At 67.9% G+C, this 111,917-nt stretch carries 104 protein-coding genes and 1 pseudogene (2 of these 105 cut by a window edge); 52 read left to right on the top strand and 53 right to left on the bottom strand.

Annotated features, from left to right (window positions below; genetic code table 11):
* On the top strand, positions 1–197 hold the final stretch of the coding sequence (locus tag DAT35_RS13130) for a TIGR02269 family lipoprotein (protein ID WP_233261452.1). The gene continues 541 nt to the left of window position 1, outside the view; 197 of the gene's 738 nt are visible here — the last part of the coding sequence; the start codon falls outside the window, past its left edge; the stop codon is at positions 195–197.
* Between the two features lie 19 nt (positions 198–216).
* Positions 217–927: a double-CXXCG motif protein gene (locus DAT35_RS13135; RefSeq protein WP_108067340.1), complete on the top strand. Its 711-nt coding sequence runs from the start codon at positions 217–219 to the stop codon at positions 925–927.
* On the opposite strand, the gene DAT35_RS13140 is transcribed toward DAT35_RS13135, so the two are convergent.
* Genes DAT35_RS13140 through DAT35_RS13150 form a run of 3 tightly spaced genes read right to left on the bottom strand, consistent with a single transcriptional unit; the run spans position 917 to position 2,848 of the window.
* Positions 917–1,756 carry a 2-oxo acid dehydrogenase subunit E2 gene (locus DAT35_RS13140; RefSeq protein ID WP_233261453.1) on the bottom strand — a complete coding sequence of 280 codons (840 nt, stop codon included), beginning with the start codon at positions 1,754–1,756 and terminating at the stop codon, positions 917–919. The two genes, DAT35_RS13135 and DAT35_RS13140, sit on opposite strands and share 11 nt — an antisense overlap.
* Before the next feature lie 15 nt (positions 1,757–1,771).
* Positions 1,772–2,359: a hypothetical protein gene (locus tag DAT35_RS13145; RefSeq protein ID WP_108067341.1), complete on the bottom strand. Its 588-nt coding sequence runs from the start codon at positions 2,357–2,359 to the stop codon at positions 1,772–1,774.
* 30 nt (positions 2,360–2,389) lie between these two features.
* The gene (locus DAT35_RS13150) at positions 2,390–2,848 is read right to left on the bottom strand and encodes a hypothetical protein (RefSeq protein WP_108067342.1); all 459 of its coding nucleotides are present in this window, start codon (positions 2,846–2,848) and stop codon (positions 2,390–2,392) included.
* Between the two features lie 154 nt (positions 2,849–3,002).
* Here DAT35_RS13150 and DAT35_RS13155 point away from each other — a divergent pair, with 154 nt between their 5' ends.
* The 3 genes from DAT35_RS13155 (at position 3,003) to DAT35_RS13165 (ending at position 7,090) form a co-directional block, all read left to right on the top strand.
* Positions 3,003–4,163 carry a sorbosone dehydrogenase family protein gene (locus tag DAT35_RS13155; RefSeq protein WP_108067343.1) on the top strand — a complete coding sequence of 387 codons (1,161 nt, stop codon included), beginning with the start codon at positions 3,003–3,005 and terminating at the stop codon, positions 4,161–4,163.
* Between the two features lie 204 nt (positions 4,164–4,367).
* Positions 4,368–5,960: a sodium:proton antiporter gene (locus DAT35_RS13160; protein ID WP_108067344.1), complete on the top strand. Its 1,593-nt coding sequence runs from the start codon at positions 4,368–4,370 to the stop codon at positions 5,958–5,960.
* Positions 5,957–7,090 carry an NAD-binding protein gene (locus DAT35_RS13165; RefSeq protein WP_108067345.1) on the top strand — a complete coding sequence of 378 codons (1,134 nt, stop codon included), beginning with the start codon at positions 5,957–5,959 and terminating at the stop codon, positions 7,088–7,090. The genes DAT35_RS13160 and DAT35_RS13165 overlap by 4 nt, the downstream gene beginning before the upstream one ends.
* A 44-nt stretch (positions 7,091–7,134) precedes the next feature.
* Here the strand turns inward: DAT35_RS13165 and DAT35_RS13170 are convergent, their stop codons facing one another.
* Positions 7,135–8,214 carry a methyltransferase gene (locus DAT35_RS13170; RefSeq protein ID WP_108067346.1) on the bottom strand — a complete coding sequence of 360 codons (1,080 nt, stop codon included), beginning with the start codon at positions 8,212–8,214 and terminating at the stop codon, positions 7,135–7,137.
* A 147-nt stretch (positions 8,215–8,361) separates the two neighbouring features.
* Here DAT35_RS13170 and DAT35_RS13175 point away from each other — a divergent pair, with 147 nt between their 5' ends.
* The gene (locus DAT35_RS13175; protein WP_108067347.1) at positions 8,362–8,997 is read left to right on the top strand and encodes a DUF4142 domain-containing protein; all 636 of its coding nucleotides are present in this window, start codon (positions 8,362–8,364) and stop codon (positions 8,995–8,997) included.
* A gap of 26 nt (positions 8,998–9,023) precedes the next feature.
* Here the strand turns inward: DAT35_RS13175 and DAT35_RS13180 are convergent, their stop codons facing one another.
* From DAT35_RS13180 to DAT35_RS13230, 11 genes are all read right to left on the bottom strand, one after another.
* Positions 9,024–11,114: a cation:proton antiporter gene (locus DAT35_RS13180; RefSeq protein ID WP_108067348.1), complete on the bottom strand. Its 2,091-nt coding sequence runs from the start codon at positions 11,112–11,114 to the stop codon at positions 9,024–9,026.
* Positions 11,115–11,160: 46 nt separating this feature from the next.
* Complete coding sequence (locus DAT35_RS13185; RefSeq protein WP_108067349.1) at positions 11,161–12,093, bottom strand: ion channel; 933 nt, start codon at positions 12,091–12,093, stop codon at positions 11,161–11,163.
* Positions 12,094–12,102: 9 nt separating this feature from the next.
* Positions 12,103–13,434 (bottom strand): hypothetical protein, encoded by a 1,332-nt coding sequence (locus DAT35_RS13190; RefSeq protein WP_108067350.1) that lies wholly within the window; start codon positions 13,432–13,434, stop codon positions 12,103–12,105.
* A 233-nt stretch (positions 13,435–13,667) separates the two neighbouring features.
* A complete protein-coding gene (locus DAT35_RS13195; protein ID WP_108067351.1) occupies positions 13,668–13,904 on the bottom strand; it encodes a chaperonin in 237 nt (78 codons plus the stop codon).
* 477 nt (positions 13,905–14,381) lie between these two features.
* Positions 14,382–14,837, bottom strand: a complete 456-nt coding sequence (locus DAT35_RS13200) for a hypothetical protein (RefSeq protein WP_108067352.1) — start codon at positions 14,835–14,837, stop codon at positions 14,382–14,384.
* A gap of 2 nt (positions 14,838–14,839) precedes the next feature.
* Complete coding sequence (locus DAT35_RS13205) at positions 14,840–15,487, bottom strand: anti-sigma factor (protein ID WP_108067353.1); 648 nt, start codon at positions 15,485–15,487, stop codon at positions 14,840–14,842.
* Between the two features lie 70 nt (positions 15,488–15,557).
* Positions 15,558–16,175, bottom strand: coding sequence for an RNA polymerase sigma factor (locus DAT35_RS13210; RefSeq protein ID WP_108067354.1), 618 nt, complete (start codon positions 16,173–16,175; stop codon positions 15,558–15,560).
* A gap of 179 nt (positions 16,176–16,354) precedes the next feature.
* Entirely contained in the window at positions 16,355–17,254 is a 900-nt protein-coding gene (locus tag DAT35_RS13215) for a hypothetical protein (RefSeq protein ID WP_108067355.1), read from the bottom strand.
* Positions 17,255–17,345: 91 nt separating this feature from the next.
* Positions 17,346–17,849: a hypothetical protein gene (locus tag DAT35_RS13220; protein WP_233261454.1), complete on the bottom strand. Its 504-nt coding sequence runs from the start codon at positions 17,847–17,849 to the stop codon at positions 17,346–17,348.
* Between the two features lie 18 nt (positions 17,850–17,867).
* Positions 17,868–18,770, bottom strand: coding sequence for an oxygen-dependent coproporphyrinogen oxidase (gene hemF / locus DAT35_RS13225; RefSeq protein ID WP_108067356.1), 903 nt, complete (start codon positions 18,768–18,770; stop codon positions 17,868–17,870).
* Positions 18,767–19,525: a hypothetical protein gene (locus DAT35_RS13230; RefSeq protein WP_108067357.1), complete on the bottom strand. Its 759-nt coding sequence runs from the start codon at positions 19,523–19,525 to the stop codon at positions 18,767–18,769. The genes hemF and DAT35_RS13230 overlap by 4 nt, the downstream gene beginning before the upstream one ends.
* A gap of 218 nt (positions 19,526–19,743) precedes the next feature.
* Between DAT35_RS13230 and DAT35_RS13235 the strand changes: the two genes are divergently transcribed.
* The gene (locus DAT35_RS13235; protein ID WP_108067358.1) at positions 19,744–20,700 is read left to right on the top strand and encodes an endonuclease/exonuclease/phosphatase family protein; all 957 of its coding nucleotides are present in this window, start codon (positions 19,744–19,746) and stop codon (positions 20,698–20,700) included.
* A 54-nt stretch (positions 20,701–20,754) separates the two neighbouring features.
* On the opposite strand, the gene DAT35_RS13240 is transcribed toward DAT35_RS13235, so the two are convergent.
* Positions 20,755–21,045 carry a DUF3467 domain-containing protein gene (locus tag DAT35_RS13240; protein WP_108067359.1) on the bottom strand — a complete coding sequence of 97 codons (291 nt, stop codon included), beginning with the start codon at positions 21,043–21,045 and terminating at the stop codon, positions 20,755–20,757.
* A gap of 63 nt (positions 21,046–21,108) precedes the next feature.
* On the opposite strand from DAT35_RS13240, the gene DAT35_RS13245 reads away from it, so the two are divergent.
* A complete protein-coding gene (locus DAT35_RS13245; RefSeq protein WP_108067360.1) occupies positions 21,109–21,927 on the top strand; it encodes a carboxylesterase in 819 nt (272 codons plus the stop codon).
* Here the strand turns inward: DAT35_RS13245 and gcvA are convergent.
* Positions 21,857–22,798, bottom strand: coding sequence for a transcriptional regulator GcvA (gene gcvA / locus DAT35_RS13250; protein WP_108067361.1), 942 nt, complete (start codon positions 22,796–22,798; stop codon positions 21,857–21,859). The two genes, DAT35_RS13245 and gcvA, sit on opposite strands and share 71 nt — an antisense overlap.
* A 122-nt stretch (positions 22,799–22,920) precedes the next feature.
* On the opposite strand from gcvA, the gene DAT35_RS13255 reads away from it, so the two are divergent.
* The gene (locus DAT35_RS13255; protein WP_108067362.1) at positions 22,921–23,526 is read left to right on the top strand and encodes a LysE family translocator; all 606 of its coding nucleotides are present in this window, start codon (positions 22,921–22,923) and stop codon (positions 23,524–23,526) included.
* Positions 23,527–23,630: 104 nt separating this feature from the next.
* On the opposite strand, the gene DAT35_RS59880 is transcribed toward DAT35_RS13255, so the two are convergent.
* Entirely contained in the window at positions 23,631–23,798 is a 168-nt protein-coding gene (locus DAT35_RS59880) for a hypothetical protein (protein WP_199242879.1), read from the bottom strand.
* Between the two features lie 669 nt (positions 23,799–24,467).
* Here DAT35_RS59880 and DAT35_RS13265 point away from each other — a divergent pair.
* The 7 genes from DAT35_RS13265 to DAT35_RS13295 all read left to right on the top strand — a co-directional run bounded on the left by DAT35_RS13265 (position 24,468) and on the right by DAT35_RS13295 (position 31,167).
* Positions 24,468–25,196 carry a trypsin-like serine protease gene (locus tag DAT35_RS13265; protein WP_233261499.1) on the top strand — a complete coding sequence of 243 codons (729 nt, stop codon included), beginning with the start codon at positions 24,468–24,470 and terminating at the stop codon, positions 25,194–25,196.
* A gap of 150 nt (positions 25,197–25,346) precedes the next feature.
* Complete coding sequence (locus DAT35_RS13270) at positions 25,347–26,045, top strand: ABC transporter ATP-binding protein (protein ID WP_108067365.1); 699 nt, start codon at positions 25,347–25,349, stop codon at positions 26,043–26,045.
* Positions 26,042–28,594 carry an ABC transporter permease gene (locus DAT35_RS13275; RefSeq protein ID WP_108067366.1) on the top strand — a complete coding sequence of 851 codons (2,553 nt, stop codon included), beginning with the start codon at positions 26,042–26,044 and terminating at the stop codon, positions 28,592–28,594. Before DAT35_RS13270 ends, DAT35_RS13275 begins: the two co-directional genes overlap by 4 nt.
* Positions 28,595–28,598: 4 nt before the next feature.
* Positions 28,599–29,780: a lipocalin-like domain-containing protein gene (locus tag DAT35_RS13280; RefSeq protein WP_108067367.1), complete on the top strand. Its 1,182-nt coding sequence runs from the start codon at positions 28,599–28,601 to the stop codon at positions 29,778–29,780.
* Positions 29,781–29,821: 41 nt separating this feature from the next.
* Complete coding sequence (locus tag DAT35_RS13285; RefSeq protein ID WP_146209690.1) at positions 29,822–30,235, top strand: hypothetical protein; 414 nt, start codon at positions 29,822–29,824, stop codon at positions 30,233–30,235.
* A gap of 71 nt (positions 30,236–30,306) precedes the next feature.
* Entirely contained in the window at positions 30,307–30,723 is a 417-nt protein-coding gene (locus tag DAT35_RS13290) for a hypothetical protein (protein ID WP_108067369.1), read from the top strand.
* A gap of 27 nt (positions 30,724–30,750) precedes the next feature.
* On the top strand, positions 30,751–31,167 hold the full coding sequence (locus tag DAT35_RS13295; protein ID WP_108067370.1) for a hypothetical protein: 417 nt from the start codon (positions 30,751–30,753) through the stop codon (positions 31,165–31,167).
* A 4-nt stretch (positions 31,168–31,171) separates the two neighbouring features.
* Here DAT35_RS13295 and DAT35_RS13300 read toward each other — a convergent pair whose 3' ends face one another.
* On the bottom strand, positions 31,172–31,879 hold the full coding sequence (locus DAT35_RS13300) for an MBL fold metallo-hydrolase (RefSeq protein ID WP_158501684.1): 708 nt from the start codon (positions 31,877–31,879) through the stop codon (positions 31,172–31,174).
* Positions 31,880–32,161: 282 nt separating this feature from the next.
* Here DAT35_RS13300 and DAT35_RS58110 point away from each other — a divergent pair, with 282 nt between their 5' ends.
* The 6 genes from DAT35_RS58110 (at position 32,162) to DAT35_RS13325 (ending at position 45,487) form a co-directional block, all read left to right on the top strand.
* Complete coding sequence (locus tag DAT35_RS58110; protein WP_146209691.1) at positions 32,162–32,377, top strand: hypothetical protein; 216 nt, start codon at positions 32,162–32,164, stop codon at positions 32,375–32,377.
* A 208-nt stretch (positions 32,378–32,585) separates the two neighbouring features.
* A complete protein-coding gene (locus tag DAT35_RS13305; RefSeq protein ID WP_108067372.1) occupies positions 32,586–33,938 on the top strand; it encodes a cytochrome P450 in 1,353 nt (450 codons plus the stop codon).
* Positions 33,939–34,102: 164 nt separating this feature from the next.
* Positions 34,103–39,385 (top strand): ATP-binding sensor histidine kinase, encoded by a 5,283-nt coding sequence (locus DAT35_RS13310; RefSeq protein WP_108067866.1) that lies wholly within the window; start codon positions 34,103–34,105, stop codon positions 39,383–39,385.
* 151 nt (positions 39,386–39,536) lie between these two features.
* Entirely contained in the window at positions 39,537–42,932 is a 3,396-nt protein-coding gene (locus DAT35_RS13315; protein WP_158501685.1) for an FG-GAP-like repeat-containing protein, read from the top strand.
* A gap of 270 nt (positions 42,933–43,202) precedes the next feature.
* Positions 43,203–44,447, top strand: a complete 1,245-nt coding sequence (locus tag DAT35_RS13320; protein WP_108067374.1) for a cytochrome P450 — start codon at positions 43,203–43,205, stop codon at positions 44,445–44,447.
* Positions 44,448–44,497: 50 nt separating this feature from the next.
* Positions 44,498–45,487 (top strand): RNA ligase family protein, encoded by a 990-nt coding sequence (locus DAT35_RS13325; RefSeq protein WP_108067867.1) that lies wholly within the window; start codon positions 44,498–44,500, stop codon positions 45,485–45,487.
* 1 nt (position 45,488) lies between these two features.
* Here DAT35_RS13325 and DAT35_RS13330 read toward each other — a convergent pair whose 3' ends face one another.
* On the bottom strand, positions 45,489–46,421 hold the full coding sequence (locus DAT35_RS13330) for a LysR family transcriptional regulator (protein ID WP_146209692.1): 933 nt from the start codon (positions 46,419–46,421) through the stop codon (positions 45,489–45,491).
* A gap of 96 nt (positions 46,422–46,517) precedes the next feature.
* Between DAT35_RS13330 and DAT35_RS13335 the strand changes: the two genes are divergently transcribed.
* Positions 46,518–47,426: an MBL fold metallo-hydrolase gene (locus tag DAT35_RS13335; RefSeq protein ID WP_108067376.1), complete on the top strand. Its 909-nt coding sequence runs from the start codon at positions 46,518–46,520 to the stop codon at positions 47,424–47,426.
* A gap of 60 nt (positions 47,427–47,486) precedes the next feature.
* Here the strand turns inward: DAT35_RS13335 and DAT35_RS13340 are convergent.
* Positions 47,487–48,692: pseudogene (locus DAT35_RS13340) on the bottom strand (ABC transporter substrate-binding protein).
* Positions 48,693–48,926: 234 nt separating this feature from the next.
* Here DAT35_RS13340 and DAT35_RS13345 point away from each other — a divergent pair.
* From DAT35_RS13345 to DAT35_RS13365, 5 genes are all read left to right on the top strand, one after another.
* Positions 48,927–49,310: a hypothetical protein gene (locus tag DAT35_RS13345; protein ID WP_108067378.1), complete on the top strand. Its 384-nt coding sequence runs from the start codon at positions 48,927–48,929 to the stop codon at positions 49,308–49,310.
* A gap of 8 nt (positions 49,311–49,318) precedes the next feature.
* Complete coding sequence (locus DAT35_RS13350) at positions 49,319–49,825, top strand: hypothetical protein (protein ID WP_108067379.1); 507 nt, start codon at positions 49,319–49,321, stop codon at positions 49,823–49,825.
* Positions 49,826–50,080: 255 nt separating this feature from the next.
* Positions 50,081–50,521 (top strand): hypothetical protein, encoded by a 441-nt coding sequence (locus DAT35_RS13355; protein WP_108067380.1) that lies wholly within the window; start codon positions 50,081–50,083, stop codon positions 50,519–50,521.
* A gap of 216 nt (positions 50,522–50,737) precedes the next feature.
* Positions 50,738–50,989, top strand: coding sequence for a hypothetical protein (locus DAT35_RS13360; protein ID WP_158501686.1), 252 nt, complete (start codon positions 50,738–50,740; stop codon positions 50,987–50,989).
* The gene (locus tag DAT35_RS13365; protein WP_108067382.1) at positions 50,977–51,594 is read left to right on the top strand and encodes a hypothetical protein; all 618 of its coding nucleotides are present in this window, start codon (positions 50,977–50,979) and stop codon (positions 51,592–51,594) included. Before DAT35_RS13360 ends, DAT35_RS13365 begins: the two co-directional genes overlap by 13 nt.
* A gap of 80 nt (positions 51,595–51,674) precedes the next feature.
* On the opposite strand, the gene DAT35_RS13370 is transcribed toward DAT35_RS13365, so the two are convergent.
* Together DAT35_RS13370 and DAT35_RS13375 are read right to left on the bottom strand one after the other, a co-directional pair.
* A complete protein-coding gene (locus tag DAT35_RS13370; RefSeq protein WP_233261455.1) occupies positions 51,675–54,485 on the bottom strand; it encodes a YncE family protein in 2,811 nt (936 codons plus the stop codon).
* 219 nt (positions 54,486–54,704) lie between these two features.
* A complete protein-coding gene (locus tag DAT35_RS13375; RefSeq protein ID WP_146209694.1) occupies positions 54,705–54,974 on the bottom strand; it encodes a hypothetical protein in 270 nt (89 codons plus the stop codon).
* A 56-nt stretch (positions 54,975–55,030) separates the two neighbouring features.
* Between DAT35_RS13375 and DAT35_RS58115 the strand changes: the two genes are divergently transcribed.
* Complete coding sequence (locus DAT35_RS58115) at positions 55,031–55,384, top strand: hypothetical protein (protein ID WP_146209695.1); 354 nt, start codon at positions 55,031–55,033, stop codon at positions 55,382–55,384.
* A gap of 300 nt (positions 55,385–55,684) precedes the next feature.
* Here DAT35_RS58115 and DAT35_RS62350 read toward each other — a convergent pair whose 3' ends face one another.
* Complete coding sequence (locus DAT35_RS62350) at positions 55,685–57,022, bottom strand: pentapeptide repeat-containing protein (protein ID WP_108067385.1); 1,338 nt, start codon at positions 57,020–57,022, stop codon at positions 55,685–55,687.
* 214 nt (positions 57,023–57,236) lie between these two features.
* On the opposite strand from DAT35_RS62350, the gene DAT35_RS13390 reads away from it, so the two are divergent.
* The 3 genes from DAT35_RS13390 (at position 57,237) to DAT35_RS13395 (ending at position 61,543) form a co-directional block, all read left to right on the top strand.
* Positions 57,237–58,481, top strand: a complete 1,245-nt coding sequence (locus DAT35_RS13390; protein WP_146209697.1) for a hypothetical protein — start codon at positions 57,237–57,239, stop codon at positions 58,479–58,481.
* Positions 58,482–59,531: 1,050 nt separating this feature from the next.
* Positions 59,532–60,974 (top strand): hypothetical protein, encoded by a 1,443-nt coding sequence (locus tag DAT35_RS58120; protein ID WP_146209698.1) that lies wholly within the window; start codon positions 59,532–59,534, stop codon positions 60,972–60,974.
* A 113-nt stretch (positions 60,975–61,087) separates the two neighbouring features.
* The gene (locus DAT35_RS13395; protein ID WP_146209699.1) at positions 61,088–61,543 is read left to right on the top strand and encodes a hypothetical protein; all 456 of its coding nucleotides are present in this window, start codon (positions 61,088–61,090) and stop codon (positions 61,541–61,543) included.
* Between the two features lie 11 nt (positions 61,544–61,554).
* Here DAT35_RS13395 and DAT35_RS13400 read toward each other — a convergent pair whose 3' ends face one another.
* Entirely contained in the window at positions 61,555–62,088 is a 534-nt protein-coding gene (locus DAT35_RS13400; protein WP_108067389.1) for an FHA domain-containing protein, read from the bottom strand.
* A 99-nt stretch (positions 62,089–62,187) separates the two neighbouring features.
* On the opposite strand from DAT35_RS13400, the gene glpK reads away from it, so the two are divergent.
* Genes glpK through DAT35_RS13415 form a run of 3 tightly spaced genes read left to right on the top strand, consistent with a single transcriptional unit; the run spans position 62,188 to position 65,259 of the window.
* A complete protein-coding gene (glpK, locus tag DAT35_RS13405) occupies positions 62,188–63,672 on the top strand; it encodes a glycerol kinase GlpK (protein WP_108067390.1) in 1,485 nt (494 codons plus the stop codon).
* 37 nt (positions 63,673–63,709) lie between these two features.
* Complete coding sequence (locus DAT35_RS13410) at positions 63,710–64,021, top strand: 4a-hydroxytetrahydrobiopterin dehydratase (protein WP_108067391.1); 312 nt, start codon at positions 63,710–63,712, stop codon at positions 64,019–64,021.
* Positions 64,021–65,259, top strand: a complete 1,239-nt coding sequence (locus tag DAT35_RS13415) for a hypothetical protein (RefSeq protein ID WP_108067392.1) — start codon at positions 64,021–64,023, stop codon at positions 65,257–65,259. The genes DAT35_RS13410 and DAT35_RS13415 overlap by 1 nt, the downstream gene beginning before the upstream one ends.
* Here the strand turns inward: DAT35_RS13415 and DAT35_RS13420 are convergent.
* A complete protein-coding gene (locus DAT35_RS13420; protein ID WP_108067393.1) occupies positions 65,256–65,534 on the bottom strand; it encodes a hypothetical protein in 279 nt (92 codons plus the stop codon). The two genes, DAT35_RS13415 and DAT35_RS13420, sit on opposite strands and share 4 nt — an antisense overlap.
* Positions 65,535–65,668: 134 nt before the next feature.
* On the opposite strand from DAT35_RS13420, the gene DAT35_RS13425 reads away from it, so the two are divergent.
* Complete coding sequence (locus tag DAT35_RS13425) at positions 65,669–66,178, top strand: SRPBCC family protein (RefSeq protein WP_158501688.1); 510 nt, start codon at positions 65,669–65,671, stop codon at positions 66,176–66,178.
* Between the two features lie 77 nt (positions 66,179–66,255).
* The gene (locus DAT35_RS13430; RefSeq protein WP_108067395.1) at positions 66,256–67,752 is read left to right on the top strand and encodes a DUF4157 domain-containing protein; all 1,497 of its coding nucleotides are present in this window, start codon (positions 66,256–66,258) and stop codon (positions 67,750–67,752) included.
* A 13-nt stretch (positions 67,753–67,765) separates the two neighbouring features.
* Here DAT35_RS13430 and dapE read toward each other — a convergent pair whose 3' ends face one another.
* The 7 genes from dapE to DAT35_RS13465 form a co-directional block, all read right to left on the bottom strand.
* Positions 67,766–68,842, bottom strand: coding sequence for a succinyl-diaminopimelate desuccinylase (dapE, locus tag DAT35_RS13435; protein WP_108067396.1), 1,077 nt, complete (start codon positions 68,840–68,842; stop codon positions 67,766–67,768).
* A 5-nt stretch (positions 68,843–68,847) separates the two neighbouring features.
* On the bottom strand, positions 68,848–69,990 hold the full coding sequence (gene pheA / locus DAT35_RS13440) for a prephenate dehydratase (protein WP_108067397.1): 1,143 nt from the start codon (positions 69,988–69,990) through the stop codon (positions 68,848–68,850).
* Between the two features lie 6 nt (positions 69,991–69,996).
* Positions 69,997–70,866 carry a prephenate dehydratase gene (pheA, locus tag DAT35_RS13445; RefSeq protein WP_108067398.1) on the bottom strand — a complete coding sequence of 290 codons (870 nt, stop codon included), beginning with the start codon at positions 70,864–70,866 and terminating at the stop codon, positions 69,997–69,999.
* Between the two features lie 19 nt (positions 70,867–70,885).
* Complete coding sequence (locus DAT35_RS13450) at positions 70,886–71,710, bottom strand: 2,3,4,5-tetrahydropyridine-2,6-dicarboxylate N-succinyltransferase (protein ID WP_108067399.1); 825 nt, start codon at positions 71,708–71,710, stop codon at positions 70,886–70,888.
* A 42-nt stretch (positions 71,711–71,752) separates the two neighbouring features.
* Complete coding sequence (locus tag DAT35_RS13455; RefSeq protein WP_233261458.1) at positions 71,753–72,085, bottom strand: PRC-barrel domain containing protein; 333 nt, start codon at positions 72,083–72,085, stop codon at positions 71,753–71,755.
* A gap of 95 nt (positions 72,086–72,180) precedes the next feature.
* Complete coding sequence (locus DAT35_RS13460; protein WP_233261459.1) at positions 72,181–72,363, bottom strand: Rdx family protein; 183 nt, start codon at positions 72,361–72,363, stop codon at positions 72,181–72,183.
* A gap of 277 nt (positions 72,364–72,640) precedes the next feature.
* Positions 72,641–73,972 (bottom strand): hypothetical protein, encoded by a 1,332-nt coding sequence (locus DAT35_RS13465; RefSeq protein ID WP_146209700.1) that lies wholly within the window; start codon positions 73,970–73,972, stop codon positions 72,641–72,643.
* A gap of 192 nt (positions 73,973–74,164) precedes the next feature.
* On the opposite strand from DAT35_RS13465, the gene DAT35_RS60670 reads away from it, so the two are divergent.
* From DAT35_RS60670 to DAT35_RS13475, 3 genes are all read left to right on the top strand, one after another.
* Positions 74,165–74,326, top strand: a complete 162-nt coding sequence (locus DAT35_RS60670; RefSeq protein ID WP_158501689.1) for a hypothetical protein — start codon at positions 74,165–74,167, stop codon at positions 74,324–74,326.
* Positions 74,327–74,354: 28 nt separating this feature from the next.
* On the top strand, positions 74,355–74,531 hold the full coding sequence (locus DAT35_RS60675) for a hypothetical protein (protein WP_233261460.1): 177 nt from the start codon (positions 74,355–74,357) through the stop codon (positions 74,529–74,531).
* A 63-nt stretch (positions 74,532–74,594) separates the two neighbouring features.
* Positions 74,595–75,426 (top strand): IS5 family transposase gene (locus DAT35_RS13475; RefSeq protein WP_108067401.1). Its coding sequence is split into 2 segments (ribosomal slippage): positions 74,595–74,957 and positions 74,959–75,426, totalling 831 coding nucleotides; the frame shifts between segments, so codons are not numbered across the junction.
* Between the two features lie 4 nt (positions 75,427–75,430).
* Here the strand turns inward: DAT35_RS13475 and DAT35_RS13480 are convergent.
* The 3 genes from DAT35_RS13480 to DAT35_RS58940 all read right to left on the bottom strand — a co-directional run bounded on the left by DAT35_RS13480 (position 75,431) and on the right by DAT35_RS58940 (position 80,886).
* A complete protein-coding gene (locus tag DAT35_RS13480) occupies positions 75,431–79,420 on the bottom strand; it encodes a glycoside hydrolase family 19 protein (protein WP_158501690.1) in 3,990 nt (1,329 codons plus the stop codon).
* A 116-nt stretch (positions 79,421–79,536) separates the two neighbouring features.
* The gene (locus DAT35_RS13485) at positions 79,537–80,601 is read right to left on the bottom strand and encodes a leucine-rich repeat domain-containing protein (RefSeq protein WP_146209701.1); all 1,065 of its coding nucleotides are present in this window, start codon (positions 80,599–80,601) and stop codon (positions 79,537–79,539) included.
* A 129-nt stretch (positions 80,602–80,730) separates the two neighbouring features.
* Entirely contained in the window at positions 80,731–80,886 is a 156-nt protein-coding gene (locus tag DAT35_RS58940) for a hypothetical protein (protein ID WP_158501691.1), read from the bottom strand.
* A gap of 125 nt (positions 80,887–81,011) precedes the next feature.
* Here DAT35_RS58940 and DAT35_RS13490 point away from each other — a divergent pair, with 125 nt between their 5' ends.
* Complete coding sequence (locus DAT35_RS13490; protein WP_108067404.1) at positions 81,012–82,448, top strand: aminotransferase class V-fold PLP-dependent enzyme; 1,437 nt, start codon at positions 81,012–81,014, stop codon at positions 82,446–82,448.
* A 2-nt stretch (positions 82,449–82,450) separates the two neighbouring features.
* On the opposite strand, the gene DAT35_RS13495 is transcribed toward DAT35_RS13490, so the two are convergent.
* Both DAT35_RS13495 and DAT35_RS13500 read right to left on the bottom strand, forming a co-directional pair.
* Positions 82,451–83,314: a hypothetical protein gene (locus DAT35_RS13495; RefSeq protein ID WP_108067405.1), complete on the bottom strand. Its 864-nt coding sequence runs from the start codon at positions 83,312–83,314 to the stop codon at positions 82,451–82,453.
* Positions 83,311–84,414, bottom strand: a complete 1,104-nt coding sequence (locus DAT35_RS13500; protein ID WP_108067406.1) for an AAA family ATPase — start codon at positions 84,412–84,414, stop codon at positions 83,311–83,313. Before DAT35_RS13500 ends, DAT35_RS13495 begins: the two co-directional genes overlap by 4 nt.
* A gap of 152 nt (positions 84,415–84,566) precedes the next feature.
* On the opposite strand from DAT35_RS13500, the gene DAT35_RS13505 reads away from it, so the two are divergent.
* The 3 genes from DAT35_RS13505 (at position 84,567) to DAT35_RS13515 (ending at position 87,243) form a co-directional block, all read left to right on the top strand.
* Positions 84,567–85,286, top strand: a complete 720-nt coding sequence (locus DAT35_RS13505) for a glycosyltransferase family 2 protein (RefSeq protein ID WP_108067407.1) — start codon at positions 84,567–84,569, stop codon at positions 85,284–85,286.
* A gap of 181 nt (positions 85,287–85,467) precedes the next feature.
* Positions 85,468–85,968 (top strand): putative ABC transporter permease, encoded by a 501-nt coding sequence (locus DAT35_RS13510; protein WP_233261461.1) that lies wholly within the window; start codon positions 85,468–85,470, stop codon positions 85,966–85,968.
* A 240-nt stretch (positions 85,969–86,208) separates the two neighbouring features.
* Positions 86,209–87,243: a rod shape-determining protein gene (locus DAT35_RS13515; RefSeq protein ID WP_043412497.1), complete on the top strand. Its 1,035-nt coding sequence runs from the start codon at positions 86,209–86,211 to the stop codon at positions 87,241–87,243.
* Here DAT35_RS13515 and DAT35_RS13520 read toward each other — a convergent pair.
* From DAT35_RS13520 to DAT35_RS13535, 4 genes are read right to left on the bottom strand one after another with little or no spacing between them, the layout of a single operon-like run.
* Positions 87,240–88,397, bottom strand: coding sequence for an ABC transporter permease (locus tag DAT35_RS13520; RefSeq protein WP_108067408.1), 1,158 nt, complete (start codon positions 88,395–88,397; stop codon positions 87,240–87,242). The genes DAT35_RS13515 and DAT35_RS13520 overlap by 4 nt on opposite strands.
* A gap of 3 nt (positions 88,398–88,400) precedes the next feature.
* Positions 88,401–89,561, bottom strand: coding sequence for an FtsX-like permease family protein (locus DAT35_RS13525; protein ID WP_108067409.1), 1,161 nt, complete (start codon positions 89,559–89,561; stop codon positions 88,401–88,403).
* Positions 89,558–90,253 (bottom strand): ABC transporter ATP-binding protein, encoded by a 696-nt coding sequence (locus tag DAT35_RS13530; protein ID WP_108067410.1) that lies wholly within the window; start codon positions 90,251–90,253, stop codon positions 89,558–89,560. The genes DAT35_RS13525 and DAT35_RS13530 overlap by 4 nt, the downstream gene beginning before the upstream one ends.
* The gene (locus DAT35_RS13535; RefSeq protein WP_108067411.1) at positions 90,250–91,479 is read right to left on the bottom strand and encodes an efflux RND transporter periplasmic adaptor subunit; all 1,230 of its coding nucleotides are present in this window, start codon (positions 91,477–91,479) and stop codon (positions 90,250–90,252) included. The genes DAT35_RS13530 and DAT35_RS13535 overlap by 4 nt, the downstream gene beginning before the upstream one ends.
* Positions 91,480–91,714: 235 nt before the next feature.
* Here DAT35_RS13535 and DAT35_RS13540 point away from each other — a divergent pair, with 235 nt between their 5' ends.
* Positions 91,715–91,933 (top strand): DUF2171 domain-containing protein, encoded by a 219-nt coding sequence (locus tag DAT35_RS13540; RefSeq protein WP_108067870.1) that lies wholly within the window; start codon positions 91,715–91,717, stop codon positions 91,931–91,933.
* A 21-nt stretch (positions 91,934–91,954) separates the two neighbouring features.
* Here DAT35_RS13540 and DAT35_RS13545 read toward each other — a convergent pair whose 3' ends face one another.
* The 3 genes from DAT35_RS13545 to DAT35_RS13555 are packed head-to-tail and all read right to left on the bottom strand — an operon-like array spanning position 91,955 to position 95,749.
* Positions 91,955–93,319 carry a DUF2156 domain-containing protein gene (locus DAT35_RS13545; RefSeq protein ID WP_108067412.1) on the bottom strand — a complete coding sequence of 455 codons (1,365 nt, stop codon included), beginning with the start codon at positions 93,317–93,319 and terminating at the stop codon, positions 91,955–91,957.
* Positions 93,316–95,208: a chloride channel protein gene (locus DAT35_RS13550; protein WP_108067413.1), complete on the bottom strand. Its 1,893-nt coding sequence runs from the start codon at positions 95,206–95,208 to the stop codon at positions 93,316–93,318. The genes DAT35_RS13545 and DAT35_RS13550 overlap by 4 nt, the downstream gene beginning before the upstream one ends.
* Positions 95,195–95,749, bottom strand: a complete 555-nt coding sequence (locus tag DAT35_RS13555) for a MarR family winged helix-turn-helix transcriptional regulator (RefSeq protein WP_233261462.1) — start codon at positions 95,747–95,749, stop codon at positions 95,195–95,197. Before DAT35_RS13555 ends, DAT35_RS13550 begins: the two co-directional genes overlap by 14 nt.
* A 175-nt stretch (positions 95,750–95,924) precedes the next feature.
* On the opposite strand from DAT35_RS13555, the gene DAT35_RS13560 reads away from it, so the two are divergent.
* From DAT35_RS13560 to DAT35_RS13570, 3 genes are all read left to right on the top strand, one after another.
* Positions 95,925–96,620: a hypothetical protein gene (locus DAT35_RS13560; RefSeq protein ID WP_108067415.1), complete on the top strand. Its 696-nt coding sequence runs from the start codon at positions 95,925–95,927 to the stop codon at positions 96,618–96,620.
* Entirely contained in the window at positions 96,617–97,198 is a 582-nt protein-coding gene (locus DAT35_RS13565) for a hypothetical protein (protein WP_108067416.1), read from the top strand. The genes DAT35_RS13560 and DAT35_RS13565 overlap by 4 nt, the downstream gene beginning before the upstream one ends.
* 152 nt (positions 97,199–97,350) lie before the next feature.
* Complete coding sequence (locus DAT35_RS13570) at positions 97,351–98,142, top strand: hypothetical protein (protein ID WP_108067417.1); 792 nt, start codon at positions 97,351–97,353, stop codon at positions 98,140–98,142.
* On the opposite strand, the gene DAT35_RS13575 is transcribed toward DAT35_RS13570, so the two are convergent.
* The gene (locus tag DAT35_RS13575) at positions 98,117–98,809 is read right to left on the bottom strand and encodes a hypothetical protein (RefSeq protein ID WP_108067418.1); all 693 of its coding nucleotides are present in this window, start codon (positions 98,807–98,809) and stop codon (positions 98,117–98,119) included. The genes DAT35_RS13570 and DAT35_RS13575 overlap by 26 nt on opposite strands.
* Before the next feature lie 166 nt (positions 98,810–98,975).
* Between DAT35_RS13575 and DAT35_RS13580 the strand changes: the two genes are divergently transcribed.
* Both DAT35_RS13580 and DAT35_RS13585 read left to right on the top strand, forming a co-directional pair.
* Complete coding sequence (locus DAT35_RS13580; RefSeq protein ID WP_108067419.1) at positions 98,976–99,170, top strand: hypothetical protein; 195 nt, start codon at positions 98,976–98,978, stop codon at positions 99,168–99,170.
* A gap of 77 nt (positions 99,171–99,247) precedes the next feature.
* Positions 99,248–100,384, top strand: coding sequence for an MvdC/MvdD family ATP grasp protein (locus DAT35_RS13585; protein ID WP_108067420.1), 1,137 nt, complete (start codon positions 99,248–99,250; stop codon positions 100,382–100,384).
* Positions 100,385–100,434: 50 nt separating this feature from the next.
* Here DAT35_RS13585 and DAT35_RS13590 read toward each other — a convergent pair whose 3' ends face one another.
* The 4 genes from DAT35_RS13590 to DAT35_RS13605 form a co-directional block, all read right to left on the bottom strand.
* The gene (locus tag DAT35_RS13590) at positions 100,435–101,007 is read right to left on the bottom strand and encodes a HutD family protein (RefSeq protein ID WP_108067421.1); all 573 of its coding nucleotides are present in this window, start codon (positions 101,005–101,007) and stop codon (positions 100,435–100,437) included.
* Positions 101,008–101,029: 22 nt separating this feature from the next.
* Entirely contained in the window at positions 101,030–101,488 is a 459-nt protein-coding gene (locus DAT35_RS13595; protein ID WP_108067422.1) for a hypothetical protein, read from the bottom strand.
* Between the two features lie 167 nt (positions 101,489–101,655).
* A complete protein-coding gene (locus tag DAT35_RS13600) occupies positions 101,656–102,945 on the bottom strand; it encodes an MFS transporter (protein ID WP_108067423.1) in 1,290 nt (429 codons plus the stop codon).
* An 81-nt stretch (positions 102,946–103,026) separates the two neighbouring features.
* Entirely contained in the window at positions 103,027–105,030 is a 2,004-nt protein-coding gene (locus tag DAT35_RS13605) for a hypothetical protein (RefSeq protein ID WP_108067424.1), read from the bottom strand.
* A 250-nt stretch (positions 105,031–105,280) separates the two neighbouring features.
* On the opposite strand from DAT35_RS13605, the gene DAT35_RS13610 reads away from it, so the two are divergent.
* Together DAT35_RS13610 and DAT35_RS13615 are read left to right on the top strand one after the other, a co-directional pair.
* Positions 105,281–107,836, top strand: a complete 2,556-nt coding sequence (locus tag DAT35_RS13610; RefSeq protein WP_108067425.1) for a M1 family metallopeptidase — start codon at positions 105,281–105,283, stop codon at positions 107,834–107,836.
* Positions 107,837–107,995: 159 nt separating this feature from the next.
* Positions 107,996–108,280: a hypothetical protein gene (locus tag DAT35_RS13615; RefSeq protein ID WP_108067426.1), complete on the top strand. Its 285-nt coding sequence runs from the start codon at positions 107,996–107,998 to the stop codon at positions 108,278–108,280.
* A gap of 85 nt (positions 108,281–108,365) precedes the next feature.
* Here the strand turns inward: DAT35_RS13615 and DAT35_RS13620 are convergent, their stop codons facing one another.
* The 3 genes from DAT35_RS13620 to DAT35_RS13630 all read right to left on the bottom strand — a co-directional run.
* Positions 108,366–109,349, bottom strand: coding sequence for a delta-60 repeat domain-containing protein (locus DAT35_RS13620; protein WP_199242881.1), 984 nt, complete (start codon positions 109,347–109,349; stop codon positions 108,366–108,368).
* 479 nt (positions 109,350–109,828) lie between these two features.
* Positions 109,829–110,923, bottom strand: coding sequence for a zinc ribbon domain-containing protein (locus tag DAT35_RS13625; protein WP_108067428.1), 1,095 nt, complete (start codon positions 110,921–110,923; stop codon positions 109,829–109,831).
* Positions 110,924–111,035: 112 nt separating this feature from the next.
* Positions 111,036–111,917: the 3' portion of a serine/threonine-protein kinase gene (locus tag DAT35_RS13630; protein ID WP_108067429.1), read on the bottom strand. 750 nt of this gene lie beyond the right edge of the window; the window shows 882 of its 1,632 coding nt (coding positions 751–1,632); its start codon lies off the right edge, out of view — the gene reads right to left on this strand; its stop codon occupies positions 111,036–111,038.

Raw genomic sequence — 111,917 nt, forward strand, 5'->3', positions numbered from 1 at the left:
CCATCCGCCTGCCCAGGAGTTTCCACCAATGGTTGCACAGTGGAGGGCCCCGAGGCGGGCAATGGAACGAAGCGTGGCGGCAGTTCGCGAGAGAAAAGGGCAAGGACGTCACACCGGAGGACATCTGGCGGTTCGCGGGCGAGCTCATGATGCGGTTCGGTGTGAACGGCCCACTCGTCCCCTACTATTGTGATTGAGAAGAGGGTAAGCACACGCATGCAGTACTTCGCCATCGATGAAGACAAGTCCGCTGGCTACACAGGCTTCATCAACGCCGCGCACAAATGGGGGCTTCCAGGAGTCCGCAACTGCCCTGCCTGCAAGACCACCTGGAGTTCCATACTCGCGTATCCCTCCGTGGATCTGACCCCGGTGGCCGCCCTGGCCGACTTCGAGAAGGCCCGGGCCGAGCCCATTGAGGAGTATGAGCGGTTGCGCGAGCTGGTACGTCCCCTGCTGCCTCCCGGTGCGCTGTTGGAACCCGGAACGACCTTTGGCCCCGCGGTCGGTACTGCCCAGGGCAGCTTCGGGTCGTTCACCATGAGCTGCCTCGGGGCGTTGAGGGTACGGCGCGAGGCTCTGGAGAAGCTCCAGGCCGAGGGACTCCGAGGACTCAAGGGCTGCCGCATGCAGGTGCGCTTCCGCCAGCGCAACTCGCCCGACCTGCTCGAGCTGGAACTCCTCCCCGTGGGCCGTCTGCACCCCGACTGCCTGCCACCAAACTCCCCTCCGCCCTGCCCTCGCTGTAGTCGGCCTCAAGTCCACAAGCCCAAGAAACTCCTGCTGGACGCCCGCACGTTTCCCGCCGACCTGGATCTGTTCCGGTTGGCGGACTACTCCATTGAGATCTGCACCGAGCGCTTCGCCGACGCCTACCGGCGCCTGGGACTGGATGGCCTTGTCTTCAAGCCCGTGCCTATCGCGTAGGTATGGGTGGCCCCCAGGCGGACTCGGGGTCCTGCAGCGCGGCGCCGATGTGATGCAGGACGCGTGAGACGAGCTCGTGGTCCAGCAGACGGGCGTCGAAGGTGCAAGAGAGGGTCATCAGCTTGCCGGGAACGAGCGAGTCCCCCTCGAGCACGGGAGCGTCACGCACGGCGCCGGGAGCGAGGTAGAGGGCGACGCGGGTGTAGGGCACCATGGCCAGCCAGGCCCGCTCGAGCCCGAGTGAGCCCACGTTGGACACGGCGATGGAGCCGAAGGGATCTCTCGGCATGCCCACCCACGCGAGGTCCACGTTGAGGGTGTACCAGACGAAGGAGAGCAGCCGGAGGATGGCATTCATGAAGATGCCGGGGACGAGCGAGGAGCGCCGCTTGCCCCGCTCGATGACGGTGTCACGGCGGTGGCGGACCTGCTGGACACGCGCCTCCATCGCGGCGGCGAAGCCCTGGAGCGAGAGCACATCCGCATCGGGAACGGTGGCGGTGGTGAGGTCCACCCGGCCGAGGGGCTCGGGTTGGACGACGAGGACGCAGACGCTCACCCGTTTGCGGAGCCAGGGACGGTTCCACCGCAGGATGGCATTGGCCTCGGGGTAGCGGCGCACCGCATCGGCGGCGGCCTTGGCCACCAGGTGGGTCACCGTGAGGCGCTGGCCCGAGCCGGCGCGGATGGCCTCCACGTACGCGAGCGCGCGCTCCATGCGCACCTCGATGGCGGCATAGGCGCTCGGGTCCCTGGGAGACACGTAGGCGCCGAGGGCGAGCCGCCGCAGGAGGGACCTCGAAAGCGTGGGATGGGGAGAGAAACTCACAGGTTCGCGAGCCCTCTACCACCGGTCGTCGGTGAAGAGGCAGTCGATCAACTTCGCGTCGCCGAGGCTTGTGTTGCGAACCTGGATGTCGGGCACGGGCGTGAAGAGCGTCTCGTTGGGCAGGCGATGGACGTTGAGCACGTCCCTCACGATGGCCTCGACCTTGTCCGCATAGGGCTTCGTCTCAGGGATGTCCTCGTAGAAGCGCGTCGAGGGCGAGGCCGTCTTTCCAGCGTATTGCTGAAACGAACTGTAGAGGACGTAGACGGGCGCGAGGATGCTCACCAGGACGACCACTGCACGCGCTTCCTCGACCCCCCCAGGGAGTTTCCGAGCCTCCGGCAGGTACACCCGGACGCGCCAGCAGTTGTCGTCTGAGAAGAGCGCGGTCCAGTCCTCCACCTTGCACTCCGGTAGCGCCTCGCGCAACCGGGCGAGCAGCATCTTCCACCGCATCGGGTTCTTCAGCGCGTGCTCACGAAGCGCCAACATGCGCTGGTACTGCTCTGAGTCATCATAGCCCTCTTCGCCACCGTACAGATTGATGGGGTAGTAGCGGTGGACCAACTCGATGAGCCGCGAGGCGGAGAAGTCCTCAGTCATGGCACTCGATCCAAGACAAGGGTGAAGAGCTCAAGGGGCGTTCCCTTTCATGTCGATGAATCTACGGACTCGCGCTCCTGGAATGGAGCTCTCCAATATCTTCCGCATCTCCTCATAAAACCTCAGACACATTGCCGCCGACACGAGCCCTTGTGGAAGCACTCGCTCGACCGCGGCGTCTGCCGCTTTCGCGGCCTCCTGCTGAGCGAACTCGTCAGTAACGGGGCCGAAGCGGTTGACCTCCGGCACCTCGACCTGGACCTGGCAGGGAACCATCCGCAGTCCCTCGTCCGACTTGCGGACCAGGTTGATGATGACCCGCGCGGCCTTCCACCCACCGGGCTCCAGCGCATCGGGTGGCACGTAGGGCTCGAACATGAACTGCAACGGTGAGATGCCACCCCCACCGCCGTCTCCGCCGACGAACGATACGCACGCCGTCGTGAAGAACAGGACGACAAGGCCGAGCAGCAAGGCGGAACGCAGCATCACCACCTCCCGGAGCACAGTTCAGGAAGACGCTACTCGGAGCCCGTGCGACCCGGTTGTCACAAGCCAGTCCCCGCCATCCGCCACGTCCACCTCCTGACGTGCCCTCCACTGCTCGGTGGCGCACACTCCCACCGCCCGTCATAGATGCGGCATGCGCACCAGCCTCGTGCTCTCCACCCTGCTGCTGTTCCTCGCCGCCTGCTCCGGCTGCCGCAAGAGCCAGGCGAAGCAGTTGACCGCCCCCGACTGCATCCTCGTCGAGGATGACTTCGGCCCCAACGGCACCGTGCCCATCACCGTCGACGTCGTCGCCGAGGGACTCGAGGTGCCCTGGGGCATCGCCTGGCTCCCGGGAGGCGATGCGCTCGTCACCGAGCGCCCCGGCCGCATCCGCCTGCTGCACAACGGCACGCTCCAGCCCGCTCCCGTCGCCACCGTGAACATCGCCGACAGCAGCGAGGGCGGTCTGCTCGGCATCGCCGCCCATCCCGACTTCGCCACCAACCGCCAGTTCTACGTCTACGTCACCAACGACGAGCAGGGCTCGGCGCGCAACCACGTGGAGCGCTGGACCCTCTCCGCGGACCACGCCACCGCAACCTTCGACCGCGTCATCTTCGGCGGCATCCCCGCGGCCGTGTACCACGATGGTGGGCGCATCCGCTTCGGACCGGACGGCATGCTCTATGTCGGCACGGGTGACGCCCGCGAGCCGAGCAACTCGCAGAACGTAGACACCCCCTCCGGCAAGCTGCTGCGCCTCACCCCCGAGGGCGAGGTCCCCTCGGACAATCCCTTCCCGGGCAAGCCCGTCTTCCTGCTCGGCATCCGCAACACCCAGGGGTTCGACTGGAAGGACCGCGATACGCTCTACGTCACCGACCACGGGCCCAGCGGCGAGACGTTCCGCCGCGGCCATGACGAGGTCAACGTGGTGCGCAAGGGAGAGAACCTCGGCTGGCCCACCATCTACAGCTGCGAGTCCTCCGAGGGACTCATCACCCCATCCCTCACCTGGGACGACGCGGCGCCCCCGGGCGGTGCCGCCATCTACACTGGGACCGCCATCCCCGAGTGGAAGGGCTCGCTGCTCATTGGCACGCTCGGCTCGAAGCACCTGCACCGCGTGGTCTTCTCCCAGGAGAATCCCCGGCAGGTCGCCCAGCATGAGGTGTACCTGCGCAACGAGTGGGGCCGCCTGCGCGAAACCATCATGGGCCCGGACGGCCACCTCTACGTCACCACCAGCAACTGCGATGGCCGCGGGGACTGCCAGAAGCGCAAGGACGTCATCCTGCGCATCCGCCGCTGAACCCGGACAGGAGCGACCAGGCTCACCGCGTCGACATGCAGCAAGCGACAGGATGAGCCGTTTCATGGCCCCCAAACCGGAGGCTCCACTCCATCCTGCCCGCCGCTCCGCTCCCAGGGCACCCGAGCCGGGGCTCGCCGCCCCCGTCCCTCCACGCAATCAACTCGTGCGGAGACCGCGCGCATCTGCGAGTCTTGGGCCCGCGTGCACCTCGAGATGCCCCTCATCATCGGCCTGATGGTGGCCGCCAGCTCGCTCGCCATCGCCGCCAAGCGCGTTCGTATCCCTTACAACGTCGCGCTGGTGGTCGGTGGCCTGCTCATCTCCGTGGGAGGCATCCTCCCGGGTGTCCCTCCACTCAACCCGGAGGTCGTCTTCCTCGTCTGCCTGCCGCTGCTCCTCTTCGAGGGCGGCATCACCGCGGACGTGGCCAATGTGCGCGCCAACCTCCTGCCCATCGCCATGCTGGCCACCCTGGGCATGGTGCTGGCCATTGCTGCCACCGGCACGGCGCTCCACTTCGCCCTGGCGCTCGCCTGGGGGCCTGCCCTGCTGCTCGGGGCCATGCTCGCCGTCACCGACACCGTCTCCATCCTCTACGCCTTCCGCCGCGCGCCCGTGCCCCGGCGCCTCTCCGGCATCATGCAGGGCGAGAGCCTCTTCAACGACGGCACCGCGCTCGTGGCCTACGCGGCCATCGCCAGCGTGGTGGTGGGCGGCGAGGCCTCGCCGTCCCTGCCGCTGATCGGCGCCAAGGTGCTGGGGGCCACCGTGGGTGGACTGGCCATCGGCCTCGCCCTGGGACTGGTGGCCGGCTTCATCATCCGCCACACCGAGGATCCGCTCGCGGAAATCATGGTGACCACGGCGCTGGCCTTCGCCGCCTTCGTCATTGGCGAGCAGCTCCACCTGTCGGGCGCCATCGCGGCGGTGACGGCCGGCCTGAGCACGGGCATCAACCTGCGGCGCCACGTGGCCCCGCAGAGCCAGGTGGCCATCCACACCTTCTGGGAGTACGCCACCTTCGGGGTGAACACCTTCCTCTTCCTGTCGGTGGGGCTCACCACCCGGCCGGAGACGCTGGTGCGCTACATGCCCCAGACGGTGCTCGCGGTGGCCTGCGTCTTCGCCGGGCGCGCGGTGGCCATCTACCTCCCCTTCCTCGTGCTGCGCCTGACGCGCCCCTCCGAGGCCGTCCCCCTGCGCTGGCAGCACGTCTTCATCCTCGGCAACATCAAGGGCGCGCTCTCCATCGGCCTGGCGCTCGGCCTGCCGGAGGCCACGCCCTCGCGCGAGCTGCTGGTGGCCATCGCCTTCGGCGTCACCTTCCTGTCCCTGGTGGTCCAGGGGTTGATGCTCTCGGGCATCCTCAAGCGGCTCGGCCTCTTCCGGGAGGATCCGGTGGCCTACGCGGTGGCCGAGCAGCAGGCGCGCCTCATCGCCAACCGTGCCGCGCGCCAGGAGCTGGAGACGCTGCACGACCAGGGGCTCATCCCCCGCGCGGCCTACGAGCACCTGCGCAGCGACTACCAGGTGGGCATCGCCAGCGCCGAGCGCGAGCTGCGCCGGCTCAGCGAGCAGCACCTGGCGCAGGGGGCGAAGATCGTCCTGGCCACGCGCCGCCGCCTCATCGACGCGGAGCGCACGGCGCTGTTGTCGGCCCGGCGCGCGGGGCTCATTCCGGAGGCCACCGCCGAGGCACAGCTCTCGAAGCTGGACGAGCGCACACTCGAGCTGGAGCACGTGCTGTCGGACGCCCATGACGACGCGGCGGGCGACGGGAGGAAGGCGTCATGAAGATTCTCATCGCGGGCGGTGGACGGGTGGGCGGCACGCTGGCGGCGCGGCTGGTGGCGGAGCACCACCATGTGACGGTGGTGGATCGCGACCAGGTCACCTGCAACCGGCTCTTCGAGGACATTGGAGTGGTGACGGTGTGCGGGGACGCGAACGACCCGTATGTGCTGGAGTCGGCGGGCATCTCCAGCGCGGACATCGCGGCCGGAGTGCTGGCGCGAGACGCGGAGAACCTGGCCTTCGCGACGCTGGTGCGATCCATGAGTAGCGCGCGCGTCATGGTGCGCATGCTGGACAGCCGCTACCGTCAGGCCTACCGGCTCGCCGGGGTGAGCGAGCTGGTAGAGGAGGCCGAGGTCGTGGTGGCGAAGATGACCACGGCCATGGACTTTCCGCAGGTGGCGGGGTCGCTGCCGTTGGCGGCCGGGCACGCCATCCTCTTCGAGCTGGAGGTGAGCGCGAAGGCGCTGGTAGCGGGCCGGACGGTGGCGCAGGTGCGCAGCCTGCCCGACTTCCCGCGCGAGTGCGTGTTCATCGGACTGGTGGACCCGGAAGGCCGCATCACCCTGCCGGACGGGAACACGACGCTGCGCGCGGGACACACCATCATCCTCGTGGCCCGCCGCGCCGAGCTGGCCCGGGCCGTGGAGTGCCTCACCAGCGAGCCCCAGCGCGCGTCCGACACGCCGCTCGCCGAGATGCTGCGCCGGGTAGACTTCCTCGCGCCGCTGAACGACGAGGAGCTGACCACGGTGGCGCGAGGCGCCGAGTACCTGCGCAAGGAGGCCGGCGAGGCCATCTTCAAGAAGGGCGACGCGGGCGAGGCGTTCTATGTCGTGGTCTCCGGCCAGGTGAGCCTGCTGGCCGAGGGTGGACGCGTGGTGGAGGTGGTGAAGCCCGGGGGCTTCTTCGGAGAGATCGCCCTGCTTACTGGCGAGCCTCGCTCCACGAGCGCCGTGGCCGCCAACCTGTGCGAGCTGGCCAGCGTGGGCCGCGATGATTTCCGGGGCGTGGTGATGGCCAACCCCGCCATGGCGCTGGAGATGAGCCGCATCCTCGGCCAGCGGCTGGCGAAGATGGCGCAGCAGGACCGCGGACCCCAGAAGCGCAAGGGCTTCTTCGGGCGCTGAGGGCCTGACGGACACACGGACAGCCGTCGAGAAGCACCCGAGCCTCAGTCTCGGGGCGCGAGCCCGTAGAGGGTGGTGATCTCTCGAGACCGAGCCGCGTGAAGAGGGTCGGACCGGTCCTTCGCCTTCGAGTGGCGCGCGGGGGTTGACCGTTTCCACTTCACGACGAGCCCACTGCGCGCGAGCTCCTGGTCGAGCCAGTCAGCGTCACGCAACCCGAGCAGCACCGCGAGGTCGGAGAGAATCAGCAGCCCCTCGCCCCCGGGGTTGAGGTGTCCGCCCAGTCCCTCGAGAAAGCCGCGGAGGAAGCGGTTGTCCTCGTCGAACACCGCGCGGTCGACCCGGTTCTTCGGCGGCTCGGGAAGCCACGGCGGATTGCTCACGATGAGGTCGGCCTTGCCGGGCGGGAAGAGATCGCCCTCGATGACCTCGAAGCGCTTGGAGAGCCCCAGCCGTTCGGCGTTCTCCCGGGCACACGCCACGGCGCGTGGGTCGCAGTCGGTCGCCGTCACCGAACCCGCTCCGCGCTGGAGGAGCAGGAACGAGAGCACGCCTGTTCCCGTGCCCACGTCGAACACCTTCTTGCCCTTCACGTCGGTGACCGACAGGAGCAGCTCGACGTAGTCGGTGCGCGTGGGCAGGTAGACGCCGTAGTGCGGGTAGAGCTTGCCCTCGAGGCCGGGCACCGCGAGGCCCTTGCGCCGCCACTCCGCGGCGCCGAGCATGCCGAGCAGGGTCTTCAAGGAGACCACGGTCCTATCGGCATCGGGCTCGCCCCACACCCACCGGCAGGCCTCGGCGACGTCGGGAGCCCGCTTCAACTCCAACCGGTAGGAGCGGTCGAGCTCCACCACGATGCGCGAGAGCGTCTCATGCTCGAGCTGACGCGCACGGCGCTCCGCCCGGAAGGCCTCGAGGGGCGAGCGTGACGCGGGGGGCTCGGGGAGGCGGCGGCCCATGGCGCCGAGGAGCTGCTTCGCGTTGTGGAAATCTCCGGTGTAGAGCAGGTGCTCGCCGCGCCGGACGCGTCTCAACGCGGCGTCGGCGGTGATGCGGTCATCGATGGGTGAAAGCCGCGACGGGACAGGCTCGTCGCTCTCGGAACGCCAACTGAATGAATTCACGGGGGGACTCTACCGCCCTTCCTCCGTCCAGCACCGAAACCTCGCGCGCTGCGAGTGTCCAGCGCCGCACCTGCGGGAAGCTCGCCCACTGGATTCCCCGGTATGCGCATTTCATAGCGTCCCTCCCGTCCCCCCAGGGGAGAGCACATGAGACTTGTCGTGAACGCACTGCTGCTCGTTGGAATGCTGTGGGCCCCGGGAATCGCGCGGGCCCAGGCGGTTCACGGCAAGACGATGGAGTTCCGGGGGATGACGTTTTCCACCGACCCGAAGCAGTTCGTCGAGCGGATGCTCTACCTGCACGAAGAGCTCATCGGCGAGGCCCGGATGGCCCAGCGCGGCAGCCAGTCCCCGCAGGTCAAGGAGCTCGCCATCGCCCTGGTGAAGACCCATCAGGAATTCAGTGATCGGCTGAAGCAGTACCTGAAGGACCAGAAGCAGCAGGCCGGCACCTTCAAGCCTCGCACTGACGAGGAGCGCAGCATCGTCGCGGCCGAGAAGGCCATGGAAAGCCAGCTCAAGACACTCTCCGGAGAGGCGTTCGACCAGGCCTTCCTCGCCGCCCAGGTCAATGATCACGACCGGCTCATCACGAGCGTCCTGGCGGGCCAGCAGATGTTCTCCGGACAGCCACTCGGCAAGCTGCTCGGGGAGATGCAGCCCGAGCTCATGAAGCTCCGCGAGCGGGCCTGGCAGCTCCTGGGCCAGCAGGCGGCGACACCTGGCACGGGTGGCGCAGGCAGCGACACGAGCGGCGAGCGGAAGGACGAGAGGAAGAAATAGAAGAGCACCCCGCCCACGAGCCCCCATCAGGAGGACACGGGCGCCGACTCCATCGGGGTCCGGGCAGCGGACTCCAGGGGAGGAAGGGGTGGCCTCGGGTCGATCTCGATGGCGTCGACATAGCACCAGCCCCAGTGCTCCCCCGGCTCGGCGGAGCGCATCAGCGGGTGCCCCGTGGACTCGTAGTGCTTCATCGCGTGCCGGCCGAAGGACGAGTCGCAGCAGCCCACGTGGCCGCACGTCAGGCACATCCGCAGGTTGTGCCAGCGCAGACGCTGGGCCAGACACTCCTCACAGCCCGCGGTCCGGGGCAGCACGTCATAGCGCAGCAGGTGCAGGTGCTCGCACGTGGTGGCCGTGCCACGCCGCAGCCCTCCCATGGTTCCCAGCATGCGCCGGGGCCCGGAGACGGGACCGTGCTCGGGCACGCCCTCGTGGCGCAGCGCGGCCAGCAGCCCGTTCATGGCCTCCTCCGCCACGCCGCCCGCGTGCAGCACCCGCGTCACCGCCTCCAGCGCCGTTTCGAACTCACCGGCGACGATGTCGCTCGCACCCCGCTCGTGCAGGTCCCCGATGTCCCGCAGCCGCGGCACCTTCACCAGGATGGGCACGTCCGGGGACAGCCTCCGCGCGGCCGACACCGCCCGCTGGGACCCCTCCGGGTCGCTGATGAGCAGCACCAGGGCGCGAGCCCGGTGGATGCCCGCCCGCTCCAATATCTCTGTGCTGGTGATGTCCCCGTAATACATGACCTCGCCGCGCCGGCGCGCCTCGGCCACCACGTGGGGATCCAACTCGATGATGACGTGGGGCAGGTTGCTGGCGCGCAGGGCTCGCACCACCATGCGCCCGGCGGTGCCCAGCCCCGCGACGATGAAGTGGCCGACGAGCTCCTCGTGCTCGGGCTCCAGCCGGTGGGGCCCATGCGCGCCGAACAGCACCTCCAGCGGCCGCAGGTGCGCCACACCCGCCGCCAGCCGGGGCGCGAAGCTCAGCGCCACCGGGGTGATGGCCATGGTGAGGACGCTCATGCACACGAAGAGATTCCGCTCCTCGGAGGAGAGCAGCCCCGCCTGAAGCCCCGCGTTGGCCAGCACGAAGGAGAACTCGCCAATCTGTGCCAGCCCCACGCCCGACAGCACCGCCACCCGGGGCGGAAAGCGCATTACCAGCGCTCCCACCGCGGCGAGCACCGACTTGCCCACCAGCACGCCCACCAGCAGGCCCGCCACCAGCAGCGGGTGCGCGAGGACGACACGCACGTCGAAGAGCATGCCGATGGAGATGAAGAAGAGGCTGGCGAACGTCTCGCGCAGCGGCAGCATGTCCGCCAGGGCCTGGTAGCCGTAGTCGCTGTCCGCCAGCGCCACTCCGGCCATGAAGGCCCCGAGCGACAGGGACAGGCCCGCGAGCGCGGCGAGCCACCCGATGCCCGCGCACAACCCCAGCACCGCCAGGAGGAAGAGCTCACGCCGGCGAGTACCCGCCACCGCCTTGAGCAGCGGAGGCACGGCCACCCGTCCGAAGATGAGCGTCGCCACCACCAGCAGCGCCGCCTTGGCCAGCACCCAGGCGATGGACGCCCCCCCCACCTCCTGCCCGGCCAGCAGCGGGATGACGAGCATCATCGGCACCACGCACAAATCCTGGAAGATGAGCGCCCCCACGATGAGCCGGCCGTGGGGAGCATCCGTCTCCTGCCGCTCGGCGAGCGCACGCAACACGATGGCCGTGCTGGAGAGCGCCACCAGGAAGCCCAGGAACACGCCCTTGCGGGCAGGAAAGCCCAGCGCCCGGGACACCGCCACCACCGCGAGCAGGGTGAGCACCACCTGGAGGCCTCCGCCCAGGGTGAGCACCTTCCACAGCCGCCTCAGCCGCTCGAGCGAGAACTCCAGGCCGATGCCGAAGAGCAGCAGGGCCACACCAATCTCGGCCAGGGTCTCCAGGCGCCAGGTGTCGGGCACCCAGCCGAGGCCGCTCGGGCCGATGAGTGCACCCGCGGCGATGAGGCCGGCGATGGTGGGCAGACGCAGCCGGCTGAGCGCCAGGACCACCACCACCGCCACCCCGAAGACGACCACCAATTCCTGGAGGAGCTCGGGAGCCTGTTCCATGGCGCGCCGACCTCCTTCCGTCACATATGGGCGTGCGCGCCTCTTTCTAACTTTGGGTAACGGACAGCCGCGTCGCGCGCTCGTTCGTATCGGGCAGGGGCTCCACTTCGTTGAAGCGCGTGTAGTCCATCACCCGGCGCCCCTCCGAGTCCGTGCGGAGGATGTCCACCAGCCGGGCATTCCAGACGAGGTCCGTGTCCAGGAGGGAGTGGCGCGCGTGGATGCTCTGCCCCATCACGGCATCCATTCCCGTCAGGCTGATGATGAACTCCGCCTGCTGCGCCGCGAGCGACTCGGGCGTGGCGCCGTACAGCGGGCTGTCCGGGGTGATGGAGTGCATCACCGTCCAGGAGAGCGTGAAGACGGGGGTCTGGCTGCGCACCAGGGGCAGGTCGATGATGCGGCGGATGCGCTCGCCCTCCAGGGTGTCCTCGGTGCGCAGGATGGCGACCTTCATCTGCGCCTCGACGATGTGGTTGTTCCGCTCGTTGGCGGCGCGGAACATGAGGGTGGGCACGCCGTTGCGCGGGGTGATGACGGCCACGGAGCTGAAGAGGACGCGAGCGCGGGGGCGGCTGAACTTGGCGAAGACGAGCCCGGTGCCCACGGCCACGTACATGAGGCCCAGCATCGACTCCACGGTGACGAGCAGGTGCGCGGCGAGCCCCGTGGGGAACATGGCCCCGTAGCCGATGGTGGCGAACGTCTGGACGCTGAAGAAGAAGTGGTCGGCGAAGCTGTCGGGCGTGGCGTTCTGCACCCCGCCCACGGTGAGGAAGGCGGCCCCGAAGAGGAGGTTGAGGGTGAGGTAGGTGACGACGAACGCCCCCAGCAGCCGCCACCAGGAGCCGGAGACGAAGAAGTAGTAGACGTCACGAAGCCCCGCGCGCCGGCCGCCCAGGATGACCAGGCCCGCGGACAGCGGGGCCAGGGCTCGGGGACGGAAGGGGACGGGGGGAACCTTCGCGAGTTTCGCCATGGGAGGGTCTCAGCGCTCGAAGTCTACGCCGATCCCCAGGCCCCCCGTGTAGCCCTGCAGCAGACGGCCGTCGGCCTGCGGGAAGAGCTCCATGCCGCCCGTGACGATGCCGTAGAGCGCGGGCACGAAGCGGTGGCGCACCTCGAGGGCCCCGGTATAGCGCGGCTTCCCCGTGAGGTCCGTGAGGATGACGCGCAGCTCGCCCACCGTCTTGCCTCCGGGCAGGTGCGCCTGGAGCACGGCGTCCGCGTCCACCCGGCCGGTGGAGACGAAGTACTCGCCGGACGCGCTGGCCGTCAGCTCCAGGTCCTCCGGGCCGCCCCGGCTCACCATCGCCGCCACCTCGCCGTAGCCGGAGAACGTCCCCGGCAGCACCTCCTCGGCGAGCGGCTGCTCATGCAGACCGATACCGGAGAAGCGCGCGAACTCGTAGCCCGCACCGAAGAAGCCGAAGCGGAAGCGGCCGCCCTGGCGCCGGGCCTCCAGCCGACCGGTGATATCCAGCATCTCCTTCGGCCTGCCGCGCACCACCACGCCGAAGGCCGCGCCGTAGTCCGGCACCGACTCGATGAGCGTGTCCGCCCGGGCGCCCGCGGCGGCCTGCAGCCACAGCTGCACCTTCTCGTTCTTCAGCACGCCCGCCTGCAGGCCCAGGCTCGCCGCGGAGAGCGAGGGCGTCGTGCCACCGCCCTTGCCGAAGTCATGCGCCACGTCCACCGAGAGCAGGAAGCGGTCGAAGGCTGTGTCCTTGTCACTGAGCACCCGGCCGAGGTCCAACCGGAACTCGCCCGCGAAGAGGCGCGTGGCCAGCACGTCGCTGGCGAAGACCTCCACCCGGGTGGGTCCGAGGTACGCAGTGAAGTTGGCGCCCGCGGGGTGGTAGTCCGGCGAAATGCGGTTGTTGTAGCGGTTCACCAACCAGCCCGCGCCGAGCGTGTAGGTGGAGAAGTCGCCCGCGCGCAACTGGTAGTGGCCATCGTCCCGGCCGATGCGCAGCCAGCGCAGAATCTGTCCGAAGTCGCTGCGCTCGTCCCAGTCCTCGCGCCGCAGCCGGCCGCCGTAGTCCTGCTCCGTCTGGAGCGGATCCTGATCGAACAGGCGCAGCCGCAGTGGAGCGCCCAGCTCGAACTGGAACTCATCGCCCCCCCTCACGGCCAGACGGGGAGCCACGACCCCGAAGACGTCCATCCCGTTGGCTCCGCTCCCCGAGGGCAGGGCTTGTCCGCCCACCTCGAGGGCCGCCTGGAAGTGGACGCCTTCTTCCGCGGGCGCTTCCGGGTTTTCGACATAGGCCTTGGGGGCCTGCTGGAGCACGGAGGCAAGAACGAGGGCACCAATCATGGCGCGCCACTCTACCGCGCTTCCCGCCGCCCGCCCGGTGACAGCACTTCAAACACACGCGTGACTTGCTTCCTCGGAAAGCAAGCAGTCAGGCATTCCGCGGACTTCGAGAACTCGGCCCGCGTCCAGCGAGGTGTCCGGGAGCGAGGCCCCACCCATGGCCCCCATCCCCTCCCCACTCCCCACTCACTCCCGGCACTCCCCTGGACGCGGGCCGCTGCCCCGACACCTGCTCAGCCGACGAAGACGATGTGCTTGCCCGTCACCTCGGCCATGGACCGCGACGACACCAGCTTCGCGGCCGCCGTCGCCTCACCGGCCACGTCGAAGGCCGCGGCGATCAAATCCCCCAGAGTCACCTGCACCTTGCGCACCGGCCTGCTCGCCTTCGCCACCGCCCGCCCCGCCGTGCCCTTCACCCGACGCGCCACCCGCTTCATCACCTGTCCACGCCGCTGGGTCTTCGCCATGGTTCGCCCTTCCCTCTGGTCTGGGTTGTCCGTCTCGTTGCCGACGCCCCACGCCGCCGCCCTCACGGCAGACCCTCAGAGCAACCCGCGTGCCCGCACACAACTCCCTGAAACCACAGGAGTCCCACACGGAGGGAGGCCCAGGAGACCCGTGCCACGGACTGACATTTCTTCCGACGAGGGGGAGCACCCACCGGAACGAATGACCGGAGCCGACACACACGGAGACGCGCGCACCCGGTGCGAGCGATGTCGGCCCCCTCCACCGTCGTCCGGCGCACCCTTTCGCGCACAGCACAGCACCACTATCGGAAAGGCGACGTGCCACCGGAGCCGGAGTGGCCGCAGAGGAGGCCCTGTGCGAGCGCTTCCGGCCGAAGGACTCGGTGTGGGTGCGCGTCGAGCACGGTCCGCAGGGCTGCCGCCAGAAAGGGGGGCGGCGCCTGCACCTACCAGATTGTCTGGTGAGCCGAGGGGCTACTTCGCGGGCGGCGAGGAGAGGACGAGGATGAGCTCGCCACCCACGTGCTTGCCGGCGCGCTGGTAGACGGCGCCCTCGCGGCCCAACTCCACGTCCATGGCGGACAGCTGGGGCACGTCCACGCGCAGGGTGGCGGTGTCGCCCTGCATGCGCAGCAGCTTCAGCGAGGCGTTCACGCCATTGGGCAGCTTCACCTCGGTGGGCTCCTTGCTGCCCACCTCCAGCGTCTGCTGGGACAGGCGCTTGAAGGAGGTGAAGTTGAAGTTCTGCTTCTGGAAGGTCTCCTTCATCTTCTGGAGCTGAGGCGGATCCACCTCGGTGCCCTTCTGGGAGACGAGCACCACCTCCACCTGGACCTTGAGCTTCTGCTCCTGGGCGCGAGCCGCCATGGGCAGGAGGAACAGCCCCAGCATGGCCAGGGTCAGCAGTGCCGTCGGCGTTCGCGTCGTCATCCTCACAGCTCTCCTCCCTTGGGCGGGTGGGCCTTGGCGGAGTCCTTGTTCAGGGGCTCTCCATCCAGCTCATCCGCCTCGTCCTCGTGCGTGGCCTGGGGCTTCTTCTTCACCGCGGACGCATCGTGCTGCGGCTGCGCGTCCTGGTCCATCACCCAGATGATGGTATTGCCATCATCGGACTCGAGCACCACCGGATCCACCTTGGCGCCCTCGGAGGCGCGCACCGCGCGCACCCGCATCCGGTCCGCCCCGTAGCCGAGCGGCACATCACTCTGGCTGGCCAGCAGCGGGATGATCACCAGCGCGAGCACGGCCGCCGTGGCCAGCGAGGAGACCATGGCGGTGCGGTGGTAGAGGAACATCTCCGACAGCGAGATGCGCAGCCGCTCCAACAAGGGGGGCCGCTCGGGCGTCACCCGCGCCATGACGCGCTGGGTAAAGTCCTTGAAGTCCACCTCGTCCACCGCCATCTCCAGGCCCACGCGCAGGAGCGCGGACTCGGCGCGCAGGTCCGCGGCGCGGCTGGCGCAGTCGCGGCAGGCCGACAGGTGACGCTCGACGTTGACGCGCTCGGCGGGGGTCAGCTCCCCGTCGATGTAGGGGGACAGCATCGGGACAAAGCGCTCGCACGCGGGATTTCCGGCCATGTTCCTCACCCGGTGTTAATGGGGGACTCGGGGGTTGGACGGCAGCAGGGAACCGATATTCCAGTCCCTTTTACTCACTGCCCACCCCGCTCTTGGCCTCGTCCAACTCCAGGTATTCACTGAGGATTTTCTGAACCTTGGCCCGTGCGTGGAAGAGCCGGCTCATCACCGTGCCCTTGGGAATGTCCAGCGTGCGAGACAGATCCTCGTAGCTCATTCCCTCGATTTCGCGCAGCAGGAGAATGGCGCGGTGCTTCTCGGGAACAGCGGCGAGGGCCTCCTGGATCTTCTCCGCCAGCTCACGGCGCAGGGCGCTCTTCTGGGGGTTGGTGCCCAGACGGCTGCCCAGGGCGCCGATGCGGGCCTCGGACAGGTCGTTGGCGATGGACTCGTCGAACTCCTCGGTCTCACCGCCGGAGGCACCTTTCCGACGCATCACGTCGATACAGATGTTGACGGTGATGCGGTAGAGCCAGGTGTAGAAGGACGAGTCGCCCTTGAAGTGGTCGAGGTACTTGTAGACCTTGACGAACGCCTCCTGGGAGACGTCCATCGCCTCTTCCTTGTCCTTGAGCATGCCCAACGCGACGGCGTAGACCTTGCGTTGGTAGCGCTCGACGAGGAGCTTGAAGGCGCGCTGGTCTCCACTGCGGACGCGCTTGACGAGAGTGAGATCGTCGGTAGCCAAGGGTGCGCCACCCTACCATGAGCGCCTCTGGCCCCAAGCATTCTCGGTAAATGGGACGTTCAGCGGCGGGCGGCCACACAGGCTGGCGAGCACGGCCCAACACCCCATAACGAGCGGTAGGAGCCGGCCGGCCGGAAAGTGCTCGTCTGGCAGGTGAGGGAACGGTCCTGCTCGGGTTCTCACAGGTTGGCGAGCAGGGTCACCGTCAGAGCCGCACCCGCCAGGGCGATGATGGCCCCAAAGGCCACCTGGCTCCACTTCTCCTGGAGCACCGCGCTGTCCTCCGGCGAGTCGCGCAGGCCGTGCAGGGCATTCCAGAACATGTTGGCACCCAGACGCTTGTGGGTACCCCGGCGCTCACGGCCCTGAACGTCATCCGGATTCGGAGCCGCGTCCTGGCAAGACAGGGGCTTCACACCTGGAGGCACCATCCCCGGCACCAGCGGGCCCGGAGGGAGCGCGCCTGTCTGCAGGCTCTCGGACGGCTCCGGCTCCTTCGGGTCGAACGCCGCCGGGACGCTGTCCCCGTTCTGCCGGGGCGCCCGCTCGGGGGTTGCGTCGAACTGGCTGTCCTTCTGCTCCCGGGCGGTGGGGGAATTGCTCGCCAGAGACTCCGGAGGCGTGGCTCGCCGCTCCTGGAATGGCGCATGTTGCTCCGGAAGCGGGGCCGTCTTCGCCGAGGGAGGCTTGTCGAAACGGGTGCCCTCCCGGGTGGAACGAGGGCTCTCGCGCTCCTGGGGACCCTCGAAGACGCCGACGGCCTTGAGCTCGCGAGTCCTGGTGGAGCGCGGAGCCCCACCCATCTCCAGGCCATCCTGGGCGAAATTGAAGATGCCGGTCTTCGGCGCCTCGGGCTTCGTCTCGCGCGGATTCCCCTGTCGAGGCAGCTCCGGCTGCGAGGGCGCGCGACCGATACGCGTCTTCTCCTCGGGCAGGTCCCCCTGACGAGGGAACTCCCCATGCGAGGGCACGCGGCCGATGCGCGTCTTCTCCTCGCGAGCCCCGCCGGAACCATGGCCCGGCGTGTCGGAACGGCCCGGATGACCGCCCTCGGACGGCCGGGTGGGGAGCGGGCCCACGGGGCTCCCAGGCCCCCCTTTGATGTGTCCAGCGTGGTTCATCACCCGGATTATCGTCCGGGCGCCCGCCAGGTTGCCCAAGGGCCCTGGGTTACTCCTCTTCCCGCTCCGCCTTCACGGGAGAAGTCATCCCGTTGGCATCCAGGGTCACGCTGAAGACGGAGACCTGCCCATCGCCATCCAGGTCCCCTCGCGCGTAGCAGGTGACCTCGGCCTCGCCCAGGGGCGTCTCCTGCACCACCACCTGGTACTGGTAATGGATGCGCTCGCCGGGCTCGAAGCCGATCTTCTTCAAGCCCTCGTCCGGCTCGAAGGGCACCGGCTTTCCACCCCGCGGCACCTCCTTCGGCACCGGGCCCGCGGCGACGAACACGCCGTGCTCGTCACGGTAGGACTGCACGTCGCTACAGAGCGTGAGCACGTTGACGCGCGCCTCGTTGCTCAGGGACTTGTCCGGGGCGGGAAACCGGCGGCTGAGGAAATAGAAGGCGCCCCCCGCCACCGCCATGAGGCAGGGGATCGCGAGCACTGCCACCACCAGCGCCCCCTTCTTCCAGGGGGACATGCGCGGCTTCTCGGGAACGGGATTCTCCACGATGGACCCACCTCCTCGTTACCGGGTGCCAGCCCAGTCGCGCGGGTTGCGGAGCACCTCCACCAGCTTCGCTTCCTCGGAGCCGGGCGCCGGGTGGTAGTCGTAGCGCCAGCGCACCTGCGGCGGCAGGGACATGAGGATGGACTCGGTGCGTCCCTTCGTCTCCAGCCCGAAGGTGGTGCCCCGGTCCCAGACGAGGTTGAACTCCACGTAGCGCCCGCGCCGCACCTCCTGCCAGAAGCGCTGCGCCTCCGTGTAGGGCGTGTCCTTGCGCCGCTCGGCGATGGGCAGGTACGCGGGGAGGAAGGCCCGGCCCACGTCCCTCACGAAGGCGAGCTCCTGCTCCAGGTCACCGCCCATGTTCTCGAAAAAGATGCCGCCCACGCCGCGCGCCTCCTCGCGGTGGCGCAGGTAGAAGTACTTGTCGCAGGCCTCCTTGAAACGCGGGTAGTACGCCGGGTCGTGCCTGTCGCATGCCTCCTTGAAGACCCGGTGGAAGTGCACCGCGTCCTCTCCATAGAGGTAGTACGGCGTCAGGTCCGCGCCGCCACCGAACCAGGCCTTCCCGCCCTGATGGATGAAGCGGAAGTTGGCGTGCACCGTGGGCACGTGCGGGTTGCGCGGGTGGAGCACCAGCGAGATGCCTCCGGCCCAGAAGGTGCGGCCCTCACCCTGCAACTTCTTCGCGAAAGCCTCCTCCAGCTCGCCGAACACCACCGAGGTGCTCACGCCTGCCTTCTCCAACACGGCCCCGTCCTCCAGCACGCGGCTGCGCCCACCGCCACCTCCCGGACGCTGCCAGAGGTCCTCGCGGAACCGGGCCTTCCCATCGAGCCGCTCCAACGCGCCGCAGATGTCGTCCTGCAGCGCGTGGATGAACTCCCCCATCCGCTCCTTCACCTTCTCCACATCCACCGTCATCGGCTCTCCTGGGTTGCCACGGGCGCCTCGAATTGCAGGGCAGGCGCCGTGGGCGCCGTATTACCCGCTGCGTCGAAGACCTCCAACTTCGCGCGGTAGCTCTTTCCATCCTCCAGGGCGAAGGCACCACTGCAGGCATCGTGACCCACCAGCGCCACACCGTCGTGCAGCGGGGTGAAGTAGTGCTGAGGTGCCATGTCCTCTCCGCGGCGCCAGAGCGTCACCACCATATAGGCGGGACTGTCCTCGCTGAGGGCCATGCGCAGCTTGACGAAGCGCTCGGTGCCGTCGCGGGTGCGGCGGAAGAGGCCCTCGCTGACGGCGGGCTGCTTGAGCCAGCGCGGGCGCGCCACGTCTTGACCCCGGCCGCTGTGCCACTCGGGCAGCGAGGAGCCCGCGCCGTTGAGCACCTTCGCGCCCGGCAGCACGTCGTCCAGGCGCAACGTGTAGACGAGCCCCGGCTTGAGCGGACCCGAGGGCCGCAGGATGACCGTGGAACGACCGAGGGTGCTCGACCAGCCGCGTTGGATGCGCACCTCCACCTCGTGGCCATCCGACTGGAGCCGCAGGACGCGGCCCGGGAGCTCGGCCACCTTCGAGCTGAAGGCGCCAAGGCCCTCGAGCAGGAAGCGGGTGTTGACGGGCACCACCGCGCCGGGCACGGGGAACACCTGCACCCCATCCACGGGGCAGGCGGCGTGTGCGGCCGGGGCGAACAGGACAATCAGGGCGAGTAGATGGACGACGGTTCGCACGAGGCCTCCGAGTCTGCGCTGACCCGGCGCCGGAGGCCAGCATCCGGATGGGGTTCTTCCTCCCCGGAACACCCGGGCCATGACGCGACCTGTACCCCCAGGCCAGGGAGGCCTCGGGACGGGTGGCCAGCGAGGATGTGACCGAGTCTTGGCTTGGCCGCACGGTGGGCAGCCTCCACCCTGCGCGCCCCCCCTGCTGTTTCCCAACAGGAGGCCCCATGTCCCGTCTGCGCCTGTCGCTGCTGTTGCTGGCCTCGCTCGCCGCCGCATGCGGCGGCACCCCCGAGAACCTCGCTCACGAGTCCGAGCTCGCCACGCGCGAGGATGCCGTCACCATCCCCGCCCAGGGGACCGCCTCCACGCTCGACTTCGGCAACTGGAACATCGAGTGGTTCGGCTCCACCTTCAGCGGCCCCACCAACGAGTCGCTGCAGCTCTCCAACGTGCGCGACGTCATCAGCGGCGCCGACCTGGACATCTGGGGCCTGGAGGAGGTGGTAAGCACCACCAGCTTCGACTCCCTCAAGTCACAGCTCCCCGGCTACGCGGGCTTCCTCGCCAACGACGCCACCGTGACGAGCGGCGCGTCGTACTACAGCTCCAGCGAGCAGAAGGTGGGCATCCTCTACAAGACGAGCGTCGCCTCGGTGCTGAGCGCCCGCATCATCCTCACCGCCAATGACTATGACTTCGCCGGGCGGCCGCCGCTCGAGGTGAAGCTGCGGGTGACGCTCAACGGCCACACCGAGGACATCGTGGTCATCGTCCTGCACGCCAAGGCCTTCAAGGACACCACGAGCTGGCAGCGCCGCGCCAACGCCTCGGCGGCCCTCAAGTCCTACCTGGACAGCACGTACCCCACGGCCAAGGTGATGGTGTTCGGCGACTGGAACGACGACCTCGACACCTCCATCACCTCCGGCAAGGCGTCCCCCTACCAGAACCTCGTGAGCGACTCGGCCGACTACACCTTCCCCACCAAGGCTCTATCCGACGCGCACATCGCCACCACCACCAGCTACCCGGACGCCATCGACCACCAGCTCGTCACCAACGAGCTGGAGGCGTCCTACGTCTCGGGCTCGGTGCAGGCGTACCGGGTGGACTCGTACATCTCCAACTACAGCACCACCACGACCGACCACTTCCCCGTCCTCTCCCGCTTCACATGGTGAGCGGACGCGGCTGTTGAAAGAGGCCTCCCGCCCGTCCCCCAGGCGGGAGCGCCTTCAGTGCATGGGACGGCCATCGTCGGAGAGGACGATGGTGCCGAAGCGCGCCTCGTACTTGGAGATGCCGTCCTGGAGGACGGCCACCAGGCGCTTGAGGTGCTTGGGGTTGAGGATGATGCGCGAGCGCACCTTGGCGCGAGGCTGGTGCGGCTGGACGTAGATGAAGTCCAGGGTGAACTCGGTCTCCGAGTGATTGACCATCGCCATGTTCACGTACTGACCGTTGGCGACGTCATCATCCATCTGAATTTGTAGGGAGACATCCGGGGGCTTGGAATTATCCGACATGGGAGGGGGCATACCGCCAGACGCGCGCCGTGACTAGACTGAGAGACGGTGCGAGCGCAGCGGATGAATCCGGAGAAGACGGCGCCGTTCGAGCTGGGGCGGGGCGAGGACGCCTGCCTGCTGCTCCACGGCTTCACCGGGAGCCCCTGGGACGTGCGGCCGCTGGGCGAGGCCCTGGCCGAGCAGGGGCTGTACGTGCGAGCCATCCAGCTCCCGGGCCATGGCACCACCCCCGAGGCCCTGCTGAGCGTGAACCATCGGGACTGGACCGAGGCCGCGGCCCAGGGCCTGCTGTCGCTGCGTGACTACCGGCGCATCTTCGTGGCGGGACTGTCCATGGGGGCCCTGCTGGCGCTGCGGCTCGCGGTGGACATCCCCGAGCGGGTGCACGGGCTGGCGCTCGTCGCCCCGGCACTGCGCTTCAAGGGGCCCCACATGTGGCTGCTCAAGCGTCTGCGGCGCTCCGGACTCCTCGAGCGGCTGAAGCCCTGGGTGCAGAAGACGGGCACGGACCTGTCCGACCCGGCGGTGCTCGCCGAGGCCCCCATCCTTCCGGCCTTCCCCTCGGCGCGGCTGCAGGACATGTGGGAGTTGCAGGACGCGGCGATGAGCGCCCTGCCCCACGTGCGCTGCCCCGCGCTGGTGGCAGTGGCCGAGCAGGACCACGTGGTGGACCCCGAGGGCGGCCAGGTGCTGGCTCGAGGCCTCACCGCCTCGCCCCAGGTGCGCTTCATCTCGCTGACGTCCGGCTTCCACATCATCCCGCGCGACAAGAGCGGGCCACTGCTCGCAACGGAGGTGGGCCGCTTCTTCACCCATCTTCGCGAGGCGGACTCCCAGCCGGGGCTCGGGCCAAAGCGTCCAGCGACGGGGAAGCCGTGACGGTGGACTTCGCCTCGGAGAGCAGCCACGTCCTGAAGGCAGCCACATCGCTTCTTCCCGCCAGTGGCCGTGGATGGACGAGCCAATAGCTGAAGTCGTTGGGAAGGACCTTCGCGAATGGCTGCACCAGGCGCCCGGCCTTCAAGTCATCGGAGGCGAGCATCAGACGTCCAAGGGCCACCCCATGGCCTTGCACGGCGGCCTGTAGCGCGAGCCCGGCATCGTTGAACACGGGTCCAACCTCGGCATCCACCCCATCGACTCCGGCGAAATCCAGCCAGCGCCGCCACCCATCCTTCGGCGTGTCATGGAGGAGCCGGACCTTCCGCAGCTCCGAGGGCGAACGAAGCTTCTTCGCGAGCGATGGGCTGCACACGGGGCTGAGCGCCTCCTGGGAGATCTGCTCCGCCTTGAGCCCGGTCCATCGACCGAGTCCCGAACGGATGCCCACGTCGAAGCGCTCGTCGAGGAAGTCCCAGAGCTCGGCCGAACTGGTCAGGTGGAGCTCGATGTCCGGATGAAGTTGGCGGAAGCGCTCCAGGCGAGGCAACAGCCAGCACGAGGCGAACGAGGGCAACACGGTGAGCCGCAGGGGCCCCTGCTCGCGCTCGTACAAGCGCGCGGTCGCCTCGGACATGCGATCGAACGCGGGTGTCAGCTCCCGGAGATACGCCGCCCCCTTCGCGGTGAGTGCCAACGCGTGACCGCGGCGTTCGAACAGCGTGACGCCGAGCCAGTCCTCGAGCTGCCGCACCTGATGGCTGATCGCCGCCTGCGTCACGCACAGCTCGGCGGCGGCGCGGGTGAAGCTCAGATGCCGCGCCCCTGCCTCGAAGGCACGGAGGGCGCCGAGCGGTGGAATGCGGCGCATGCTCGATGAACTCCCTTTATCGAGCGTCCGAGGATAGTTCGCTTTCTCCCCGCCTCGAAACGGTGTCTTTGGTGCGCAGCGAAAAGCGCGACGGACGCGCGGGTGCGCGAGGGAAACCTGTCATGATCTCCTCTGAAGTCTGGTGGTTGTTCGTGGGCTACACCGTCCCGATGGTCTTCAGTCCCGGGCCGGGCAACACGGTGCTCGCCACCGCGGGCGGGCGCTTCGGCATTCGGGGCTCACTCCCCTTCTGGATGGGCTTCGAGGTGGCCAACCTCGCGCTCTGCGCCATCTATGGGCTCGGGCTCGGACGGGTGCTGCATCAACTTCCCCAGCTCCACCAGGCGATGCGCTGGGGAGGCGTCGTGTACCTGCTCTACCTCGCGTGGAGCTTCTTCCGCTCATCCGCCACTCCAGGTGGAGCGCGTGAGGAACCGGCGAGACTCGGGTTCGGAGAAGGCTTTCTCGCGGTCGCGCTCAACCCCAAAATCCACTCGATGATCGTGGTGATGTTCTCGCAATTCCTCGATCCGGACACCGCGATGCTCATGCAGACGGCGCAGCTCACGGCGGCCTTTCTCGTCGTCTGTGTGGCGTGCCACTTCCCGTGGATCTATGGAGGGAAGCTCCTCCTGGGACGCTTCCGGAGCGAGCGCGCAATGCGCATCCAGGGATGGACGTTCGGCACCTGCATGCTCGCCGTCGCGGGATACGTGGCGTTCACTTGATGTGTCGGTGCGCCTGTCTCCGCAAGGGGAGAGGTATGCGTACTGTGCTCTCCGGCACGCTGGCGGACAGGCCGCACAGTCGACCGAGAAGCGCCGTGCCCCACCTACTTCTTTCGAGCGAGCCGCCGCCGTGCACGCGCGAACACCTCGGACTGCGGCGTCGTCCGCCCGGCCTGAACGTCCGCTTCTCCCTGCGAGATGAGTTGGAGGAGCGGCGACGCATCACGGAGGGCCTCGTGGGTCACCGGCTTGATGTCCTCGGTCAGCTTCATATGCCGCGCCTCACAGTACCAGAAACAGTACCCACTCCAGCCCCAAGCCGCACGGCGTCGGACTCCCAGCCGGGGCTCGCGGTGCAGCGTCCAGCGGTAGGGAGACCGTGAAGGTGGAGCCCAGCCCTTGCCTCAGGCGCCACACTCGCCTCCTCCATTCCGCAGCCCAGGGCATCGTAGAGCCGCTGGCGGGCCCGGTGTATCCGCTGGAGCATGGCGCGCATGCGCTGCGAGACCTGGAGCCAGCGGCGCGCCGCCGGCAAGGTGGTCCTGAGCATGTAGCTTGTCTGAGCTTCATTGCACGCGATACCGTCCAGAGACATGCCTCGTGCACGCACTCAGTTCGCCATCATGACCGCTTGGTTCCCACGAGCCTTGGGTGAATTTCGTACACGAGCGGCGCTCACCTCCCTGGTGCCTTTGAGCATGGCGTTGTGGGTGGCCAGTGGCTGCACGGATCGGGCTGCGGAGGAACCCAGAAACCGGGATGCTGCGGTGGCGCAGCAGTCGGGTCGCGCAGTTCCTGGGACGCAGGGGGGCCTGACATCCGCAAAGAGAGAAGACGCTGGCAGCGGGCTCATCAGGGAGCGACCGTTACCTCCCGCCGCAAGAGACGTGGCACGTCTCGCGGGCGAGGTAGATCTCCAGAATCAATATCCAGCGGCCGTCATGGTGACGTCTCATTTCCCTCTGGCGTCAGGGGGAGAGGTGGGGTGCAGCGGTGCCTTGCTGGCGCCTCGGCTCGTGCTCACGGCGGGCCACTGTGTATGCAAGCCACGGAAGGGTACGGCCCCCATGGATGAGGGGAGCACCGTGATTGACGGTTCAGGGTGCGCGGCCAGCGCGACCGTGACAACGGTCACCTATGAGCCGTCCACACAGGGAGAAGACTTGGCGTATGTGAACAAGGAATACAAGGGCGTGATCCGCCTTCATCCCGAGTTCAAGGTGCTGCTGGATGCTCAGGAACGAGTCGTGTCGAGCCATGCGGACCTGGCCACCATCGTCTTGGAGAGGCCCGTGGAGGCTGCGCGGCTCCCCCTCTTGCCAGGAACGGCTGAAGTCGAGCGCAGTGAGTCCATCGTCATCGTAGGCTATGGCGATGATGGCACTGGCAGCGGAATCCGCGGGCAGCGCCGAATCAACCGGAGCAAGGTTGTGGACAGCGCGAAGCCACAGGAGGGCAAGATTCCCTTGGAGCAGCCGAAGCGTCAGACGGAGACGGATGACAGCGGCGGGCCTTGTCTCCGAGAGGACGGACAGGGCGCTACGTTGGTTGGGATCTCGAGCAGACGTCTGGGCAAAGAGCCTGCTTGCACAAGCACGTACACCTACCGGACCTGGCTGCGGGAGGAGCTCCAGCGCACGAGCCAGGCGGAGCCCGTGATTTCGCCGTAGAGCGACTGTCTCCATCCGGGTGTCGAGGAGAACAAACGATGAGTCGTGCCTGGGCGCTGCTGGCTGGGGGCTTGCCGTCCATCTTGACGAGAACCTGCTCTTCACTCGGGACGTGCATGGGCCTCGTACATCCGTTAGGCACTCCCTCGCATGTCCTCCGCCCAGCCCGTTGTCGAGCTCCACGACGTCTCCAAGTCCTACGCCGAGGGCGATGCCGTTCGTGAAGTGCTCTCGAACGTGCAGCTCACCCTGCACGCGGGCGAGTTCGTCGTGCTGCTCGGCCGCAGCGGCTCGGGCAAGTCCACGCTCCTCAATCTCATCAGCGGCATCGACCTGCCCTCGCGGGGCACGGTGCGCGTGGATGGTCGCGAGCTCGTCGCCCTGAGCGAGCACCAGCGCACCCTGCTGCGCCGCGAGCGCATCGGCTTCATCTTCCAGGCCTTCAACCTGCTGCCCACCCTCACGGTGGAGGAGAACATCCGCCTGCCCCTGGAACTCACAGGGCGCACGGGACCCGAGTCGCGCGAACGGGTCCGCGGCCTGCTCGACACGGTGGGCCTGGGCAACCGGGCCTCGAGCTTCCCGGATCGCCTCTCCGGAGGCGAGCAGCAGCGGGTGGCGGTGGCCCGCGCGCTCGCCCACGCCCCGCGCCTGTTGCTGGCCGATGAGCCCACCGGCAACCTCGACGAGCAGACGGGACGCAAGGTGTTGGACCTGCTCGAGGGCCTCACACGCAAGGAGAAGGCCTGTGCGCTCATCGTCACCCACGACCCGGGCCTCGTCTCCCGGGCGGATCGCGTGCTGAAGCTGGAGGCGGGCCACCTCGTCGAGCAGGAGGTTCGCGCGTGAAACAGCGCCTCCTCGCCCGAGCGAGCCTGCGCCACCTGGGCAGCCACCCGTGGCTCACCGCTCTGTCCCTGCTGGGCATCGCGCTCGGCGTAGCGGTGGTGGTGTCCATCGATCTCGCCAACGCGAGCGCCATGCGCGCCTTCGAGCGCTCCACGGACACGGTGGCGGGCCGTGCCACCCATCAGCTCGTCGGTGGGCCCTCGGGGCTGCCCGAGTCGGTGTACCGGGACCTCCGTCTGCTGCCCGATGCGCCCACGTCCGCCCCGGTGGTGGAGGGCCACGTGCGCGCGAGAAGCGGGGACCAGCGCCCCCTCACGATTCTGGGCGTGGACCCGTTCGCCGAGGCGCCCTTCCGCTCCTTCATCCCGGGTGGCGGGGGCACGGTGGACCTGGGCACCTTCGTCACTGAGCCCGGCGCCGCCATCCTCACGCAACGCACGGCCCAGGCGTTGGGCGTAGGCACCGGGGACTTCCTGGAGGTGGGCGTCGAGGGTGTGACGAAGCGGCTGCACGTGGTGGCGTTGCTCCAACCCACGGACGAGAGCAGCGCCCGCGCGATGGAGGGACTGGTGCTCACCGACATCTCCACCGCGCAGGAGCTGCTGGGCCAGGTGGGGCGCCTGTCGCGCATCGACCTGAAGCTGCCGGGTGATGGAACCGACGAGGCCCGGCTGGAGCGCCTGCGCCCGCTGTTGCCCGAGGGCGTGGAGGTGTTGCGGCCCCGGGCTCGAGGCAACGCGGTGGAGCAGATGACGCGGGCGTTCCGCACCAACCTCACCGCGCTGTCGCTGCTGGCGCTCGTGGTGGGCACGTTCCTCATCTACAACACGATGACCTTCTCCGTGGTGCAGCGGCGCGAGCAGCTCGGGCGGCTGCGCGCGGTGGGCGTCACCCGGGGCGAGCTGTTCGCCCTGGTGCTCGGCGAGGCGGCGGTGCTGGGCGCGGTGGGCACGGTGGCGGGGCTGCTGCTGGGCGTGCTGATGGGCCGGGGGTTGGTGGTGCTCGTCACCCGGACGCTCAACGACCTGTACCTCGTGGTGAGTGTGCGAGGCCTCACGCTGGAACCCCTCACGCTGGTGAAGGGCGTGGTGCTCGGCCTGGGCGCGACGCTCGCCGCCGCGCTGCGGCCCGCCTGGGAGGCCGCGCACTCGGCCCCCGCCGTGACGCTGCGCCGCTCCATGCTGGAGGACGTGTCCCGAGGGAGGGCTCCACGGCTCGCGCTGTTGGGGCTGCTCGTCCTCGCGCTGGGCGTAGGGTTGCTGGCCCTGCCCACTCCCCAGCTGCTACCGGCCTATGGGGGACTCTTCGCGGTGATGCTGGGCGCGGCGCTGCTGGTGCCCTGGTTGACGGCACTGCTCGCGGGCGCGGCGGCGGGTCCGCTGGGACGTCCCTTCGGGCTGTTGGGGCGCATGGCCGCCAGGGGCGTGACGGCGAGCCTCAGCCGCACCGCCGTGGCCCTGGCCGCGCTAATGGTGGCGGTGGCCACCACGGTGGGCGTGGGGCTGATGGTGACGAGCTTCCGCGGCACGGTGGCCCAGTGGCTGGAGTCCTCGCTCCAGGCGGACATCTACGTCTCCCCGCCCTCGCTCGTCACCCGGCGCGGGGGAGCCACCTTCGCGCCGGGGCTCGCCGAGCAGGTGCGCGCCACCCCCGGCGTGGCCAGCAGCAGCACCATCCGCACGGTCCCGGTGCGCGTGGACGGAGTGCCCACGGACGTGCGCTCGGTGGACTTCGGCAACACCCCGGTGCGCCCCTACCACCTCAAGGAGGGAGACGCGAAGCACGTGTGGAAGGAGCTCGAGGCCCCGGACGCCGTCCTCGTCTCCGAGCCCTTCGCCTTCCACCACCGGCTGGGTGTGGGCGGCACCGTGGAGCTGGCGACGGACAAGGGCCCGCGCCGCTTCCGCGTGGTGGGCGTGTACTTCGACTATGGCTCGGACGCGGGCACGGTGCTGATGCTCCGGGACACGTACCTGCACCACTTCGATGACCCCCGGGTGAGTGGCGTGGCGCTCTACGCCGCGCCCGGGCAGGACGTGGACGCACTGGTGGCCCAGGTGCGCGAGCGCGCTGGGAACGTGCAGGCGCTCGACATCCGCTCCAACCGCGCGCTGCGCGAGACGTCCCTGGAGGTGTTCGACCGCACCTTCACCATCACCTACGTGCTGCGGCTACTCGCGGTGGGCGTGGCCTTCATCGGCGTGCTGAGCGCGCTCATGGCGTTGCAGCTCGAGCGCTCCCGCGAGCTGGCGGTGCTGCGCGCCACCGGACTCACGCCACGCCAGCTCTGGGGCCTCGTGTCCCTCCAGACCGGACTGCTGGGCCTGCTCGCGGGCCTCTTCGCACTGCCACTCGGCGTGGCGCTCGCGTACGTGCTCGTCCACGTCATCAACCAGCGCTCCTTTGGGTGGACGCTGCAACTCCTCGTGTCGGCGGACGTGCTGGCCCAGGCCCTGGTGCTGGCGCTGTCGGCGGCGGCGCTCGCGGGACTGTATCCCTCCTGGAAGATGTCGCGCGCCAACCCCGCGGCGGCGCTGAGGGAGGAGTGAGGCGATGCGCGGACGCGGACTCGTCATCGGCGTGGCGGTGGTGCTCGCGGGGCTCGCGGTGGGCGCGGCCTACGTCATGCGTGATGCCTCGCTGCCCTCGGCGCGCGCACCAACCCTGAAGGTGGCGGACACGCTCGGAGGCACGGACGCCGGCACACAGGGCTACACGCTCGCCCTCGAGCCCCGGGAGTTCCACTTCCCCGAGGACCATGGGCCGCACCCCGGCTTCCGCAACGAGTGGTGGTACTGGACGGGCAATCTCTCCACGGCGGAGGGGCGCGACTTCGGCTACCAGCTCACCCTCTTCCGCAGCGCACTGGCTCCCGGAGAAGAGGAGCGCGCGTCCGCGTGGGGCTCGCGGCGGGTGTACATGGGGCACCTGGCGCTCTCGGACATCGGCGGGGGACGCTTCCACGCCTCCGAGCGCTTCAGCCGCGACGCCCTGGGGCTCGCAGGTGCGCGGGCCGAGCCCTTCCGGGTATGGCTGGAGGACTGGAGCGCGGAGGCGGTGGGAGACGGAGCCCTGCCCATGCGGCTCACCGCGAGGGGTGAGGGCGTGTCGCTGTCACTGGTGCTGGAGGCGGGCAAGCCCCCGGTGCTCCAGGGAGACCGGGGCCTCAGCCGGAAGGGGCCCGAGCCGGGCACCGCGTCCTACTACTACTCGCTCACCCGGATGCCCACGCGCGGGCAGGTGACGGTGGACGGCCGTGCGTACGAGGTGACGGGCCAGAGCTGGATGGATCGCGAGTGGAGCACGCGCGCCCTCAGCGGGGAGCAGGTGGGCTGGGACTGGTTCGCGCTCCAGCTCTCGGACGGCAGCGAGCTCATGTACTACCAGCTCCGCCGGCGGGACGGCACGGTGGACCCGTTCACCGCGGGAACCCTCGTCCCCGACCGGGGAGAGCCGGTGCGCTTGTCCCGCGAGGACGTGCGGCTGGAGGTGCTGGACACCTGGAAGAGCCCGAGCAGCGGCGTGACGTACCCGGCCCGCTGGCGGCTCGCGGTGCCCTCGCGAGGCCTGACGCTGGAGCTCACCCCCGCGCTGGCCGACCAGGAGCTGCCCGTGAGCGTGCGCTACTGGGAGGGCTCGGTGCGGCTGTCGGGCACACACGAAGGTCGGCCAGTGGATGGCCGTGGCTACGTGGAGTTGACGGGCTACGCGGATGCGCCCAGACATGGACGCTGAGGCAGAACCACGCCGGGGTTCGGCCGGACGGAGCCAGCACCATGCAGCAACCTCGCGATTGGACTATCGGGACGCATCACGCCTGGTTGGAGCCGCCGGACGCGCTGTGGATGAAGGTCCGGGGGCCGACCTCCCTCGAGGACGCCATCCTCATCCTCGAGCTCTATCGCGAGCTCGGACGCCGAGGCCCTCTCTTCGTGGTGACGGACCTCACCGAAGCCACCGCCGTGGACCTGAAGGCTCGAGACCACGTCTCCTGGAACCTGCAGCTGGAGTGGTTCCGGAGCACCATCTACATCGGAGCGGGGCTGCTGCAGCGGGCCGTGGCCAGCAGCATGGGCTTCCTCCACTCGATTACCGGCAAGCCCGCCCTCATCCAGCACTTTGTCACCACGGAGGCCGAAGCCCGGGCGATCATCGCCCACGAGCGCTCCCTGTTGGACAAATGCCACTGAGTACCGTTGCAACCCCGCTACCCTTCCGCAACCGCCCGGATAGGATGCGCGCACCTGTCATGGGGGGACGCATGACCATCAGCCGTGAGTGGAAGCTGGGGACGCACCTGGCCCGGTTCGAGGAGCCGGATATCCTGTGGGTTCGCATCCAGGGGGAGACGACCCTCCAGAACGCCATCGACCTGACACAGCTCTATGGGGAGCTGGGAGTGCAGAAGCCCATCTTCGTGGTGACGGACCTCACGGGGGCCACCACCGTGGAGGCGGAGGCCCGCCAACACGTCTCCCAGCACTCCAATCCCGCGTGGTTCCTGGGCTCCGTCTACATTGGCGCGGGCTTCGTGCAGAAGGCGGTGGCCAAGAGCCTCACCTTCGTGCATGCCATGACGGGCCGGCTCACCTTCGACCTCCACTTCGTCTCCACGGAGCGAGAGGCACGCGAGCTCATCATCCGGGAGCGCGCCCAGCGCGCCGCGCGCGTCGCCTGAGCGCATCCAGAGCCAGAGAGCCACATCATGACCCAGCACCGTGAATGGAAGATTGGCACCCACGAGGCCCGCTTCGAGTCCCCGAACACCCTCAGCGTGAAGATCAAGGGGGACATCCGGGTCGACGAGGCCAGTCAGCTCATCGACATCTGCGCGGAGCTGGGCGCCCGGGAGCCCTTCTATCTCATCGCGGACATGTCGGAGATCGGCACCATTCCCTCGGAGGCCCGAGGCGTCGCCTCCAAGCAGATCCGTCCGGAGTGGTACCGGGGCGTCGTGTACGTCGGGGCGAGCTTCGTGGCGAAGGCCGCCGTCAAGAGCCTCTCGGTGGTGTTCTACCTGGCCGGCAAGTACACCGCCGACGTCGAGTTCGTCTCCACCCCGGAGGAGGCGCCCGCCGCCCTCGCGCGGCAGCGGGCCAAACACAGGATCCGGGTGGCCTGAGCCGCTAGAGCGCTGGCAGCTGTTCGGCCGGCGCGTCGTGCGCGTCGAGCGGGCGCGTGTTGTAGGCGAGCGACTCCGCCAGGCGCGCGGGCTTCTCGGTGCGTGGGGTGGTCATCAACCGGATGAAGGCCTCGTGGTCCAGCCGCAGGCGCGGGTTGGTGAGGCGCTCGTGGCCGATGGTGCTGAACGTGCGCCCCCCGTAGTCATGGGAGGGAAACACGAGCGTGTCTTCCGGCAGCGCCAGCAGCCGCTGGAGGCTGCGGTATTCGGACTCGGCATCGCCCGTGGGCAGGTCCGTGCGGCCCGTGGCACCGATGAGCAGCGTGTCCCCGGTGAGCACCCGGTCCCCCATCACCAGCGCCAGCCCGTCCGCCGAGTGCCCCGGGCTCGCCCAGATGGTGAGACGCAGGTCCCCCACCACCAGGACATCGCCCTCGCCCAGCACGCGCTGGACCGAGCCCGCAGGAGCCCCCGCGTGCACGGTGCCCGTCATACGGGCCAGCTCCCGGCCTCCGGACAGGTGGTCCGCATGCGTGTGCGTGTCCACCACCAGGACCGGCCGGAGCTGGTCCTTCGCCAGCCGCTGCATGTAGGCCGGTACGAGCTCCAGCACCGGATCCACGATGAGCGCCTCGCGTGTTCGTGGGCTGACGATGAGGTACGTGCGACAACTCGCCCCTCCGTTCAGCTCCTCGAAGATGAACCCCTTCATCCACTTCCTCCCTCTCCCCGGGACCGCCACGGCCGGGACACCGGGGAAGGTAGGGGCACTGCCCGCCGATGGCATGGCCGGGCGGCGGCCGCTCCATTCGAAGCTGTGCGGTCACAGCCCGGCCCGGTCCGGGCACGCCGCTGGATTGTTGACTACCCGTCAATGGAGCCGCACGGACTCCGCCGACTCCTCCTCCTTCAACGAGGGAGCACTCGGTGCACGGGCTATGGTCTATCCACCCCGGGAAGGGGCATATTCCTTGGAATCCTGGAGGAGCCTGAAATGAAGAAGAATCTGCTTGCCGCAAGCGTTTTTCTGTTCGGCCTGGGACTTGGGGGAGCGGCAGCCGCCTCCTCCGGCGGCACTCCGGGAGGCAGCCCTCCCAGCATCACGCCGGAGATGGCGGCGTGCATCTATGCCTGTGAGCAGGCCGGGGGAGATCACGACGTTTGTTGGGCCTGCTGCGTGAGAAACATCTGCCCGATTGATGCGGACTGAGCGACCGCTCACCGCCTGGGGCAAACGCTGCCGGCATGAGCGCTCCATCTCGGCTGGGAGCGCTTCAAGCAGACCAGGCAGGCGTTCGACCCAGACAGGTCCTCACTCTGGGTGAGGGCAAGTCCTGGAGGGGCGGCGCCTCACGTGCCGCCCGGAACCTCTTGTATCGTTGAGCACGGAGGGGGCCTTTCTTCCAAGCAACCAGGACATGACCGACCAGACACCGCAGGTGGATCTCAACCCCGCGTCTCCCGAGAAGTTCCCGCTCCCGCCGGGCAGGTCGGGCCTCCCGCTGCTCGGGGAGACAGTGGAGTATCTCCGCTCCAGCCGTGACTTCACCGAGCGCCGGTTCCGCCAGTACGGCGGCGTCTTCCGCTCCCACGTGCTGGGCTCCCCCACGGTGTTCCTGGTGGGCCCGGAAGCCATGCAGTGGATCTTCGCGGGCGAGGGCAAGTACCTGAAGAACCGCTGGAGTAACGGCGTCCGCCAGTTGCTCGGGGCGAACTGCCTCTCGCTGATCGAAGGTGACGAGCACCTGGAGAGGCGCCGCCTGCTCGCGCCCCACTTCAGCTACGCGACGATGCGCGGGTTCGTGCCCGTCATCGAGTCACTCGCCACGCGCCACTTCGAGCGCTGGGCGGCGCAGCCCGGCGACTTCACCCTGTGGCCCTCCATGCGGGAGCTGGCCTTCGAGATCGCCCTCACCCTCATCTTCGGCCAGGACGCCGTGGACGTGCCGTTCCTCACGCGCCACTTCCAGACGTGGACGGCGGGGCTCTTCGTCCCCTTCCCGGTGAACCTGCCCTGGACGATGTTCGGACGGGCGATGGCCTCCAAGAAGGCCATGATTGACTACCTGGACAAGGTGGTCGCCGAGCGGCAGAAGCGGACCGAGCAACCGCCGGACCTGCTGGGCTCGCTCCTCCAGCACCGGGAGGACGGGGAGCAGCCCCTGTCGCGAGAGACGATCGTCGAGGAGCTGCAGCTGCTCCTCTTCGCCGGGCACGACACCACCGTCACCGCCACCTCCAACCTCATGCTGCTGCTGGCCCAGCACCCGGACGTGCTCCAGCGGGGCCGCGAGGCGGTCGCCAGCCTCGAAGGCCCCCTCACGCTGGATGGGCTGCGGGCGATGCCCTACCTCGCCCAGCTCATCCAAGAAGGGATGCGCCTCATTCCCCCCATCGGCGGGGCCTTTCGCGTCACCACGCGCGATGTCATCTACAACGGCTACCGCATCCCCAAGGGGTGGACGGTGCCCGTCGGCATCCGGTACGCGCATGGGGGTGCGAACTGGCCGGACTCGGAGCGGTTCGATCCCGACCGCTTCAGCGCCGAGCGCAACGAGCACAAGAAGTCAGGCACGTTCATCCCCTTCGGCGGCGGGCCGCGCATCTGCCTCGGCCAGCACTTCGCGATGGTGGAGATGAGCGTGATGCTGGCGCTGCTGCTGAAGCACTACACGTGGGAGCTCGTGCCGGGGCAGGATCTCGAATACACCCAGATTCCCTTCCCCAAGCCCAAGAGCGGCATCCAGCTCCGAGTCCGCCGCCTGGGTTGAGCGGGGAGCGGGGCCCCGCCAGGCCGCTTGGACTCGGTGTCCTGTCTGGTAGCGTGGGGAGTCCGGGGGGGGAGGCGGAGGGGAGGCGCATGGCCGGGGTTCTCCGGCCCTGTTAACTCTGTGAACCTGTGCACCAGGAGAGTCAGCGCCCCGGCTGAGCCATGATGCTCGACATCCCAGGTTACAAGCTCCTCGGTACGCTCCGCACGACGGGCGCGAACGTGCTCATCCAGGCGATGCGGGAGTCCGATGGCCTGCCGGTCATCCTCAAGACGCCCGCAGTCCGCTCCCCAGGCCCACTCGAGCGCGAGCGCTACCGCCGGGAGTTCAGCATCCTGCAACGGCTGCGGAATGTGCGCGGCGTGGTCCGGGCCTACTCCCATGAGGACGTTCTCGGCCGCCCTGTCATCACGCTGGAGCGGTTGCAGGGCAAGCCACTGTCCGAGCTCGTGGGCCCGCCCATGGAGGTGCCACGATTCCTCGAGCTGGCCATCTCCCTGGCCTCGACCCTGGCGGAGCTCCACCGCCACGGCGTCATCCACAAGGACATCAAACCCTCCAACATCGTCACCGAACCGGAGGGAGGAGGAGCCCGCCTGCTGGACTTCGGGGTGGCCTCGCTCCAGCGCGTGGAGCACCTGGACGCCGCACCGGCCCACCTCATCGAGGGAACGCTGGCGTACATGTCGCCCGAACAGACCGGGCGGATGAACCGCCTGGTGGACTACCGCACCGACTTCTATTCGCTGGGCGTGACGTTCTACGAGCTGCTCACGGGGAGCCGCCCGTTCCAGGGGAGTGACGCGCTCGAGTGGTTCCACGCCCACATGGCGTGGCGCCCGAAGCCTCCCCACGAGCTCATCCCCTCCATCCCTCCGGCCGTCTCGGCGCTGGTGATGAAGCTGTTGGCCAAGACGGCCGAGGAGCGCTACCAGAGCGCCGAGGGCCTCCGGGCCGACCTGGAGAAGTGCCGCGAGGGCGCTCTCGAGGTGTTCCCCCTGGGGGCTCGGGACGTCCCCCAGCAGTTCCAGCTTCCGCAGCGGCTCTATGGGCGCGAGGCCCAGGTCTCCACGCTGCTGCGGGGGTTCGAGCGCGTCCTCCAGGGAGGACAAGCGGAGCTCATGCTGGTCCACGGCTACTCCGGCATCGGCAAGTCGTCGCTGGTGATGGAGCTGCACAAGCCGGTGGTGCAGCAGCGCGGGTTCCTGCTGAGTGGGAAGTTCGATCAATTCCACCTCGGCGTTCCCTACGCGACGCTGGCCCAGGCCTTCCGGGGGCTGGTGCAGCAACTGCTGGCGGGGACCGACGCGGAGCTGGCCCGGTGGCGCGAGCACCTCCAGGCGGCCTGGGGAGAGCAGGGCCAGGTCCTGGTGGAGCTCGTTCCCCAGCTGGAGCTCGTCGCGGGCAAACAGCCTCCACTCCAGGAGCTGCCGCCCACCGAGGCGCAGAACCGCTTCAGGCAGGTCCTTCTCAAGTTCCTCGGCGTCTTCGCCACACCGGAGCATCCGCTCGTGATGTTCCTGGATGACCTGCAGTGGGCCGACCAGGCGAGCCTCCAGCTCCTCCAGCACCTGCTCACCCACCCGGAGACGCCGCCGCTGCTGCTGCTCGGGGCCTACCGGGACAACGAGGTCAGCCCCTCCCATCCGCTGATGCTGACCCTGGAAGGGGTGCGCAAGTCGGGCGTGCGGGTGACCGACCTCCACCTCGAGCCGCTGAGCGAAGAGCAGGTCCAGCAGCTCGTCGCGGATGCGCTGCCAGGGGCGGAACGGGAGGTCGTCGTTCCGCTGTCGGCGCTGGTCCACCAGAAGACGGGCGGCAACCCGTTCTTCCTCGGCCAGCTGTTGCTGACGCTCGACCACGATGGCCTGCTGACCCGCACGCCCGAGGGGGGGTGGCAATGGAACGCCGAAGGTGTCCGAGCCATGGGCTACTCGGACAACGTCGTCCACTTCATGTTGGACAAGCTGCGCCAGCTGCCCGCGCAGGCGCAACGCCTGCTGAGCCTGGCCTCGTGCCTGGGCAATGTCTTCTCCCTTCCGATGCTGCACACCCTCTCGGCGCTGGGAGACGTGGGTGAGGTGGAGCAGGGACTCGGGCCCGCGCTTCAGGAGGGGTTGGTGATGCACGGAGGCCCGGAGCAGTACCGGTTCCTCCATGATCGCATCCACCAGGCGGCCCAGGCGCTCCTCACCGAGGAGCAGCGCAAAGCCATCCACCTGAGCATCGGCCGGTCGCTGCTGGCGAGCCTCGCCCCCGAGGCGCTGCGTGAGAAGCTCTTCGACGTGGTGAGCCAGCTCAACGCCGCGGTGGAGCTGATGCACGAGCCCGCGGAGCGCCACCACCTCGCGAGGCTGAACGCGGAAGCGGGCATGAAGGCCAGGGCCTCGGTGGCGCACCGCCCCGCCGTCACCTACTTCACGACGGCCTTCTCGCTCATTCCCGGAGACCCGTGGGAGACGGATGCCGCGCTGGCCTTCAAGGTGCGGCTCGAGTGGGCGACGTGCGAGTTCATGAGCGGCAATTCCGCCGAGGCGCGCCGCCTGGTGGAGGACCTCCTTCCCCGGGCACGTGCCCACACGGACATGGGGGCCGTCTACCGCCTGAAGACCGCCATCCTCCTGGGGATGGGCCAGGTCCCGGAGGCCAAGGCCTGCGCGCTGGAATGTCTGGCATTGCTGGGCATGTCCATTCCCTTGCAACCCTCCGAGGAGGAGGCGGTGGCCGCCTATGAGGAGGTGCGGACGCGGCTCGGAGAGCGGCCCATCGAGAGCCTCGTCGACCTTCCACTCATGGCGGATCCGGACATCAAGGTGGCGATGGGCGTCCTCGATTCGCTCTTCGCACCGGCGTACTTCACGGATCACCGCCTGCTCATCATCGTCCTGTGCCGGATGGTCTCCCTCTCGCTTCGTTACGGCTTCACGGATACCTCCCTGTCTGGATTCTGCTGGCTGGGGGTGATGGCCGGCTCCGCCTTCAAGCGGTACCGGGAAGGCCTTGCGTGGGGCCAGCTCGCTCGCGAGCTCCTCGAGCGGCACAACGTGTCCTCTCAACGGGGGAAGGTGCTCTACAGCCTGCAGTTCATCAGCTTCTGGAGCCAGCCCCTCTCCGCGGCGCAGGAGATCGCCCTCCGCGGCTTCCACCATGCGATGCAGATGGGGGACATCCCGGCGGCCTGCTACTGCGGCGTGTCCATCACCGCGAACCGCCTCGTCATGGGTCACCACCTGGATGACGTCTACCAGGAGTCGGTCGTGCGAGGCGACTTCGCGCGCAGGGCCGGGTCCGTGGATGCGCGGGACATCCTCCTCGTCCATCAGCGCTACGTGCAGCAGCTGCGCGGGCACTCGCTCTCGTTCGACACGTTGAGCGGGGAGGGCTTCGACGAGAAGGCATTCGAGGCTTCGCTGACGTCCACGCGCATGGGCGTCCTGCGCTGCGTCTATTGGATTACCCGGCTCAAGTCCCGCTTCATGTGCGGCGCCTACAAGGAGGCGGTCGACGCCGCGGACAGGTTGGCGGGAATTCTCTGGGTCATGAGGGGGAGCATCAACCTCCTGGACTACCACACCTACCGTGCCCTGGCGCTGGCCGCGAACTGCGAGGGCCAGGAGGCGGAGGCCCGGGAGAAATCCCTCGAGGCCATCCGGGAGCACCACCTGCAGCTGGCGCAATGGGCGGAGAGCGTCCCCGAGACCTTCCGCGCCCTCGAGCGGATGGTGTTCGCGGAGCTGGCCCGACTCGAGGGACGGCTGGATGAGGCGATCCGCGGGTATGAAGCGGCCATCCGTTCAGCCCAGGAGAACGGCTTCACCCAGAACGTCGGCATCGCGGCGGAGCTCGCGGCGAACTTCTGGCGAGCGCGGCAGGCGCCAACGGTCGCCCAGGCCTTCGCGAGCGAGGCCCATGCGGCGTACCGGCAGTGGGGAGCCCTGGGCAAGGCGCGGGTCCTGGAAGCGCGCTGGCCTGGCCTGTCGGCTCCGCCACCTGCCTCGGCTGACGAGACCACCAGTACGGAGTCGATGCGAATCGACGCGCTCACGGTGGTGAAGGCCCAGCAGGCCATCTCCGGAGAGATCGTCCTGGAGCGGCTGGTGACCACCCTGTTGCAGGTGGCCATCGCGAATGCCGGAGCCCAGCGTGGCGCCCTGCTGCTGCCGAGCGGGGACACGCTCTCGGTCGCCGCCATCTCGGGTGCCTCGCCGGACAGCGCCGTCATCCCTTCGGGGGAGGACGCGCTGCCCGAGCTGCCGTGGGCACTCATCTCCTACGTCAAGCGCACGCACGAGCACGTGCTCATCGGCGATGCCTCCCAGCCCCATAAATTCCCGTCCGACCCGTACCTGCGGCGCGGCAGAGCCCGCTCGGTGTTGTGCCTGCCGCTGATGCGGCAAGAGGTGTTCTCCGGAGCGCTGTACCTGGAGAACGAGCTGGCCACGAACGCCTTCAGCGAGGAGCGCATCTCCCTGCTGAGCCACCTCGCCTCACAGGCGGCGATCTCCATCGAGAACGCGCGGCTGTACGCGGATATCAAGGAGGGGAAGGCGGCCCTGCGCCAGGCCAACGAGGAGCTGGAGCAACGGGTGGAGGAGCGCACACGCGAGCTGAAGGAAGCCCAGGCGCGGCTGGTGGACACGGCCCGCGAGGTGGGAATGACCGAGGTGGCCTCCAACGTGCTGCACAACGTGGGCAACGTCCTCACCAGCGCCGTCATCAACGTGGAGATGATGCGGAGGCACGTAGGCGCTTCGCGCGTGGGCCGGGTGAAACAGGCCGCGGCCCTGCTCCTGGAGCACCGCGAGGACCTGGCGGACTTCCTCACCCAGGATTCGCGAGGCAACCAGCTCCCGGACTACCTCGCCGAGCTCTCCGACGAGCTGATCCGCGAGCAGGAGCGGTTGATGGGAGATGTGGAGGCGATGAGCCGGCACATCGAGCACATCCGCGCCATCGTCCAGGTGCAGCAGAACTACGCCAAGACGTCGCTGCTGGCGGTGGAGTGCGACCTCGGACAGCTCGTGGATGATGCCCTGCGCATCCAACTGGCGTCGCTCAAGCGCCACGGCATCTCCGTCACCCGCGAGCTGTCCGAGCTGCCCAAGGTGCAGGTGGACAAGCACAAGGTGTTGCAGATCCTCATCAACCTGATCAGCAACGCGAAGCACGCGTTGGACGTGCTCCCCGAGAGCCAGCGGGCGTTGTGCGTGCGGCTCACCTCCGAGGGAAAGAGGGCGCGCATCCAGGTGGTGGACAACGGGATGGGAATCGCGCCGGAGAATCGCGAGCGGCTCTTCTCGCACGGCTTCACCACGCGCAAGGACGGCCACGGCTTCGGCCTGCACGCGAGCGTGTTGGCGGCGCAGCAGATGGGAGGGAATCTCACGCTGGAGAGTGAGGGACCCGGAAAGGGCGCCACGGCCACGCTGGAGCTCCCCCTCCCCTAGGAGCTCCCCTCCGCCGCGCTCCACCGGACGAGGGACAGCAGAAACAACTCAGGTGGACGGTAGACTGCGGTCTCCCCACTCACACGGGAGTCGGTCTCATATGGTCGAGCACGCATCGCCTCGCGCTCTCTGGCTGTCCCAAGGATGGCGGATGGCGGGAGCCCTGTCCCTGCTTCTGGCCTTCTCGGTGGCGGGCTGCAAACAGGGGCCCGCGCCATCGACACCGGAAATGGCGCCGGTGGTGGACGTGGAGCGTTCCACGTTCACCGTGAGCCGCACCGAGGTGATGACGGACCCCTCGGATTTCTCGGTGGGCGTGGTGCGCATCGTGGATTCGAATGGCGAGACGGTCATGGGAGCCGAGGTGACCATCGTCGGCCGTTTCGGCTCGGACGAGCAGTCCTTCGACGTCAGACCCACGGACGAATCGGGCCAGACGGCTTTCTCCATGGTGGCCCAGGAGCTCCTGACGGTGACGCTCGAGGCGCATGTGCGTTGGCGGGACGCGTCGGTGGTGCTCGACCAGAAGCCCGTGCTGCGGTTCGTGGCGGGGCCGCCCCGGACGCTCGCATTCAAGAGTCATCCATTCTCGACGGTCGCGGGGGCCACGCTGGAGGGCCTGGTGTCGGTGAGCGCGGTGGATGCATTCAACCACCCGGTGACGCGACCCTTCCGCGTCACCCTCGCACTGGCCCCCGGCTCCGAGGCCAACCGGTTGGAGGGGCAGCTCACCGTCCCGCTGGCGAAGGGAGAGGCGGTCTTCCCGTACCTGCGCATCCTGGGCGCGGGGTCCGCGACCCTTGTCGCGAGCGCGATGGGCGCGCCAGCCGTCACCGGCAACGCGTTCACGGTCTACTCCAGTCTGGAGAGCGCGCTGCGCTTCGACACGCCCGTCCCCGCCTCCGTGCCGGCGGGAGCGCCGCTCACGTCTGGAATCACCCTGGCCCTCACCGATGACTATGGAAACCCTCGCAACCCCTCTCCCTCCTCCTGCTGGAGGGTGGAGCTCTCCGTGGAACGCAAGGGGAAGCGCTCCCCGCTCGCGGCGTTTTCGTCCACGAGGTTCGACAAGGGCTTCATGACCCTCCCCCCGGTGCGAGTGTTCCGCCCCGAAGAGGATGTCCGGCTGGTGGCCCACTGCCAGGGATTGCAGGACGCGGTCAGCACACCGTTCACGGTGCTCGCGGGTCCTCCCGACGCGGCGGCGTCCTCCCTACGCGCCACGCCGGAGCGGCTCGTGGCCAGCGAGAAGGCCCAGGCGCTCCTGCGGGTGCAACTGCTCGACGCGGGCGGCAACCCGGTGGTGGATGCGCCCGTGCAACTGTCCGTCTCCGATGCTGGCGCCGTGCTCGTTCCAGCGAGCGGAGCGGGACGGACGGATGGCCGCGGGGTCTTCTCCGCCACCCTCACCTCCACGCAGCCCCGGGAGGTGCGCGTCTCCGCGACGGCGGGCGGGCTCGCCATGGACACGAAGGTCTCGTTCGTTCCCGCGTGCTCCGCCACCATCGCCCTTCCCATGCTCCCCGTGGTCGGGGCGGACATCCTCGGCGATCCGCGGTTCACCAACAGCCCGCTGCTCCCCGTGGACCTGGATCGGGACGGCCACCCGGATGTGGTCTCCACGGATGGCCGCATCTACGACAACGCGGGCGATGGGACGCTGGTGCTGCGCGAAACGGATTCGGAGCGCGTGTCGGGGTTGCTGGCGGTGGGGGACCTCGATGGTGACGGTGCGCCAGACCTGCTCTCCGCGGGAGACATCGTGGCCGTGCGCTTCAACCGGGGAGACGGCAGCCTCTTCCCGCCGCAGCCCCTCGTCTGGGGCGCGGAGGCGGTGGGCGAGAGTGTCAAACGGGCGTGGGTCGTGGACGTCAACGGCGATGGCCTGTTGGATGTGGCGTACACGGTCAGGGGGATGTACAGGTTGACACTGCATGTCCTGCTCAACCAGGGCGGCGGGGTGTTCGCGCCCGATGTGCGCAGCCCTCTCATGGCCGATGCCGACGACGATGCGGTGGTGCTCGTGCCCGGAGGACCGGGGGAGGGCGCGGACGCGGCGTTGGTCGTGCACCCCCAGTCGATGATTCATGTCTTCCAGGCCGGGGTGGATGGCCGCTTCGTGAATGCCGGGACGATGGCCCTGCGGGACATGCCTCGTGGGCTGCTCCAGGCGGATGTGGACGGCGATGGGCGCGACGACGTGCTCGTCCGGTACTACGGCGGGGTCAGGAAGCTCACCCTCCTGGGCCATCCAGGGCAGGGCCGATTCGCGGACCCGGTGGATGTCTCCACCGACGCGGACGTGGGGACGGTGGCGGTGGCGGATGTCGATGGGGATGGTGGGAGGGACATCGCCCTCATCTCGACCGATCCTCCCTACCGGCTGGTGCTGGTGCGGCGGGATGTGGCCGGAGGGTTCCGCCCCGGCGAGCAGCTCAGGCTGTCGGTCGACCCCGCGAGCGTGTCGGCGGAAGACCTCACCGGAGATGGGCGCCCGGAGTTGCTCGTGTCCTCGAAGGCGGGCGTGCTCCCGTTGCTCAACCAGGGTGACGGCACCTTCTCCTCCTCGCGTCCCACAGGCATCTCTGGGGCGGTCTTCCTGGTGCGAGGGGACTTCAACGGTGACAAGGTCGTGGATGTCGGCGGGATGGGTGGCGGGAGCGGCTCGCTGCTCATCAGCCAACCGGACGGCACGCGCGCCGTGCGGTCCGTGCCCATGCCCGGGTTGAATGCGGTGGCGGGGGTCGGGGCGGACATGGACAGGGATGGCCTGTCCGACCTCGTCATCGTGGGGACCTCCGCTCCCAAGGTGTACGTGATGCGCAATGAGAGCGGCGGGACCTTCACGCAGCGCGAGTTCGCCCTCTCGGCCATCCCGGGAGCGGTGGCCGTCGGAGACCTCGACGGGGACGATGCATCGGACGTGGCCGTGCTCCTCCCGTCCTTGAGCCAGGTGCACCTTCTCCACAACGACGGGACGGGCACCCTGACTCCGTGGCGCGTGGTGCCCGTGGGCCCGGCGTCTCGAGCCCTGGCACTCGCCGAGCTCGACGGGGACGGTCACCTCGACCTGGTGGTGGCCCACTCCGTCGATGGCTCCGTGTGGCGCTTCCTCAATGACGGCAGCGGGCGGCTGACGCTCCAGACGAAGGCCACGGTGGGCAAGACGCCCATGGCACTCGCCGCGGGGGATGTCGATGGGGATGGCCTGGCGGAGGTGGTGGTCGCCAACCAGGAAGGCACGGTGGGCGTCCTGCCTGGCTCGGGGGGCCCCTTGCGAACGTACCCGGTGGGGAGGTCACCGACCGACGTGGTGCTCGGCGACTTCAATGGTGACGGTCATCCGGACATCGCGGTGGCCGAGGACAACTGGCGGGTGGGACTCCTTCCGGGCCAGGAGGGCGGCGGTTTCTCGCGACACCAGGGACAGGCCGCATTGTTGTTCGTGCATGCCCTCCAGGCTCAGGACTGGGATGGCGACGGGCGGATGGAGCTGCTCGCGGCCGGGGGGAGCGTGGAGCTGCTGACCTCCACGTGCGTGCGTTAGTGACCACCCGCTCCCAAGGGTAGCGCGGGACCCGGGAGTGTCCGCCCCCACCCCGCCCGCGCCCCGCGAATCGAGTGGATTGGCCCCACGGTGCCCACCCGGCCCTACCCACGAAAGGCGCCCGACCACGGAGCTTTCCAGCGCCGCTGTGTCGGCCAATCGCTTGCATGACCCTGGCCTGTCAACTGCATATCAATCCCAGGAAGGTTGGCCATCCCAGCCATTCGCGCCAAAGAAGAAATTCCCATCAATTGACAAGGAGGGCGGACCATGGCGAGCGCGGCCCGAAAGCATCCACTCAACCCCGTCGACCCGGAGAACCAGCTCGAGCCGGCTCCCTTCTACAAGGAGCTGCGGGAGAACGAGCCGGTGCACTGGTCGGACGCGATGCATGCGTGGCTGCTCACCCGTCACGATGACGTGATGAATGGCCTGCGTGACCCGAGGCTGAGCGCCGACCGCGTCCAGGTGATGGAGCACCAGTTCCGGTTCATGGGACTGAGTGCGGAATCGGTGGGAGAAATCCTCGCGACCTTCAAGCAGGAGATGGCCGTCAAGGATGGCGCCGCCCATCTGCGCCTGCGCCGGCAGGTCAGCCCGGGGTTCAGTCCGCAGGAGATCGACACCTGGAGGCCGGCCATCCGCCGAATCCTGGGCTCGCTGCTGAACGAAGTGCAGCCCCAGGGCGGCGCGGACCTGGCGGCGGGGGTCTTCTATCTGCTGCCTCCGCTCGTCATCGCGGAGCTCCTCGGCATCCCCTCCGAGGACCGCGAGCGTTTCATGAAGTGGGCCGAGCCCGTCGCTCAGCTCACCAGCCCCGCGGCGGGGATGAACATGGTGGACGTGGCCCGCAGGGCCAACGAGGGCCAGCGCGACATCAACCGCTACCTGACGGCCATCGTCGAGGAGCGCCGCCGTGCGCCAGGCCACGACGTCATCAGCCTGATGCTCCAGGTCCCTCCGGAGAAGGGAGGGATGACCACGGAGGAGGTGGTGGCCAATACCAGCCTCATCCTCTCGGCCGGCTACCTCACCACGACGGATCAGCTCGGCAATGGGCTGTACGAGCTGCTCATCCACCGCGACCAGCTCGAGCTGCTGAGGAAGAACCCGGGCCTGCTACCGTCGGCCGTGGAGGAGATGCTCCGCTTCTCCCCGGCGTTGCCCTTCATCCATCGCATCGCCGTGGAGAGCTTCGAGCTGCGCGGCCGGACCATCCGCAAGGGGGACGTGGTGTTCCTCGGGCTGGCGGCGGCCAACCATGACCCGGCGGTCTTCCCGGACCCGGACCGCTTCGACATCACCCGCGGCGGCCACTCGCAGAAACACATGAGCTTCGGCTTCGGGCCCCACCACTGCCTGGGCTCGATCCTGGCCCGCGCCGAGCTGGAGATGGCCTTCGAGGCACTGATCCAGCGCATGCCGGAGCTGCACCTGGACGAGACGCGGCTGCCGCGCATCAAGTGCAACGGCCTGCTCTTCCGCGGCTTCGAGTCACTCCCCGTGCGGTGGTGACGCGCTCCCGGTCCTCGAAGCTCCTCCCCTTCTCGGGCATTCTTCCGTCCATGGAACAGCCTCCGCGCTTCCGGCCCTACGCCAAGATGCCTGCCTCTGGGGAGCCCAGGTCCCAACCCAGCCCTGGCGGCCCCTGGATTGCGCTCGAGAAGATTCACGGCGCACAGCTCGTCATCGCGGTGCGCGCGGGACAGGTGTGGTTCGGCAAGCGCAAAGCGTGGCTGTCCGAGGAAGAGTCTTTCTTTGGCTGGCAACTCCTGCGCGCACCACTGGGGGCCGCGGCCCAACGCATGACCCATGCGCTGAAGGCCGAGGCCAGCACCGTGTACTTCTACGGTGAGCTGTTCGGCGGACACTACCCCCACCCGGCGGTGCCCTCCGTGCCGGGCCTGTCCGCCGTGCAGACAGGTATCTGGTACGCGCCAGACCTGAATTGGTCTCCTTTCGACGTCCTGGTCGCTCGCGATGACGAGGACGAGGGCACCTTGCTGGCCCACCACGAGCTGGAGGCCGTGGCCAGCGACGCAGGAGTCCTGACGCCGCCCGTCCTCCGGCGAGGGACGCGCGCTGACATGGACACCGTCCCCACGCGCGGCCCGACACGGGTCCCAGGCCTGCTGGGCCTGCCGCCCATCGCCGACAACGTGGCGGAGGGGCTCGTCATCAAGAGCGACCAGCGCGCTCCCCCCAACGCACGCGCCTCCGTCAAACGGAAGATTACGGAGTTCAACGAAGGCCGCTTCGACGAGAGCGAGGCATGGGACCCCCACCAACCGCTCTCCGTGGAGGCCCTGGCAGACTGGTCCGCGCGGCTGGTCAACCCCGCGCGCATCGCCAGTGCCCTCTCCAAGTGCGGACGGGACCGGGTCGAACCCCTTCTCGATGAGGTGGTCCTCGACGTGCTCATGGACCTGGAGCTGGCGTTTCCCCTCGCCTATCGCTCGCTCGACGCGGAGGCGGAAGATTTCCTCTCGGCTCAAATCCGAGAACGCGCCTTGCCGCTCATTCAGGCAGCGCTCGCACCACCCCCCTCGCGATGAGTCACGAGGTCGCCGCAACCCCAGCGCCCACTCCAACCCCTACGCCCAAGCCGAACCCGCCTCCGGCCAGACCTTCCCCCGAGGCGTCGCCGGGCGCGGTCAGGAAGTCGATAAACGCCCGCACGCGGGCCGGCACGTGCCGCCTGGAAGGCATGACGAGATACAACGGCAGTGCCGGTATCGCCCCGTCATGAGTCAGCGCGACGAGCGCTCCAGACGCCACCTCCTGCGCGCAGAAGCTCCTGGGCAAGAGCGCGATTCCCCGGGAGCGGATGGCGAGCATCTTTACCAGCTCGAAGTTCCGCGTTGTGACGCTCCCGGTTTGGACCTTTGCGTCAGAGCGCCGCGATAGCCGATGCGCGGGGTCGAAAATCACGTGCTCCGACAAGCTCGAAAGCGTCCGCGAGGGCAGCCGGCGGGCGACATATTCAGGACTGGCGTGAAACGCGAGGTCTCCTTCACCCAGCTTTCGCGCCACCAGTCCGGCTGCGCCTGGTGCGCCACCTCTGAGCGCGAGATCCAGATTGTTGGCCACCAGGTCCAGGGGCTCGTCGGTGACGAGGACCTCGATCTGGATCGACGGATGACGGTCCGTGAAGGCGCAGAGCAATTCAGTCAAGCCGAGCTTCGGCATATCGATCGGCACGGTCATCCGGATCGTGCCCGAGAGCTCATCCGGGAACCGCAGCTCGGCTTCGGCTTCGGCCAGCTTGTCGAGGGCCTCCTCACAGCGCTCCATGTACCGCCGGCCCTCATCGGTGAGCGCGACGCGCCGGGTGGTCCGATGCAGCAGCCGGACGTTCAGATGCGCCTCGAGCGCGCGGACGCGCGCGCTGACGGTGGAGCGGGGAAGGGAGAGGCGCTGGCTGGCGCTGGCGAAGCTCCCCGAGCGAGCGACTTCCAGGAACGCCTGGATCTGGGCAAGACCGATCATTGAACGAAGATCCGAGACACACTGCGCAAGGACGTCCAACTAATGCGCTGGAGGCACAGCCGCTAGCTTCTCTCTCGTTCAACAGCGGAGGGACCGATGGCGCTGACGAGACGAGAACTGCTGCGAGTCGTAGGGTTCATGGCATGGGGGATTGTCGGCTTGATGCTCGCCCCCGACGCATCGGCCAGGACGAAGGACGGACCGGCGGAGCCTCACGTGGAGGTCACGTGGGTGGGGGGGCCCACCCTGGTCATCACGTTCGGCGATCTCACGATCTTGACCGATCCGACCCTGGGCGAGTCCTTCGCCATGGGCGATCCAAACGATGCAGTGGACCACGAGACCGTCAGGTCGCATCACCGGCTCACGCCAGTCGCCGGCGTCGACTTGCGGCGAGTCGATCTCCTGCTGTTGAGCCACATCCACGAAGACCATTTCGACCAGCAGGCCGCGTCCACTCTCGACCGAGGGCTGGCGGTGCTCGCACCAACGGCCGATGTAGCGGCGCTCCGGACCAAGGGCTTCAGGATGGTGGACGGCCTGACCTGGGGAGAGACTCGCACCTTCGACTCGAGTGCGGGACGGGTCCGGATCACCGCGATGCCCGCGCGCCATTCGAGAGCTCCAGCAATCGCGAAAGCCCTCGGTACGGGGAATGGATACTGGCTCGAGTTCAGCAAGGGCGCCTGGAAGCGAACGTTGTACTGGACGGGTGACACCCTGCCGACCCCCGACGTCGTGGAGGCGGTGAGTGCACGTGGAAGTCCGGACGTCCTGGTGCCGCATGTCGGCGGGGTGGGACCCACCGGCCCCTTCGGACAGATCAGCATGAGGGCGGCGGATGTCGTCACATTGGCTGATGCAATCCGCCCGCGCTACGTGCTGCCCATCCACCACTCCACCTATGCCTTCTACCGGGAGCCGATCCACGAGCTCAGCAAGGCGAGCGAGGGGAAGCCCTTCCGACTGGATCTCGTCGCCGCAGGCCCGACGCTGCGGTATTGATAGCGCTCCTCTGGTAGCGCGCGAAGCAGGGGCTGCATCTCGAGAGCGTTCGCAAGAGCCTCAGGGCTTGATGGTGGTGACGAGCTTCGTCCTGCGGCCCTGGGTCTCCGCAGACTTCACCGCGTCGCGGATCTAGTCGAGGTTGATGGTGCCGACCACGCCGGGGAAATCCTTAGTGGAGGCGATGGCGTCGCGGATGGCCGCGCCCGACAGGTTGGGGGCGCGCTTCATCGCGTCGATGGCGAGCCACGCGGAGTCATACGCCAGGGCCGCCATGCTGTCTGGCACCGCGCCGTAGGCAGACTTGTAGTCCGCGATGAACTTCTGCACACGCAGGCCCGAGTCATCCACCGAGTAGTGGTTGGAGTAGTAGCTGCCATCGAGCGCGGAGCTGCCCAGCTCGAAGAGCATGTTGGACTCCCAGCCGTCGCCGCCGAACAGCGGCACCCTCACCCCCAGCTCGCGCAACTGGCGGGCGATGATGTCCACCTCCGTGTAGCACCCGGGTACGAAGAGGGCCTGCGCCTTCGCCTTCTTGATGGCAATGAGCTGCGCGCGGAAGTCCGTGTCGCCCTTCGAGTAGCTCTCGTTGGCCACGATGGTGCCGCCCATCTCTGAGAACTTCCGGCTGAACACGTCCTTGAATCCCGCCGAGTACTCGCTCTTGTTGTCATGCAGCACCGCCACCCGGTTGAGCTTCAGGTTGTCGCGGGCGAACTTCGCCATCACGGAACCCTGGAAGGGATCGATGAAGCAGACGCGGAAGATGTAGTCGCCCTTCTGGGTGACGGCGGGATGGGTGGACGAGGGGGTAATCATCGGCACCCCGGCTGTCTGGGCCTTGTCCACCATGGCCATGGAGTTGGAGGAGGCGGCGTCGCCAAAGATGAGCACCACCTTGTCCTGGGTGATGAGGCGCGCGGCCGCCTGAGCGGCCTCCTCGGGCTTGCCCTGGCTGTCATAGACGCGCACGGCGAGCTTCTTACCTTTCACCCCGCCCGCGGCGTTGGCCTCCTTGATGGCCAGATCGATGCCCTTGCTCGCGGAGATGCGGGAGGTGGCCTCGCTCCCCGTGAGGCTGCCCACCTGACCGAGGAGAATGGTTTCTTCGGGCGCCGGAACCTCCTTGAGGGGGGTCTCGGCCGGCGTGGGCGTGGGGGCCTGTGTGGCGACCGGAGTGGGCTGCGCCTCCGTCTCACGGACGGCCACCAGCACGGCGAGCACGGCCAGCACGGCGAGGAACAACAGGACGACGGTGCGGCGCATGAGAACGTCCTCCAGAACCACCTTCTAATGCACTCCGCTATCAGTGAACTCCGCCATCCCTGGCATGCCGGGCGGGGACTGATGGCGGCTTCACATTCATGCGCCACGGTGGAGCTGCCCTTGCGCGAGTCACGGGAAAGTATGGGCTGTCGACAAGTACGGGTTTTCCGGCATACCCTCTCCTGACACTCCGTGGGGGAGTGGGCCCGGATGGACCGGGCCTGAGAGGACACCATGAAGAAGCTGCTCTTCGTTTCGGCGGTGCTCGCGGTCTCGACGGTGGCGGTGGCCGGCAGCAGCGGCGGCCAGCAGGTGAACATCTGGACGGACAGCGCCGGCCAGACGAACGCCAACGGCACGTTCAAGGCGGTGCGCAACAGCGCGGACACGCAGCAATACATCGGGTGCTCGCTCTATGCCTATGACACGAGCAGCTTCTCGGCCACCTGCTATGCGACCTCGGCCACGGGCCAGTACGCGTCCTGTTTCACCAGCGACGCCAACATGCTGAAGGTAGTCCAGACGCTCAACCCGGCGTCCTATCTGTACTTCGTGGTGAACGCCGACGGCTCTTGCGACCGCGTCATCAGCGTCAACGCCTCCTATAACCTGCCGTAGGACCCGGAATGAGCGCGCGTCAGATTCTCACCTTCGTGGCCGGAGGACTGCTGGGCGCGGGGGGCATGTGGCTGGCGCTCGGGTCCACCCCGCCGCCGGCCGCGCCGTCGCCGAGCCCGGTGGTGCGCGCGGCTCCAGTGCGGCCGCCGGAGCCGTCCACCGACGTGGAGGCCATCCGTACCGCCGTGCGCCAGGAGCTGCGCGCGGCGGTGGTTTCCGCGCCTCCCGCCGTGCCGGTGCAGCAGCCCGTCGCCGCCGCGCCCGCCCCCAAGGACGAGGAGCAGGCGCACCCCGACGAAGCCGACGCGAAGCCGCCCAGCCCTCACTACGGTGAAGCGCGGCGCGTCGTGGAAGTCGGATTGTCGCGGCGCACCTGGTCCGTGGAGGACAGGGGCCAGTTGCAGATGCTGATGCCCATGCTGAGCTCCGCCGAGCGCGAGGCGCTGGCCAAGCAGCTCATCGTCGCCGCCAACCGGGGCGAGCTGAAGGTGGACGTCGTCGGCCCCCTCTTCTGAGAAGAGGGGCTGGCGGGGGCGGTGGGTTTCGCCGCCTCCCGCTCGCCCGAGACCCCCACAGCTCGGGCGTATCGCTGTCTGGGATTGATTCAGGTCAACCCCCTGGGGCCCTACAGCGTCGTCATCCTCTCGAAGGAGAAGTGACGGACAGTGAATATTTTCGCCCTCCCCCGGTCTGTCGGGGCATCTCCAATGAGGTGCCCGCCATGAAGTCCCTGATTGCCCCGCTGATGCTGGCCGCCGCTGTCCCCGCCATTGCCGCCGCGCGTCCCCTCCCGCTGGGAGGGCACCGTCCACAGCGCCGACGTGGGGGACCAGAAGTACTCCACCGCCGCATGGCTCCCCCAGGAGCCCCGCCGCGTCGAGCAGTTCGAGCTCCACCTGCCCCGCCCCGTGCGCGGCCTCGAGCTCCAGTACATGTGCCACCTCCAGGACATCGGCGACTCCCCGTGGCTGAACGCCGGCACGCCCTGCGGCACCACGGGTGAGTCCCGCCGGATGGAGGCCTTCGCCTTCCGCCTCGCCGGCCCCGCCGCGCGTGACTACACCGTGCGCTACTGGTGCCTCGTGGAGGGCGCCCAGACGCCCTCCGGACCGTACGCGGACGGCGAGCTGTGCGGGACGAAGGGCGAGAGCCGGGCGCTGCTCGGCATGAAGGTCGAGCTCGTCAAGCGGCCCGCCCCGCCCCGGCGATAACCCGGCACAGGTGTCACCCCGATTCGATGATTGCCGGGCGATACCTGTATCGCTGTCTCGCAATGCCCGGCCGGAGAGGGCATATCGGGTCGTGATGAAATCGTGATGGACGAATGAGCCCCTCGTGCGGCTCGACTTCGAGCAATCCCTCAGTGTGGTGCAACGGCCCGCCAGCGTGGGTCCGGTTCGGATGCACTCCTGGAGGGTATCGCTCCCATGACCCTGTCACGGCGTATGGCTTTCTTCCCCATTCTCTTGATGGTCGGCTTCATCTCGTGCGGCACCCCACCCACTCCGGAGCAACTCCACACGGACTCCGTCAGCCTCATCCTCGGGGATGCGAGCTTCCAGGCTCGCTTCGGCCGGCCCCCGACAGTGCACGATGATGAGGAGCTCCGGATCCGCGTCCACCTGGAATATGTGTTGGAGCTGCTCCGGCAGCGCCCCACCTCGCCATGGCGTTCATGAGTGCGAGCGGCCTGGGTCCCTACGCGGCCGTCTCCTTGACGAAGCTCACGGGAGCATCCAGGTCGGCCTCGGCGCTGAGCAACATCGACCTGGGAGTGGCCTGGACCCTGCCCATCCTCTCCAACACCTGGTTCGCGCTCCGTGGAGGGATGCTCCTTCCCACCGGGGACGAGGATGAGGTGGCCTCCTCCCTCAATGCCACCGTGGCGGCGATGCGTCCGACCCAGGCCGTGCTGTTCCAGCCAGGAGCCCTGGGCGGAAGGCTGGGCGCTGCGATGATACTGGTCGGCTCGTCCTGTTCCCTCCGGCTGGACACCGGGATGGATGCGTATTTCCCCTTCACCAAAGCCTTGCAGCTCTCTCCACACTGGGGAGCGGGGTTCTCCTATCGCGCCAACCCCGTCGTCGCCACGCTCGAGATGGCGGGCGCCCGGTATGCGGAGACAACCTCCTCGAGGAGTGAGATGCATCACTCCCTCGGTGGCTCGCTCCGGTTCATCACCGACAAGGTTGATTCGTGGCAGCCGGGTGTCTCCGTCTCGATACCGCTGGAGGAGCCGCTCGAGCGGTGGTTCCTGGGCTTCGATCTGACGATGCGGTACTGACGTCCAATGGCGGTTCACCTCCCCGCTCAGGCAGTGGGGTCTGAGCGGGGAGCGAGTGCTCCAGCCTCGGATGCGAGCGGCTACCGGGTGCTCCACCAGGGGCTGCTGTTGGGAGCCGCTGCGTTGCTGCCCTCGGCCCGCTCGTCTCCGTCGAGCACCCCGTCGAGGTCCCGATCGATGCCCATGCGCTGTCCCGACCCCGGGGGCGTGCAGGTATAGGTCAGCACCCCTTTGCCCGAGGCCACGAGCGCGCGCAGGGCCGCATCGGAGATGGAGGGCACGGCTTCCCGGTCACTCTTGAACTGCCCATCTCCCAGATAGAGGAATCCCACCTCGAACCGGGCGAGGCGGCCCTTGGCGATCAGCTCGCACTCGCCCGCGTCCGCGCGGTCCTTCAGCAGGTGGATGCGAGGCTCCGCGACCGCCTGGTTGTCTGCCGTGAGCGTCACCTGCTGACCGACAATGGGCGCCAGGTTGCTGTCGAACGCCAGCATGAATTGCTCCATGTCTCGCTTGGCTTGGACGCCCGCGGGCGTGTGCGGGATGCCGACGGGGTTCAGCGCGTTCTCATCGAACCCGCTATTGAACCGGAACAGGTCCGGGACGGTGCCGTCGTGGTTGAAGCCAAAGCCGCGGACCTGCTCCCCGAGGAAGGGATCGGGCCCGAGCGTATTGGTGGTGAAGCCCGCGCCGAACATGCCAACCTTCTGGTACAGGTTGCGCAAGTGCGGAATCTTGAAGATCTGAGGCTCCGCGTCGAAGGCCGAGCGGCCGTCCGTTCCAAAGAAGCCGGCGAAAGCTCCCTCCCCCGGGTTGGCGAGTGGATCGATCCGATGGCAGGTCTCGCACGTGCCCTGCGGAGCGACCCGGGCCCCGAAGAAGAAGTCCCGCCCGGCCTGCTGAGCAGGCGTGAGCGAGTTATCGAGGTTCCGGATCGGGTTGGGCGGGTAGGCGACCTGGAGAATGAAGTCGGTGAACTGCTGCATCTCCGTGGCGGAGAGCCGCGCGGACCGCCCGAGCAGGCTCATGAAGGCGGGGTTGAACTTCTTGAACGCGGCGGACTCGTCGAAGACGCCGCTGTTCGGCTGGGAACTGGGCGCATCGTTGCCACCGGTGCGGTCACCGCGCCAGTGCATCGGGCCATGGTTCGCCATGCCCCGCAGACTCTGTGTCACCATCGGCCCCTTCAGCGGGTGGAAATCGGGATCGAGGCCGAGCAGGGGATCGCCGCCGAACGGAGGCAGCAGCGGGACGAAGGGGCCCGGGTTGTTCACCACTGCGTCATCCGGATTGCCCAGGTCCCAGGCCAGGCTGTCGAAATCGCCGAAGATGTGGCAGCTGCCGCAGGACGAGTCACCGTGGCTGGAGCTGCGCCGCGCGTCATACAGGAAGGGCCGCCCCGCCACCACACTGGGAGGCTCGGGGTTGTACATCGGCACGTGAGCCAACTCACCGCGCGTGGAGGTGTCGACGATGGAGATGGCGTTGTCGAAGCGCGTCAGCACGTACAGGCGCCTGCGGGCCTCGTCCAACACCATGCCGGTAGGGCCGCCACCGCTCAGGAGGATCTGATTGGCCGAGCCAGGCACGAAGGTGTCGGCCTCGAGCGCGGCGGTGGAATAGACGCCCAGCCTGGAGGAGCCAAAGGCGGCCACGTAGAGGGTGGTGCCGTCGGAAGTGACCGCCATGCCGAGCGGCTGCGCCAGGCTCTTCTCGCTCTCGGAATTGGGGAGCGGGGCGCAGCACGTGCCGTAATCGATGTGCTTGTTGAGGTGGCGCGGGGTGACGCCCGTGGGGCTCAGCACGGTGATGCGGCTCTCGTGCAGATGCCCCCGGAGCGTGCTGCCGCCGAAGAGACCCGCGCCCTCGAAGCGCAGGTCGTTACGCGCCTCGGTATTGCTGACGTACACCTTCCCGTTCACGGGGTTGACGACCATGTTGAACAGCACCGTGCCCACGCCGGAGTAGAAACCGCCCGGGCCCGTGAGCTTCGCGGGCGGATTGGCGTTGGCGTCGATGACGAACACGTCCTTGTCCGGCAGGGAGAACCTCACCTGGTCATCCCACGGGCGGTTCAGCACGTCGACCCAGTGCTCTCCGTTGAACTTGACGATGAGTCCCACCTCGGGCGCTGGCACACCCGCGAGGCTGAAGTTCGGTCCGGGCACGCCGCCGGCCGCCTCGCCCCCATCGGGCACCTGAAGCTCGCTGAGCGCCGTGGTGCGATTTCCAGAGTGGAAGGCGGCTGCGTAGACACGCGAGCCGTCGGGCGTCACCGCGAGAGCCCGGGGTGTGTCACTGAAGAGGGTGAGGATCGTGAGCGGACTGCCCCCGAGCGAGGTGCCCAGGTGGGCGGCATCGAAAACCCAGACATCGGCCCGGCCAATGCCTGGCGTGGTGAGTTGCGGATCAAAGGGAGCGTTCTGGCCACGGTGGGCGGTGGTGATGAAGGCGCGGCTCTTCCCGGGCCCGGCGAAGACGATGTCCCGAGGCTCGTCGCCCACGAGCAGGGTCCGCACGACAGTGCCCTCCTCTCCGTTCGGGTTGAGCCGCACGATGCTGACGCTGTCGGACAGGTGGTTGACCACCCAGACCTCATCGTTGCCGCGGACCGCGACGGCGACCGGCTCGAGCCCCACGGGTACCGAGGCGCGGTGACGGAGGCCTGGGGTTCCGACATGGAAGACCTCGAGGCGGTTGTCAGGGGTATTGACGGCGAAGAGGAGCTTGCCATCCGGCGAGAGCGCGAGCGGGCGGACCTGTCCGCTCTCGAAGAGCGTGAAGGAGGGGGCCACTGAGGGCACACCGCTCGCCGAAGAGCAGATGAACAACGCCACGATGAGAATGGATTTGGAGATGGCCTGGTTGGCCATCTTTGTCAGTGCCGCCATGAGTTCCCCCCTCGGAACTGGTCAGTGCTACCTGGGGAGGTCTACATGGAGTCAGGGGTCCGAGGGACCTGCCCCGGGGGGCATTTCCTCCATCCTGTCTGTTTCCAGACGCATCGGGTGTCGTGTACTCAATCCGCGCGCTGGCCGGGCCCTCACCAGAACTTCAGGCCTCTTCCAAACCATTCTCCACGGTCTTGCCAGCGAACTACAGCGCAGCACTTACGTCCTTGGAGCTGAACCCGACGCTTTCCTATATCTTCTCATCTCACACTCATCGGCACCCTTGCCGAAGGCGCTCCCAAGGGCCTTGTTGACGTCGGTCGCGTTGTAACCGATGTTCTTCAACAGCTTGGTGGCATCCTCTGCGCCGGCTCGGAAGGCCGACTGCAACGCGGTGCCAACGTCCTCGACGGCATAGCCCGTGTTCTTGAGCAACGCCGCAGCGTCACCGGCAACCGAGCCGTAGGCCTGACCGAGGGCCCAGCCCACCTGACGGGCCGCCCCCACCGTTCTTCATCAGCGTGGCAGTAGCCACCTTCGAGAGCTTGAAGGTCGATTTCAAGACCCCCTCCCCCGACGACCGCGCCCGCGTGCCTGGCGAATTCGATCGCTCCTCCCGCCACGTTCTTCAGCCAGCTCTCGGCGTCCGAGAAAAGGTGCACGAGGTACTTCTCGGGCGCGTCGATGCTTTGATGCTTGAGCCAAGTGACGAGGAGCAAAAGAGGGCCGCTGGCGGGGGCCGCCCGAGTTGTGAGCCCGGCTGGCCGGTGGGCGCCCTCGATGGCATAACGAATTTCCTCCAGCTCAGCCGAGAAGCCGGTGTGTTCCATCTGCGTTCCTCCTCGGGTGGATTGGATGAAGACACACTGGCCAAGCAGCCAGAGCATCAGCGTGGATGACCGCCAAGATCCTTATGCCGAAACACGGGCTGTTTTGATGACCCCACAGATGACGCTGCTGAGAGCGGCGAACATACAAGCACCCAGAGTTGTTAGCCCCGCTGGGTATCCCCTAGGCCCGGTTACCTATCAGGGGGTGGCCATCATCACGGAGAACCTTCATGACTCTGGGTTGGACGGCAGTACTGCTGGTACTCCTCGCCGGGTGTGGATCAGCCAACTTCGGAGCGAGGCCTCCTCTATCACCTGGAGCCAATCCCGCGACGAAGAAGGAGCTACCCTAGCCACGGCGCCACCCCCTCAGTACGAGTGCGTCGCGATGGTAACCCCCACCGAGTGGTGGTCGAAATCATACGTCGGCCACTGGGTGAGCTCGTCAGCTCGGGCCGCATACAGCGTTGCGCCTTGGAGTTGAGCACCCCAGAGGATGGTACCTTGGAGTTGAGCACCCCAGAGGATGGTACCTTCGAGGTGGGCGCGCTGAAGGTTCGCACCTTCGAGGTGGGCGCGCTGAAGGTTCGCACCTTCGAGGTGGGCGCGCTGAAGGTTCGCACCTTCGAGGTGGGCGCCCCAGAGATCCGCCCGCTGAATGTGAGCATCCCGGAGTTGCGCGCATTGGAGATAGGCGCGTTGTAGGTGGATGCGTTGTAGATGGGCACCTTCCAGGTGGGCACCTTCCAGGTGGGCACCTTCCAGGTGGACACTCTCAAGGTGTGCGCCTTCCAGGTGGGCGCCTTCCAGGTGAACATCTTCGAGGTAGGCACCTTCCAAGTGGATATCTTTGAGGTAGGCGCCTTCCAGATGGGCGCCTTCCAGGTGGGCCCGTACAAGGCGGATGCCCTCGAGACGGGCTCCTTCGAGGCGGATGCCCTCGAGACGGGCTCCTTCGAGCCATGCGTCATGGAGTGCGATACGCCGGAGATCGACTCTTTCCAACTCGATGATTTCATCATGGCCGGAATGAAGAATCCTACGTGTCAGCGCCGTCATGGCCGCCTGGACATCCGGTGCGCGAGCCTGAAGAGATGGGAGTTCCAGAAACTTTGATTTCACATCATGTTGCCGCACCTTAGGGGCAGCTAGCTGCTTCCGCAGGGAATGCCCTCGAATGTACGCGGCCAAAATGTTAGTAATTGCCGCTCGATCGACTCTTGAATCCCTGCCAATTCGAGATAAGGCGTGGATCCCCCCCAGGCGGATATCGGTCTCCGTCCTCCCGATGTGTTCGATGGCCCTGGTGAATCGTTCCGTGAGTTGTCCTTCACGGCTGTTTTTGAGCCCTCTCCAGGAGAAATAAGCGGTCGCAAGAAGGACCGCCCCTCCCATTGCCTGAAGGAGAGTGGTCCGAACATCGTTCTTGGCTTTGACAATTTCTGCGGGCTCCAGTCGTGCGGAGGATGTAGAGCCGAGGTCACGCTCGACAATGTAGGTTGGCAAGAAGAGGATGCAGGCAAGCAGGGAAACGATGGGGACTATTGCTGCTATCAGCAGCAAGGGACGCGTGTACCAGCGGGCGCCGGCACGCAATGCGCAAGTACGCTGTTTCATCGACCCCCCAGCAGATCGCTCCAAGCACTTGGAAACGGAAATTCTTCCAACAAGAAAGATAGAAAGGGCTTGGGGGCGGAGTAGCACCATCCAACCTTGCAAATGAGATCGCAGAGAGAAACGCTCGGGGACCTGTCCAAGAAAGAGGCGCAGGCCAGCCAAGTCGCCTAGCGTACTAGTAGCCAACAGCACGCTCCACTTGAAGTGAGCTGTCAGGCATCCGAAGCCTCAAGTCGGCACTGTGATTCACAGATTCTGCGGTCCCAATCTTTAGCCTGAAGTGACGCGCCTATGGAGGACGCTCGTGCGCCGTGACAAGGCAGGACATGAACCATTGCGGAATGTTCTTGGGGCTGACTGGAATCCAGGTTTACAAGGTCTAGCTGAACTCTATCTGGGGGGGCTGCTGCTCTTCCTGTTGAGTATCAGTATCGTGCCGGTGCTCTGGGAACTGATACGGAGCATGGAATTTATGGACAGTCGTCTCCTGCTCTTGGCACCAAGCATACTCCTGCTTGGATACCGGTTGTTGGGCACCCGGCGTGCTCGTATTCGACATCGGGTTAGGGTGAGACAGTACCAGGAACTCTTGGCCGCCTATGCCGAGAGACATGCTGGCGGGGAACTTTCCCATAATATCTTCAACAAGGCTCCACTGGGCGAGTCGCTCCAACGGGAGGGACGCTCCGTGCGCATGCTCCTTGGTGCGCTAGTGCTCGCCTTGCCCTTCCTAGGCCTTGCCCTTCTTCTTACGACGGAGCAGCGCCTCCTTCCAATCAACCCAATCAACAAGGACGGGCTCCTGGGTCTGGCGTTGGCCGGCAGCGGCGTCTATGCCTATACTATAGGGCTCCTCATCCTACGAATCTGGGCAGGAACACTCTCCACCGGATTCCTCCTGACCACTGCTATCCGTTCTTTTCTCTTAATGATGATGGGTTATGCCCTGGGCCTCATGGGTGTCTTCCAGCTACGCAAGGGCATATTGGCGCCCTTTTTGTACTTCGGCCTGGGCTTGTTTCCCGCACTTGGGTTAGAGATTCTGCATCGACGGTTCAGACAGGTCTTCGCACCAGAACCCCCTGGAGCGGAGTACCTGAAATGGGAGTACCTGGATGGCGTCACCAACTTCGATATCGAACGACTCAAGACTCTGGGAATCTTCAACATCCAGCAACTGGCCCGAGTAGAGCCTGGATGGCTGTCGCTGTGCACTCACTACCCGCTAGCGCGCGTCGTTGATTGGATCGACCAAGCCCTCCTCATCACCTACCTGCGGGAGGACATCCTCAGCGCTCGTCAGTTCGGAATCCGCAGTGCCACCGATCTGCGGATGCTCTACCGAGAGGCCACTCGCTCGGACTTGCCCGACCTCAACAAGCTGGATGAAAGCGAGCGGAGTCGCCGTCGCGCTGGTCAGGCGTTTAAGGACATAGCCAACATGAAGCGGGGCAAGCTGTTTCAGGAAGAACTCCTGTCCATTGGCTCATCCCTCAACGACGACGTGCTAGTTGACCTTCTGGACTGCTTTCACAACCGTCGCTGCTGACTCTTCGGGAGGAGGCGCGGCTCAGCGGCGGAGCAGACAGCATGGGCCGGGAATTCGGCTCCCCACCACAAAGAGCACGCCACCCGGCACCCGCAGATGCCGGGTATATGTCGTCACGGGGTGTATGTCACCACAGGGAGCTGCTCTACTCGGAGCGGTACCTCACGACCCAGACCCGGATGGGCAGATAACCGATTGGACCACGGATTGGACCGCGCGCGCCCATCCCACGCTGCGGGTCATCAGCATCGAGCAATGAGCATCCCGGCCACTTACCCGTTACACCGACGCCGTGGAGTATAGGACGGATCGGGACCTTCCTAAGGTCTTAGTTCGAGTTTCGCAGTTTCGGGGGAGTTGGAAGAGCGAGCAGCGGATAACCTGGTGGGCTGAGTAGCCCGCGCGCTCTCGTTGGCATGTTTCAGCCCTCTTGAAGACGATGCAGGGGAACGAAGCTGGAGCGAGCACCGGCAAGACATTGGAGGTCATGCTGGCGATGCTGATGGGAGCGGTGGTGAGCTGACGGGTTCGGGCACTACCTCGGCCCGACAGGAAGCTCGCCATGATGCTGCCCGACATGTTCCTGCAACTGGGTATCCGTCCTGCCAACGACGTGCTGGGGAGCTTGGCCAGGGAGAGGGAGCCGACGGACCCTGCCGGGCAGGTCGAAGCAGAATGAGAAGCCGGAGTGGGTTCGAATCGCCGAGGAGTACGAGGCGAGCGAACTGACGCAGAGGGAGTTCGCAGAGCGCCGGAGCGGGGGCGGCATTGAGAGGAACTGCGCGTCACCGAAGGCACGCAGCAGATGTGGACCGGGGCATCGACCATCTCGCTTCGCGGACGGCGTACACGTTCCGAGACACCAACAGCGCTCTCCCTGTCACCTAACGACACGAGATGTCGGGATGCTGCTCCTGGCCTGTATCTTGCCATGGGCTGAGCGGTCGTACTTCGGGTGACTTCACGCATGCAGCATCTCGCCGCTTGGGGATGTGGTCGTTGTGCGCTTTGTGGCCGGCCATCGCACGCGCTGTCACTCCATGGATTGACATGAAGATGACCTGGTGGAGATTCATGCGTTCGCCCGCTTTCATTATTCTCACCATGCTGTTTGCCTGCACGCCCGTGCAATCACCTTCTGAACCACCTTCCACCGAGCAAGATGATGCGTTTGCTGCTTGGCGCAAGTACGGCCAGCCCCAAACCATCAAGCTCTTCGAGGAATATGCCAAGGCGAGCCGTGGCGAAGCTGCTGACCTGGATGGTGATGGAGTTCCTGAAACAACCTCGGTTCGCATGCCCGATGGAGGCATGCGCTGGGAGTTTGCTCCCCTGAAAGATGGTCGCCTGCACGGAATCATGGAGATGAGTCCCAGAGGGGACGTGCTGACATGGATCGACACCGATGGTGATGGGCACATCGAGCGCCGCGAGGAAGTCACACTCAACGGCAAACTGCGCGTGCTATGGCGAGACACCAACGGCGATGGCCGTCTGGAAGAGCGACGAACCGAAACGGAAGAGGAAAACAGCACCAAGGTAGTCATCGAAATCGATCCAACCGGAAATGGAAACTTCGCCTTGAGCACCGAATACTCGCTTCCGCTTGCACTTCCCGCGACATACGAAGAATGCAAGAAGAATGACTTCATGACGGGTGATTTCCCTAAACTTGGAGACCAGGACGTGGAGCCGAGAGACATCAAATTCGAATCGACTCCCGTCGTCACCATCATTGGAGGGGCAGCCAAGGGCTCCTGTAATGATTACGAAATCAGCTCGGTAGTCGCCGCCGTCGAGTGCGCGCTTGGCCTCCAGAGTGAAAGGAAAGGCCTCAAGTGCCTCAAGGCAACGAACTCCTCCATGGCAGACCATTTTAGATTTAGCTTACTCAAGAAGCGCATCAAGATAGCATGCGGACTCAATTGCGATGGGGTGGGCGCCACAACCCTAGGCAGCAGAACATCTGCTCCCTACATCAATCTAAACAGTCGTTACTTCTGGGAGACAGACTCCGCAGATGCGAATTGCGAAACAATTTTTCATGAACTCCTGCACGCCTCTGGTGTCGCGACTACGGGCGTAAACCACAACGACGGAGATCCAAGGGATCAGGTGTACGCATGCTCACTCTATTGCTCTGGGTGCCGCACGGACACTGCTGTCAGTCCTCAGCCGACCGCGAACGAGAACTGTGCCCGATGTGCTGGCTCTCCTGAAGAAAAGCGGAAATGCGGTATCGAGAAAAAGCTTGCCCACGTGGCGTGTCCCAGTGCCGCGATCTGCCATGGAGGCATCCTCACGAATAAGGCCTGCGAGAAGTGCAAGGGCGTTGTCGAGCAGGACTGCGCGGGTCAGCCACTTGGTTCGGCAGGAGATTTCTATTGCTGTGAAACGTGCCCTGCGACCGCCAATCGCTCAAATGACATACCCTGCACATCGACACCGACGTTGCCGAATGGCTGCAATGTCAAGCCCCCTATGTGCCAATGAACGTTCACCTGCTCGTATCGACTGCCGCAGTTCTATCTCTCTCCAGTTGTGCCACTCCCGGAGAAAGGTTTGAGGAACGACAGATGGGTTGGAGGGCCCATGCCACTGCGAGAATGCTTCAGCTCTACGACGAGTTTGGCTCGCCTACGAAGGGAGGCGTGCTCAAACAAAAAGCTGATGGCTGGGCGGAGTACGTCTTGCCTGATGGTCGCCGACGCCTCGTGTTGGATCAGGATGGAGACGGACGTCCAGAGGGGTTTTCGGATACGTTGACAGACGAGACGATCATTACCGTCGTCGATTCCAATCAGGACGGCAAACCCGAAATCCTCTCTCAGGAGGACGGCAATGGCTGGTATTTCGACGACACGAATCGCAACGGCACTTTCGACAGGCTGAGAACCGCTTTCGCGGAAGGGGACATGTTCCGCGTTCGTATCTGGGTCGATGCGGACGAAGACGGGCACTTCGAGGAAACGGAGTCATGGCTGCAGACCCCCGCGATCCCAGTCCTCAAGCCTCCGCGAGAGCCAGTCCCATCTCCTGGCCAGGAAACGCGCGGGCCGTGACCCGGTAGGGCTCAGCGGGCCGTGGTGGGGGCGGCCATGGCCAGGTGCGCGTGCAGCGTCTCGGTGCGCACGTAGAGGAACTGCGCGTCGCCGAAGCCCAGTCCGTCCCCGTCGAACAACTGCTGCTCCTGCTCCCCCAGCGCAATCGCGTTGACGAACGTCCCGTTCATCGACCCCGCGTCCCGCACGTAGCAGCTCCCATCCCCCGCGTTCCACCGGATGAGCGCGTGGAACTTGGAGACCGACGGGTCGTGCACCACCAGCGAACTCGTCTCCAACCTCCCCACCGCGAACACCTCGCCGTCCGTCTTCGGGTTGAGGAAGAGCACCTGCAGGTGCTCGAAGCCCTGCAGCATCGCCATCAGCCGGTCCGCCAGGCGCGAGCGGTGGGCCATGAACACCGTGCGCGCCCTCCCCATCTGCTGGGCTACCTGCTGGAAGACCGGGGCGGGCGGCTGCTGGATGAGCGCCACCGGCCCATGCGCGGACTGGAACGTCTTCACGTCCACCCGGGGCAGCGCTCGCAATTCCTTCACCGAAGGCATGGCGCGCAAGGCTAGGCGCGCACGCCCCGCGTGCCAAGGGCCCTGGCTCGGGTATGGTGCGCCCGTACACCACCCAGGCAGCCTCAGGAGGCTTCTTTCATGGCGAAGGCGAAGTACGTGCTGGCAGTGGACCAGGGCACCACCGGGACGCACGTCTCCATCCTCGACGACAAGCTCCGGGTGGTGGGGCGCTCCTACCGCGAGTTCACCCAGTACTTCCCCAAGCCCTCCTGGGTGGAACATGACCTCGACGAAATCTGGGCCTCCGTCGAGCAGTGCATCCGCCTGGCCCTGAAGGACGCCGGGCTGGCAGGCAAGGACATCTCCGCGGTGGGCATCACCAACCAGCGCGAGACGTCCGGCCTGTGGCTGCGCGAGGGCGGCAAGCCCCTGGCTCACGCCATCGTCTGGCAGGACCGGCGCACCTCGGAGCACTGCGCGAAGCTGCGCCAGCAGGGCGAGGAGGCCCGCGTGCGCGAGACGACGGGCCTCGTGTTGGACCCGTACTTCTCCGGCACCAAGCTCTCCTGGATGATGCAGCACGTGAAGGGGGCCCGGAAGCGCGCCGAGAAGGGCGACGCGTGCTTCGGCACCATCGACACCTGGCTCGTCTACAAGATGACCGGGGGCCAGGCGCACGTCACCGACGTCTCCAACGCCAGCCGCACCCTGCTCATGGATGTGAAGCGGCTCGAGTGGGACGAGGGCATGCGCTCCCTCTTCGACGTGCCGGCCGCGTGCCTGCCGGAGATTCGCGGCTCGGCCGAAGTCTATGGCACTACCCGGGGCATGCGCGGCCTGCCGGACGGCATCCCCATCAGCGGCATGGCGGGAGACCAGCAGTCGGCCCTCTTCGGACAGGCCTGCTTCTCCCCCGGCGAGTCCAAGTGCACCTACGGCACGGGCGCCTTCCTGCTGATGAACACGGGCGATACGCCGGTGTACTCGAAGGCGGGGCTGCTCACCACGGTGGCCTGGCGGATTGGCGGCAAGACGTCGTACGCGCTCGAGGGCAGCTCCTTCATCGCCGGCGCCGCGGTGCAGTGGCTGCGCGACGGGCTCAAGGTCATCAAGAAGGCTGCGGACGTGGAGCCGCTCGCCGCCAGCGTGAAGGAGAGTGGGGACGTGGTCTTCGTCCCGGCGCTCGCGGGCCTGGGAGCCCCCCACTGGCGCCCCGAGGCCCGCGGCCTCTTCGCCGGCATCGACCGCTCCACCACCGCGGCCCACCTGGCGCGCGCGGCGCTCGAGGGCGTGGCCATGCAGATTCATGACCTCGCCGAGGCCATGCGGCGCGACAGCGGCCGGGAGATTCCCGCCTTCAAGGTGGACGGAGGCGCCTCGGCCAACAACCTGATGATGCAGTTCCAGGCGGACATGCTCGGCACGGAGGTGGTGCGCCCGCAGAACCTGGAGACGACCAGTCTGGGCGCCGCCTTCCTGGCGGGCCTGGGAGCGGGCGTGTGGAACGGCACGGACGCCATCCGCCGCGCCTGGAAGGTGGGCAAGGTCTTCAAGCCGAAGATGAAGGCCGAGGTGCGTGAGCGGTACCTCACCAAGTGGCGGCGCGCGGTGGAGCGCGCCTGAGACAGCGGCCCCCGATTCGCGATAGGAGAGAGTTCCGATGGCCTACGACCGCACGCTGTTGACCCCCGAGGCCCTGAAGCAGTTCCTCGCCGAGCACCCCGAGTGGAAGCACGAGGGAGGAATGCTGCGCCGCACCTACGAGGCGCCGAGCTTCCTGGGTGGCATCGAGTTCGTGAGCCGGGTCGCGAAGGCGGCCGAGGCCGCGGACCACCACCCGGACATCGACATCCGCTGGCGCAAGGTGACGCTGGCGCTCGTGACGCATGACGCGGGTGGGCTCACCTGGCGCGACACGAAGCTGGCGGCCGAGGCGGACACGCTGTTCACCCAGGTGGTGAAGCAGGGCTGATGCGGGCGGCACTCCTCGTCGCATGGGCGCTGTGGGCGGCTCCGGCGGCGGCCCGGGCACAGGAGGACGTGCCCGAGGCCACCCGGCCGGAGCGGCTGTACATCAACTCGGGCGTGCTGATGGGCTCCTCCCGGGTGGTGGGCATGGGCGGCGCCTACGTGGGCATCGCCGAGGGCGTGGCGGGCTTCGCCAACAACATGGCCGCGCTCGCCCAACGCTCGCCGGGGTTGGACAAGGACTGGGACGTGGGCTTCACCCTGTCCTGGTTGGACCTGCCGCTGGCGAAGGCCAAGGGCAAGGACCTGGACAACGACGGCCTCGCCGACGACGCCCCCCAGACGTTGCAGCTGCTGGGCGCCATCATGTTGCAGTACCGCAACGTCGGCCTCGGCTTCTCGATGCGCAACTACCAGGTGGGCTACTGCAACACGGCCCACTGCGACCCGAGCGATCTCATCCGGGTGTCGCTCGTCCAGTCGGCGCTGGCGGGCGCGGTGTCGCTGGGACGCGACGACTTCATTCTCGGCTTCGGCATCTACAGCGCGCAGGCGATCTTCAGCCACAAGCCCGAGGGCAACTGGAACTATGGGAACACGGGCATCGCGCTGGACATCCTGTACAGGCCGCATGGGCGGTCCTACCGGGTGGGCATGTCGGTGCGGCCGGAGGTGGTGGGCGAGTGGCGGAGGGACACGGGACAGGTGCCCTTCATCGCGGGCCGGCAGCTCTACTCGGCGGTGGTGTCGCCCGCGGTGCTGTCGCTGGGAGCGAGCTTCCGGCTAGGCGAGGGGGCCGAGCGCTACAACCGGCTCTCGCCCGCGGCGCGCCAGCAGATGCTGGAGGGAGCGCACTTCGCGGAGGTGCCCGCGGAGGATGATGTGAATGCACTGGCGGGCCGGTGGCTCATCAGCGCGCAGGCGGACTTCATCTCGCGGGTGGAGAACGCGGTGTCGATGCACTCGTTCACCGCCATCACCGAGCCGGAGAAGGTGGGTGGCTCGGCGATGATTCAGCCGCGCCTGGGCGTGGAGCACGAAACGTGGCCGGGACGGCTGCGCACGCGACTGGGGACGTTCATCGAGCCCTCGCCCTTCGAGGGCCAACTGCCAAGGCCCCACCTGACGGGAGGCTTCGAGCTGTTCCTGTTCCGCTACATGGATGACTGGGCCCTGACGGCGTCCTTCGACGTGTCGCGGCGCTACTCCAACTTCGGTGTCTCGGTGGGGTTCTGGCGTTAGCCTCGACGCCCCGGACGGCGCCTCGCCGCCTGCCGCACTCCGGGCAGCGGCCGGGGCGCGTCCTCCAGGTGCGCCGGGCGGAGCGGCCTCGCCGCCTGAGCGCCCACCTCGCTCCCATCCTCGGGCAGAGGACGCTCCTCCTCCCGGCGCTGCGCTGGTGCGCCGAGCAGGCGAGGGTCCGGCTCCCAATGGAAGAGCAGGATGGCGATCAACACCATCAGCACCACCGTCCGCCGGAACGACGCGGATTCCTGAAGGAGCGATTGCGGGTTCATCTGCGTCTCCAACACCCCCACGCCGCAATTTCATGCGCCTTCGGGCCTGACGTCCAGCCACCCCCTCCGCACCATTCCACTCCTGCCATCCCGCGTGAATGCCGCGCCGGGCCTGGAATACAGTCACGAGTGTCATGACCGCGACCGCACTCGACCCCACCACGCTCCCGCTGAAGACGTCCGCTCCAGACGACCTCGCGCGGCAGTTCTCCCAGTCGTTCCCGACGACGCTCGTGCCCGAGCTTCTCTGGGCGGAGTTCACGCGCGCGCTGCTCGACTCGAAGAACGCCGTGCTCTGGTCCAACGACGTGTCCACCATCCGCACACTGCAGCCCCCTCCCCTCGCCGTGGGCTCGGTGCTCGCCGTGACCATGCTGGGCCGTGGAGCGGTGGTGCACTACCGGGTGAAGCGCTTCGAGCCTCCCCATCTGCTGGAGTATGCGTCCCTGCAGGGCCACATCCTGGCGGGCGGCGCCACCGTATCCGTCGAGCGCTCCATGGGCGGGAGCACGCTGTGCTGGCAGGGCGAGTATCGCGGCACGGAGGCGAACCTCGGCCACCTGGACCGGTACCTCGTGGCCTTCTTCGGGCAGCTCGCCACCCGGTTGCGAAAGCTGGAGGCCATCGCGCCCACCGTGTCCTGACGGCGTCGTCACGAGCGTTCCCTCGCCCCCGTTTCAACCCCGACCTGGAGGTGTCCGTCTTGAGCTCATCCTCTCCCATGAGAGTGCCCCACCCGGCACCGGCCACACGCCAGACGCCCTCCGCTCCCGCCATGTCCGACCGGGAGTCCGCGCTGCCGGAGACCCACGGCGCCCTCTCCCTGGAGGCCTCGCGGGACTCCGCGGAGCGCTTCGGTCATCGGTTCGAGTCCGTCGCCGTGCGCTCCCCTCCCTCCACGCCAGACTCCGTCCCGGTCCAGCTCGCCCGCGATGGGGCGCGGGCCTCGAAGCGGCTCCAGGCACTCCAGACCGGAGCGCATCAATTCCGGCTCCCCGATGTGCGACTCCCGCGACCCACCGGCGGACGCCCCCTCCCCGAAGCGCTGCGCAACAGGATGGAGCAGGCCTTCGCGGCCGACTTCTCCTCGGTACGGGTACACGAGGGGGAAGCCGCCTCCTCCGTGGGCGCTCTCGCCTACACCCAGGGGACCCACATCCACTTCGCCCCCGGCCGTTTCCAGCCGGACTCGGCCACGGGGGAGCGGCTCATCGGGCATGAGCTCGCTCATGTGGTGCAGCAGCACCACGGACGCGTGGCGGTGCCCTCGGGCGAGGGCGCGCCGGTGAATGCCCACCCGGGCCTCGAATCCGAGGCGGATCGGGCCGCGTCCCAGGCGGTCTCCGGCCAGCCTGTCCGCATTCCGGGTGCGGACCCCGGGGCGGTCATTCAGCCGTCGCAGGGGGCCGTCATCAACCGGGTCCACGACCTCGACACCCTGTTCAACATCATCGGCCCCAACGACGCCGACCAGGTGACGAAGGGCAACCGCGTGAAGCAGGCCGAGTTCGACAACCTCAAGAAGCAATATGACGCCATCTCGGCAGGAAAAGCTGGGGTGAAGCTGAGGATAGACGCATCGAATCTGGCCGATCCCCAGGAACAGGAGGCCTACAAGAATCGAATGATGGGCAACATCGCCAAGATGATGCAGACGGAGTCAGGACGGACGCTCATCAATGCGCTCGGGCGCCCCAACGCCAAACACACGACGACCCTCAAGCACGAGGCGAATCCCTTGAAGTTCCAGGCCATGCCCACGGGGCAAAACAGGCAAGAGAAGCTCCAGGGGTACGCGCAGGCGAACGGGCCGGGCCAGGGAGCGAACACGACCGTGCACCACTCGGGCGAGGACATCGTCATGCCGGATTCGACCGAGGACTGGGCCAAGATGCCCGGCCATGTCTCGCTGTTCCATGAGCTCGTTCACGCGCACCACCTGGGGACGGGGACCGCCCTCCCGAAGGACCGCACCATCGCCGGCGGGCTGGACAACGAAGTCCCGGAAGAGGAGTACGCCACGGTGGGGCTGGGAAACCATCGCAACCAGGCACTCACCGAGAACGCCTACCGTGAGCAGCGGCGGAACCTGGGAGAGGTCATGCCCGACAGGCCCTCGTACAAGTCTCCGGCGAGGGAGCAGACAAAGCAGCTCATGCTGGGGTGGATGAACGAATTCAAGGGCTTCTTTCCCGAGGAGGAGGCCCAGCAGAACTGAGTCCGCCCCGGGCTCAACCCGCCTGCTTCAGGAACGTCGCCAGCTTCTCGTAGGCCACCGCCAGCGCGGAAATCGGCGCGCTCTCGTTCGCCTGGTGCGCCTGCGCCGTCTCTCCCGGCCCGAAGTTCACCGCGTCCACTCCGAACTCCGAGAAGCGCGCCACGTCCGTCCACGCCTGCTTCGAGGCCGCTGGCAGTCCCGTCAGCTTCATCAACTGCTGGAACAGCGGGTTGTCCGCGCACACCCGGCCGCTCGGCGCCAGGTCCGTGAACTCCACCTCCGCCGCGTCCCCCACCAACTCCCGCACGTCCTCCTGCGCCTTCTCCACCGTCTTCCCCGGCGCGAACCGGTAGTTCAGGTTCAGCTCGAACGCCTCCGGGATGACATTGCGCGCCCGCCCTCCCGAGGCCTTCGTGATGTTCATCACCTCGTAGAAGGCGAACTCCCCGTACATCACCTCGCGCCTCGGCAATGCCAGCAGTCGCGCCAGCAGCGGCCCCGCCTTGTGGATGGCGTTCTCCCCCTGCCACGGCCTCGCCGAGTGCGCGCTCCGCCCCTTGAACCGCAACGTCACGTGCAGGCTCCCCACGCACCCCACCTGCACCACTCCGTCCGTCGGCTCCATCGCGATGCCGAACTTCACCCGCTTCAGCTCCGGACGCGTGTCGAACAGCGGCCCCAGTCCGCTCTCCAGGTACGGGCCCTCCTCCCGCTCGTAGAGCACCATCACCAGGTTCACCGGCAGCTCCGGGCGCGGCAGGTCCTCCGCCAGCGCCATCATCACCGCCAGCCCGCCCTTCATGTCCGAGGCGCCCAGCCCAAAGACGCGCTCCCCTTCGATTCGCGGCTCCCGGTCGTTCGGGTGCGCCGGCACCGTGTCCAGGTGCCCCACGAGCGCCACCGTGGGCCGCTCGTCCTGCAGGCTCCCCAGCACCAGCGAGTGCCCCTGCCGGAACACCTCGCGCTGCGGGAAGTGCGCGCGCGCCCAGCGCTCCACATGGTCGGCGAGCACCCGCTCCTCTCCGATGGGGCTCGGAATCTGGCACAGCGCCAGCGTGGAGTGGGCAAGGCGGGTGGCGAGGTCGGTCATGGGTCTCAACCTGGGGGCAGCTCCACACACGGGTAGGTGCCGAGCAACCGCATCGAGGTGGTGTAGGGCTGGAGGTCGCGCAGCACCGCTTCAATCGGCGCGGAGGCGGCGTGCCCCTCCAGGTCCAGGAAGAAGCGGTAGGCCCACGGCGTGCCCGGCAGCGGCCGGGACTCGAGCCGCGCGAGGTTCACTCCGCGCTCGGCCAACACCAGCAGTGCCTTGCCGAGCGTGCCGGGCCTGTTCTCCAGCACCATCATCAGGGACGTCTTGCAGCGCACGTCCGCGGGCAGGGGCGAGGCCTCTCGCGCCACCTCCAGGAAGCGGGTGAAGTCCCCCTTGGCCCCCTGGAGCTCCCGCGCCAGCACCTCCAGCCCGAAGCGCTGCCCCGCCGACTCGCTCGCGATGGCCGCCACGGTCGGGTCATTCCCCTCACGCACCCGCTGCGCCGCGCCGCCCGTGTCCAGCTCCGGAAGCAGCCGCGCCCAGGGGAGCTTCTCCCGCAGGAAGGCCTCGCACTGCATCAGGGCCTGTGGATGGGAGCGCACGCTCTGGATGGACTCCAGCTTCGCTCCGGGCAGTCCGAGCAACCGGTGCTGCACCTGATCCACCATCTCCGCGATGATGGTCACCCCCTCCTCGGCGAGCGCATCGTACGTCTCGTACATGGCCCCCGCGGTGGTGTTCTCGATGGGCAGCAGCGCCAGGTCCACCTCGCCTCGGCGGAGCGCATCCACCACCTCGCGCGGGGTGTCGAAGCCGGAGAGGAGCACGCCTCCGGGGCGGCCCGCGTAGCGCTTGTGCGCCATCTGGTGGCTGTAGGAGCCCTCCACGCCCGGGTAGGCCACCCGCAGCGGCGTGGTGGGCAGCGACGTCACCAGCGCGTGCTGCCGCGCGACGGACATCTCCATGATGAAGCGATAGAGGCGCTCCACCTCGTGGGGGTCCAGCTTGCGCGCCATCGCCGCGGCGCGGATGCGTTGCAGCAGCAGGTCCTCCCGCCGCTGGTCACGGATGGGCGAGGCCGCGGCCAACTTGGCCCGGGCGATGTCCTCGGCCAGGTCCATCCGGCGGCGCAGGGCATCGAGGAGATCCTCGTCCACCTTCTCGATGGAGACACGCAGCTTCTGAAGATCCGGAACGTCGGACATGGCGACCTAGACTCCATGGCTGAGGTACGAGCCGAGCACTCGCACCGAACACCCGAGGGACTCTATCTCCGCGAGGACCGCGGGCATCGGCTCGGAGGACAACGGCGCCTCGACATCGATGAAGAAGAAGTAGTTGCCCAGCTTCTTGCGCGTGGGGCGGGACTCGATGCGCACGAGGTTGACCTGCCCGCGCGCGAACGCGGACAGCACCTGGTGGAGCGCCCCGGGGAAGTCCGCGGGCAGGGTGATGAGGAGGCTCGTCTTCGGCCGGCCGGTCCCGCGCAGGGAGAGCGGCTGGGGGCCCACGAGCACGAAGCGCGTGGCGTTGTCGGGGTGGTCCTCGATGTGCTCGGCCAGGAGCTCCAACCCATACAGCTTCGCGGCCGAACGGCTGCCGATGGCGGCCAGCCCCTCCTCGCCCGAGCGCTCCCGGACCTGACGCGCGCCCTCCGCCGTGGTGCCCACCGGCTCCACCTCGGCCTGGGGCAGCCGGGTGCGGAGGAATTGTCGGCACTGGCCGAGCGCCACCGGGTGGGAGAGGACCTTGCGGACGCGGGCCAGCCGGGCCTCGCGCTCCTGCGCCCCTCCCTCCAACGGGCGGGCGGGGCCGAGCAGGTTCATCGTGATGGGGTACACCCACTCCGCCTGGATGGGCAGGTCCACCTCGTGCACCAGCCAGTCCAGGTGCTGGCTCACCGAGCCCTCGAGGGTATTCTCGATGGGGATGACGGCCAGGTCCGCCCGGCCCGAGACGACGGCCTGGAAGACCTCGGAGATGAGCTTGAAGGGGACGAGCTCATGCGGCTGCTCTCCGAGGAAGTGGAGGGCGGACTCCTCGGAGAACGTCCCGGGCCCCAGCAGAGAGATCCGCCTCATGGGTCACGCGCCTCCTGGCCTACACCGGCACCGCGAAGTCGCGCAGCGCCGCGTTGAGGCTCGTCTTCTTGTCCGTGCTCTCCTTGCGCTGCCCGATGATGAGCGCGCACGGCACCATGTAGCGGCCCGCGGGGAACTGCTTCTCCTTCATCCCCGGAATCACCACGCTGCGCGCCGGAACCCGGCCCTTGTAGACCTTCTCCTCCGGACCCGACACGTCGATGATGGGCGTGGAGGCCGTCAGCACCACGTTGGCACCCAGCACCGCCTCCTCCTCCACCACCACGCCCTCCACCACGATGCAGCGGCTGCCGATGAAGGCCCGGTCCTCGATGATGACCGGCGAGGCGGTGGGTGGCTCGAGCACCCCGCCCAGCCCCACGCCACCCGACAGGTGCACGTCACGCCCCACCTGCGCGCAGCTGCCCACCGTGGCCCACGTGTCCACCATCGTCCCCGCCCCCACCCGCGCGCCGATGTTCACGTAGCCGGGCATCACCACCGCCCCGCGCTCCACGAAGGCCCCGTAGCGCACCACGCCCGGCGGCACCACCCGCACCCCCGCCGCCTCCAGCCCCTTCTTCAACGGAATCTTGTCGAAGAACTCGAAGGGCTCCACCTCCATCACCTTCATCTCCGAGATGGCGAAGAACAGGAGGATGGCCTCCTTCACCCAGGCGTTCACCTTCCAGCCCTCGGGCCCCTTCTCCGCGACGCGCAGCTCGCCCGCGTCCAGCAGCGCCAACGTCTCGCGCACCGCCGCGACATACTCCGCATCCTTCAGCTTCGCCCGGTCCGCGAACGCCGCGGACACCTTCTGGGAAAGATTCTCGATGGGGGACATGGCCGCTCCTTCAAGCACGAAACCCCGCCCGGCGCATCATCCTCATGCGGACACGTGCGTCCCCGCCCCCATCCCCGCTCCGAAGGGCTCCGCCAGGGGGTAGACGAACGTGATGATCTCCCTGCCCAGCCGGTCTCCCACCGGCTCCACCGCGCCGTGCGAGCGGCCCAGGACATACACGCCGCGCCCCGTCACCCGCTCCACGTGGGACAGGGGCACCGCCTTCAGCTCGCGAGAGAAGCGCTGGCGCACGAAGAGCACCGTCTCGCCAATGAACGCCACGTGCCCCAGCACCTTGCCGTCCTGGCCGCGCACCTTCATGCCGTGCTGAATCGAGCGCCGCTCGAAGGGGGACTTCAACCAGTCCACACCCATGGCCTCACCTCCACTCGGACAAGGTGAGGCCCGGGTCTACCGCTGGGGAGCGCGGGCGCCGGGTTGCGAGCCCCCGGCTGCCCGCATGCCAGGGACTACGAGCTGGCCGGAGTGGGGGGTCCTCCCATCACCTTGGAGACCGCCTCCACGATCTGCTGCTCGGTGGGGAAGTCGAACGACTCCTTCTTCACCACCGGCCTGCCATCCACTGCCACGATGAAGCTGCCGGAAGGACCTACCTTCAACTCCGAGTCCAGGTTGAGCGCCTGCTTCAGCACGGCCGCCGCACGGGCGGCCCGAGGCTTGTAGCCTCAAGCACTGCAATACGTGATGGTGATACGGGCGGCCATGGTGGGCCTCCTACATGGATGGGGCGCGAGGGTGCGCCTCCATCTGGGTGTAGGGATTCAAACACCCAACGACGAGCGGCATGCAAGCAAGCGGGCCACTGCTCTCCACGCGGGCCCTGGCTCCTCAGGGCTCCTCGGGTGGCCCAGGCCTGTCCATCACGCCCAGGTGCTCCTCCAGTGTGTGCTCCAGGGAACTGGAGTCCGCTCAGCGTTTGAACTGCAGCACGTAGATGCTGGGGCCGGTGATGGCCAGGTCCCCCCGAGGCGTCACGGAGAGGTCTCTCGCGAAAAGGAAGCGGTCGCGGAAGCTGAGCACCCAATCCCTGTTGCCACTTTCCTTGAAATAGCGGGCAGTGAGCAGCCAGGGGTCCGGGCCCGAGGCGCCAATCTCACCCGCGACGTACACGCCGCCCTCGTGGTCCAGGCCGACCGCGAAGAGCGGGCCGTCCAACTGCTGGGCCCAGCGCTCCCGGCCGCCCTGCGAGAAGTTGAGCAGGAAGCCCGCGGGCAGCTCCGAGGAAGCCGAGACCAGGGTCCGCTCCGCGAAAAGAAACGACCCGGTGAAGGGGCCCACCGCGACAACCCGGTCATGGTGGGCCGCGATGCCCACAATCGAGCCCATACTGCCCTCCAGGAGGCGCGACCACGAGCCCTGGCCCTTGCAGGTGACCTTGCGCAGATAGGGTGTGCCGATGCCGCTTTGAATCTCCGGGAAGCGCATGCCACCGAAGTAGAAGTTCCCATGCTCGTCCGTGGCCAACGACTCGGTGAAGATCACCTCGTCATCGACGAAGACCCAGTCCAGCTTGCCCCGAGAGGAGTAACGGGCGACGAAGGCGAACTGCTTCGCGGCCGTGATGGGCCCGTTGCCGAAATCGAACGTGGCGCCGGGAGCACCCTGCAGGTAGCCGGTGATGCCAATGTGGCCGTCACCGTCGATCGCCACATCCGTCGCCCGGGTGGGCAGCCGGCGCGCCCAGATCCCATCGCCGTCCGGGTCCAGCTTCACCAGGTATTCCCCCGAGGGCACGTCGATGGCCCCCAGGACGAGCCGCCCAAAGACGGCCATGGAGAGCACGATGTTGCCCTTCGGGTCGATCGCCATCGTGACACCGAAGGTGGCGGCGAAGGGCGCCTCCGCCGTGGGCTCGGCCAGAATGAGGTGGGCCCAGAGCAGCTCACCGCTGGGCGAGTACTTCGCGAGCCCCGCGAAGCGCTCATCCGGGCTCGGCGCGCTCATGGGCCCGGAGCCGAAGTCGATAGGTCCCCCGATATCCGACACCAGGACGAGGACATCGCCCTGCGGGTCGTGCGCGACGGCAAAGGTCTCGTGCTCGCCAGTGCCGGAGATGGTGCGCACCCACTCCGGCTCGGTGGGCGGCGGAGACCGATGCGACTTCTCCATCGAGAGCGCGCCGGCCTCCGAGCCCTCTTCCGTCACCGCTCGCGCCGATTCCTCCTCGGCAACCGGAACACCGCAGGCCACAAGGCCCACCCACGCCAACACGCCCCAAAGCGCCTTCACTGACTGTCTCATGCACTCCCCCCCTCCGCTGGAGACAACAGGACCCAGCGGCAGAAGGGTAGGTATGGAAACCAACAGGGACCGCTGTCCGCGAGGGGTGTCGTTGCGTCCGCGCCGGAACACACATCCGGCCTGGGCCCCGCCTGCCCACCCCCTCCGGAATGGAGGGTTGACGCCGGGGCACACTGGCGTGATGCACAACCCATGTCTTCCCTCCGCCCGAACCTCGCCGCCGCCTATGACCCTGAGCACTTCCGTCAGCTCGGGCACCGGCTGGTGGACCAGCTCGCCGACCACCTCGCCCGCACCACCCGCCGCGATAGCCACCAAGGGTCGGCGCCCATTCTCATGAGCCGCCCTCTGTGACCGTGTCTCCTCGCTCCTTAACAACGGCATGGCCGTCTACGAGATGGAGCCCGTCTCCACCGCCATGGAGCACAACGTGCTGCGCTGGATGGCCGGGGTGCTCGGCCTGCCCGCGGGCTCGGGCGGTGTCCTCACCTCGGGCGGCTCCGCCCCCCTCACCTGCCCGCCTCAGGCACGCCGCTCTTCCCCTACCCCCTCCCTTTAGTGACTGTTCCGGTAGGAATGCGGACATGACCTCCGACGTTATATGGGTTGGAGGTGTAGAGCGATGGGACTGGTGAAGCAGGACGACGGTTGGCGGGTTCCGGACGAATTGTGGGCGAAACTGGAGCCGCTCCTACCGCCTCGACCGCAGCACCCGCTGGGCTGCCACAACCCGCGCACACCGGATAGGCGGGCCCTGGACGGCATCCTGCTGGTGTTGCGTACGGGCATGCAGTGGCGAGCGCTCAAGGCCACCGGCATCTGCGGCCCCTCATCTGCCTACCGGCGTTTCCGGGAGTGGTTGGAGGCAGGCGTGTTCCTGGAGTTCTGGCGCCAAGGGCTATTGGCCTACCAGGCCCTGACGGGCATTGACTGGAAGTGGTTGTCTCTGGACGGGGCCATGGGTAAGGCCCCGCTGGGTGGGGAAAAAAACCGGCCCCAACCCCACCGACAGAGCGAAAAAGGGCACCAAGAAGAGCGTGCTGACGGATGGACGCGGGGCACCTGTCGGTATCGCAGTCGGCGGCGCCAACACCCCAGACTTCAAGTTGATGCGCAACACCGTGGAGTCCATGCCGGTGCCGCGGCCCGCTGCCGCTGAAGGCCAGCTTCAGCACCTGTGCGTGGATCTGGGCTACGACTATGACGAGGTACGTGCTCTGGCGGAGGAATTCGGCTTCACCCTGCACCTGCCACCTCGCAAGCCACACGCCAAGAAGGTGAAGCGCAGTGCGAGCAAGAAGGCGCGGCGCTGGGTGGTGGAGCGTACCCACTCCTGGCTTACTCGCTTCCGCCGTCTCCTGGTGCGCTGGGAGAAGCGAGAGGACACCTACCTAGCGATGCTGCACTTCGCGCTGGGCATCATCACCTGGTTCCACGCGCTCCTACCGAAATAGGCTCTTAGGAGTCAATGTCTCCGCAAAGGACGTATTTGGCGCGCTTGAAGTAGTGCAGACGAGCGCCAAGGCCATTGCAACCACCATTGATAATGGTCGAGATTTCTCGAACAACCTCGAAATCAGGCCGTTTCCGCGCATTGTCAGCGCGTTCGTTGAGGCCATTTTTCTTCCAGAACCATCCAGCGGAGTCGAAGGCCAAACGTGCGGCGGCGAGCTTGTCCGCCTGATTGTACGAGGAGGTGACGTCTTCCCCGATGTATTTTTCGTAGGCCTCGTAATTGAAGCGACCCGTGAGTTGCATGAACCCCCGCCCGAAGAAAGTCTTTCCATCTCCTGGATAGATGTTCCCCAGGTCGGGCCGGTCACTGTAGTCCGGATTGCCCGTTTCCCGCATCAAGGCGAAAGCCCCTGTCTCAGCCCCCGTCTGAGCCACGAAGTGCGCGATGCGAAGGGGCGTTGTAATCTGGTACCGGTCAAGGGTGACGCAGAGAGGCTCGATAACGCCCCTCATCCTGGACGCGGTACTACTGCCAAAGATCTCGATCAATTGATTTGCATTGAGCCGGAACATTCCGCGCAACTGCTCAATGAAGCCTACGGGGTGGACGTGCCAGACCTTGTTCGCCGCGGGGACACCGGACACGGCGTTCCACCACTGGAAGGACTTGATGTAGTCAAGCAGCTTGTTATAGGGCTCGTCCTCGTAACTCCAGGGCGCATGCCTCAATCGTTCCCATTTATTGAATGAGGCATCTGTCTGATACATCCATTCGGTGGGATGAGCGAAACCAAAACGCCTCAACTTCGGCAGACTCTCCCTACGGCTCGGCGCGCCAGTGATTTCAAGCAGCGATTCGAGATCACAGAAGCCGTCCTTGTCAAAGGTGTTCTCGGCCACGCTCGTGGTCGCCGGATCGTCAGCTCGCGCCGCCTCCTGGAAGAACTGCCAGTCAAGCCAATCGTATGCCGGAGAAAGATGCCGAGCCACGGAGGAGTCGAACCAGATCGTCTGCGTGGAGTCGGCCTTCACTCCGAGCCACTGCTTGCCGGAGAGCTCCATCCACGTCTCGACATCCTTTCCGTCGAACTCGAGCCAGTCCTTGTCGAGCCTTCTCTTCCTCGGTAGTGCCGCCACCTTGCCCTTCAAGCGCTCTTTGTCCACGCCCGTGGGCTCCTTCATTTCATAGGAACCCGCCGGACTGTCCTTGAAGAGGGTGACTGCGGAGGACAATTCGTACCGGTAGACCTTCTCCGCGTCCCACCCCACGTTCGTGGCCTTGGACTCGAACTCGGCCTTGGTGAGCCAACCGGAGATGTCTTCCACGATCTCGACACGAGCGGCCTCTCCTTCGGTCTCGAGAACCTTGAGGGTCCGTCCCGTCGTGCCATTCATCGCATAGTGGCCACGCGCAGGATTGACCTGCTGCACTTCCACTTTCCTCTCGACCACCTTGTCCACATTGTGCTCGTCCTTGATGGTCTCCCGGATCGTTTTCTCGACCTTCACTGTCTCCTTGTAGAGTCGTGTGACGTCTCTTTTCAGGGTGCCCGAGCCGGAGCCCTCAACGGTATCGATGTCCGCGGACGCAATCCATCCCGTGGTCGGTGCATTCTTGACCTTGAAGAGGATGACCCCTCCCGGCGCATCCCGTTGCGAGAAATCCTTCTCGGCGATGGTGACCAGACTCGGCCCTTGCAGGGAAAGCGTACCGCTCGCTGAGGCCGCCTTGACCTGGCGCACGTAGAACTTCGCCTCTGGATCGATGTGTACCAACGCCTGACCCCATTTGTCCGCGGACGGGTTGTCGGTGAAGGAGTGATCGTCCATGAACACCTCGAAATGAAACTGATCCCCTCCTTCGTCCGTCTGGCCCGGGAATCCAACGATGTCACCCCGTTTGATGGGGATGGGTGTGGCCAGGGTGACCACTTTGTTGAACTCGATGGGCTTGGGCAATTCGGTCCGCTTGGTGACCTGGAGTCCATCCACGTAGACGAATCCGCCGTCCGAGAGCTCTTGCATCTTGGTGACCGTGGGTACCCAACCGTAATTGCCATCCAGAAGTTGGGACTTGAAGGTCACGTCCGCCTTGAGCTTGAGGGTAGTGCCCATCTCTAGCACCCCCAGGACCGCGGACTTCTCATCTGCGGAGACATGGACGGTCACCCCGTCGAAACGGCCATCCCAAGAATAGGAATGCCCTTTAGTGGCCACCTTCTCCGTCTTGAGGTAATTGCTGATGCTCCCATTGGGTCGGTAAGAGCAGGTCGCGGTTTCGGGGGGCTGGTGCTGAATCATCCCACGGGCCACGTAGGGGTTGAAGAGCTTGTATGTCTGGGGACTGGCCGCAGTGGAAGTTCCGCTCGGAGGCGCAACCACCGTCGTGTGAGACCCCACCCAGGCATACCCTTCGATGTTGAGGGAGGCTTGCCCCTGCCTTGCCGCGTGGGTGAACGACACCTTGCGCCATCCGACCTGCCGTGACCAGTGGCCCTCTGGAATGCTCGAATCGTCCAGCAACTCGAAGACCTGGTCCATTTCGAGCTCCACTGGCCTGGTGCCAACTTTAATGGCATTGCCAGTGGCATCCAGGATGCCATTGTCCCACAGCGCCGTCATGGAGGGCTCCCCCCACAGATGGAGGGTGCTTGTTTCCGGAGTGGTGGGATCGAGCTTCATGAAGTCGTAGCCAGCACGAAGGAAGGCATAGCCTTCGGTACGCTCGGCCGCGGACGGATCGGGATAGCTGATCTTGCACACGGTCAAGGGGGCCAGGACCGAGTCGGATGCAGGGCGCTCACCCAGCGCGAGGTATTCCTCTTCCGCGCCAATGGTCGCGAGTTGCAGCCCGGTCGCATCGAGCACCTCGAGAGGCTGACGCTTTGCCGTCTTTTTTACTGCCACAGCTCGGGGCGGGTCGATCAACGCGAAGCCGGTGACGGCGTTCGCGAAGAACCGGACCTTGGTGAACTTCTTGGTATTGTGGGGAGTGAGCCGGGTCCAATGGTTGGCGGGAACGGCTCCCCCCTCCAAGGCGACATAAGCATCCGCGCTCACCGTCATGAGAGTCGTCCCGCTACCGGGATCCCACAACGGCTTGTCGCTTTTCACCCGGAAGTAGTTACCCGAGACCCGCTCCGTGCAGGCAGCGAAGTCCTCGATAAAGCCGACAGTGGGGTCACGCTTCAAACAGACGACTTTCGCGTACCTCAGCCTCGAGTACTGAGCGGGCGTGACCTCGGAGATGAAGAACCCATTCTTGGGAAGGCTCTTGCCCGTGGGTTGCAGGTTATCGTCGAGGATGGGCACCGCGTCCTCGGTGAAGATTCGTCCCTTGCTCCTCCTGAGGAGAGGAAGTGGAGCCCTGAGCCTGGACGGATCCACCACCACATATCCCTTCACACGAGCCGTGAGGAGTTTGATCTTGCGATAGCGCTCGTTCTTGCACTTGTCATCATCTGGGTGAACCGTGAAGTGCGCGCCAAAGGGGATGACCCCCTTGAGGGTGGAGGCCCTGTCGTCGATGACCGGCAAGCCAGAGCCACGAGGGCTGTCCGCGACGACGTAGTGGGTCTTCTTGAAGATGTGCGGCGCCTCATTGAGGCCGCTTTCCTGATTGGTCTCCTCCGCCGTCATGGGCTTGAGGTGCATGTAGAGGGAGAAGAAGGGGATCTCGCCCCCCTTGGGTGTGACAAGCTTGTGCTTGATCAGGACGAACCCCGAGGAGAACTTCCGTGCCGGATGGCCATCCGCGAGGTCTGCTTCCTGAAGGACATCATTCATCCGGTAGGCGACCACGTGCCCATCCGCAATAGCCCGGATAGGCACGTCCTTGGCACAGAGGTGAATCCCGCCGTGCCAGAAGCGATTGGCCCCCACCCCGAAGAATCCACCACCGCCCCGCTCATTATTGTCGTACAGGGCCGAGGGCAGTGCCGAAGGACTGGTTGGACTTCCGGGCAAACCGAACAACGGATACGTCACATTCATGAGTTCCCCCCCCACGCAGGAGAATGACATATGTGATGGGGGGCTGAACAGCGGAGCACTCCAAGGCCAGTGGCAGGCCGGTGGGCTCACGCTCCTCCATGACGGCCCGGATGGGGCTATTCGTCGTTGAAGAAATAGGAGGTCGTGGGCTCACCCGAGCCTTCGTAGTGCTCACCCGTCCAACGGAACACCACTGTGGAGAACTCGGCACCGGGCTTCTCGTCCGCGGCCTGCTTCTTCGTGGTGTAGTTCGATTGGGCCTTGACCCAGTTGAAGACTCCTCGGGTCTTCGAGCGGGCAACCGCAATCACGGAGCAGGTCTGCTCCTCGTAATTCCACTCCGCGTAATCGATGTCCTCGGCATCGGCAAGTGCGGGAGGAGATCCTGATTGGATGTAGCGCGTGTAGGCGACCGTCCTCAACACCCGCTCGATCTTCCCCTCACGAATCCTGAAGATCTGGAGTTCTTCCTCTTCGGCCAGCCGTTGATAGGGAACGCCCCCACTCGCGTCGCGCCGGAGCCCGAAGCCGCGCTCGCTTGGGGTAAGTCGATAGGGGGCGAGATCGAATCCATAGAGGAAGTCGCCCGAAAGGACGACAGGGCGTTCCGCTCTGGCCAGCAGGGAGAGTCGCTGATCAGGGCCCTTGGAAACCGCGAACAGGTCCAGATCGTTCGTCCTGGTCCAGACCCCGACGAGATAGATGCCTCTGGTCCAGGCCCGAATGTCGATCCTCCCATGAGAGGGGGACAGTTGGAGAACCGCCTCGAGCTCGGACAGGGGCAGGGCTGGTTCTTCTTGCGGTTCTTTGAGTTCGTACGCTGCGCAGGACCCACTCGGGTAGGCCATCTCCCAGCTGAAACCAGGTCTGTCGAGCAGGGGCGTCACCACACCATCGGGGAGCTTGGTGAACAAGGACAGGTCCAACTTCATGCTCTTGAGCGCGCCGAGCTCGGAGGGAAGACTGTCGGGGAGTGCCTTCAACGGATTGCCCGTGAGATCGAGCACCTCCAGATGGGTCAAACCCGACAGATCCCCCCGCTTGAGCGCCGTCAGGCCCAGTTGGCGCAGCGATAGCTCACGCAGAGCGGCCAGTTGCTCCCGGGTAACCTGCTGACAGGAGCACTTGGGGCAACTCGCGCGTTGAATGGCATCGCGAATCCGCGGCGTCCGCTTGCACAAGGGGGTTGGGTCGGCCTGTCCACCCGCTGCAGCCGTCGAGAGGAACAACCCCCAAACGACCCAGATGACACGGACCCACAGGTGACGGGCTCGCAAGCGCCCCCCTTTGAAACAAAGTTCGATGACAGATTAGCACCCCTCGTGACCATGCCCAGGCCCGGCGCCGGGAGCACCCTGCAGGAAGCCGGTGATGCCAATGTGGCCATCGTTGTCGATCGCCCCCAGGACGAGCCGCCCCGAGGCATTCATGGAGAGCACGATGTGGTCCTTCGGGTCGATCGCCATCGCGACGCCGAAGCTGGCCGCTAAGGGGCCTCCGCCGTGGGCTCTGCTCCCGCCTGCCCCCCGCCTGCCCGCCCCCTCCGGAATGGAGGGTTGACGCCGGAGCGCACCAGCGCGATGCACAGCCCATGTCTTCCCTCCGCCCGAACCTCGCCGCCGCCTATGACCCCGAGCACTTCCGTCAGCTCGGGCACCGGCTGGTGGACCAGCTCGCCGACCACCTCGCCCGCACCACCCGCCGCGAGGGCCCCGTGCTGCCCTGGGCCCCACCCTCCACCCACCTCGAGCACTTCCCCGCGGACTTCCCCGAGCAACCCTCCGGCGACCTCTCGGAGCTCCTCGCGCGAGTCCTCGACGCCTCCCACCACCTGCACCACCCGCGCTACGTGGGCCACCAGGTGTCGGCCCCCCTTCCCATGGCCGCCCTCTGCGACCTCGTCTCCTCGCTCCTCAACAACGGCATGGCCGTCTACGAGATGGGGCCCGTCTCCACCGCCATGGAGCACAACGTGCTGCGCTGGATGGCCGGGGTGCTCGGCCTGCCCGAGGGCTCGGGCGGTGTCCTCACCTCGGGCGGCTCGGCCGGCAACCTCACCGCCCTGCTCGCCGCGCGCCAGGCGAAGGCGGGATATGACGCGTGGAGTGGCGGCCCCACCGCGGGCCCTCCCCTCACCGTACTCGTCCCCGAGTCCGCCCACTACTGCATCGCCCGCTCCACCAAGGTGATGGGCTGGGGCGCCGAGGGCGTCACCCCCGTTCCCGTGGACGCACGCTACCGGCTGCGCCCCGAGGCCCTGGAAGATGCGCTCGCCTCGGCCAGACGTGCCGGCCGCCGCCCCATCGCCGTGGTGGCCAGCGCCGGCTCCACCGCCACGGGTGCCTTCGACCCGCTCGAGGCCGTGGCCGACTTCTGCGAGAAGCATGGCCTCTGGCTCCACGTGGATGGGGCCCACGGCGCCTCGACCGCGCTCAGCCCCCGCTACCGCCACCAGGTGAAAGGGATTGAACGCGCCGACTCGGTGGTGTGGGACGCGCACAAGATGATGATGATGCCGGCGCTCATCACCGCCGTGCTCTTCCGCGACGGCACCCGCTCCTTCGAAGCCTTCGCACAGGAAGCCTCCTACCTCTTCACGGGCCAGGACACGCGCCGCTGGAGCGACGTGGCGCTGCGTACGCTCGAGTGCACCAAGGAGATGATGGCGCTCAAGCTGTACACCTGCCTGCGCGTGCTGGGCACGAAGCTCTTCGCGGATTACATCACCGACACCTTCGACCTGACCCGCCGCTTCGCCGACCGCCTCCAGTCCTCCGGGGACTTCGAGCTGGCCGTTCCTCCCGACTGCAACATCGTCTGCTTCCGGCATACGCCCCGGGGTGTCCCCGCCTCGGAGCTCGACGCGCTCCAGGTGCGCCTGCGCGAGTCGCTCATCACGAGCGGCGACTTCTACCTGGTGCAGACGACGCTCGGCGGCCGAGTGTGGCTGCGCACCACCCTCATCAACCCGCTCACCACCGACGCGGACCTGGACGCGCTCCTGGAGGCCCTGCGCCGGGCGGCCTGACATCAGAGGTTGCGGAGGACGCGCGCCGTCTTGAAGCTCGCCATCGCCGGGTGCCCCGTCCCAGGGAATGGGTGGGGCATTCCGAGCCGCTCGGAGATGTCCTCGAACAGTGAGCGGGCGAGACGGACACGCTCCCTGTTCGCGAAGACGCGAGCCCAGTCCAGCTCGCGCAGGGCCTCGGCTCCGCCCTTCGTCTCGACGTAACGGTCCGTGTAGGGGTTCATCGGGTCGCAGAGGAAGCGCAGGTAGTGCTTCGGGTGCCGGGCCCGGTCAGGCATGGGAATGGCCCAGGACTTCTGCTTCGGATTCTGCTTGTGCCGAGCGAAGGGATGGTTGAGGAAGCCGGGGTCGTCCGTGACGAACGCCTCCAGGTCGATGGCCGCCGCATCGACGCCAGAAGGCCGACTCGCCCCAGCGCGTACGAGCGCTGCCGGCTCGGCGAAGAAGTAGGCCTCGACCATCGGCGCTAGCAGGTGGAACGAGCACCGCTCCCGGACGCGCTGGGTGACCTTCACGCGCGTTGCCTCGGACGTCCACGAGTGGCGGGCGAGATGCGCATGAACCGCGTCGCGCACCCTGCTGACCACCAGCTCGGGGTGGGGAGCGTTGACCAACTCGAGGTCGTCAATCGCCACCACGAGGTCCGGCGGCTCCTCCTCGACCGCCGCCACGATGCTCGCAGCGAACTTGTCGAGTGTCGTGCCCGGCTCGCTCGAGCTGGGAGTCTCCCGGACATCAGCGCTCGTGAAGGACTCGACCCGGTCGAGCAACTCGAACTGAACCTCGGGAAAAACGCGCGCGAGCGAGTGACCGAGCCCCTTCTTCTCGCACTGCCCCGTCACGATGAGCCCGACACGTGCGCTCACGCCTCATCCGCTCCCACTGGCGCTCCGTACTTGAGGTGCTCGTAGAGGTCTCCCAGCGAGAAGTGGGCCAGCCAGCTCCGCTTCTTGAGCTGGTCGAGTGGCACCGGCAACACCTCCTGACCCGGCTCCATCACGAACACCTTCTCCGGCAACGCCTTGAACGTGTCGAGGATGACGGGGGAGTGGGTGGCCAGGAGCACTGTCATGTCATGCGCGTCCGACCATTCGCGGAAGGCATCCATCAAGCGGCGAATGGAGTAGGGATGCAGCGCATTCTCGGGCTCGTCGATGGCGAGTACGCCTCCAGGCATCGTCGACGCGACGGCACAGAGGTGGATCAGGGCAACGAGGAACCCATCCGGGAGCAGCGCCGGAGTCAGCGTGTGGCCGCTTGGTGTATGGACCTCGCAGGACACGATGTTGGCCGCGATCGGGAAGGAGAAGTCCGAGAACAGCTCCGGATAGCAGTCGCGCAAGCCCTTGGCCACGAAGTCCCAACGGTCCCGCTGGTCACGCCGGTTACGCCAGTTCATCAGGACCGCGAAAAGGTTTCGCCCATCGTCGAGCAGCCGCAGATCTCCACTGAGGAGGGAGCCCTCCCGGCGAAGGCCCGCGAGCGCGTAGTGGCGGTAGTAGCGGTAGGAGAAGAGGAGTTCGACCAGACGCCGGAGCGATTCCGGAACTTCTGTACTGCGAAGGGCCTCCTGAAGAGCGGACTCCGAGTACTCGGCCTCCGCCTCGAACTCCCCCTCGTTGATGATGTCTTCCCCCACGGTGAGCACTTCCCGGCTCGGAAGGCGCGCCCCACCAGGACCCAGGAAGACCTCGGGCCGGGCCTCCCAACTCGCATCCTCGACACGCAGGTTGAAGACGACCGGCTCGTCTCGCGGCGCTTCGAAGTGACGCAGGCCGTAGGCCCCACCGTGCCCGATGATGGCCTTCGAGAACCCACTCCTGTTCGCATCCTGCAGCAGTTGCAGCACGTCGATCAGCGTCGTCTTCCCGCTCCCGTTCGGCCCCACCAGGGCGCAGACCCCCGACGGGCTCCAATCGACACGGCGGAGGCCTCGGTAGTTGCGCACGCTCAATGAGAACGCCATGTCCCACCTCCGGCGGAGAGCCCGGCTCCCTGGCGGGCATCATGTCCATCTGGGAAAACGGGTGCCATCTTCTTCCTCTTCACCGGTCTCTCGCCAAGCCAGCGCACCGAAGAGTCGCGCGGGGCGCGGAAATCGGGTAGAGCCGCTCCGCCATGCTCGTCTCGGTCGTCATCCCCGTCTACAACGAGATCTCCACCCTCGCTGAACTCCTCCGCCGCGTCACCGCGGTGGACTTCCCCAAGGAGCTCGTCATCGTGGACGACTGCTCCCGGGACGGCAGCCGCGAGCTGCTCCAGCGTCTGGCCTCCGAGGGTCTGTCCGCCATCGGCGCCACTCCCACCAACCGCAACGAACTGCGCATCCTCTTCCAGGAGAAGAACCAGGGAAAGGGCGCGGCCCTGCGGCGCGGCTTCCGCGAGTCCACCGGCGACATCGTCATCGTCCAGGACGCGGACCTCGAGTACGACCCGCGTGAAATCCCCCGCGTCCTCCAGCCCATCCTCGACGGGGACGCCGACGTCGTCTTCGGCAGCCGCTTCACCGGCACGCCCCGGCGCGTCCTCTACTTCTGGCACTCGGTGATGAACCAGCTCCTCACCACCCTGTCCAACATGACCAGCAACCTCAACCTCACCGACATGGAGACCTGCTACAAGGCCTTCCGGGCCGAGGTCATCCGGTCGGTGGACATCGAGGAGGACCGCTTCGGCATCGAGCCGGAAATCACCGCCAAGGTCGCCCGCGGCGGCTGGCGCGTCTTCGAGGTCCCCATCAGCTACCACGGGCGCACCTACGAGGAAGGCAAGAAGATCGGCTGGAAGGACGGCGTCCGGGCGCTCTACGCCATCGGAAAGTACTCCATCAAACGCTGAGCCTCCCCGCCCCTGTCTGTCCGGCGGCCAACACTACCCGCCGCCCGCCCGCCTAGCGGCTGCTCCCCCGCCGCCCCTCCCAGGTGCCCTTTCCGAGGGCGGTTCCTAGCTTCGGGGAGTGCTTCCGCGATTCCTCCTCTACGGGTGTGCAGGCTGGGTGATGGAGGTGTGCTTCACCGGGATGGGCACGGCCCTCTTCCAGCGGGACAGGCACGGCACGGCGAAGACGTACCTCTGGATGCACCCCATCTACGGGGCCACCGCGCTGGGGATGGAGCAGCTCCATGACCGGCTGCGCTTCCTGCCCCGGCCCGTGCGCGCGCTCGCCTACACCGCCGTCATCTTCGGCGTCGAGTTCTCCACCGGATGGCTGCTGCGCAGGGTGCTCGGCCGCTGTCCCTGGGACTACGAGAAGCGCGGCTGGAACGTGAAGGGGCTCATCCGCCTGGACTACGCCCCCTTCTGGTACGCCGCCAGCCTGCTCTTCGAGCCCGTGCGCGAGGCCCTCCTGCGCGTCACCAGCGAGGCCCTGCGCCAGACGCCCGAGTACCGCCATGCCGTGGAAAACGGCTCGGTGGCCGAGCCCCACCACCTCACCCCCGTCTCCACCGAGCAGGAGGCCGGGGAAGCGGCGGACACCTTCCTCCTCGCCGAGGAGACCGAGCTCCACCCCATCCACTGAAAGGAGACAGGAAACCGAGCCCGATGTGGGGAAATCCCCTTATCCCGGACCTCTCTCCGAGGGGGAAAGGGGATGGTGAGGGGCAGGTCAGCAGGCCCATGGGGCCGGACGCCCTCCGGCCGGGCCCTGTCCTTGACAGTTGCCTTTTCTTCCTGCTGAGGGCCCTGCGTAGTAGGTTGCCGCGCGGTTCCTTTTGGTTCAGGGAAATGACGCCGCACCTCTGAAAGTTTCCGCCCCCGTATGTTCGACTGGCTCCACACTCTTTTCTCGCGTGACCTCGCCATCGACCTGGGCACGGCCAACACGCTCATCTACATCCGCGGACAGGGCATCGTCTCCAACGAGCCCTCCGTGGTGGCCGTCCAACAGGACGCGCGCGGCGGCAAGAAGGTGCTCGCCGTGGGCAAGGAGGCCAAGGAGATGCTCGGCCGCACGCCGGGCAACATCGTGGCCATCCGCCCCATGAAGGACGGCGTCATCGCCGACTTCGAGATCACCGCGGCGATGCTTCGCTACTTCATCCAGACGGCGCACAACCGCAAGTCGCTCGTCAGCCCGCGCATCGTCATCGGCATCCCCTCGGGCATCACCGAGGTGGAGCGCCGCGCCGTGCGCGAGGCCGCCGCGAATGCCGGTGCCCGCGAGGTCTACCTCATCGAGCAGCCCATGGCGGCGGCCATCGGCGCCGGGCTGCCCGTCACCGAGCCCAGCGGCAACATGATCGTCGACATCGGCGGCGGTACGTCCGACGTGGCGGTCATCAGCCTGGCTGGCATCGTGTTCGCCAAGAGCGTGCGCATTGGCGGCGACAAGCTGGACGAGGCGATCATCCAGTACGTCAAGCGCAAGTACAACCTGCTCATCGGCGAGCGTACGGCCGAGCTCATCAAGATGGGCATCGGCACGGCGTACCCCACCGAGGAGGTCATGACCATGGAGATCAAGGGTCGCGACCTGGTGGCCGGCGTGCCGCGCACGCTCACGGTGAGCAGCGACGAGGTGCGAGACGCGCTGAGCGAGCCCGTCAACGGCATCGTCGAGGCGGTGAAGCTCACGCTCGAGCGCACGCCGCCGGAGCTGGCCGGTGACATCGCCGACCGCGGCATCGTGCTGGCCGGTGGTGGCGCGCTGCTGAAGAACCTGGACACGCTCCTGCGCGAGGAGACGGGCCTGCCGGTGTTCCTCGCGGAGGATCCGCTGTCCGCCGTGGTGATGGGCGCGGGCAAGGCGCTCGAGTCGCTCGACATCCTCCGCCAGGTCTGCCAGCCGGGCTAGGCGCGCAGGGCGTCGAGAATCGACAGCCGTGAGGCGCGCAGGGCGGGCAGCAATCCGCCCAGCGCGCCCATCAGCGTCCCGAAGGCGATCGCCGCCACCACGATGCCCGGGGTCGGCGTGAAACCGAAGCGCACCTCGGCGAACGTCTGGAAGTTGAGCGTGCGGATCTCCATCCACCGTGTGGCCAGCGCCCCCAGCGCGCCCACCACTCCGCCCGCCGCCCCCAGCACCGCGGACTCGATGAGGATGCTCGCCAGCACGCTGCGCCGCCGGAAGCCCACCGCTCGCAGCATGCCCAGCTCGGTGATGCGCGACGCCACCTGCGCGTACATGGTGATCATCGCGCCCAGCACCGCGCCCACGCTGAAGATGAAGGACACGAACAGGCCGAGCACCCGGATGAACGTGGCCAGCCACGTGGCCTGCTCCGCCCAGTATTGAGGCTCCGGCTTCGCGTCGAGCGTGAAGCGAGGATCCCCCTTCACCTCCTTGATGAACGCGTCGCGCGCCTGCTCCGAGCCCGTTCGCACGATGACGGAGCTGAGCCCCGGCCGGTCGAACGCCGCGCCCAGCCGGTTCACATCCGTCCACAGCTCCGACTCGTAGGCCCCGCCGTCCGCGGAGAAGATGCCCACCACCGGCCAGCGCTGCTCGGCGAAGGTCAGCGCTCCGCCCAGCCTGGCCCCCGGTGAGCGCCCCACCAGCGCCGAGCCCAGGGCAATCTCGTTCGTCCCCGCTCTCGGCGCCCGGCCCGCGATGAGCCGCACCACCGGGCGGGTGGCGAAGCTCTGGGGTCCGATGCCCCGCGCGTTGATGTTGGCCTCCTGGCCGTTCCCGCGCGGCAGCAGCACCGGTACCACCAGCTCGCCCGCCACCAGCGGGTCGCCCTCCGCCGACGAGGCCACCTGCGGCGCACTGCCCAGGGCGCGCAGGGCGTCCCGGCCCACGTTGCTCATCAGCTCGCTGGTGGAGCCCTTGTTGAGCAGCACGACGTTGCGCGGGTCTCCTCCCGAGGCCAGTGCGGACTCGATGCCATTGGCCAGCATCAACACCGCGGAGAAGACGAAGACGACGAGCCCCAGGCCCAGCACGGTGAGCCCCGTGGACAGGCGCCGCGCCCAGAGGCTGCGTGTGTTGTAGTAGAGCGGAATCATCGCTCAGGCCACCTTCCTCAACCCCTCGGCCACGGGAATGCGGATGGCCCGCAGCGCGGGGATGGCTCCGGCCAGCAGGGACACACCGAGCGCCGCCAGCGCTCCGAGCAGCAGCGTGCCCTCGCGCATGAAGTTCGCGGGAACACCCCCGAGCTGCGGGCCCACGGCCGCCATGAAGCCCTTCACGAGCGGCGGCGCGACGAGCACCCCCAGCCCGGCCGAGGCCAGGCCGATGGCCACCGACTCGAAGAGCACGAGCGATACCACCCGCCCGCTCTTGAAGCCCATGGCCCGGAGCGTCGCCAGGTCCCTCGTGCGCTCGCGCACGCTCATGGCCAACGTGTTGCCAATCACCAGCAGGATGATGAGCAGGATGACGGAGGACACCACCTTCACCGCGGTGATGATGGCCGACAGCATGGAGATGAAGCCCAGCGTGGCCGCGCGCTCGCTCTCGGTGCGCGTGGGATATGGGCTGTTGGCGAACATGCCGTCGATCGTCGTCGCCACCACCGCCGAGCGCGACGGGTCCTCCACCCGCAACATGAAGGCCCCCACCCGGTCCTTGCGCGCCTCGGGCAGCTTCTCGTTGAGGCAGCGGAAGCCGAAGAAGAACGAGCTCTTGTCCATGCCCCCGCTGCTCACGTCGTAGATGCCGCGCACGGTGAAGTCCCAGTTACCCGGGTAGATGGTGCCCTTGAGCGTCACCCGGTCTCCCACCTTCCACCCGTAGCGCTTCGCCAGGTCCTTGCCGATGAGCGCGCCGCACGGGTCCGCCTCGAAGGCGGCCACCTGCTCGGGAGGCACCACCACCTCGTTGAAGACACGCATGAACGAGGGCGGGTCGATGAATGCAGTGCCGAAGAAGTCCTTCTGGGACTCGCCGTAGCGCCCGCCGAAGAAGCCGTAGAAGGTGACGTCGCTCACCCCCGGCACCGCCGAGATGCGCGACATATAGGACAGCGGCAGGTCCGCGGTGATGGAAACCTTGCTGCGCGTGAAGAGTCGATCCACCTGCGCCCCCGCCGCACCCGAATAGAAGAGGTCCACCACGGTGCGCAGGAAGATGAAGGCCATCACCCCCACCGCCCCCGCCAGCACCGTGAGCGCCAGCCGCAGGGGGTTGCGCAGCAGGTCCTTCCACACGAGCCGTCCAAACGTCATTGCAGCACCCCCTTCTCCAGGTGCCGCACCAGGTCCGCCCACTCGGCGGCATGCGGGTCGTGTGTCACCATCACCAGTGTCTTGTGCAGCTCGTGGTGCAGCTCCTGGAAGAGGTCCAACACCTGCTCGGCCGACTTGCGGTCCAGGTCTCCCGTGGGCTCGTCCGCGATGAGTAGGTCCGGGTCTGTGACGATGGCCCGGGCAATCGCCACCCGCTGCTGCTCGCCTCCGGAGAGCTGCGATGGGCGGTGGCTCATGCGGTGGCTCAGGCCCACCACCTCCAGCGCGGCGGCCACGTGCTCGCGGCGCTCGGAGCGGGAGAGGGGCGTGAGCAGCAGGGGCAGCTCCACGTTCTCCGCCGCCGTGAGCACCGGCAGCAGGTTGTACATCTGGAAGACGAAGCCCACGTGCCCCGCGCGCCAGTCGGCCAGCTCCTTGTCGCTCATGCGCGCCAGATCCTGCCCGCCCACCTCCACCACGCCCGTCGACGGCCGATCCAGCCCCGAGATGAGGTTGAGCAGCGTGGATTTGCCCGAGCCCGATGGGCCCATGAAGGCCTCGAAGGTCCCCGCCTCGATGTCGAGGTTCACCTCCTCCAGCACCGGCACGACGATGTCGCCGCGCCGGTAGGCTTTGGAGACACCCCGGAGCCGGATGAAGGGAGAGGCCGCTTCCACCGGCGCGGTGCTCATCCGCCCTCCTTCCTCACCTTCACCTTGCGCCCCGGACGCAGGTTGCCCTCGGGCGACACCACCACCTGCGTCCCTGGCGACGGTCCCTGGGCCAGCGCCACCTCGTCCCCCACCTTCCGGGCCACCTGCACCGGCTGGCGCTTCAGCCGCCCGTCCTGCACCACCCACACCACGGACTGCCCGCCGTTCTGCACCACCGCGGCCGCCGGCACCCGCAGCGCCTCGTCCTTCTTCGCGAGCGCCTCCGGCGGCACCTCCTCCTTCAGGAAGGCCACCCGCGAGCCCATGTCCGGCAGCACCCCCGGAGGTATTTCGTCGAACTGCACGTTCACCACCGCCGTGGCCTTGGAGCGATCGATGGTCGGCCGCACCGAGCGCACCCGCGCCCGGAAGGCCTGGTCCGGGTATGCGTCGAGGAAGACGAGCGCGGGCTGCCCCACCTCGATGCGCGGGAGCTGCTCCTCACTCACCTCGGCCTCCACCTCCAGCGCCCCCAGGTCCACCAGCTCCACGATGCCGCCGATGTTCTCCTGCTCGAGCGCCGCGGGCGCCAGCACCGCCCCCTCGTCGGCCAGCTTCTTCACCACGGTGCCCGAGAAGGGCGCTCGCACCACCGTGTGGGCCCGTTGCAGCTCCGCCTCCTCCGCCGCCCGGCGGGCCGAGGCGAGCTGGGCACTCGCGGCCTGCTCCTCGGCGGCAGTGGCTCGGGCCGTGGCCTGTGACTCCTCCAGGCTCGCTCGGGTAACGACCTCCGCCTTCGCCAGGCGCTCGGCCCGGGCCAGATCGCTGCGCGCCCGTGTCGCCGTGGCCTGTGCGGCGATGAGCCTCTGGTTGGCCGCCTGGAGCTCGGCCTGGGCCCGGGCAGCCGCCACCCGCGCATCCCGGTCATCCAGCCGGGCGAGCACCTGCCCCTTCTTCACCGCATCGCCCTCGTCCACCGCCACCTCCACCAGCCGTCCTGCCACCTGGGGCGCGATGACCGAGCGTCGGCGCGAGGACACATAGCCGGCCGCGGTGAGCTCGGTCTGCTCCTCGCCAGGACGGGCCTCGCGGACCTCGGCCACGCGCACGCTGGGAGCACGGCCCACCACCAGGGCCCCCACGGCGAGAGCAAGCACGACGGCGAGCGCCACCCACCACGGCCATCTGCGCAGGAGCTTCCGCCGGGGGTGAGCCGAGCGGTCAATCCTGAGCATGTTCAACTTCTGGGCCTGGGCCTCGGCCATGGGCACCTCTCCCGTGAGTCATGAGCCCACTGGAGAGAAGGTATGAGGGAGCCCCCGCGGTGACCCGGCCCGAAGACCGCCCGCCCGCTCCTCCGCTGGGAAGCACGGGCCTCTCCCCTCCCGCCGGGAGGAGGCGAGCGCCGCGGCCGCGAGCCGTCCAGGGGTGTTCTTCCGAGGGGACACTGGGCATACCCAGACAGACGAACACCGGGCCTGCCCGGACAGAGGATTTCAGATGATCGACCCTGGCGACATCCACGAGGGAATGACGGTGAGGGACCGGGACGGGCGGAAGCTCGGCACGGTATCGAACGTGGGGGACACCCACTTCGAGCTGGGGCAGGGGCAACCCGCCCGGCGGGACTACATGGTGCACTTCCACCGGGTGGAGCGAGTCCAGGACCGGGACGTGTACCTGGCGGCCGCGCCCACCACCGTGCCCCCCGAGGACTGACACCCCCCGAAGCGTGGGACGTCAGGCGGGCTCGAGCGTCGGGTGCCGGCGCGCCCAGAAGAGCAGCACCGCCGCCAGGGAGGGGGCGAGCACGGCCACGAGCATGACGAGCCAATCCCCGAGCCCGCTCGCACGAGGCACGTTGTAGAGGAGCGCCTCGAACAGCGTGAGGCACGCATCTCCCACGATGACGGAGGCCAGCAGGGTGGCGAGCCAGGGGCGCCAGCGGCGGACGAGCGAGAAGAGTCCCACCGTCAGCCCCACGTCGAAGAGCACCCAGCCCCACTGCACGAGCGGCGAGGGGAAGCGGTGCGCATTGGCCGGCAGCGCGAGCAGCACCGTCCAGGGCACCAGCAGCACCGTGATGAGCCACACCAGCAGCAGGGGTCGGCGCAGGAGCGTGGCCACACCGAAGCGCGCGAGGCTCCCCTGGGCGAAGGCGGTGAGGGCGTCATATATCGGCAGGTGCGAGGCGTGCCGCTCGGGCCAGGCCAGGTGGATGCGGTCCCACGCATGCGGACGCAGCCGGGCCTTGAAGGCTCGCAGTCCCTCGAAGTCATAGAGCGGCGTGCCGAGCAACCGGGCCGCGCGCAGCCAGCTCGCCACCTCGCCCGCCAGCGGCGCGAGCCCCAGTGTCAGGTAGCCGCGCCCCTCGGCCGCCGCCGCGCGCATCACCGCGTCCACCAGCAACTCCACGGTGCCGTTGGGCGCCTTCCTGTCCCGCATCAGGTGCTGCACGAACCAGCCGTTGCGCGCGTACACCGGCACCGCTGACAGGAAGGCCACCACCTCCCCGTCCCGCTCCGCCACGAAGGAGCGCCGCTCCTCCGCCCAGGCATACGGGGAGAGCTGCACCAGGAAGCCCATGGGCGCCATCCGCCGGGACTCCAGCCAGCGCTCCATCAGCCGGTCCACCCCCGCGCGCAACCGGTGCGTCGAGTCCTTCAGCTCCGCTGGAGACACCTCGCGCACCGTCACGCCCTTGGCCCGCGCCCGGCGGAGCTGCTCGCGCAGACTCCGGCTCGCACGCACGTCCTCCTCCCAGCGCCGCGGGTCCCACACGGGCTGCTCGCCGATGGACAGCCCCTTCACCGGAGCCGCGTCCAGCATGCGCTGCTCGGTGGCGAAGAAGCACAGCCGTCGGCCCGACGCGGCCGCGTGCGCCTCGAAGCGCTCCGACACCTCGGCGATGCGCTCGTGGGGAGCAATGGGTGCACCAGCCGCCACCCACGCCCTGCCCGTGTCCACGTACGCCACGCACGCGTCGTCGCCGTCGAACCAGTACGAATACCCTGGCTCCAGCACCTGGAAGGACGTGGCGTTCCACCCGTAGCGCTTGAGCAGTTCCAGCACCCGCTGGTGCTCCGTGTCGAGGCCCTCGATCATGCCGGCGTGGGAGACCGGGGCTTCAACGGCGGCTGGCCCCCACCAATGCCCTGCTCGGCCTGGTGCTCCTCCTCCAGCCGGCGGCGATGCGCGGACAGCAGGTCGCTGCGCGTGATGATGCCCACCACCTTCCACGGCTCCTCGCGCTTCACCACCGGCAGGCGGCCCACGTCCTCGCGCACCATGTGGTCCGCCGCCTCGCGCAGGGTGCTGTCCTCGAAGACGACCGCCGGGGGCTTGCGGATGAGCTCCCGCACGCGCTGGCCGTCCACCGCCTGTGCCTCCACCAGCTCGCGCCGGGTGATGACGCCCACGAGCCGCCCCGCGCCGTCCATCACCGGGAAGCCCTGGTGCCGCGTGCCCACGGCCCCACTGGTGAGCCACGCACGTGCCTGGGCCACCGTGTCATCCGCCGAGAGCGTCACCACCGGCCGCGGCACGAGCGCCCCCGCCAGCGTGTTGGCGAGCACATCGGCCGAGTACTCCATGGGCACCCGCGCCCCGCGCCGGGCCAGCTTCTCCGTCATGATGGAGTGGCGCATGAGCAGCGCCGACACGAGGTAGGCCGCCGCGCAGCCACCGAGCAGCGGCAGCAGGCCCATGGGCTGGCGCGTCGTCTCGAAGGCGAACACCACCGAGGCCAGCAGCGCGCGCGAGGCCCCGGCGAAGATGGCCGCCATGCCCACCAGCGCCGCGATGCGCACGTCCACGCCCAGCCCCGGCACCAGCCACACCGCCAGCGCACCCAGCGCCGAGCCCAACCCCCCTCCAATGGTGAAGAGCGGCGCCAGCGTCCCGCCCGAAGTGCCACTGCCCAGCGCGATGGACCACGAGGTGAACTTCAGCAGGCAGAAGACGAGCGCCGCCATGCCCACGAGGTGGCCGGAGATGATGGCCTCGATGTTGGAGTAGCCCACGCCCAGCGTGCGCGGCTCGAAATAGCCCACCACGCCCACGGCGATGGCACCCACCGCTGGCCACCACATCCAGTGGATGGGCAGCTTCTCGAAGGCGTCCTCGATGCGGTAGACGGCCCGCGTGGCCACCACCGAGGCCACGCCGATGAGCGCGCCCATGCCGATGTAGAAGGCCAGCGCGGCCCCGCTCGGCGCCGCCACGTCCGGCATCGCGAAGGCCGGCGCGTTCCCCATGAAGGCCATGCGCACCGCCGTGGCCGTGGAGGTGGCCAGCGCCACCGGGATGACCGAGCGCGGACGGAACTCGAAGAGCAGCAGCTCGATGGCGAGCAGCACCGCGGACACCGGCGCGCCGAAGGTGGCCGCCATGCCCGCGCCCGCGCCCGCCGCCAGCAGCACCTTGCGCTCGTCCGCCGTCACCTTCAGCACCTGCCCCAAGAACGAGCCCAGCGCTCCACCCGTGGCGATGATGGGGCCCTCGGCACCGAACGGCCCGCCCGTGCCAATGGCCACCGCCGCCGACAGCGGCTTGAGGAACGTGATGCGCGGCGGAATCCGGCTGCGGTTGAGCAGCACCTGCTCCATGGCCTCGGGGATGCCGTGGCCGCGGATGGCCTTGGAGCCATAGCGCGCCATCACGCCCACGATGAGCGCTCCGAGCACGGGGATGACGAGCACCCAGAGCCCCCGCGTGTTCTCCGCCGGTGACGCCTCGTGGAGGGAGAAGCGGCTGAAGAAGGCCAGGTTGGTGATGAGCGCAATGAGCGCCCCGAGCACCCGCGCCACCAGGCCCGCGGCCAGCGCGATCAGGATGCACAGGCCGCTGATGAACACCACGCGGCCATCCACCGGCCCCTTGGTCAGGGGGCCACGTGGCTCGTTCTCCAACGCGGGTCCCATCGACGGCGCGACCGGGAGTGTCTCCCTGTCGCCCAGGCCCTCGGCGACCGACGTGATTTCAGGTTTCTTCATCGTGTCGTTTCCCCTGCCGGCGCCGCGAAGGCGCCTCATCCTCGAAAAAGAGCGGAGCGGCCTCCGCGTCCAGGCCCAGCTCACGCACCAGCGTGGCGAGTCCCTCCGCGAGCGCGGCGCGCTGTGCGGGCTCCAGCTTGCGCAGCCCCGAGATGAGCCGGGCCTGGGCCATGGGCGGAGCCGTGCGCAGCAGCTCCCGGCCCTCGGAGGTCAGGGAGACCTCCGCCCGCCTCGCGTCCACCTCCGAGGGCCGGCGCGACACGAACCCCCGCTCCATCAGCCGGCTCACCACCACCGACACCGAGCTCTGGTGCGTGAAGGTGCGCTCGGCCAGCTCGTTGATGGAGCAAGCACCCGCTTCGGCAAGCTGTTGGAGCACGAAGAGCTGCGCGCCGCTGATGCCGACGAGCCCCTCCGAGGCCCGGGCGGACACGCGCAGCAGGCGGACGATGCGCCGGATGGCATCCATCACCGTCCGGACGTCCTCCGTCTCGGCCGGGGCGGCCGCGGTGCGTGCGCGTCGAACTGTATGGGAGCCCATATATTCTTCTCGAATACGCCCCACGGGCTCGCTTCGCAAGACGTACGTGCACCGCGCCCGCCTGCCTCCCCTCCGAGTGACATTCCGTACCCGGCACTACACCCGGTGCGTGTGACAGCGCGGGCGCGGGCGCGGTACACCAGGGGCCTCCCCGTCCTCTCAAGGAGCGAGTGGGTTGAAATCTCGATACATCGTCCTCTGGGCGCTCATCGCCCTCGTCCATCCGGCCGTGGCCCATGCCTTCAACCACGCCGGCAACGCGCGGCTGCTGTCCTCGGATGAGGCCGCCGTCATCAAACATCCCGTGCTCGGCCTGCAGCGCTCGGCACTGCCCCTGGGGCTGGGCTTCGCGGTGGACACCTCCGTCCTCGCGGACGCGGCGCTCGCGGCCAACCTGGGCGTGCGCTGGGCGCTGGAGGCGGGACCGCACCGCTTCGTCGTCGGCGCGCGCTACACGAAGTTCCTGGGCAACGAGGTCATCACGGACTACGTCGCCTCTCAGCAGCCGGCGGTGAAGAACTTCGCGATCGACTTCCAGGGACCCAGCGCCTACGCCCTCTACGGCCTGCAGCTCGGCCGGGTGCTGGTGCAGGCCGAGGTGCGCCACTACCGCTACCAGACGGTGTCCACCACCGCGACGGGCGCCCTGGTGGTCAACCTCGTGGGCAACTTCGCCGTCGTCGGTGAGTTCGGCGTCCGCTTCAAGGAGGGCTACCCCCTGCGAGGCGCGGCCGGCATCCGCTACGCCGGAGACAACTTCGGCTTCTCACTGGGGGCCGCCTACGTGGACCTGACCGACTCCCTGCTGCCCGTCGACAACGGCCGCATCCCCTTCGCCCCCACCTTCGACCTGTCCTGGACCTTCCAATGAGACGCCACCTCCTCGCCCTGCTCTGCCCGCTCCTGCTCTCCGCGTGCTCCGCCGAACTGGCCGTGGACACGCCTCCGCAGTCGGTCACCATCCCCGTCACGTCGGTGGCCAGACCCGTCTACGTCGAGGTGGCCGTGGACCTGCCCTCCGAGACGCAGGAGCTCGACGTCGAGGTGAAGTCGGCGAACGCCACCCTCACGGTGTTCAACCCCGCGAAGGCGCTCACACTGAAGTCGTCCGCGAGGCTGTCCTTCACGGGCAACGCCACGCCGGACAAGCCCATCTTCTACACGGAGGGCAACCCGCCTCCGTACTTCGCCACCGCCGAGGAGCTGATGCCCGAGCGCGACTTCCCGCCGAACACGCACACGCCCGCGGTCATCGACTCGCCCTCGCTGGTGAAGGCCATTGGCAAGCAGCGCATCTGGATCATCGTCGACAACTCGGTGTCCGCGGTGGGAACAGGGGGCATCGACACGTTCCCGCTGGAGCTCCAGCTCAACGACATCATCCTGCACGTCGTCGTCGCCAGGCCCTTCCAGGGGCTCGAGGGCGCACTGGGGCCCAGCGGGCTCTGAGGGAAGTGCGAAGAGCCGGGCCCGAGACCCGCCCGGACCCGGCTCTCCACGGTGACGACATGCGCCACGGACCCCAAAATCGGGCCCGCGCACGGACGTTTCCTAGCGCACCGGTCTGACAAGTCCCGGAAGCCCGGGTAGGCTCCGAGGCGGTGCTCCCGCTCACGATTCTCGCCCTCGCCACCGCCGCCCCCGATGTGCCCGCCCGCGCCGCGTCCGCCCTCGTGCTCGCACAGGCCCCCGCGTCCGGACAGGCCCAGGGGGACCTCGCCCATGCCCGCGAGCTCGCCGAAGCCCTGCGCTACGAGGAGGCCGTCGTCGAGTACCAGCGCTACCTCGGAGACGCCAACCGTCCCTCCGGCGAGCGCGCGCAGGCCCTGCTGGAGCTCGGCTTCATCCACCTGCTGCTGGACGACGCGGTGAACGCCGAGCAGCGCACCACCGAGGCCCTGGAGCTGGACGCCTGGGTGCGGCCTCCCGCCGACGCGCCCCAGAAGCAGAAGGACCTGGTGGAGCGGGTGCGCGCGAAGCTCGCCGCGAGGCCGAAGCTGGAGGTGCTGCCGCGCGAGGACTCGAGCCGGCCACAGCTGGTGCGCGCCAGCCTGAAGGACCCACGGGGCAAGGCCAACGAGGTGCTGCTGCGCCACGCCCCCGCTCCGGGAGGCCCCTACCGCGCCACACCCATGGTGTGCCAGCAGGACACGTGCGAGGGCGAGCTGCCCTCCCCCACGCGCGCGGCCTCCTTCACCGCCTGGTACTTCGTCGAGGCGCTCGACAGCCAGGGCAACACGGTGGCGCGGGCGGCCAACCCGCTGGCCCCGCTGCAGCTCTCCGTCATCGAGCAGAAGCCCTGGTACGAGAGCCCGTGGGTCTACGCGGGCGGCGCGGCGCTGGTGGTGGGCGCGGCGACGGTGTTCTTCATCGCCTCCGACCCGAGGAAGTAGGCCGCTGGCGCGCGATGCGCGGCACAAGCGCGAGCGAGCGGTACACCTTCGACTCATTGAACGTCGGGATGTCCGTGGGGCGCTGGCTCCACCAGTTCACCACCAGCGTCACCCGCAGGCGCGAGGTGCCCGGCAGCTTCCCGGTGGGAATCTGGTTGTGGGCGTCCAGCACGCCGTGGGTGAGGTCCCCGCGGAAGTAGGCGAAGCGGTTGGGCCTGGGCGCCACGAGGTCGAAGTCGTCCGTGTCCGGCGCGAGCGACGGGTTGTCCTCGCAGGGCAGGGCCTTCGTCACCGCGAGCGCTCCGCCCCGAACGCTGTTCATGAAGAGAAGCGAGGTGAAGCGCGGGTGCACGAGCGGGCCTCCGCGCAGGGCGAGCTTCTCGTCGCGGTCCTGGTGGAAGTCCACCTGCACGTCCGTGGTGCGCATGCGAGAGAACCACCACTCGACGCCCGCGAGCCCCCGGCGCACCGGCACGCGCGGACGCAATGCGAGGATGACCTGCTCCACGAGGTTGGTGGGCTCGCCGAGGTCGAACCAAAAGGTCGTCTGATACGTCTGGCGCAGGCGCTCGGTGCCCAGCGCGCGAACCTTGCGCCACAGGCGCGAGAAGTCGTCATCGGGCAGGGCGTGGTCCTGGAGGTGGACGAGGGGAGCACGGGGCGGCATGAGGGGACGGGACTCTATGCCAGGCGCGTGGAGGCACACATGAAAGTGAGCACCCTGCCCGCCTGCTCTGGCGGCGGGCGGACGGCTCCACCGCTCGTAAATCCAGAAACGCCCCGCCCCCGTAGCTCTCCGTGAATGCCCCTCGGGGCGAACACAGGAGACAGCCATGAAGAAGGCGGAGAAGAAGGCAGTGGAGACGATGCCGGGCCGCGTGCTCGGGCGCGTCCTCGCCGAGGAGCTCGAGCAGGCCCGCGGAGGCTACAGCCCACCCCTCCTCGGGGCGACCGGGAGCAAGACCGTGCAGGACAACGGCAACCTGGACTTCACCGGAGGCCGACCCGGCCAGACGGATGGCGATTGACCCTCGCGCGGCCGGGCGGATCCGCACCGTCCGGCCGCGTGCCGCACGCGACGCACGAGCCCCCACTGCCCACGACCATGAAGACCCTCATCCTCTCCCAGCCCAATGACATCCACGCTTCCGCCGTCGTCGAGGCCCTCGCACGCAAGGGGGCGGAGGCCGTGCTCTGGCACACCTCCGACTTCCCCTCGCGCGTCACCGAGACGGTCTCCATCGTGGGCGGCAGACGCTCGGTCCGGCTTCGTGGACCCGAGCTGGATGTAACCGAGTCTTCCGTCACCACGGTCTGGAACCGCAGGCCCGCGCTCGTCCTCGACGAGCTGCACCTGCACCCCGCGGATCGCGAGTTCGTGGAGCTCGGCTGCACCACCTTCCGGCGCTCGCTGCTCGACACGCTCGCGCAGAGGGCCTTCTGGGTGAACCCCCAGCGCGCCATCGAGCGGACCAGCAAGCTGCGCCAGCACCAGTTCGCGCTCGACGTGGGCCTGGAGGTGCCCGACACCCTCTACACCAACGACCCCGGGGAGATCCGCGCCTTCCTGCGCGAGCACCCCGGGCAGGTCGTCTACAAGCCCTTCAACATGACGGCGTGGAGGGACGATGCGACGTACTACATGACCTTCACCAGCCCGCTCACCGAGGAGCAGTTGGTCGAGGACGAGTTGCTCCGGGCCGTGCCCGGCATCTACCAGGTGCGGGTGCCCAAGGCCTACGAGCTGCGCGTCACCATGATGGGCCGGCGCGCGTTCACGGCCCGGCTGCTCTCGCAGCAGACACAAGGCGGGAAGATCGACTGGCGCAAGGCCCAGGAGGAGCTGCGCATGGAGCCCTTCGAGCTGCCCGCCGACATCGCCCGGCAGTGCTTCGCGCTGATGCGCAAGCTGGACATCGTCTTCGGGTGCTTCGACTTCATCGTCCGCCCCGATGGCCGCTACGTCTTCCTCGAGGTCAACCAGGCAGGTCAGTTCCTCTTCGTGGAGAACGCGGCCGGCCTCCCGCTGCTCGACGCGTTCACGGAGTTCCTCATCCAGGGCAGCGTGGACTTCGACTGGTCTCCGGACCGGGTGGGCCTCCGCTACCAGGATGTGTTGGGGCCCGCACTCCAGAGGATGAAGAGAGACCTGGCGAGCCATGTCCAGCAGCCGGAGGGCACCTGGTACGAGGGCCCGCGCGAGCAGCGCGAGGACGTCACCACAGGAGCCCTCGCGGTGTGAACCGGAGCGCCGTGGGATGGGGGCGGGCCCCGCTCGCCGGGAGGTCCGCCCTATGCCCGGCGGGTCAGGTGGATGGCGATCACCGTGGCGCCCTCCTCGCTCCGCAACGTCAGCGCCTCGGGAGACTCCAGCCAGAGTGTCTCTTCCACGGCGAGAGGAGACCCGGACACCGTCGACAGGCCCTCCAGGGCATGGAGGAACACGGTCCCGGAGCCCGCGACCGTTCGGCTCATGCCCGGAGCCAGATGAATCACCTCGAGCGTGGCCTGAGCCACGGCCCGGTCCACCATGAGGTTGAAGTCCCGCACCGGGCCGCCGAGCAACCGGCAATGGACCACCGCCTCGCCTGGAAACGCGAACGGGGACAAGCAGCGGTCGAGCACCACTTCCGGTGCGCTCCCGAAGGTCAGCGCCATCCCCACCCCATCGAGCATCAAGAGGGTCCGATCGATGCCCGGGAACACGGAGAACGGGCCGGATTCCGCAACCGAGGCGATCGACAGGCGCGCCAGGAAGCGGGCCGGGTCGGAGGGATGAGGCAACTTCAACAGCTCGCGGGTGACCCCGCCTCCGTTCTTCCAGGGCATGTCGCGGTAATCGCCAGGTCCAAGTCGCCTCATCATCCCCTCGTGGGCTCACGCCCGGTCAGCGCGCTTCGAGCACGTGCAGGCGCTGCTCCATCGTGTCGAAACGCGCCGTCGTCGTCCGCTGCAGCCCCGACGTCATCATGAGCATCGCATCGCTGTTCCGGTCGATGCGATCATGCACCTGCCGACTCCCGAGCTGCAGATCCGTGCGGATGGCCGCGATCTCCACTCGCAACTCCGTGCGCAAATCCTTACGGGTCTGTTCGATTTCCGCCATCAGCCCCGCTCGCAGCCGCTTGACGTCCTCGCGCGTCTCCATGAGCTCGAGGCCCAGACGTTGCAACCACTCCTCCTGTTTGTCCATCCGGGCTTCCAGCTTGTCCATCCGGACGGTCAAGCCCGTCACCTGTTCGCTCAGGTTCTTCACCTGTTCGCTCAGGTTCTTCACCTGCGCGCCCAACTCATAGACAGCCTTCAGCACCTGCTGACCGATGTCACTCCCCATCGAATCCGCCATCGGGCCTTCCTCCTCGCTCTTCGGGCATGCGTGAGCCCCCCAGGCTCACGGCACATACTCTACGCGTGAGCCCCGGCAGTGTCGAGGAATTTGTTACCTATCGAGTAGTCCTACCTACCCGACCTCCGAGGACATCTCGCGAACGCCCCGCACGCTCCTTCCCACGCTCAGGAAGTCGTGGGGGCGACCTCGGGCGCGGGGTCCGCGGGCAGGGGCTCGCGAGCCGCGCGCTCCAGGTCGTCCACCCGCCGCAACTCGGGGAAGGCCCACGCCCAGAGCGCCACCACCACCAGCGTCCCCACCGCGCCCGACACCACCGCGGAGATCGCCCCCAGGTGCTCGGCGAACACGCCCGCACGGAACTCGCCCAACTCGTTCGAGGCGCCCACGCACATCATGTTCACCGCGCCCACGCGGCCCCGCATCTCATCCGGCGTGGACACCAGCTCCAGCGTGCCGCGCACCACCACGCTCACCATGTCGGCGGCCCCCGCCACCGCCAGGGCCACGGCCGACAGCGGCAGCGAGGTACTCACCCCGAAGACGAGCGTCGCCACGCCGAAGATGGCCACCGAGATGAACATCTTCCACCCGGCCCGGCCGCCCAGCGGACGCACGGCGAGGAACACGGCCACCACCGCCGCGCCCGCCGCGGGCGCACTGCGCAAGAGACCCAGGCCCCAGGGCCCGGTGTGCAGCACGTCTCGCGCGTAGATGGGCAGCAGCGCCACCGCGCCCCCCAGCAGCACCGCGAACAGGTCCAGCGTGATGCTGCCCAGCAGCAACCGCTGACGGCGCACGAAGTGGAACCCCGCCATCAGCGTGGACAGGGAGAACGGCTCGCGAGAGGACTGGCCCGTCCGCACCTTCAGAGAGAGCATCCACACCACGGTGAGCGCGCACAGCGACGCGGAGCCGATATAGGCCCCCCTGGCTCCTGCCCACCCATAGAGGACACCACCCACGGCGGGACCGGCGATGGTGGCCACCTGCCAGGTGGTGGAGTTGATGGCCACCGCGCGGGAGAGCTCCTCGGTGGGCACCAGGCGGGCCACGAGCGCCGAGCCCGCGGGCGAGTAGAAGGCTCGCGCGGTGCCGAAGAGCACCAGTACCCCATAGACGAAGCGCACGTCGCGGACGTGGCCCAACGTGAAGGACAGCAGCAGCAGGCTGCACAGCAACATGACGGACTGGCACACCACGAGGATGGCGCGCCGGTCCACGCGGTCGGCCACCTGTCCTCCCACGAGGGCGAAGGCGAGGAAGGGCAGGAACTGCGCCAGACCCGTGTAGCCCAGGGCCAGGGGGCTGTTCGTCAGCTCGTACACCTGCCACCCGATGGCCACCGATTCAATCTGTACGGCGAGCACCGCGCACAGCCGGGCCAGTTGGTAGAGGCGGAAATCGCGGTGACGGAAGACCGAGAGAGAGGCGGCTGACGGGTCGGGCGAGGACATGCTGGTAGGCGGCTCTAACGCACCCCCCGCGCTCCCGCCAGCAACACCATGAGCAGGCGTGCCAGGGAGCGATAGGTAGGCTCATGAAGGAAACGAGCGCCGACGTCCCGAACGAAACCACAGCAGGCCCAGCGCCACGAGGCTCACGAGTGACACACCCAGCCCCGCGTGGAAGGAACCCGGGCGGTAGTGCAGCTCCACCCGCCGCTCGTTCCCACTCAGGGGAATGGAGCGCAGGCCCTCGGCTTCGAGCACCGGCACCCGCTTGCCGTCCGCCTCCGCCTCCCAGCCCGGAAACCACGCATCGCGCACGGTGAGCCGCTCTCCCCCTCGCGGAAGCACGAAGGCGAGCCGTGAGGGCTGGTCCACCTCGGGCTCCAGCGCCAGCCGCTCCCCGCCCGACTCCAGCACCGCCCGGCCCGGCCTGCCCAACCGCAGCGCCACGTAGATCCCGTTCCGGAAGAGCACCTCTCCCGGGTACGCCGCGCGCTTCGCCTCGTCGTCGATGACCACCACCGAGGCCCCCAGCAGCGCCGCCGCCCGCTCCGGCTCCTCGCGCACGAGCCGCTTCACGTACGCGGGGGCCGGGACCACGAAGCCGTCGAGCGCGGCGAAGCCCGCCGCCATGTTCGCGTTGGGGATGCCCACCTCGCACGCCTCCGCCCGGTGCTTGAGGTCCACGCTCCCCCAGTCGATGTCGTAGGCCACACGGCCCTCGGGCCGGAATGCCGGAGAAGGACGGCACGGCTCCCCGCCGCTCCGGCTCGCCAACGTCCCCACGCCCTGCTGGAAGACGGCGCACTCGATGAGGAGGATGGCCGCCACCGCCCACCCGCGCCGCTCCGGAGCCGCCCGGCGCGAGGCCAGCAGCGCGCCGCCCACCAGCCCCACCCAGGCCACACTCACCACCGGGCCCGCCCCGGCACCCGCCACCGCGAGCGCACACGCGCCCAGCAGGCCCACCACGGCGAACACCGCCCCCGGAAGCCGAGTACCGGGCTGCACGCCTCGCTCCCACGCGGAGAAGCCCGAGGCCAGCGCCAGCGCCAGCAGCACCGGCAGCGGTGCGAGGAACTTGATGGGGAAGCGGAAGAGGCTCGCTCCCGGCACCCACCGGTGCAACCCCGTGAAGAGCCACCCCGCGTCCCCCAGCGCCAGCAGGACGAATACCCCACACAGCACCGCGAGCCCCTTGCGCCGCCACAGTCCCCGGGCCGCCAGTGGCAGGAGGCTCGTGCCCACGAAGAGCACCGACTGGAAGCTCTGCGCGCCCAGGCGGTTCGCGCCGAAGCGGACGAAGGGCAGCGCGAGGTCCACCAGCTCGGCCGGGGACAGGGCGAAGCTCGAGGCCTCGCCCGCGCCGATGCCCGCGACCCGGTCCGAGCGGGCGAGCAATTCCAGGAACGGAATCCACGTGGCCGCCGAGAGCCCCGCCCCGAGCGCCACCGCGCCCACCACCCACCGCGTCCGCCGCCACAGACCCCCCGCGAGCCCGGCCAGCGCGAGCAGCGTCAGCTCCGGAGAGCCCGCGAGCACGCTGCACGCCACCAGCACCCCGAGCCCCGCCACTCCACGCCGCGAGGGGAAGCGCGCCAGGAGCCGGCCCGAGCCCCACACCCAGGGCACCCAGCTCAGCCCGCACAGCATGTTGGGGTGGGTGTACTGCTCGACGGCGAGGGGACTGAGGCTCGCGGCGAGCCCGGCCAGCACGGCGGCGCGGCGGCTCGCCCCCGAGTACCTCGCCAACCGCCACGTCCCGAGCCCCAGCCACACCAGGTGGACGAAGAGGAAGGGGCCCAGGACGCGCTCGGGCGGCCCGAGGAGGAAGAGCAGACTGGGCGGGTAGAGCACCTGCGTCTGCAGCTCGGCCAGGAACGGGTGTCCGGCGAGCAGGAGCGGATTCCACAGCGGCAGCTCGCCCCGCAGGAGCTGCTCGCGCAGGAAGGAGGCGTTGGGCAGGAAGAGGAAGAGGATGTCCGGCGACACCGGCTGCCTCGCGAGCATCGTCCCATGGCTGACCAGCACGGCCAGCACCACGGCGGCGCAGGCCAGCACCACGGCGCGGGCACGGGACGAGAGGGACATCGGGCCCGGGGAGGCTAGCACGGGGACGGGTCACCCTCTCGGGCTCCGGGGTGCCCGGTACTCAACACCCCTGACAGCCCGCGTCACGGGACGAGGGCTCGCCGGGCGCCTCCCAGGTTCCGGACGCGTCATGGCACCCGTGGCCTGCCGGGCAACACCTGGCGGAGCCGTTACCCGGTGGACGCCTGCATCGGGAATCCCGCACGTCGCGACGGGCACACGCCTTCACTCCCGCTAGAGTCGGGTCCCTATGGCGCACGCGACCGACGACAAGAACTTCCGACTCCCCCTCTCCATCCGTCCCCGACGTTACGCGGCGACGCTGACGCTCGACATGGACGCCAAGGCCTTCTCGGGCCAGCAGACCATCGAGCTCAACCTGGAGAAGCCCTCGAATGAAATCATCCTGCACGCCATCGCGCTGCAGCTCGGCGAGGTGACGTTCCGCGCGGCCAACGGCAAGAGCTTCAAGCCCACCGAGCTGCGGCCGGTGCAGGAGAGCGAGACGGTCGTGCTGCGCTTCGGCGAGCAGCTCCCCTCGGGCGCGGGCACCCTGGACGTGGCGTGGACGGGCCGCTTCACCGAGGGCCTGCGGGGCCTGTACTCGGCGGGCAAGGTGGCGGCCACGCAGTTCGAGGCGGCGGACGCACGGCGACTCTTCCCCTGCTTCGACGAGCCGGCCTTCAAGGCGCGCTGGGCGCTCACGGTGCGGGTGCCTCCGGGGCTGACGACGCTGGCCAACGGGGCGCTGGTGAAGGACGAGCCGGACGGCAAGCTGCGCAAGCTGACCTTCGCGGAGACGGAGGTGCTCAGCTCGTACCTGGTGGCGCTGGTGTGCGGCCCGCTGGTGGGCACGCCCGAGGAGAAGGTGCAGGGGATTCCGGTGCGCACCTGGGCGCTGCCGGAGAAGCAGCACCTGGCGCGCTTCGGCCAGGACGCGGCGCTGGCGGCGCTGCCCCGGCTGCAGGACTACTTCGGGCTGCCCTACGCCTTCGGCAAGGTGGACCAGGTGGGCATCCCCGACTTCGAGGCCGGCGCCATGGAGAACGCGGGCCTCATCACCTACCGCGAAATCGCACTGCTGCTGGACCCGGCCACGGCGCCGCTCTCGGTGCAGAAGCGGGTGGCCGAGGTGGTGACGCACGAGCTGGCGCACCAGTGGTTCGGCAACTGGGTGACGATGGTGTGGTGGGACGACCTCTGGCTGAACGAGGCCTTCGCCACGTGGATGGCGTACAAGATTGTCGACAGCTGGAAGCCGGACTGGCGGGTGTGGCTGGACTTCGACGCGGGGAAGGCGGCGGCGCTGGGCCTGGACGCGCTGCGCTCCACGCACCCCATCCGCGGCGAGGTGCACAACGCCCACGAGGCGGGCGAGAGCTTCGACCTCATCACCTACGAGAAGGGCGGCGCGGTGCTGCGCATGATTGAGGGCTTCCTCGGCGAGGAGGCCTTCCGCGAGGGCATGCGCCAGTACATGCGCACGCACGCGCGCTCCAACGCGGTGGCGGATGACTTGTGGAAGGCGCTGGCCAACGCCTCGTCGCAGCCGGTGCTGGAGCTGGCCAACGCGTGGATTGGCCAGAGCGGCTACCCGCTGGTGTCGGTGGCGCTGGACGGGCGGACGGTGACGCTGTCGCAGCGGCGGTACTACTCGGAGCCGGGCGTGCAGAGCGGCGAGCGCTGGCCGGTGCCGATGGTGCTGCGGTACGCGGACTCGAGCGGGGTGCGCGAGCAGCGGGTGCTGCTGCGCGAGGGGCAGGCGAAGGTGACACTGGAGGGCTCGGGCGAGGTGAAGTGGCTGAGCGCCAACGCGGGCTCCACGGGCTTCTACCGGGTGCAGTACGACGCCCAGGCGCTGGAGCGGCTGTCGGCGAACCTACAGGCGCTGGCGCCCGCGGAGCGCATCTCGCTGCTGGCGGACCAGTGGGCGCTGGCGCGCAGCGGACAGGCGTCGGTGGCGGCCTTCCTGGACCTCGCGAGCCGCTTCGGCGCCGAGGAGGACGACGCGGTGCTGGACGAGCTGGTGGGCCGGCTGGCGTACGTGGAGGGCCGGCTGGTGGAGGGCGCGGACCAGGAGCGCTTCCGCCGCTGGGTGGAGAAGCTGCTGGGGGCAGGGCTGAAGAAGCTCGGCTGGGACTCGGCGCCGGGGGAGTCGGACCGGGTGAAGCTGCGGCGCGCGGCGCTGGTGCGGGCGGTGGGCGGCGTGGCCCGCAGCCCGGAGGCGCTGGCGGAGGCGCGTCCCCGGGTGGAGCGGATGCTGAGCGGGGACAAGACGGCGCTGGAGCCCAACCTGCTGGACGCGGCGGTGGGCATGGTGGCGCGCTCGGGAGACCGGGCGCTCTACGAGAAGGTGCTGGCGAAGATGCCGGGGGAACCCGACCCCGCGACGCAGCGGCGCTACCTCATGGCGCTGACGGCCTTCGAGGACCCGGCGCTGGCCACGGAGGCGCAGAAGCTCTTCTTCACGGACAAGGTGAAGATGCAGGACGTGGCGAGCTTCATCACGGGGCTGATGAGCAACCGCACGGGCCGCGACGCATGGTGGGCGGACACGCAGAAGCGGTGGAAGGACGTGCTGGCGAGAACGGGCGGAGCGCCCATGCTGCTGCGGCGGGTGGTGGAGGCGATGGGAGCACTGCGCGAGCGCAAGCAGCTCGACGAGGCCCGGAAGCTGCTGACGGCGCAGCCGGTGGAGGAGGCGAAGCAGGCCATGGGGCAGACGCTGGAGCGGTTGGAGCAGGACGTGGCCCTGCGCGAGCGCGCCATGCCCGAGGTGAGCACCTGGCTCAAACGCCAGCCATGAGTTGCTGAAGCCCGGCACCCCGCCTGGCCTTCTCACGCCGTGAGAGGGCCCGGTGGGGGCATGTCGTGGACCCGAATTGCGAGCACCCCGGCCTCCCGGTTTGGCGCATACTCCTCATGCGCGGAGTGAACCGCGCTACACCAAGAGGAAGACAACAACATGCGAGCAAAGCGCATCACCGGAGCATTGCTTCTGGCGGCGGGGCTGCTGTCGAGCGGATGTGGTGGAACCGCCGTGGAGACGGACGCCCAGGGTGGAAAGGCCTCGCGAGAGGACGCCATCTGGCTGTGCGATGGCTCGATGGGCTACCGCATCGATTACTACGACGATGCGGCCCTGACGCAGTGGGCGGGGATGTATGACTGCACGTGTGACGGCAGTCTGTACTTCGAAGGCAGGCGGACGAGGTACCAGGACTCGAACACCTGGCAGTGCGGCGGCTGAGCCCGAGCGCCCACCACGAAACCCGGGGCAGGGCTGGAGGTGGCGCGAGCGCCTCTCCTGCCCCGGGAAGTCCAGACATGGACGGTCACGGAAGCCGGATGCGCTGCATGGCGAAGTCGGTCCGCCGGTAGTCGAGCGGGTTGATGACCGTCCCCAGCAGCACGAGTGTGCCATCCTCCGCGAGCTTCCCGACGGTCGGGCTGAGGCGGAACGGAGGCGTGCCGCCCGGAGCGAAGTCCGGGTCAAGTGACCCATCTGGTAGGAGTTGCAGGAGGCCTTTCGTCGTAATGACCAGCAGCTTTCCTCCCGGACGGACCAGGAAGTCGACCAGCGCTCCTTCCGTGGACGGGAGCCTCAACTGGCCGCCCTCTCCAAATGTCGAATCGAGCGTTCCGTCGGACAGGAGCCGCGCGAGCCGCACTCCACTGGGAGAGGAGCCACTCCGGCCGCCCAGCATCAATCCACCGTCCTCGAGTGGCACCACCTTCAGGCCCCCTTCATTCTCGAGGCTCTCGATGTGGACAACTCCGCCCGAGAACGTGGAGTCGAGCTGACCATCGGGCAGCAAGCGCAACGCAAACACGTCTTTCACGCCTGAGTTGACGACTCCCATCACCACGAGCTTACCGTCCGGCAACCGGGTCAGCGCGTTACCGGAGGTGCTGGCTCCGCCGCTGTACTGCACTACGCCGCCCGTGCCGAAGGTCGGGTCCAGGGCCCCATTGGAGAGGTAGCGGTGGAGCCTCAACACCCACCCCGTCCCGCTGTCCGAGAGCGTATTGAACCCCACCACGGGGGACCCCTCTGCAGTGAGCGCCAGCCCGAAGTCCTTCACGCCTCCGGTCGCCTTCGAGTAGGTAGCGACCAGGTCGAGGGGGGCGTCCGGAGCACTCGTCTTCCAAAGCCTCATCTCCTCCTGGCGGGACTGCGGCTGGCCGGAGAGGTAACCCACGATGAAGAAGGTCCCGTCGTCGCGCCGGACGATGTCACTGGCCCAGGTTCCCCAATCCGAGATGAAGCCACACGTGCCGCTGCGGGGTGCGCCGTCCGGCCCGAGGACCACCCTCATCACTCCCCCAAGGGGTCCCTCGGAACCATGGGACTCGGTGCCCACAGCCAACAGCCCCCCCTCCGGCAGGAACAAGAAGTCGAAGGGATATTGATTCTGCCCGCGCGGCAAGACGGTGAAGTCCGGTTCCACGCATGCACATGAAGTGCAAGAACCCGGAATCCCACCATCGGGCTCCGTCCCGGCATCGGACTCCGTCCCGGCATCAGGCTCCGTCCCGGCATCGGACTCCGTCCCTGCATCGGGCTCCGTCCCGGCATCGGACTCCGTCCCTGCATCGGACTCCGTCCCTGCATCGGACTCCGTCCCTGCATCGGACTCCGTCCCGGGACCGGACCCCTTGCACGCAAGAGCCAGTCCCCACAGCCCGCAGGCGAGAACCAATGCCAGCGGACCCACCCAACCTCGAACCCATTGCGTCATGTCCCCTCCGATTTGAGAGACATTCTAGACAAGGAGCACCTGCTCCGGCCTTCTCTTCAGCCCTGGGAGTCCATGTCCGAGGCCAGTTCCTCGGGAGGACTCTCGCTCTCGGCCCGGCGCTGCGGCAGGAAGTGGAACACGATGATGCCGTCGAGCACCAACAGGCCCGGGAGGTAGAACCACGGGCCCACGGCATAGGGGCTCATCATCAGGAAGAACCACAGCGAGACCCAGACGCCCATGAGGATGAGCACGAGCGGGTGCAGCGCGGACAGGCCGCGGTGGCGAACGGCGGAGCACGCGAGCAGCAGCAGCGTGCCCTGGGTGAGCGGTGAGAGCGGCTGCTCCGCGCCCGACAAACCAGACACCTGAAGCGTGCCGCGCGTCCACGGCAGCAGGAGCGAGAAGGAGCAGATGACGACGCCCAGCACCACCCAGCGGTGCGAGCGGATGCCGCGAGTGCCCGCCTCCAAGTCGCCGGAGTCCTCGGGCGTGTCCGCGAAATAGATGCGGCCCTGGTCGTAGCCGAGCATCAGGGCTGCGAGCAGCCACACCAGCGAGATGAACCCGACGCCCAGCATGCGCAGGGCGAACGTGCAGGTGAGCAGGGCGAAGAGCTGCGCGATGGCCGGGTGCTGGGTGTCCTCGGGGAGGTTCTCGAGCGACTCCGGCAGGCGGCGAAGGGGAGTGGCACCACGCTCCTGCAACTCGGGCTGGCTGATGAGTCGCCACTCGTTCACGGCCACCAGCGGAGCCATCAGGAGCATCACCGCCGCGCCGGCCACCCCGATGCCCGCGATGAATGGCACCATCGACAGCAGCAGCGCCAGTCCCACGAGCCCCAGGCCGAGCAGCGTCAGGGAGCCACCGGGAAGCAACGAGCGCAGAGCCGGGTGGTCCAGCACGCTCTGGAAGGCCTCGCTGACCAGCCCGCCCACGGAGCGCAGGGGCTCGGCCACCTTGGAGAGGAGTTGCTCCAACCGCTCGGCGGCCGAGGGGGGCGGAGCCTCCCACGCGTAGTCCGGGTTGTAGCCATCCTCGCCCGCGTTGTAGCCCTCTCCGCCCCCCTGGGAGTCGAGGAGCTGGCCACACTCGGTACAGAAGCCGAGCGACTCATCGGAAATGGCGTGGCCACAGTTCGAGCAGTTCATGGGGGGAGTCCAAAGCGGGGGGCGTTCAGCTTAGGCCAGGGGTGGCTCGCGGTGGTAACGGCCCCCGCCCGCCACGGACAGCGGCGTCGAGCCTGCCCGGTTGGAGCCCCTCTCAGTCGAGGTATTGCACCTTGCAGCCCGTACCGTCGAAGACGACCAGGGTGCGCCGATCGGGACGGACCTTCACATCGCAGCGCGCCGAGCTCCCGGGAGCGGAGAACTCGAGCTTGTAGCGGCCCGCCTTCCAGCGGCGCAGGGTGAGGGGCAACTCCTCGCGCCCACGCTCCGGCAACATCACCGCCGCCTTCCCCATCAGCGCGGGGACCGTGCCCAGGCGCAGCTCCCCCTCCCCCTCCAACACCTCCTCGGCGGGAGCTGGCGCGGGAGCAGGTGCCGCACCCGAGCGAACCTGCTCCCGGGAGGAGTGCTTGGGCTCGCGCTTCGGACGGGCCAAGGGAGCGGCAAGCGGCTCCGGCTTCACCTCGGAAGCAGCAGCCGCCACCGCCTGGGCCTGGGCGGGCTCGGGGGGCGCGACGGGCTCGCGCGCCTCGAGCTTCGGCGCCTGCGCGGACGGTTGCGCGGGCACCGGGGCGGGCGCGGCCACGGGGGGCACCGGAGCGGGCTGCTCCATGGGCGCCGACTCCTGGCGTGGAAGCAGGAAAGCGGCCCCGGCGAGCGAGAGCGCCAACGCCACCACCACTCCCGCCACGGGCGCCCACACCTTGCGGCCGCCCGTGCGACGGCTGGCGGGAACCTTCGAGGCCGTCACGGCCGATGACACGCCAGAGCCGCCTCCCCGGGCCCGGCGTGGGCTCGACGTGGAGACGGAGACCTGCTCGCCCTCCTCGCGGACGTAGCCCGAGAGCGAGCCGGGGCCTACCGGGAGACCGGCCCCGAACGCCACCGCCTCCAGTTCCTCGCGCATGGTGCGCGCATCGGGGTAGCGCTCGTCCGGCTTGAGGCGCATGGACCGCTCCACCACGGTGATGAGGCC

The sequence above is a fragment of the Vitiosangium sp. GDMCC 1.1324 genome (genome assembly GCF_003044305.1).
In the GTDB taxonomy this organism is placed as follows: Bacteria; Myxococcota; Myxococcia; order Myxococcales; family Myxococcaceae; genus Archangium.

What these genes read in the sequence shown, in the direction of transcription:
- DAT35_RS13280 (WP_108067367.1), top strand. Translation starts at nt 28,599, where the DNA reads ATGCGCGGACGCGGACTCGTCATCGGCGTGGCGGTGGTGCTCGCGGGG.
- DAT35_RS13585 (WP_108067420.1), top strand. Translation starts at nt 99,248, where the DNA reads ATGAAGACCCTCATCCTCTCCCAGCCCAATGACATCCACGCTTCCGCC.
- DAT35_RS13165 (WP_108067345.1), top strand. Translation starts at nt 5,957, where the DNA reads ATGAAGATTCTCATCGCGGGCGGTGGACGGGTGGGCGGCACGCTGGCG.
- DAT35_RS13610 (WP_108067425.1), top strand. Translation starts at nt 105,281, where the DNA reads ATGGCGCACGCGACCGACGACAAGAACTTCCGACTCCCCCTCTCCATC.
- DAT35_RS13135 (WP_108067340.1), top strand. Translation starts at nt 217, where the DNA reads ATGCAGTACTTCGCCATCGATGAAGACAAGTCCGCTGGCTACACAGGC.
- DAT35_RS13365 (WP_108067382.1), top strand. Translation starts at nt 50,977, where the DNA reads ATGGCGTTCATGAGTGCGAGCGGCCTGGGTCCCTACGCGGCCGTCTCC.
- DAT35_RS13480 (WP_158501690.1), bottom strand. Translation starts at nt 79,420, where the DNA reads ATGAATGTGACGTATCCGTTGTTCGGTTTGCCCGGAAGTCCAACCAGT.
- DAT35_RS13345 (WP_108067378.1), top strand. Translation starts at nt 48,927, where the DNA reads ATGAAGAAGCTGCTCTTCGTTTCGGCGGTGCTCGCGGTCTCGACGGTG.
- DAT35_RS13205 (WP_108067353.1), bottom strand. Translation starts at nt 15,487, where the DNA reads ATGGCCGGAAATCCCGCGTGCGAGCGCTTTGTCCCGATGCTGTCCCCC.
- DAT35_RS13490 (WP_108067404.1), top strand. Translation starts at nt 81,012, where the DNA reads ATGTCTTCCCTCCGCCCGAACCTCGCCGCCGCCTATGACCCCGAGCAC.
- DAT35_RS13430 (WP_108067395.1), top strand. Translation starts at nt 66,256, where the DNA reads ATGAGAGTGCCCCACCCGGCACCGGCCACACGCCAGACGCCCTCCGCT.
- DAT35_RS13520 (WP_108067408.1), bottom strand. Translation starts at nt 88,397, where the DNA reads ATGATTCCGCTCTACTACAACACACGCAGCCTCTGGGCGCGGCGCCTG.
- DAT35_RS13305 (WP_108067372.1), top strand. Translation starts at nt 32,586, where the DNA reads ATGACCGACCAGACACCGCAGGTGGATCTCAACCCCGCGTCTCCCGAG.
- DAT35_RS13175 (WP_108067347.1), top strand. Translation starts at nt 8,362, where the DNA reads ATGAGACTTGTCGTGAACGCACTGCTGCTCGTTGGAATGCTGTGGGCC.
- DAT35_RS13360 (WP_158501686.1), top strand. Translation starts at nt 50,738, where the DNA reads ATGACCCTGTCACGGCGTATGGCTTTCTTCCCCATTCTCTTGATGGTC.
- DAT35_RS13410 (WP_108067391.1), top strand. Translation starts at nt 63,710, where the DNA reads ATGGCCTACGACCGCACGCTGTTGACCCCCGAGGCCCTGAAGCAGTTC.
- DAT35_RS13525 (WP_108067409.1), bottom strand. Translation starts at nt 89,561, where the DNA reads ATGACGTTTGGACGGCTCGTGTGGAAGGACCTGCTGCGCAACCCCCTG.
- DAT35_RS13580 (WP_108067419.1), top strand. Translation starts at nt 98,976, where the DNA reads ATGAAGAAGGCGGAGAAGAAGGCAGTGGAGACGATGCCGGGCCGCGTG.
- DAT35_RS13350 (WP_108067379.1), top strand. Translation starts at nt 49,319, where the DNA reads ATGAGCGCGCGTCAGATTCTCACCTTCGTGGCCGGAGGACTGCTGGGC.
- DAT35_RS13295 (WP_108067370.1), top strand. Translation starts at nt 30,751, where the DNA reads ATGACCCAGCACCGTGAATGGAAGATTGGCACCCACGAGGCCCGCTTC.
- DAT35_RS13420 (WP_108067393.1), bottom strand. Translation starts at nt 65,534, where the DNA reads ATGAACCCGCAATCGCTCCTTCAGGAATCCGCGTCGTTCCGGCGGACG.
- DAT35_RS13400 (WP_108067389.1), bottom strand. Translation starts at nt 62,088, where the DNA reads ATGCCTTCGGTGAAGGAATTGCGAGCGCTGCCCCGGGTGGACGTGAAG.
- DAT35_RS13415 (WP_108067392.1), top strand. Translation starts at nt 64,021, where the DNA reads ATGCGGGCGGCACTCCTCGTCGCATGGGCGCTGTGGGCGGCTCCGGCG.
- DAT35_RS13245 (WP_108067360.1), top strand. Translation starts at nt 21,109, where the DNA reads ATGAATCCGGAGAAGACGGCGCCGTTCGAGCTGGGGCGGGGCGAGGAC.
- pheA (WP_108067398.1), bottom strand. Translation starts at nt 70,866, where the DNA reads ATGAGGCGGATCTCTCTGCTGGGGCCCGGGACGTTCTCCGAGGAGTCC.
- DAT35_RS58120 (WP_146209698.1), top strand. Translation starts at nt 59,532, where the DNA reads ATGAAGATGACCTGGTGGAGATTCATGCGTTCGCCCGCTTTCATTATT.
- DAT35_RS13325 (WP_108067867.1), top strand. Translation starts at nt 44,498, where the DNA reads ATGGAACAGCCTCCGCGCTTCCGGCCCTACGCCAAGATGCCTGCCTCT.
- DAT35_RS13200 (WP_108067352.1), bottom strand. Translation starts at nt 14,837, where the DNA reads ATGACGACGCGAACGCCGACGGCACTGCTGACCCTGGCCATGCTGGGG.
- DAT35_RS60675 (WP_233261460.1), top strand. Translation starts at nt 74,355, where the DNA reads ATGGCCGTCTACGAGATGGAGCCCGTCTCCACCGCCATGGAGCACAAC.
- DAT35_RS13265 (WP_233261499.1), top strand. Translation starts at nt 24,468, where the DNA reads ATGGTGACGTCTCATTTCCCTCTGGCGTCAGGGGGAGAGGTGGGGTGC.
- DAT35_RS13235 (WP_108067358.1), top strand. Translation starts at nt 19,744, where the DNA reads ATGTCCCGTCTGCGCCTGTCGCTGCTGTTGCTGGCCTCGCTCGCCGCC.
- DAT35_RS13320 (WP_108067374.1), top strand. Translation starts at nt 43,203, where the DNA reads ATGGCGAGCGCGGCCCGAAAGCATCCACTCAACCCCGTCGACCCGGAG.
- DAT35_RS13240 (WP_108067359.1), bottom strand. Translation starts at nt 21,045, where the DNA reads ATGTCGGATAATTCCAAGCCCCCGGATGTCTCCCTACAAATTCAGATG.
- DAT35_RS13330 (WP_146209692.1), bottom strand. Translation starts at nt 46,421, where the DNA reads ATGATCGGTCTTGCCCAGATCCAGGCGTTCCTGGAAGTCGCTCGCTCG.
- DAT35_RS13510 (WP_233261461.1), top strand. Translation starts at nt 85,468, where the DNA reads ATGGGCACGGCCCTCTTCCAGCGGGACAGGCACGGCACGGCGAAGACG.
- DAT35_RS13625 (WP_108067428.1), bottom strand. Translation starts at nt 110,923, where the DNA reads ATGAACTGCTCGAACTGTGGCCACGCCATTTCCGATGAGTCGCTCGGC.
- DAT35_RS13425 (WP_158501688.1), top strand. Translation starts at nt 65,669, where the DNA reads ATGACCGCGACCGCACTCGACCCCACCACGCTCCCGCTGAAGACGTCC.
- gcvA (WP_108067361.1), bottom strand. Translation starts at nt 22,798, where the DNA reads ATGCGCCGCATTCCACCGCTCGGCGCCCTCCGTGCCTTCGAGGCAGGG.
- DAT35_RS13190 (WP_108067350.1), bottom strand. Translation starts at nt 13,434, where the DNA reads ATGATTGGTGCCCTCGTTCTTGCCTCCGTGCTCCAGCAGGCCCCCAAG.
- DAT35_RS13590 (WP_108067421.1), bottom strand. Translation starts at nt 101,007, where the DNA reads ATGATGAGGCGACTTGGACCTGGCGATTACCGCGACATGCCCTGGAAG.
- DAT35_RS13335 (WP_108067376.1), top strand. Translation starts at nt 46,518, where the DNA reads ATGGCGCTGACGAGACGAGAACTGCTGCGAGTCGTAGGGTTCATGGCA.
- DAT35_RS13290 (WP_108067369.1), top strand. Translation starts at nt 30,307, where the DNA reads ATGACCATCAGCCGTGAGTGGAAGCTGGGGACGCACCTGGCCCGGTTC.
- DAT35_RS13195 (WP_108067351.1), bottom strand. Translation starts at nt 13,904, where the DNA reads ATGGCGAAGACCCAGCGGCGTGGACAGGTGATGAAGCGGGTGGCGCGT.
- DAT35_RS58940 (WP_158501691.1), bottom strand. Translation starts at nt 80,886, where the DNA reads ATGGCGATCGACCCGAAGGACCACATCGTGCTCTCCATGAATGCCTCG.
- DAT35_RS58110 (WP_146209691.1), top strand. Translation starts at nt 32,162, where the DNA reads ATGAAGAAGAATCTGCTTGCCGCAAGCGTTTTTCTGTTCGGCCTGGGA.
- DAT35_RS62350 (WP_108067385.1), bottom strand. Translation starts at nt 57,022, where the DNA reads ATGGTGCTACTCCGCCCCCAAGCCCTTTCTATCTTTCTTGTTGGAAGA.
- DAT35_RS13270 (WP_108067365.1), top strand. Translation starts at nt 25,347, where the DNA reads ATGTCCTCCGCCCAGCCCGTTGTCGAGCTCCACGACGTCTCCAAGTCC.
- DAT35_RS13395 (WP_146209699.1), top strand. Translation starts at nt 61,088, where the DNA reads ATGCTTCAGCTCTACGACGAGTTTGGCTCGCCTACGAAGGGAGGCGTG.
- DAT35_RS13155 (WP_108067343.1), top strand. Translation starts at nt 3,003, where the DNA reads ATGCGCACCAGCCTCGTGCTCTCCACCCTGCTGCTGTTCCTCGCCGCC.
- DAT35_RS13180 (WP_108067348.1), bottom strand. Translation starts at nt 11,114, where the DNA reads ATGGAACAGGCTCCCGAGCTCCTCCAGGAATTGGTGGTCGTCTTCGGG.
- DAT35_RS13310 (WP_108067866.1), top strand. Translation starts at nt 34,103, where the DNA reads ATGCTCGACATCCCAGGTTACAAGCTCCTCGGTACGCTCCGCACGACG.
- DAT35_RS13150 (WP_108067342.1), bottom strand. Translation starts at nt 2,848, where the DNA reads ATGCTGCGTTCCGCCTTGCTGCTCGGCCTTGTCGTCCTGTTCTTCACG.
- DAT35_RS13255 (WP_108067362.1), top strand. Translation starts at nt 22,921, where the DNA reads ATGATCTCCTCTGAAGTCTGGTGGTTGTTCGTGGGCTACACCGTCCCG.
- DAT35_RS13500 (WP_108067406.1), bottom strand. Translation starts at nt 84,414, where the DNA reads ATGGCGTTCTCATTGAGCGTGCGCAACTACCGAGGCCTCCGCCGTGTC.
- DAT35_RS13285 (WP_146209690.1), top strand. Translation starts at nt 29,822, where the DNA reads ATGCAGCAACCTCGCGATTGGACTATCGGGACGCATCACGCCTGGTTG.
- DAT35_RS13455 (WP_233261458.1), bottom strand. Translation starts at nt 72,085, where the DNA reads ATGGGTGTGGACTGGTTGAAGTCCCCCTTCGAGCGGCGCTCGATTCAG.
- DAT35_RS13600 (WP_108067423.1), bottom strand. Translation starts at nt 102,945, where the DNA reads ATGTCCTCGCCCGACCCGTCAGCCGCCTCTCTCTCGGTCTTCCGTCAC.
- DAT35_RS13550 (WP_108067413.1), bottom strand. Translation starts at nt 95,208, where the DNA reads ATGAAGAAACCTGAAATCACGTCGGTCGCCGAGGGCCTGGGCGACAGG.
- DAT35_RS13300 (WP_158501684.1), bottom strand. Translation starts at nt 31,879, where the DNA reads ATGAAGGGGTTCATCTTCGAGGAGCTGAACGGAGGGGCGAGTTGTCGC.
- glpK (WP_108067390.1), top strand. Translation starts at nt 62,188, where the DNA reads ATGGCGAAGGCGAAGTACGTGCTGGCAGTGGACCAGGGCACCACCGGG.
- DAT35_RS13575 (WP_108067418.1), bottom strand. Translation starts at nt 98,809, where the DNA reads ATGCCGCCCCGTGCTCCCCTCGTCCACCTCCAGGACCACGCCCTGCCC.
- DAT35_RS13605 (WP_108067424.1), bottom strand. Translation starts at nt 105,030, where the DNA reads ATGTCCCTCTCGTCCCGTGCCCGCGCCGTGGTGCTGGCCTGCGCCGCC.
- dapE (WP_108067396.1), bottom strand. Translation starts at nt 68,842, where the DNA reads ATGACCGACCTCGCCACCCGCCTTGCCCACTCCACGCTGGCGCTGTGC.
- hemF (WP_108067356.1), bottom strand. Translation starts at nt 18,770, where the DNA reads ATGACGGTGGATGTGGAGAAGGTGAAGGAGCGGATGGGGGAGTTCATC.
- DAT35_RS13535 (WP_108067411.1), bottom strand. Translation starts at nt 91,479, where the DNA reads ATGGCCGAGGCCCAGGCCCAGAAGTTGAACATGCTCAGGATTGACCGC.
- DAT35_RS13565 (WP_108067416.1), top strand. Translation starts at nt 96,617, where the DNA reads ATGAGACGCCACCTCCTCGCCCTGCTCTGCCCGCTCCTGCTCTCCGCG.
- DAT35_RS13595 (WP_108067422.1), bottom strand. Translation starts at nt 101,488, where the DNA reads ATGGCGGATTCGATGGGGAGTGACATCGGTCAGCAGGTGCTGAAGGCT.
- DAT35_RS60670 (WP_158501689.1), top strand. Translation starts at nt 74,165, where the DNA reads ATGTCTTCCCTCCGCCCGAACCTCGCCGCCGCCTATGACCCTGAGCAC.
- DAT35_RS13505 (WP_108067407.1), top strand. Translation starts at nt 84,567, where the DNA reads ATGCTCGTCTCGGTCGTCATCCCCGTCTACAACGAGATCTCCACCCTC.
- DAT35_RS13450 (WP_108067399.1), bottom strand. Translation starts at nt 71,710, where the DNA reads ATGTCCCCCATCGAGAATCTTTCCCAGAAGGTGTCCGCGGCGTTCGCG.
- DAT35_RS13465 (WP_146209700.1), bottom strand. Translation starts at nt 73,972, where the DNA reads ATGAGACAGTCAGTGAAGGCGCTTTGGGGCGTGTTGGCGTGGGTGGGC.
- DAT35_RS13540 (WP_108067870.1), top strand. Translation starts at nt 91,715, where the DNA reads ATGATCGACCCTGGCGACATCCACGAGGGAATGACGGTGAGGGACCGG.
- DAT35_RS13185 (WP_108067349.1), bottom strand. Translation starts at nt 12,093, where the DNA reads ATGGCGAAACTCGCGAAGGTTCCCCCCGTCCCCTTCCGTCCCCGAGCC.
- DAT35_RS13145 (WP_108067341.1), bottom strand. Translation starts at nt 2,359, where the DNA reads ATGACTGAGGACTTCTCCGCCTCGCGGCTCATCGAGTTGGTCCACCGC.
- DAT35_RS59880 (WP_199242879.1), bottom strand. Translation starts at nt 23,798, where the DNA reads ATGAAGCTGACCGAGGACATCAAGCCGGTGACCCACGAGGCCCTCCGT.
- DAT35_RS13555 (WP_233261462.1), bottom strand. Translation starts at nt 95,749, where the DNA reads ATGGGCTCCCATACAGTTCGACGCGCACGCACCGCGGCCGCCCCGGCC.
- DAT35_RS13620 (WP_199242881.1), bottom strand. Translation starts at nt 109,349, where the DNA reads ATGAGGGTGGTCCTCGGGCCGGACGGCGCACCCCGCAGCGGCACGTGT.
- DAT35_RS13370 (WP_233261455.1), bottom strand. Translation starts at nt 54,485, where the DNA reads ATGGCGGCACTGACAAAGATGGCCAACCAGGCCATCTCCAAATCCATT.
- DAT35_RS13515 (WP_043412497.1), top strand. Translation starts at nt 86,209, where the DNA reads ATGTTCGACTGGCTCCACACTCTTTTCTCGCGTGACCTCGCCATCGAC.
- DAT35_RS13530 (WP_108067410.1), bottom strand. Translation starts at nt 90,253, where the DNA reads ATGAGCACCGCGCCGGTGGAAGCGGCCTCTCCCTTCATCCGGCTCCGG.
- DAT35_RS13545 (WP_108067412.1), bottom strand. Translation starts at nt 93,319, where the DNA reads ATGATCGAGGGCCTCGACACGGAGCACCAGCGGGTGCTGGAACTGCTC.
- DAT35_RS13315 (WP_158501685.1), top strand. Translation starts at nt 39,537, where the DNA reads ATGGCGGGAGCCCTGTCCCTGCTTCTGGCCTTCTCGGTGGCGGGCTGC.
- DAT35_RS13615 (WP_108067426.1), top strand. Translation starts at nt 107,996, where the DNA reads ATGCGAGCAAAGCGCATCACCGGAGCATTGCTTCTGGCGGCGGGGCTG.
- pheA (WP_108067397.1), bottom strand. Translation starts at nt 69,990, where the DNA reads ATGTCCGACGTTCCGGATCTTCAGAAGCTGCGTGTCTCCATCGAGAAG.